The sequence below is a fragment of the Nostoc sp. DSM 114160 genome, from assembly GCF_053470305.1.
Genome location: NZ_JBPFGO010000002.1, coordinates 518,155 through 633,497, shown reverse-complemented (window position 1 = coordinate 633,497; position 115,343 = coordinate 518,155). Strand labels below are relative to the sequence as shown.

Annotated in this window: 85 protein-coding genes, 1 tRNA gene and 13 pseudogenes (2 of these 99 only partly in view); 40 read left to right on the top strand and 59 right to left on the bottom strand. The window is 41.0% G+C overall.

What is annotated here, in order from left to right; translation table 11 throughout:
* A pseudogene (locus tag NSTCB13_RS19755) lies at positions 1-1,609 on the top strand (NACHT domain-containing protein); its annotated part reaches 206 nt to the left of the window's first position; the annotation flags it as partial.
* Positions 1,610-1,678: 69 nt separating this feature from the next.
* On the opposite strand, the gene NSTCB13_RS19750 reads toward NSTCB13_RS19755, so the two are convergent.
* The 4 genes and pseudogenes from NSTCB13_RS19750 to NSTCB13_RS19735 form a co-directional block, all read right to left on the bottom strand.
* Positions 1,679-1,921: a hypothetical protein gene (locus NSTCB13_RS19750; protein WP_448267449.1), complete on the bottom strand. Its 243-nt coding sequence runs from the start codon at positions 1,919-1,921 to the stop codon at positions 1,679-1,681.
* 420 nt (positions 1,922-2,341) lie between these two features.
* The gene (locus NSTCB13_RS19745; RefSeq protein ID WP_448273558.1) at positions 2,342-2,833 is read right to left on the bottom strand and encodes a hypothetical protein; all 492 of its coding nucleotides are present in this window, start codon (positions 2,831-2,833) and stop codon (positions 2,342-2,344) included.
* A gap of 735 nt (positions 2,834-3,568) precedes the next feature.
* Positions 3,569-5,405: pseudogene (gene thrS / locus NSTCB13_RS19740) on the bottom strand (threonine--tRNA ligase).
* Positions 5,406-5,778: 373 nt separating this feature from the next.
* Positions 5,779-6,051 (bottom strand): hypothetical protein, encoded by a 273-nt coding sequence (locus NSTCB13_RS19735; protein WP_448273557.1) that lies wholly within the window; start codon positions 6,049-6,051, stop codon positions 5,779-5,781.
* Positions 6,052-6,268: 217 nt separating this feature from the next.
* Between NSTCB13_RS19735 and NSTCB13_RS19730 the strand changes: the two genes are divergently transcribed.
* The 5 genes from NSTCB13_RS19730 to NSTCB13_RS19710 all read left to right on the top strand — a co-directional run bounded on the left by NSTCB13_RS19730 (position 6,269) and on the right by NSTCB13_RS19710 (position 8,644).
* Complete coding sequence (locus NSTCB13_RS19730; RefSeq protein WP_322698212.1) at positions 6,269-6,586, top strand: DUF2605 domain-containing protein; 318 nt, start codon at positions 6,269-6,271, stop codon at positions 6,584-6,586.
* 306 nt (positions 6,587-6,892) lie between these two features.
* Positions 6,893-7,222: a DUF2973 domain-containing protein gene (locus NSTCB13_RS19725; protein ID WP_194045128.1), complete on the top strand. Its 330-nt coding sequence runs from the start codon at positions 6,893-6,895 to the stop codon at positions 7,220-7,222.
* A gap of 200 nt (positions 7,223-7,422) precedes the next feature.
* Positions 7,423-7,575, top strand: a complete 153-nt coding sequence (locus tag NSTCB13_RS19720; RefSeq protein ID WP_448274192.1) for a BrnT family toxin — start codon at positions 7,423-7,425, stop codon at positions 7,573-7,575.
* Entirely contained in the window at positions 7,565-7,849 is a 285-nt protein-coding gene (locus NSTCB13_RS19715; RefSeq protein ID WP_448273556.1) for a hypothetical protein, read from the top strand. The genes NSTCB13_RS19720 and NSTCB13_RS19715 overlap by 11 nt, the downstream gene beginning before the upstream one ends.
* Positions 7,850-8,146: 297 nt before the next feature.
* Positions 8,147-8,644: a DUF1877 family protein gene (locus tag NSTCB13_RS19710; RefSeq protein WP_448273555.1), complete on the top strand. Its 498-nt coding sequence runs from the start codon at positions 8,147-8,149 to the stop codon at positions 8,642-8,644.
* 161 nt (positions 8,645-8,805) lie between these two features.
* Here the strand turns inward: NSTCB13_RS19710 and NSTCB13_RS19705 are convergent.
* A pseudogene (locus NSTCB13_RS19705) lies at positions 8,806-11,098 on the bottom strand (amylo-alpha-1,6-glucosidase).
* 830 nt (positions 11,099-11,928) lie between these two features.
* Between NSTCB13_RS19705 and NSTCB13_RS19700 the strand changes: the two are divergent.
* From NSTCB13_RS19700 to trpE, 3 genes and pseudogenes are all read left to right on the top strand, one after another.
* A pseudogene (locus NSTCB13_RS19700) lies at positions 11,929-13,940 on the top strand (DICT sensory domain-containing protein).
* 246 nt (positions 13,941-14,186) lie between these two features.
* A complete protein-coding gene (locus NSTCB13_RS19695; RefSeq protein WP_445631130.1) occupies positions 14,187-14,612 on the top strand; it encodes a photosystem I reaction center subunit II PsaD in 426 nt (141 codons plus the stop codon).
* Between the two features lie 94 nt (positions 14,613-14,706).
* Positions 14,707-16,243, top strand: a pseudogene (gene trpE / locus NSTCB13_RS19690) (anthranilate synthase component I).
* Between the two features lie 498 nt (positions 16,244-16,741).
* Here the strand turns inward: trpE and NSTCB13_RS19685 are convergent.
* A pseudogene (locus NSTCB13_RS19685) lies at positions 16,742-16,972 on the bottom strand (hypothetical protein).
* A gap of 69 nt (positions 16,973-17,041) precedes the next feature.
* Complete coding sequence (locus tag NSTCB13_RS19680; protein WP_448274191.1) at positions 17,042-17,233, bottom strand: chlorophyll a/b-binding protein; 192 nt, start codon at positions 17,231-17,233, stop codon at positions 17,042-17,044.
* A gap of 774 nt (positions 17,234-18,007) precedes the next feature.
* Between NSTCB13_RS19680 and NSTCB13_RS19675 the strand changes: the two genes are divergently transcribed.
* From NSTCB13_RS19675 to NSTCB13_RS19665, 3 genes are all read left to right on the top strand, one after another.
* Positions 18,008-18,970 carry an orange carotenoid protein N-terminal domain-containing protein gene (locus NSTCB13_RS19675; protein WP_445631134.1) on the top strand — a complete coding sequence of 321 codons (963 nt, stop codon included), beginning with the start codon at positions 18,008-18,010 and terminating at the stop codon, positions 18,968-18,970.
* Positions 18,971-19,000: 30 nt separating this feature from the next.
* A complete protein-coding gene (locus NSTCB13_RS19670) occupies positions 19,001-19,156 on the top strand; it encodes a hypothetical protein (RefSeq protein WP_448267440.1) in 156 nt (51 codons plus the stop codon).
* Between the two features lie 193 nt (positions 19,157-19,349).
* A complete protein-coding gene (locus NSTCB13_RS19665; protein WP_448273554.1) occupies positions 19,350-20,042 on the top strand; it encodes a hypothetical protein in 693 nt (230 codons plus the stop codon).
* A 418-nt stretch (positions 20,043-20,460) separates the two neighbouring features.
* Here the strand turns inward: NSTCB13_RS19665 and NSTCB13_RS19660 are convergent, their stop codons facing one another.
* Positions 20,461-20,916 (bottom strand): nuclear transport factor 2 family protein, encoded by a 456-nt coding sequence (locus tag NSTCB13_RS19660; RefSeq protein ID WP_448267437.1) that lies wholly within the window; start codon positions 20,914-20,916, stop codon positions 20,461-20,463.
* A 154-nt stretch (positions 20,917-21,070) separates the two neighbouring features.
* On the opposite strand from NSTCB13_RS19660, the gene NSTCB13_RS19655 reads away from it, so the two are divergent.
* Positions 21,071-21,658, top strand: coding sequence for a Uma2 family endonuclease (locus NSTCB13_RS19655; RefSeq protein ID WP_445631138.1), 588 nt, complete (start codon positions 21,071-21,073; stop codon positions 21,656-21,658).
* A gap of 2 nt (positions 21,659-21,660) precedes the next feature.
* Here the strand turns inward: NSTCB13_RS19655 and NSTCB13_RS19650 are convergent, their stop codons facing one another.
* The 3 genes and pseudogenes from NSTCB13_RS19650 to NSTCB13_RS19640 form a co-directional block, all read right to left on the bottom strand.
* Positions 21,661-23,595, bottom strand: a complete 1,935-nt coding sequence (locus NSTCB13_RS19650) for a type I restriction enzyme HsdR N-terminal domain-containing protein (RefSeq protein ID WP_448273553.1) — start codon at positions 23,593-23,595, stop codon at positions 21,661-21,663.
* Between the two features lie 340 nt (positions 23,596-23,935).
* Positions 23,936-24,340, bottom strand: coding sequence for an ExbD/TolR family protein (locus NSTCB13_RS19645; RefSeq protein ID WP_094352241.1), 405 nt, complete (start codon positions 24,338-24,340; stop codon positions 23,936-23,938).
* A pseudogene (locus tag NSTCB13_RS19640) lies at positions 24,324-24,978 on the bottom strand (MotA/TolQ/ExbB proton channel family protein). The gene NSTCB13_RS19645 and the pseudogene NSTCB13_RS19640 overlap by 17 nt, the downstream one beginning before the upstream one ends.
* Positions 24,979-25,320: 342 nt before the next feature.
* Between NSTCB13_RS19640 and NSTCB13_RS19635 the strand changes: the two are divergent.
* Entirely contained in the window at positions 25,321-26,853 is a 1,533-nt protein-coding gene (locus NSTCB13_RS19635; RefSeq protein WP_448273552.1) for a TonB family protein, read from the top strand.
* A 190-nt stretch (positions 26,854-27,043) separates the two neighbouring features.
* Here the strand turns inward: NSTCB13_RS19635 and NSTCB13_RS19630 are convergent, their stop codons facing one another.
* Positions 27,044-27,202 carry a hypothetical protein gene (locus NSTCB13_RS19630; RefSeq protein ID WP_448273551.1) on the bottom strand — a complete coding sequence of 53 codons (159 nt, stop codon included), beginning with the start codon at positions 27,200-27,202 and terminating at the stop codon, positions 27,044-27,046.
* 252 nt (positions 27,203-27,454) lie between these two features.
* On the opposite strand from NSTCB13_RS19630, the gene NSTCB13_RS19625 reads away from it, so the two are divergent.
* A complete protein-coding gene (locus tag NSTCB13_RS19625) occupies positions 27,455-27,700 on the top strand; it encodes a hypothetical protein (RefSeq protein WP_099099597.1) in 246 nt (81 codons plus the stop codon).
* Between the two features lie 10 nt (positions 27,701-27,710).
* A complete protein-coding gene (locus NSTCB13_RS19620) occupies positions 27,711-28,748 on the top strand; it encodes a hypothetical protein (RefSeq protein ID WP_448273550.1) in 1,038 nt (345 codons plus the stop codon).
* A 183-nt stretch (positions 28,749-28,931) separates the two neighbouring features.
* Here NSTCB13_RS19620 and ilvA read toward each other — a convergent pair whose 3' ends face one another.
* On the bottom strand, positions 28,932-30,443 hold the full coding sequence (gene ilvA, locus NSTCB13_RS19615; protein ID WP_448273549.1) for a threonine ammonia-lyase, biosynthetic: 1,512 nt from the start codon (positions 30,441-30,443) through the stop codon (positions 28,932-28,934).
* Positions 30,444-30,977: 534 nt separating this feature from the next.
* Here ilvA and NSTCB13_RS19610 point away from each other — a divergent pair.
* From NSTCB13_RS19610 to NSTCB13_RS19600, 3 genes are all read left to right on the top strand, one after another.
* Complete coding sequence (locus NSTCB13_RS19610) at positions 30,978-31,280, top strand: RNA recognition motif domain-containing protein (protein ID WP_322705210.1); 303 nt, start codon at positions 30,978-30,980, stop codon at positions 31,278-31,280.
* Positions 31,281-31,579: 299 nt separating this feature from the next.
* The gene (locus NSTCB13_RS19605) at positions 31,580-32,584 is read left to right on the top strand and encodes an aldo/keto reductase (RefSeq protein ID WP_448273548.1); all 1,005 of its coding nucleotides are present in this window, start codon (positions 31,580-31,582) and stop codon (positions 32,582-32,584) included.
* Between the two features lie 122 nt (positions 32,585-32,706).
* Positions 32,707-33,069: a hypothetical protein gene (locus tag NSTCB13_RS19600; protein WP_448273547.1), complete on the top strand. Its 363-nt coding sequence runs from the start codon at positions 32,707-32,709 to the stop codon at positions 33,067-33,069.
* A gap of 3 nt (positions 33,070-33,072) precedes the next feature.
* Here NSTCB13_RS19600 and NSTCB13_RS19595 read toward each other — a convergent pair whose 3' ends face one another.
* Together NSTCB13_RS19595 and NSTCB13_RS19590 are read right to left on the bottom strand one after the other, a co-directional pair.
* On the bottom strand, positions 33,073-33,840 hold the full coding sequence (locus tag NSTCB13_RS19595; protein WP_448273546.1) for a Uma2 family endonuclease: 768 nt from the start codon (positions 33,838-33,840) through the stop codon (positions 33,073-33,075).
* Positions 33,841-33,904: 64 nt separating this feature from the next.
* Positions 33,905-35,131 carry a tetratricopeptide repeat protein gene (locus NSTCB13_RS19590; protein WP_448274190.1) on the bottom strand — a complete coding sequence of 409 codons (1,227 nt, stop codon included), beginning with the start codon at positions 35,129-35,131 and terminating at the stop codon, positions 33,905-33,907.
* 366 nt (positions 35,132-35,497) lie between these two features.
* Here NSTCB13_RS19590 and NSTCB13_RS19585 point away from each other — a divergent pair, with 366 nt between their 5' ends.
* Together NSTCB13_RS19585 and NSTCB13_RS19580 are read left to right on the top strand one after the other, a co-directional pair.
* Positions 35,498-36,088, top strand: coding sequence for a chromophore lyase CpcT/CpeT (locus tag NSTCB13_RS19585; RefSeq protein WP_445631145.1), 591 nt, complete (start codon positions 35,498-35,500; stop codon positions 36,086-36,088).
* A gap of 243 nt (positions 36,089-36,331) precedes the next feature.
* A tRNA-Cys gene (locus NSTCB13_RS19580) sits at positions 36,332-36,402 on the top strand.
* Between the two features lie 548 nt (positions 36,403-36,950).
* On the opposite strand, the gene NSTCB13_RS19575 is transcribed toward NSTCB13_RS19580, so the two are convergent.
* Together NSTCB13_RS19575 and NSTCB13_RS19570 are read right to left on the bottom strand one after the other, a co-directional pair.
* Positions 36,951-37,838 carry a hypothetical protein gene (locus NSTCB13_RS19575; protein WP_448273545.1) on the bottom strand — a complete coding sequence of 296 codons (888 nt, stop codon included), beginning with the start codon at positions 37,836-37,838 and terminating at the stop codon, positions 36,951-36,953.
* 5 nt (positions 37,839-37,843) lie between these two features.
* Complete coding sequence (locus NSTCB13_RS19570; RefSeq protein WP_448273544.1) at positions 37,844-39,355, bottom strand: DUF3696 domain-containing protein; 1,512 nt, start codon at positions 39,353-39,355, stop codon at positions 37,844-37,846.
* Between the two features lie 768 nt (positions 39,356-40,123).
* On the opposite strand from NSTCB13_RS19570, the gene NSTCB13_RS19565 reads away from it, so the two are divergent.
* Together NSTCB13_RS19565 and NSTCB13_RS19560 are read left to right on the top strand one after the other, a co-directional pair.
* A complete protein-coding gene (locus tag NSTCB13_RS19565; RefSeq protein WP_448273543.1) occupies positions 40,124-40,549 on the top strand; it encodes a helix-turn-helix domain-containing protein in 426 nt (141 codons plus the stop codon).
* Positions 40,550-40,636: 87 nt separating this feature from the next.
* Positions 40,637-40,933, top strand: coding sequence for a hypothetical protein (locus tag NSTCB13_RS19560; protein ID WP_448273542.1), 297 nt, complete (start codon positions 40,637-40,639; stop codon positions 40,931-40,933).
* A 332-nt stretch (positions 40,934-41,265) separates the two neighbouring features.
* On the opposite strand, the gene NSTCB13_RS19555 is transcribed toward NSTCB13_RS19560, so the two are convergent.
* The 3 genes from NSTCB13_RS19555 to NSTCB13_RS19545 all read right to left on the bottom strand — a co-directional run bounded on the left by NSTCB13_RS19555 (position 41,266) and on the right by NSTCB13_RS19545 (position 42,952).
* Positions 41,266-42,080 (bottom strand): IS5 family transposase gene (locus tag NSTCB13_RS19555; protein ID WP_448273099.1). Its coding sequence is split into 2 segments (ribosomal slippage): positions 41,266-41,714 and positions 41,714-42,080, totalling 816 coding nucleotides; the frame shifts between segments, so codons are not numbered across the junction.
* A gap of 82 nt (positions 42,081-42,162) precedes the next feature.
* Positions 42,163-42,639, bottom strand: coding sequence for a TIGR00725 family protein (locus tag NSTCB13_RS19550; RefSeq protein WP_448273541.1), 477 nt, complete (start codon positions 42,637-42,639; stop codon positions 42,163-42,165).
* Between the two features lie 37 nt (positions 42,640-42,676).
* Complete coding sequence (locus tag NSTCB13_RS19545) at positions 42,677-42,952, bottom strand: UBP-type zinc finger domain-containing protein (protein WP_322673005.1); 276 nt, start codon at positions 42,950-42,952, stop codon at positions 42,677-42,679.
* Positions 42,953-43,201: 249 nt separating this feature from the next.
* On the opposite strand from NSTCB13_RS19545, the gene NSTCB13_RS19540 reads away from it, so the two are divergent.
* Both NSTCB13_RS19540 and NSTCB13_RS19535 read left to right on the top strand, forming a co-directional pair.
* The gene (locus tag NSTCB13_RS19540; RefSeq protein ID WP_448273540.1) at positions 43,202-44,962 is read left to right on the top strand and encodes a Rieske (2Fe-2S) protein; all 1,761 of its coding nucleotides are present in this window, start codon (positions 43,202-43,204) and stop codon (positions 44,960-44,962) included.
* Positions 44,963-44,985: 23 nt separating this feature from the next.
* Positions 44,986-45,687, top strand: coding sequence for a gamma-glutamyl-gamma-aminobutyrate hydrolase family protein (locus tag NSTCB13_RS19535; protein WP_448273539.1), 702 nt, complete (start codon positions 44,986-44,988; stop codon positions 45,685-45,687).
* 407 nt (positions 45,688-46,094) lie between these two features.
* On the opposite strand, the gene NSTCB13_RS19530 is transcribed toward NSTCB13_RS19535, so the two are convergent.
* The 6 genes from NSTCB13_RS19530 to NSTCB13_RS19505 all read right to left on the bottom strand — a co-directional run bounded on the left by NSTCB13_RS19530 (position 46,095) and on the right by NSTCB13_RS19505 (position 52,777).
* Positions 46,095-46,559, bottom strand: a complete 465-nt coding sequence (locus tag NSTCB13_RS19530) for a cupin domain-containing protein (RefSeq protein ID WP_448273538.1) — start codon at positions 46,557-46,559, stop codon at positions 46,095-46,097.
* A gap of 750 nt (positions 46,560-47,309) precedes the next feature.
* Positions 47,310-47,486, bottom strand: coding sequence for a hypothetical protein (locus NSTCB13_RS19525; protein WP_448267420.1), 177 nt, complete (start codon positions 47,484-47,486; stop codon positions 47,310-47,312).
* Between the two features lie 434 nt (positions 47,487-47,920).
* Positions 47,921-48,490, bottom strand: coding sequence for a hypothetical protein (locus NSTCB13_RS19520; RefSeq protein ID WP_448273537.1), 570 nt, complete (start codon positions 48,488-48,490; stop codon positions 47,921-47,923).
* Positions 48,491-48,636: 146 nt separating this feature from the next.
* Complete coding sequence (locus NSTCB13_RS19515; protein WP_445631180.1) at positions 48,637-48,843, bottom strand: high light inducible protein; 207 nt, start codon at positions 48,841-48,843, stop codon at positions 48,637-48,639.
* Positions 48,844-49,106: 263 nt separating this feature from the next.
* On the bottom strand, positions 49,107-50,807 hold the full coding sequence (gene crtO / locus NSTCB13_RS19510; RefSeq protein WP_445631181.1) for a beta-carotene ketolase CrtO: 1,701 nt from the start codon (positions 50,805-50,807) through the stop codon (positions 49,107-49,109).
* 224 nt (positions 50,808-51,031) lie between these two features.
* Positions 51,032-52,777, bottom strand: a complete 1,746-nt coding sequence (locus tag NSTCB13_RS19505) for a KAP family NTPase (protein WP_448273536.1) — start codon at positions 52,775-52,777, stop codon at positions 51,032-51,034.
* A 922-nt stretch (positions 52,778-53,699) separates the two neighbouring features.
* On the opposite strand from NSTCB13_RS19505, the gene NSTCB13_RS19500 reads away from it, so the two are divergent.
* Positions 53,700-54,980: an MFS transporter gene (locus NSTCB13_RS19500; protein WP_448273535.1), complete on the top strand. Its 1,281-nt coding sequence runs from the start codon at positions 53,700-53,702 to the stop codon at positions 54,978-54,980.
* Positions 54,961-55,164 carry a hypothetical protein gene (locus NSTCB13_RS19495; RefSeq protein ID WP_448273534.1) on the top strand — a complete coding sequence of 68 codons (204 nt, stop codon included), beginning with the start codon at positions 54,961-54,963 and terminating at the stop codon, positions 55,162-55,164. Before NSTCB13_RS19500 ends, NSTCB13_RS19495 begins: the two co-directional genes overlap by 20 nt.
* Before the next feature lie 20 nt (positions 55,165-55,184).
* Here the strand turns inward: NSTCB13_RS19495 and NSTCB13_RS19490 are convergent, their stop codons facing one another.
* From NSTCB13_RS19490 to NSTCB13_RS19445, 10 genes are all read right to left on the bottom strand, one after another.
* Positions 55,185-55,913: a DUF72 domain-containing protein gene (locus NSTCB13_RS19490; protein ID WP_448273533.1), complete on the bottom strand. Its 729-nt coding sequence runs from the start codon at positions 55,911-55,913 to the stop codon at positions 55,185-55,187.
* A 138-nt stretch (positions 55,914-56,051) separates the two neighbouring features.
* Positions 56,052-56,258, bottom strand: a complete 207-nt coding sequence (locus tag NSTCB13_RS19485) for a hypothetical protein (RefSeq protein ID WP_445631185.1) — start codon at positions 56,256-56,258, stop codon at positions 56,052-56,054.
* 14 nt (positions 56,259-56,272) lie between these two features.
* Positions 56,273-57,544: an ATP-grasp domain-containing protein gene (locus NSTCB13_RS19480; RefSeq protein WP_448273532.1), complete on the bottom strand. Its 1,272-nt coding sequence runs from the start codon at positions 57,542-57,544 to the stop codon at positions 56,273-56,275.
* Positions 57,545-57,795: 251 nt separating this feature from the next.
* The gene (locus NSTCB13_RS19475) at positions 57,796-58,515 is read right to left on the bottom strand and encodes an isoaspartyl peptidase/L-asparaginase family protein (RefSeq protein WP_448273531.1); all 720 of its coding nucleotides are present in this window, start codon (positions 58,513-58,515) and stop codon (positions 57,796-57,798) included.
* Positions 58,487-58,669, bottom strand: a complete 183-nt coding sequence (locus NSTCB13_RS19470; RefSeq protein ID WP_448273530.1) for an isoaspartyl peptidase/L-asparaginase — start codon at positions 58,667-58,669, stop codon at positions 58,487-58,489. The genes NSTCB13_RS19475 and NSTCB13_RS19470 overlap by 29 nt, the downstream gene beginning before the upstream one ends.
* 82 nt (positions 58,670-58,751) lie before the next feature.
* Positions 58,752-59,708 (bottom strand): UV DNA damage repair endonuclease UvsE, encoded by a 957-nt coding sequence (gene uvsE / locus NSTCB13_RS19465; protein ID WP_448273529.1) that lies wholly within the window; start codon positions 59,706-59,708, stop codon positions 58,752-58,754.
* Between the two features lie 119 nt (positions 59,709-59,827).
* Positions 59,828-60,814 (bottom strand): UDP-glucose 4-epimerase GalE, encoded by a 987-nt coding sequence (gene galE, locus NSTCB13_RS19460; RefSeq protein WP_448273528.1) that lies wholly within the window; start codon positions 60,812-60,814, stop codon positions 59,828-59,830.
* Positions 60,815-60,965: 151 nt separating this feature from the next.
* The gene (locus NSTCB13_RS19455; protein WP_448267411.1) at positions 60,966-63,170 is read right to left on the bottom strand and encodes a family 1 glycosylhydrolase; all 2,205 of its coding nucleotides are present in this window, start codon (positions 63,168-63,170) and stop codon (positions 60,966-60,968) included.
* 275 nt (positions 63,171-63,445) lie between these two features.
* Positions 63,446-65,893: a UDP-galactopyranose mutase gene (gene glf, locus NSTCB13_RS19450; protein WP_448273527.1), complete on the bottom strand. Its 2,448-nt coding sequence runs from the start codon at positions 65,891-65,893 to the stop codon at positions 63,446-63,448.
* Between the two features lie 646 nt (positions 65,894-66,539).
* The gene (locus tag NSTCB13_RS19445; RefSeq protein ID WP_445631191.1) at positions 66,540-66,671 is read right to left on the bottom strand and encodes a hypothetical protein; all 132 of its coding nucleotides are present in this window, start codon (positions 66,669-66,671) and stop codon (positions 66,540-66,542) included.
* Positions 66,672-66,951: 280 nt separating this feature from the next.
* On the opposite strand from NSTCB13_RS19445, the pseudogene NSTCB13_RS19440 reads away from it, so the two are divergent.
* Positions 66,952-67,272: pseudogene (locus NSTCB13_RS19440) on the top strand (DUF4383 domain-containing protein); the annotation flags it as partial.
* On the opposite strand, the gene NSTCB13_RS19435 reads toward NSTCB13_RS19440, so the two are convergent.
* Both NSTCB13_RS19435 and NSTCB13_RS19430 read right to left on the bottom strand, forming a co-directional pair.
* The gene (locus NSTCB13_RS19435; protein WP_448273526.1) at positions 67,266-68,282 is read right to left on the bottom strand and encodes a glycoside hydrolase family 43 protein; all 1,017 of its coding nucleotides are present in this window, start codon (positions 68,280-68,282) and stop codon (positions 67,266-67,268) included. The pseudogene NSTCB13_RS19440 and the gene NSTCB13_RS19435 sit on opposite strands and share 7 nt — an antisense overlap.
* 157 nt (positions 68,283-68,439) lie before the next feature.
* Positions 68,440-69,249: a phytanoyl-CoA dioxygenase family protein gene (locus tag NSTCB13_RS19430; RefSeq protein WP_448267406.1), complete on the bottom strand. Its 810-nt coding sequence runs from the start codon at positions 69,247-69,249 to the stop codon at positions 68,440-68,442.
* 174 nt (positions 69,250-69,423) lie between these two features.
* On the opposite strand from NSTCB13_RS19430, the gene NSTCB13_RS19425 reads away from it, so the two are divergent.
* Positions 69,424-69,717 carry a hypothetical protein gene (locus NSTCB13_RS19425; protein ID WP_448273525.1) on the top strand — a complete coding sequence of 98 codons (294 nt, stop codon included), beginning with the start codon at positions 69,424-69,426 and terminating at the stop codon, positions 69,715-69,717.
* Here the strand turns inward: NSTCB13_RS19425 and NSTCB13_RS19420 are convergent.
* Positions 69,686-69,961, bottom strand: coding sequence for a hypothetical protein (locus NSTCB13_RS19420; protein ID WP_448273524.1), 276 nt, complete (start codon positions 69,959-69,961; stop codon positions 69,686-69,688). The genes NSTCB13_RS19425 and NSTCB13_RS19420 overlap by 32 nt on opposite strands.
* A 234-nt stretch (positions 69,962-70,195) precedes the next feature.
* Between NSTCB13_RS19420 and NSTCB13_RS19415 the strand changes: the two genes are divergently transcribed.
* Positions 70,196-70,426, top strand: a complete 231-nt coding sequence (locus NSTCB13_RS19415; RefSeq protein ID WP_448267402.1) for a hypothetical protein — start codon at positions 70,196-70,198, stop codon at positions 70,424-70,426.
* Here NSTCB13_RS19415 and NSTCB13_RS19410 read toward each other — a convergent pair.
* The 7 genes from NSTCB13_RS19410 to NSTCB13_RS19380 all read right to left on the bottom strand — a co-directional run bounded on the left by NSTCB13_RS19410 (position 70,423) and on the right by NSTCB13_RS19380 (position 78,643).
* Positions 70,423-70,587: a hypothetical protein gene (locus NSTCB13_RS19410; protein WP_448267401.1), complete on the bottom strand. Its 165-nt coding sequence runs from the start codon at positions 70,585-70,587 to the stop codon at positions 70,423-70,425. The genes NSTCB13_RS19415 and NSTCB13_RS19410 overlap by 4 nt on opposite strands.
* Before the next feature lie 30 nt (positions 70,588-70,617).
* Positions 70,618-70,800 (bottom strand): hypothetical protein, encoded by a 183-nt coding sequence (locus tag NSTCB13_RS19405; protein ID WP_448273523.1) that lies wholly within the window; start codon positions 70,798-70,800, stop codon positions 70,618-70,620.
* A gap of 26 nt (positions 70,801-70,826) precedes the next feature.
* Positions 70,827-73,913 (bottom strand): efflux RND transporter permease subunit, encoded by a 3,087-nt coding sequence (locus tag NSTCB13_RS19400; protein WP_448273522.1) that lies wholly within the window; start codon positions 73,911-73,913, stop codon positions 70,827-70,829.
* Between the two features lie 122 nt (positions 73,914-74,035).
* Entirely contained in the window at positions 74,036-75,226 is a 1,191-nt protein-coding gene (locus NSTCB13_RS19395; protein ID WP_448273521.1) for an efflux RND transporter periplasmic adaptor subunit, read from the bottom strand.
* 864 nt (positions 75,227-76,090) lie between these two features.
* Complete coding sequence (locus NSTCB13_RS19390) at positions 76,091-76,477, bottom strand: signal peptidase I (RefSeq protein WP_448267398.1); 387 nt, start codon at positions 76,475-76,477, stop codon at positions 76,091-76,093.
* The gene (gene galK / locus NSTCB13_RS19385) at positions 76,467-77,549 is read right to left on the bottom strand and encodes a galactokinase (protein ID WP_448273520.1); all 1,083 of its coding nucleotides are present in this window, start codon (positions 77,547-77,549) and stop codon (positions 76,467-76,469) included. The genes NSTCB13_RS19390 and galK overlap by 11 nt, the downstream gene beginning before the upstream one ends.
* 5 nt (positions 77,550-77,554) lie before the next feature.
* Positions 77,555-78,643 carry a M24 family metallopeptidase gene (locus tag NSTCB13_RS19380; protein ID WP_448267396.1) on the bottom strand — a complete coding sequence of 363 codons (1,089 nt, stop codon included), beginning with the start codon at positions 78,641-78,643 and terminating at the stop codon, positions 77,555-77,557.
* 455 nt (positions 78,644-79,098) lie between these two features.
* Between NSTCB13_RS19380 and NSTCB13_RS19375 the strand changes: the two genes are divergently transcribed.
* Positions 79,099-79,341 (top strand): hypothetical protein, encoded by a 243-nt coding sequence (locus tag NSTCB13_RS19375; protein ID WP_448267395.1) that lies wholly within the window; start codon positions 79,099-79,101, stop codon positions 79,339-79,341.
* A gap of 471 nt (positions 79,342-79,812) precedes the next feature.
* Entirely contained in the window at positions 79,813-82,041 is a 2,229-nt protein-coding gene (gene psaB, locus NSTCB13_RS19370) for a photosystem I core protein PsaB (RefSeq protein ID WP_445631202.1), read from the top strand.
* A 390-nt stretch (positions 82,042-82,431) separates the two neighbouring features.
* Here the strand turns inward: psaB and NSTCB13_RS19365 are convergent, their stop codons facing one another.
* Complete coding sequence (locus NSTCB13_RS19365) at positions 82,432-82,644, bottom strand: hypothetical protein (RefSeq protein ID WP_445631203.1); 213 nt, start codon at positions 82,642-82,644, stop codon at positions 82,432-82,434.
* A gap of 525 nt (positions 82,645-83,169) precedes the next feature.
* Between NSTCB13_RS19365 and NSTCB13_RS19360 the strand changes: the two genes are divergently transcribed.
* On the top strand, positions 83,170-83,913 hold the full coding sequence (locus NSTCB13_RS19360; RefSeq protein ID WP_448267393.1) for a peptidoglycan-binding domain-containing protein: 744 nt from the start codon (positions 83,170-83,172) through the stop codon (positions 83,911-83,913).
* A 346-nt stretch (positions 83,914-84,259) separates the two neighbouring features.
* Here NSTCB13_RS19360 and cobO read toward each other — a convergent pair whose 3' ends face one another.
* From cobO to NSTCB13_RS19340, 4 genes are all read right to left on the bottom strand, one after another.
* Positions 84,260-84,937, bottom strand: coding sequence for a cob(I)yrinic acid a,c-diamide adenosyltransferase (gene cobO / locus NSTCB13_RS19355; RefSeq protein ID WP_445631205.1), 678 nt, complete (start codon positions 84,935-84,937; stop codon positions 84,260-84,262).
* 341 nt (positions 84,938-85,278) lie between these two features.
* Positions 85,279-85,734, bottom strand: coding sequence for a GFA family protein (locus NSTCB13_RS19350; RefSeq protein WP_445631206.1), 456 nt, complete (start codon positions 85,732-85,734; stop codon positions 85,279-85,281).
* Between the two features lie 138 nt (positions 85,735-85,872).
* Positions 85,873-86,106, bottom strand: a complete 234-nt coding sequence (locus tag NSTCB13_RS19345) for an IS1096 element passenger TnpR family protein (RefSeq protein WP_445631207.1) — start codon at positions 86,104-86,106, stop codon at positions 85,873-85,875.
* 56 nt (positions 86,107-86,162) lie between these two features.
* On the bottom strand, positions 86,163-86,600 hold the full coding sequence (locus NSTCB13_RS19340) for a hypothetical protein (RefSeq protein WP_445631208.1): 438 nt from the start codon (positions 86,598-86,600) through the stop codon (positions 86,163-86,165).
* Positions 86,601-86,794: 194 nt separating this feature from the next.
* Between NSTCB13_RS19340 and NSTCB13_RS19335 the strand changes: the two are divergent.
* From NSTCB13_RS19335 to NSTCB13_RS19315, 5 genes and pseudogenes are all read left to right on the top strand, one after another.
* Positions 86,795-87,332, top strand: a pseudogene (locus NSTCB13_RS19335) (nucleotidyltransferase family protein).
* 185 nt (positions 87,333-87,517) lie between these two features.
* A pseudogene (locus tag NSTCB13_RS19330) lies at positions 87,518-92,945 on the top strand (trifunctional serine/threonine-protein kinase/ATP-binding protein/sensor histidine kinase).
* 560 nt (positions 92,946-93,505) lie between these two features.
* On the top strand, positions 93,506-94,168 hold the full coding sequence (locus tag NSTCB13_RS19325) for a nuclear transport factor 2 family protein (protein WP_445631211.1): 663 nt from the start codon (positions 93,506-93,508) through the stop codon (positions 94,166-94,168).
* A 176-nt stretch (positions 94,169-94,344) separates the two neighbouring features.
* Complete coding sequence (locus NSTCB13_RS19320; protein WP_448267387.1) at positions 94,345-94,737, top strand: carboxymuconolactone decarboxylase family protein; 393 nt, start codon at positions 94,345-94,347, stop codon at positions 94,735-94,737.
* Positions 94,738-94,791: 54 nt separating this feature from the next.
* Positions 94,792-95,614, top strand: a pseudogene (locus tag NSTCB13_RS19315) (alpha/beta fold hydrolase).
* Between the two features lie 58 nt (positions 95,615-95,672).
* Here the strand turns inward: NSTCB13_RS19315 and NSTCB13_RS19310 are convergent.
* The 5 genes from NSTCB13_RS19310 to NSTCB13_RS19290 form a co-directional block, all read right to left on the bottom strand.
* Positions 95,673-97,238: a hydantoinase B/oxoprolinase family protein gene (locus NSTCB13_RS19310; protein WP_448267385.1), complete on the bottom strand. Its 1,566-nt coding sequence runs from the start codon at positions 97,236-97,238 to the stop codon at positions 95,673-95,675.
* 275 nt (positions 97,239-97,513) lie between these two features.
* On the bottom strand, positions 97,514-98,329 hold the full coding sequence (locus NSTCB13_RS19305) for a TrmH family RNA methyltransferase (protein WP_448273519.1): 816 nt from the start codon (positions 98,327-98,329) through the stop codon (positions 97,514-97,516).
* A 124-nt stretch (positions 98,330-98,453) separates the two neighbouring features.
* The gene (locus tag NSTCB13_RS19300) at positions 98,454-99,281 is read right to left on the bottom strand and encodes a YwqG family protein (protein ID WP_445631216.1); all 828 of its coding nucleotides are present in this window, start codon (positions 99,279-99,281) and stop codon (positions 98,454-98,456) included.
* Positions 99,282-99,407: 126 nt separating this feature from the next.
* A complete protein-coding gene (locus NSTCB13_RS19295; protein WP_448273518.1) occupies positions 99,408-101,498 on the bottom strand; it encodes a hydantoinase/oxoprolinase family protein in 2,091 nt (696 codons plus the stop codon).
* 409 nt (positions 101,499-101,907) lie between these two features.
* A complete protein-coding gene (locus NSTCB13_RS19290) occupies positions 101,908-104,412 on the bottom strand; it encodes a COR domain-containing protein (protein ID WP_448273517.1) in 2,505 nt (834 codons plus the stop codon).
* Between the two features lie 175 nt (positions 104,413-104,587).
* Between NSTCB13_RS19290 and NSTCB13_RS19285 the strand changes: the two are divergent.
* Positions 104,588-105,809, top strand: a pseudogene (locus NSTCB13_RS19285) (ISAzo13 family transposase).
* Positions 105,810-106,021: 212 nt separating this feature from the next.
* On the opposite strand, the gene NSTCB13_RS19280 reads toward NSTCB13_RS19285, so the two are convergent.
* From NSTCB13_RS19280 to NSTCB13_RS19270, 3 genes and pseudogenes are all read right to left on the bottom strand, one after another.
* Positions 106,022-106,582, bottom strand: a complete 561-nt coding sequence (locus NSTCB13_RS19280) for a leucine-rich repeat domain-containing protein (RefSeq protein ID WP_448273516.1) — start codon at positions 106,580-106,582, stop codon at positions 106,022-106,024.
* A 161-nt stretch (positions 106,583-106,743) separates the two neighbouring features.
* Positions 106,744-109,579, bottom strand: a pseudogene (locus tag NSTCB13_RS19275) (ATP-binding protein).
* A gap of 438 nt (positions 109,580-110,017) precedes the next feature.
* A complete protein-coding gene (locus NSTCB13_RS19270) occupies positions 110,018-112,270 on the bottom strand; it encodes a glycoside hydrolase family 65 protein (protein ID WP_448273515.1) in 2,253 nt (750 codons plus the stop codon).
* Between the two features lie 625 nt (positions 112,271-112,895).
* On the opposite strand from NSTCB13_RS19270, the gene NSTCB13_RS19265 reads away from it, so the two are divergent.
* A protein-coding gene (locus tag NSTCB13_RS19265; protein ID WP_448273514.1) for a sensor histidine kinase crosses the window boundary here: on the top strand, positions 112,896-115,343 show its 5' portion. It continues 198 nt past the right edge of the window; only the first 2,448 of its 2,646 coding nucleotides appear in the window; its start codon is at positions 112,896-112,898; its stop codon lies beyond the right edge, outside the window.

Sequence of the window (115,343 nt, the reverse complement as noted above, 5' to 3'; positions counted from 1 at the left end):
CTTTGCCCAAGTCTGGGAACCGAGTCGAGATTTTGCACGATTACGCGAAGACTTAGCAAAGCAAATTGCTGTAGTTGCGAGAAAAGTCCATTGGAAACCGCAAGATATTGTTATTTTAGAAACTCACTACAACAACCTCAAAAACGCCGGCTACAACGAAGCTGATTCGCTGCAATCAGTAATAATTAACCTCAAAACTTGGCAGTGGTTGTTCAACGCCAGAACTACTATTTTGATTCATGCTGCCTTTTGGCTTGTCCTCATCTTCGCTTATCCCAAATTTCCCCAAGTTCAAGCCATCTTCTTCTGGAATCCTTGGGTGAGGCGCATTCTCGGCGTGGGCTACGTCGGCTTAATTCTCACCTGGGTTCCCTTTTTCCGCGAAAAATTATTTGAACCCTTCAAGCCTTCCCTACTAGCCGATGCCGGGTTAGATAGTTTTAATCCCGAAGCTTACTTCCCAAATTCTAAAGTGAAAGTTCCCGGTGTAGATGAACCCGTACCAATTACCCAAGTGCTACCTAACATCAAAGGACAAGTCATCTTGGAAGGTGATTCCGGCTTGGGTAAGTCGATGTATCTGCGCTATTTGGTAAAAACTTCTGGGCGGCTTGTGGTTTATCTACCTGCACACAAGTGTGACAAAGGGGTAATTGAGGCAATTCAAGCGAAGCTGCACGGACAAGCACAAGATGCTGATTTTCTCAAGAATTTAATTTATAGTGGCGCATTAGATATTTGCATTGACGGACTCAATGAAGTTACCGCCGACACCAGGGCAAAAATCTGTCAGTTTGCCGAAAGCTATTTTCGGGGTAACATCATCATGACTACTCAACCCCTAGAGTGGACACCACCCTCAACAGCCAAAATATATAAATTGCTCTCCCTTGAAGAACCACAAATTCAGGAATTTTTGATTTCGCGTCAGCCACGACTGCCCAAAAATGCCAAAGTTCAAGGTACTAATTATGAGCAAGCCACTGCTAGTTTTTTAACCAAAGCCCTCAGTAATCAGCAATCACCACAAGAATTAAGCGCGATTGAGAAGGTTCTCTCTAATCCAATGGATTTAACTGTGGTAGCCCTGATGCTATCCCAAGGCGAATACCCCGATTTGTTTCACTTGCAACAACATCAATATCAATTGATGGCAGCAGAATACTTGCAAGAGTGGAACCAGGAATTTCCCCTGAAAAAATTCTCCGATGCTGTCTATCAAATGCGGCTGAAGGATGAACAAGCGTTACCTGCGGATGAATTTTATCAGGTATTACAGTCTTTGTCAGACGACAAATATAAAATGGTTGTCAGCCGTCAGTGGCAAGACGAAAAAGGCGAAGCCAAGAGAGAATGGTACTTCCGCCACGACAAGATTATGGATTTCTTTTTGGTGCAGAACTTTCTCGGCGAGAGTGAGGAAGCTAAAAATCGGCTCATTGACCACATGGATGACCCCCGTTTTCGTGGTGTCTACTTTTTGCTAGCAACCTTACTCCCGTTAGATGCTGCCACAGAACTGAAGGAAAAATTAGTTCAATATGCCGCTGATACCAAAGACCATACTGTGAGTGATACCTTTGTGCAATTGTTGCGCCCAAGAGCGTGATATTAATTCGTAATTCGTAATGGGCTACGCCCCGCTACGCTAACGTAATTCGTAATTTAAGAAAGAGACTTATAGTCTGAGGCGAAATTTTTGATTTAATTCAAATGAGCCTTTTATCTCCATTAATGAGCCTTTTATCTCCATTAATGAACCTTTTAGCTCCATTAATGAGCCTTTTATCTCCATTAATGAGCCTTTGAACTCCATTAATGAGCCTTTTAGCTCCATTAATGAGCCTTTGAACTCCATTAATGAGCCTTTTAGCTCCATTAATGAACCTCTGAACTCCATTAATGAGCCTTTTAGCTCCATTAATGAACCTCTGAACTCCATTAATGAGTCTAGACTAAGAGGTTGTTTGAAAAGTGGTTGGCTGTGATTTTAGGCACTTATTGATCCCCCCAATCCCCCTTAAAAAGGGGGGCAAAACCTTTCAAAGTCCCCCAATTTATCGGGGTATTTAGGGGGATCTAGAACGTTTTGCTACCAAGAAGAGGACTTTTCAAACATCCTCTAAGGGTAAATTCTTAATTTAATAAAAATCTGACCTTTCACATCATGTAGAAAAGCTAACGCTAAACCTAATCCCTGAGCAAGCTTCATTAACTAGGGAATAGAAGCGAGGTTTTCTAAATAAGAGTGAAAAGTCAGATATTGGAATGACTGGAATAAAGAGATTGTGTCTATCCTACTTCCAAGTAGAATCAATGCTCAGTTCACTTGGAACTAAGATTAATACGTAGGCACAATGATTCGACGTTCCCAGCCGCGATCGCGCTCATAGCGACGGTTATTATCAATGTTGCGAAGGTTATTTTCGCGCTCATATCGGCGATTATTTTCGCGTTCATAACGACGGTAATTATCGCGCTCATAACGGCGATTATTTTCGCGTTCATAACGGCGATTATTTTCGCGTTCATATCGGCGATTATTTTCGCGTTCATAACGGCGATTACGATCGCGCTCATAGCGACGGTTATTGTCGCGATCGTATCGGCGATCATCACGAATATTCCAAAGGTCGTTCTGGCGGTCATAGTCATCATTTCTGTAGTGACGACTATGAAGTTCGTAGTTACCTTCATCGTTGCGTTGATAGCTGTAGTTATCTAACTCAGCAAGATAAGATGCTGGTGTATTAGCATCAGCTTTTGGAGAAATAGCCAAAGCTGAAGCAGATGCTATCAAACCGGCGAGCAAAATAGAGGTAAAGCGGTTCATGATGTAAGTCAAAAATTGTTGACAGTAATTTATGCAAGTCTAGTCTGTTTAGGAAGAGCAGATTCCACAAGTCTTTAAATTAATCCTAACAGTATTGAATAACTCGAAAAGTTTTCTTAAGTGCGGCAATCGATAAAAGTTTTGTTGTCTGTGATACTTTCTGACCTGCAAATTCTAGTGAAAAGTTAAAATTAAAATGATTTTTTTAACTGGATGAATCCACCTTTGAACTCCGTTAATGAGTATTCAAAACTCATGAATTCACCTGATTAATATTGTCAGTAGGTTTAAATCAATTTATGCAGAAAGTTTACAGGTTACTGCAAAATTAGGGTTTCAGCCTGCAAGTAGAACGCGATCGCACCTTTGCCAAAACCTAAGTAGGCAGACATAATTAAACGTGAGTTCGACATACCTCTCCCTCCCAGCCTCCCTCTCCTTTTAGGAGAGGGAGGAGTAACGAGTAAGGAGGGTTTTTGCTCCCCTCTCCTGGTAGGAGAGGGGCTGGGGGAGAGGTCAAAATCGCACTCGTCGAACTCACGTTAATTAAATATAAAATAAACTCCGAGTTTGTAGCGAGCGATTTATCGCTCAGAGCAAGGATTATCAGGACTAAAGTCCTTACTACAAACAATAAATTTATTTATGCCTAGATACTTACCACCTAGCCAATGATTTGAATCTAATAGACAAAACGCACACCAATTATAATTAGTGTGCGTCTTTGGTTATATTTTAGAAATTCTCGAACTTAGCGATCGCATCCTTCATTTTATCTACCACCTCATCGACGGGGATAACTCCCAATTCCCCAGAAGCGCGGGTACGGATGCTCAAGGTGTTGGTTTCGACTTCCTTAGCTCCCACCACTGCCATCACGGGTATTTTTTCTTTCTCTGCATTGCGAATCTGTTTACCCAAGCGATCGCCACTGGTATCAACTTCTGCACGGATGCCCAAGGCTCTCATTTTCGCTACCACATCTTTAGCAAAGTCTAGCTGTGTATCGCCCACTGGTAGTAATCTAGCTTGCACTGGCGCTAACCACAAAGGAAAATCACCTGCATATTCTTCAATTAAGATCCCAATCAACCGTTCCAGCGAACCAAAAGGCGCACGGTGAATCATCACTGGGCGTTTGCGAACACCATCTTCAGCGACGTATTCCAAATCAAAGCGTTCTGGCAAGTTGTAATCTACTTGTACAGTTCCTAATTGCCACTCCCGTTCTAGGGCATCACTAAAGATAAAGTCGAGTTTAGGCCCATAAAAAGCTGCTTCTCCAATACCTTCAAAGTGTTCCATCCCCAAGGTTTCAACTGCACGGCGAATTGCACCTTCGGCTTTGTCCCCAAACTTCATCTGAACCGATGTACTTATCACTAGCAGGATCGCGGAAACTCAGTCTAGCTTTAAAGTTCTTCAGTTGCAGCTTATTGAACACCGACAAAATCAAATCCACTACACTAAGGAATTCACTATCGAGTTGTTCTGGGGTAACGAACAGGTGAGAATCATCTACAGTAAAGCCGCGCACCCGCGTTAAACCGCCCAATTCCCCTGATTGTTCGTAGCGGTAAACAGTGCCAAATTCCGCCAGTCGCATCGGCAATTCCCGATAAGAACGTAACTCACTTTTATATATTTGGATATGGAAGGGGCAGTTCATCGGCTTCATAACGAAGCCTTGTTCCTGTGCAGCAGCTTCTTGATCGTCCGCCATTAAGGGGAACATATCTTCTTTATATTTCTGCCAATGTCCAGAGGTTTTAAATAAATCTACTCTGGCAATATGAGGTGTTACTACAGATAAATAACCCCGTTTTACCTGTTCTTGCTTGAGGAAGTCTTCTAAAGTACTGCGTAACAGAGTGCCTTTGGGTGTCCACAAAGGTAAACCCGGCCCCACTAGATCGGAAAATACAAATAATCCCAGTTCCTTACCCAGTTTTCGGTGATCTCGCCGTAGCGCTTCTTCTTTGCGTCGCTTATATTCAGCGAGTTGTTCTGGACTTTCCCAAGCGGTGGCGTAGATGCGTTGTAATTGGGCTTTAGTTTCATCTCCACGCCAATAAGCGCCAGCAACGCTTTCTAGTTCAATTGCTTTCGGGTTTAATTCACTGGTATTTTCCAAATGAGGCCCTGCACACAAATCCCACCATTCATTCCCCAGGTGGTAAATTGTGATTGGTTCGTTTTTGATATCTGCCAGGATTTCTAGCTTGTAAGGTTCCTTAATTTCCTGAATCCGGCGTTCGGCTTCTTCGCGGCTGACTTCTTCCCGAATTACTGGCAATTTGCGATTGATAATCTTCGCCATTTCTTTCTTGATGGCTTTGAGATCGTTTTCGCTAAATGGTTCTGGACTGTCGAAATCATAGTAAAAACCATTTTCTATCCAAGGGCCGATTGTAACTTGCGCCTTGGGAAACAGCTTTTGTACCGCCATTGCCATAACATGGGAAGCAGTGTGGCGAATCTTTTTTAAGTTCTCCGATTCGCTGGTACGCGGTAAATAGATTTTTTCAACTTGTTCTAACTGTTGTGACTGATTTGATGAATTTGGCGACATTGGCTGCTGAACCGTTGGCGAGGTGATTACAAAAGGTGATTTATCTGAATCTGTAAGCTTATTCAACTATAACGACTTTGGTTAAGTAGTCATTTGTCATTTGTCATTGGTTATTGGTATTCAACTATAACGACTTTGGTTAAGTAGTCATTTGTCATTTGTCACTTGTACTGAGCGTAGTCGTTGGCGCAGCCTCTCGTAGAGAAGTATTTGTCATTTGTCATTGGTTATTGGTGCATACCCCATCCCTTGCAATGCCATGAGCAGTTCAACAAAGCTCACCGTAAACTTACTTTGATGGTGGACAGAAAAACTTTTTCTTGCATCGGAGTAATTCAAACTATGTTACAGAGTGGGCGTGCTTTCTCTTAGACTAATGACTAATAACTAATGACTTTGCGTAGCGGTTTGATTCTGATACCATTTCACAAAATACTTGATACAAATGATTCGTCTTTAATTCTTTCCCCCTGCTTTCTGCCTCCTGCTCCCTGCCGTCTATTTGTATCACTTTTAAAGTGAAACGGTATGAGTCCTGAATTTTGACTCGTGAATTCTTCAATCCAAAAATAAAGATAAATTTTTGATTTGTTACCTGAATGTCAAATTCAGGATTGCCCGCGTAGGCGTAGCCCGTCGTAGACATCGCGAAATTATCTTATGAATTACAACTCGATGTCATATATACCTATAGATGCCTGTCCAAAGGCACTGTACAAACCAGATATCAAGACTATATAATAAATTTTGTGCTCTTTGTTACAAAATTTTACATCAAGAAATTATGAGAGAAATCTAAAAAGTATTAAGAAACGTAAATAACGTTAATATTAGTAAGCAAGTTTGAAATATTCCTCTTATTTATGTCAGACTCAAATTTACCAGGGACTGAGTTGTTGAAAACGGTTTTAGATCCGCTGCTGGAAGATTTTCAGCATTGGTTTACGCGATCGCGCCATTTACTCGAAACTGAGGAACTCTCATTTATGAGTCATCAAGAGCAATCTGACTTGCTCTTGCGGGTTAAGCAAGCCCAGGATGAACTAAATACGGCGAAGATGCTATTTAATGCAACTGATAAACAAGTCGGAATTGATATGGCAACTTTAATGCCTTGGCATGAATTAGTAACAGAATGCTGGAATGTCGCAATGCGCTTTCGTCAAGGACGTGAAGTCTAAGCGCTAAATTTCGGCAGACAACTTAGCGATGTCTCAAGACTTACCAAGAAAGCGTCTACGCAAGATGGTAAATCAGTCGTTAAAAAGATAGTAGAAAATTCTTAACAATTTCTTAACATTAACTGGATTAGCAAAATAATGTATCCTATGCTACCGTAAGTGGAATAACGGTTGACAAATAGCTCCATATAAGTGTAAGCGCCTGAAAAGTGCGTAGAATATTCGTCTTAACTGTGAGTACAGTATCGGCGAAACAAAGCGTTACAAAATAAAGTTTTAAAAATTGCTGTTCTGGAGGAAAATCCAATGTTACATCTGCTTTACATTCTTGCTTTTACAATCCTTGCATTTATAGCTGTTGGCAACTTAATTCGTAACCTGATTATGTTCAGTTTCGATCGGGAGCGTACTTACCCGACGAATTCCTCGCCAATGAATAACCAAGGCAACTATGGTTATTATTCATCAAAAAAACAGTTTGTACCCCATCCAGAGTTATTAGATAGCGCTGGAAATTTAATTAAAGAGCCACTTTTGGTAATGCGTTCGATTAACGTTGAAGATGCGCGTCAACATCTTGATGCACTTTACGAAGCATCCCCAGGACATAAAAGAGATAATTCTGAAGAAGCATAATGTAGAGACGCGATTAATCGCGTCTGTTAAGAGTTTGGGTGTAAATGATTGTTGTTTTTACATCCTTAATTTTTTTTAGTAGAAATTTATTAGTATCCTGAAATTTGAGGCGATCGCATCGTCAGGCTGGTAAGTTAACAGTTTTTAGAACAAATCGTATTGACAACGTAAATACATCTTGCCTAGACTATGAGGTGTGGATGTTTTTTTTGTGCTTAATGGTGTCACCTTCCTTTGGAACGAGGAGAAAGCATCTTCTGTACGTCGTCTACATTGAGCGTGAAAATGACATGATTCGGATCATCTCGGCTCGGAAAGCGACGCGTCAGGAACGTGAATACTATGAAAGCTGAAGTTTTAAAAAAGCGACTCGATAAAAATCGTCCAATGACGACAGTCACAATTCGCATTCCCAAAGATGTGATTGAGGATTTGAAGCGAGTAGCACCATTGTTAGGGTTTTCTGGTTATCAGCCATTAGTTCGTGCTTACATCGGACAGGGACTCCGAGCCGATCTTGAGCGACTTGAGGGTGATACTATTTCTACATTGATTGCCAGCTTGAAACGGCATGGTGTGAGTGATGAGATAATTCGTGAGGCACTCAGCGAAGCTACTAAGCGGTAGTTTTCAATTTTTCTGTCGCAATCAGCAGTTAAACAAGGCAAGGTTCTGGCACACCTTAAGATTTAGGTCTGAATTATAACTGTATGACATCTCATTTGAACAGATATAGGAAATATCCTGGAGCAGATAACTAATGGGAATAGAGGGAAACTTCAAACAAATATCCGCACCTTTTTTAGAGATAGCGAAACAAGATTTGTATGTGTTGGACTTGTATCTTCATGCAAAAGAAGCTCTAGAAACCGGAGCAGTTCAACATCTACCTACCTACTTAAAAAAAAAGGAATAAATAATAATTTGGACGCTCTTATTGCTGAAGAGCAATGGAAAATTGGAAGACTAGATATTGATTCATATTGGCACGCAATTCACTACTTGCTAACTGAGGACATATCTCCGTGGGAAGAATGTCAGATACCTTTTATTGTTGCCCGAAAAAAGGAAAACAACCGATTGCTAATCAATGCGGTGATGAGCAGAACCTCAATTGAAGGAACAAAAGGTAGTTTCAAAGATTTCGGCCCTGTAAAATATCTTGTTCCCTCTGAAACTCAGCAAATCTCCGAAGCGCTGCTTCAAATTTCAGAAAAAGAGTTTGCTAGGAGATATGAAGAAGCTTGTGTGCTGAATCCAGATGTTTACAGAACATTATGGGATGAGGAAGTAGATGAATATTGGTATATCTTTCAGTGTATTTCAGATTACTACAGGATAGCTGCTGAAGAAACCAGAGGTATGCTGCTCTACCTCGGTTGTTTTTACGGGGTTGATTTCATGTGGGAAATGCAAGACTAATGCCGCAGGCTAATAATTCGGTTGCAACGGACTGAAAGAAACCCTAGAGTTGATGCAAAAGTTATCTGCGGCTGCTTAATTTTGACATTATGTCACTGAGCAATCGCACTAAATAATAAAATAGGGAGTAGGGAATTAATTTACTACTCCCTACTCTCTTTCTAAGCTTCAATAACTACCCGTAAATTACCGCGTTTTTTCGCAACGCGACAAGCAGTCGTAGTCCCAGAACGCTCGAATTCCAAATCGAGGATAGTGGGGCCGACTCGTAAATTATGAAATGACAGACGATTAATCGATTCTGGCAAAGCGGGGGTCGATGATTCGCAAGCAGTTATTTTGAGCGTCAGGCACCAAGTTGACCATCATTTGTAGTAATTGGAAAACACTACCCGTAGCCCAAGCTTGGGGAGTGCAAGCAACTGGATACTGCACAGGGGCATTATCACCGTTTCGTTCGTAACCACAAAAAAGTTCTGGAGGACGTTGATAGGGTTGCTGCTGAGTCATATCGAATAAACCTTGGAATATTTCTAGGGCTTGATCGATAAGACCGAGCGATCGCAATCCCATTGCAATCAAAGCGTTATCATGGGGCCAAACCGAACCAATGTGATAACCCATCGGATTATAAGCGGGTGACAAACTACTTAGAGTCCGAATGCCCCAACCATTAAACATATCTGGTGCCCGCAACCGTTCTGCGACACTATGAGCTTTTTCGTCTGTGAAAAGTCCCAAATGCAGACAATGACCAGGATTTGAGGTAATACTGTCTACTGGCTTACCTTCTCCATCCAAAGCCAGGGCGCAAAAATCTTGGTCTTCTACCCAAAAATCTTGATTAAACCGAACTTTAAGATTTCTGGCCTCTTCTTGCCAACGATCTGCCAAATCAAGCCGCTTCTTCATCCTAGCTATTTCTGCTAGGCGTATTTTTGCAGCATAGACGTAAGCTTGTACCTCACACAGGGCAATTGGGCCGTTGGCTAATTCTCCCTTACGGTCTACAATACAGTCGCCAGAATCTTTCCAACCTTGGTTAACAAGACCGCGTTTGGATCTACGGAAATAGCTGAGATAAGTGGTTTCTTTGGTATTGCGATCGATCCACTCCATTGCCGCTAGAGCATTGGGCCAAAGTTGCTCTAAGAGTTCTCCATCGTGAGTCCAAGCATAGTGTTCGGCATAGAGCATCAGCCACAAGGGAGTGGCATCAACTGTACCGTAGTAAGGTGTATGGGGAATTTCTTGACAACGAGCCATTTCTCCCAAACGTAACTCGTGCAAAATCTTACCCGGTTCTTCTTCGCGCCATTCGTCGTCAATTTTACCTTGGTATGTCGCCAGTAATATCAGAGTTTCCTTGGCGATTTGCGAGTTTAACATCAGGCTTTGAGAAGCTGTAATCAGCGAATCTCGCCCAAATAATGTCGAAAACCAAGGTACTCCAGCGGAAACAGTCTTATACTTACCAAAAGACTGGCGCAACAAATACATATCTTGTTCAGCCCGCTCAATCACTCGATTGAAGGTACTCTTATCTGAGCTAATGCGAGTAATTTGTTGTACCCAGTGTTGCTCCTCCATCCACTCAGCAGCTTTCGCTTGTCCTAAAGTGGTGGCGGCGCTCACGGTTGAACTGGACTGGTTGTTTCTCAACATATTCACTCGGTAGCCCAGCTTTTGAGTTTCGTGAGAAGCCAACTCTAGCTGCCAAACCGCAGTGTAACCTTTGAAATTGTCTGGTTGGTGATGCTGGAATAAAATTCGGGATTCCATCACTGAACCATCCAAACCTTGATAGGCGAGTGTTAAGGATTCTTCTCTATAGGCAGATGGCTCTTTAGGTACTGGTGCAACACCATCGACGCGATCGGATGTTCCTTCCTCAGTCGTCGGTTCTACTAGGCGTAAAAGCCGACCTCGTTTTTCTCTGTCATAGCCACGGACTTCAAATAAATCAAGAAAATCCGCATCAAAACTAATACTTAGTTCAAAATTTACAGTGGTTGTGCTGTAGTTAGATACTTCTATTTCTTCAAATAATGCTCCATTCAGCACGATTTCTCGGCGAATTCCGATAGTCTCGGCTTTGAGGCGTTCGTCGATTCTGGGGTTGGTACACAAAACTGAGAGTGCAAAACCTTTTTCAGCAGTACTACTGAGGAGTACAGGCGATCGCCCTTCAATTTGCACCTCCAAGCGACTAAGAAATCTCGTATCACAACAAAACAGTCCCATACTGGGATTGCCATCGTTAAGGGAACAGCCAGAAATATTCCCGATAGTATCTGTCACAAAAAATAAATCATCATCTTTAACCGTTAGTGTCGGTTGCGATCTTTCACTCACAACACAAGGCCACTCCGGGATCGGTAATTGTTCGGCAGGAATAAAAGTTTTTCCATCCAGAAAAATTTTTTCTGGGGTGATTAGCGTATCCGGTGTCATTAGACAAAGTTCCGTGTACAGGTCTATATTTTTGTGGTCTTTTGAGTATAAGTCTCTTACCCAAGAGGCAGAATGAAAGAATAAATACCCTTTTGCTTTGAGACAGAGCAACTAAATTTATTTAGGTCGATAAAAGAAAGATTTGTGTCTCGACACGTAGTTTAAACAAAAAACAGCGTATCGTAGAGAGACACAAAATTTTAAATAATCTTTGATATTTGATTAGACTAATTTATGATAATTAATTGATTAAGTTTAATCAACATTAGTGATTAAGTTATGTAAATATCGCAGTCATGATCTTTGGCTAAGAAAATTTATTTAGCAAGCAGAAATCAACGTCGGCAAAGTAGGCAATGTCTACGACGGGCTATTTTACCAACCTATGGACTATAAATCGATCGTCGGTGGTTATAGCAGGAGGCAGGAGGCAGGAGGCAGAAGGCAGGAGGTAAAACTATTACTATTCCTAGCTTTTACGCTTGTCATTATGTCCTAACCTATGTGACTACGGCTATATTAGCGAACACAGTAGTTAAAACCATACAATAATTAATGTTTTAGTACTTATTCCCGAAAAAATTTACCTGTACAAGCAAAAGCATCAGTTAACCTGAATGTATATTGGGCGTAATAGGTTGTCAATCAGTAAATCAAGTGTACCCATGCCCCTTAATTAGTAACAAAGTGTTGCGACTAGCTTTGGCGAAAAGCGCTTTTTAGCGTTCTTTACATATTGCAACTATCTATTTAACTTGAGAGTCCCTTGGAATTTGTACAATGCAGCTGTGACGTGGATCTGATCGAGGTTGAGCGTTTAACAATAATTCATGAGCATTTCGACTTCTGTGCTGAGTGATCTGCTAAAGTCCCTACCCTACTTGCGGCCCCAGCTATATTTTAAGGCTTCACTAACGGCGCTCTCCCACGCGATGGAAGATCAAGTTTTGGCTGCGACTTTAGCGAAACCCCTTGTAATTGCTAGTTTCCAGCGAGAGCGATTCTACCGCCAAGAAGCTCATCGCTACCAGCGACTTGCTTTGCGAAGTAATCAAATATACGTATTATCTGCTCCAGAAACGGATTTTGCCAACAGTTCGGAACACTATGAAAAAGTGGCTTTTGAGGCAACGGATGGCTTAAGTCAGGAGTGGCATTTGGTAGTGATTGCTGACAATTATGCTACTTGTTTGGTTTGCCGAGAAAACCTTGGTTCTCTTGCCAAAAACAACCAACTACCGGAACTAAGCCCTAATTTGGATATAGACACAGCCCGAAGATTTGAGGGAATTTGGACATCAGAAAGGGGAGTTAGCCTGAAAGCCGCCGAATTGTTGTTAAATAGGGTTTTGGTTTACAGACCAGAACTGACAAGTAAAATTCAACAGGCACGTCAGAGGTTTGGCATTGGCGAACCGCGAAACTACTCTGGAACCGAACAGGTAAACGAGTATGCCTGTGACATTGATACAGATCCTTTTGTGCAGCGCTTAGTAACTTATTTGCAAGCTAGTCAGTACAAATTGCACAAAGCTTACCGTTCTATTGCTGCCCAAGCACGAAAAGAGCGATTAGTCAACTCGATTAGTACTGCGATTCGGCGATCGCTCGATCCTCATGAAGTTCTCCAGGTGGCGGCACAAGAATTAGGGCAACACCTAGAAGCTTGTCGCTGTTTAATTTACCGCGCTCAAGCTACAGATAGCCAAGCGATAATTGAACACGAGTTTTTGACCCCTGGTATTTTATCTGTTTGTGGGCAAACCTGGGAGTTAGAGAAAAATTCTCTATTTCGGGACATCGTAGAACTTGGCGAAGGTGTTTGTGTCAGCGATACGCTGAGTGACCCCCCCGCGTTACCAAATCGCCAGGACTTTCTACCATCGCCAAAAAGTTTGCCATTCGTTCTTGGCTGATGGAACCAGTTTTCTATCAGGGGCGATTATTGGGGATTGTGGAGTTACATTACTGCCGAATGCCACCCCACGAGTGCCAACCTGGAGAATTGGATTTGGTAGAAGCGATCGCTACCCAAGTAGGAGCAGCTCTTATCCAAGCGGAAGCTTACGCTAACCTAGAAGAACTTAACCAGCAACTAGAAGCCCTAGACCGCACCCGCAGCAACCTCATAGCCATCACCGGACACGAACTGCGTACTCCCCTATCCACAATTCAAGTGTGCCTAGAAAGTCTCGCTAGTGAGCCGGATATGCCCTTGGAATTGCAGCAGGTGATGCTCAACACCGCTCTTTCCGACTCGGAACGGATGCGAAAACTGGTACAAGATTTCCTTACACTTTCCAACTTGGAAAGCGGCCGGGTGGAATGGCATCCAGAATCCCTCACCTTACAAGAATGCGTGGATTTAGCACTCAGCCGAAATCGCACGCGTTCCTCAACGGAAAAGCCGCCCCAAATCAAGACTCAAATTGCTGAAAACCTACCTTTAGTAAGAGCTGACGGTGATTGGCTAGTCGAGGTACTGGCAAAACTCATAGACAATGCTTTGAAATTTACGCCACCCCAAGGAGAAATCACGATTAAAGCGATTTCCAACAGCCGTCAAATGGTCGAAGTGACTATAGCTGATACTGGACGCGGCATTGAACCAAATCGTTTAGAAGTAGTTTTTGACCGCTTTTATCAAGAAGAGGGATCGCTGCGCCGCACCACCGGCGGAACTGGACTTGGTTTAGCAATTTGCCGTCAAATTGTTAATGGCTGGGGTGGGCAAATTTGGGCAGAGTCAACTGGCAAAGACCAGGGCAGTCAGTTTCACTTCACCATCCCGATTGTTCGGAGTAGCCAAGAGGAAAAGCGGACAAAAGTCAAGAGTAAATAGGCAGGGGGCAGAGGAGCAGGGGGCAGGGGGCAGAGGAGCAGAGGAGCAGAGGAGAAATAATAACTCCTAACTCAGCACTCAGCACTCCTAACTCAGCACTCCTGAAGAGTATGGGGCATTGGTTTTTAACAAATGACAAAGAACTAAGGACAAATGACTAAAAACTGTTACAGTCTATGACGCGATCGCAATATGATCCTGGTTGCGATGTTAGGATTCCCTAAAAACGTTGAGAGAACAGACTTTATGGCAGAAACACTCTCTGGACAAACCCCGCTATTTGCAGGCAGCACTGGTGGCTTGCTTACAAAAGCAGCAGTTGAAGAAAAGTACGCTATCACTTGGACTAGCCCGAAAGAGCAAGTTTTTGAATTGCCTACAGGTGGTGCTGCTGTTATGCGGAAAGGTGAAAACCTGCTGTATATAGCTCGTAAAGAATATGGCATCTTTTTGGGCGGTCAGCAACTTCGTAAACTCAAAATCACAGATTACAAAGTTTACCGGATTTTACCCAACGGAGAAACTACCTTACTTCATCCAGCTGATGGTAACTTCCCTGAAAAGGTAACTGAAGGTCGTGACAAAGTGCGTTATGTAGACCGTCGTATCGGACAAAACCCCAGCCCCTCTAAAGTTAAGTTTAGCGGTGTTACTACCTACGACGCTCCGTAACTAGCTGTTAGTCGCTAATGGGTAATTAGTAATGGGTAATTGGTAAATAAAAACCCATTACCCATTACCAATTACCAATTACTTTTGAAAAATAATGATGTTTCCGGATTTCTCCCAGTTTTCTACCCTAGCGCAACAAGGCAACTTCGTCCCGGTATATCAAGAATGGGTAGCGGACTTAGATACGCCCGTGTCTGCTTGGTATAAAGTCTGTGCGGGTCAGCCTTATAGCTTTTTGTTGGAATCCATCGAAGGTGGGGAAAAACTGGGACGCTATAGTTTAGTGGGCTGCGATCCGGTGTGGGTTTTGGAAGCAAGGGGCGATCGCACGACTCAGAAAAACCGCGATGGTTCGCAGGTGGTTTTTGCTGGCGACCCTTTTACAGCTTTAGCCGAATGTTTAGCACCTTATCACCCAGTAAAATTACCACAGCTACCGCCAGGAATTGGCGGTTTGTTTGGGTTTTGGGGCTATGAATTAATTCAGTGGATTGAGCCGCGTGTGCCCATTTATCCACAAGATGAGCGGAATATCCCTGATGGGTTGTGGATGCAAGTAGACCACTTGTTGATTTTTGATCAGGTGAAGCGGAAAATTTGGGCGATCGCTTATGCTGATTTACGCGACCCGAATGTAGATTTAAAAGCAGCATATCAACAAGCGTGCGATCGCGTCACCCAAATGCTCGAAAAACTATCTCTACCCCTCTCGCCAGAAAAAACTCGATTGGAATGGAATCCGCCAGGGAGCAGAGGAGCAGGGGAGCAGGGGAGCAGGGAGCAGGGAGCAGAGGAGTATAAGAGTAATTTTACCCGCCCTGATTTTTGTGCCAGTGTTGAGAAGGCGAAAGATTACATTAAAGCAGGCGATATTTTCCAAGTAGTAATTTCCCAGCGACTATCAACAACATACACAGGCGACCCTTTTGCCCTTTATCGGTCGCTACGTCAGATAAATCCTTCGCCTTACATGGCTTACTTTAACTTCCAAGATTGGCAAATCATCGGTTCTAGTCCGGAAGTGATGGTGAAAGCCGAAAGCAATTCTGATGGTGGAGTAATAGCAACGGTACGCCCAATTGCTGGGACGCGTCCGCGAGGTAAAACTACTAAGGAAGATGCAGCCTTGGCTGAAGATTTACTCCAAGACCCCCAAGGAAGTTGCCGAACACGTGATGCTTGTGGATTTAGGGCGGAATGATTTGGGGCGTGTTTGTCAAAGTGGTAGCGTCAAAGTCGATGAATTAATGGTAGTTGAGCGCTACTCCCATGTAATGCACATTGTTAGCAATGTTGTGGGTAAATTAGCACTGGGTAAAACAGCATGGGATTTACTAAAAGCTTCCTTCCCAGCAGGTACGGTAAGCGGCGCACCCAAAATTAGGGCGATGGAAATTATCCACGAGCTAGAGTCTAGCCGTCGTGGTGTTTATTCCGGTGTGTATGGGTATTACGATTTTGAAGGACAATTAAATACTGCGATCGCAATTCGCACGATGGTAGTGCAAGATGGTACTGTCAGCGTACAAGCCGGTGCAGGTTTGGTAGCTGATTCTGAGCCAGAGAAAGAATACGAAGAGACGCTGAATAAAGCTAGAGGTCTATTAGAGGCGATTCGTTGTTTGCGTTGAAGTAGTGACTGAAAAAGGGAATAAGGTAAAGGTTAGAGAGTAGAGATTATTTTCTGTAACCTGTCACCTCTCCCCTAACCCCAATCCTTTTTACTACCTGTATGGCTTCTCTCCCATACAATTAATTGCACACTGGTTTTTGTTGCTTAATTGTAAAACTGGGCTTGATATAAGTACAGTAACAGTTCGATCTGCGGTATGAGAATCCAGACCAGACTTTAAAAGTTGATATACCAATACCCTTCTATTTTGAATTACATAGGTTTTACTTTGAACAGCAAGATGTTTGGAAACAATTTGTGCTACTTCTAAGCCCACGTATCCACAATAGCGCGACAAATTGGGAAGCTTTATAAATCCAATCAACATCAAACTTTTTCCAAAGCTAAATAGAGTTTTTTAAACTTATTGAAAATTTAAAAGAAGTCTTGGTATCCAAATCCAAGACCTCTGTTGAAGTTACTACACATTAGAAACGAACAAAATTACTCATCCTAATTAGTTGAAGTAAATCGCCCAAATAATTCCAGTTACTCCTATGGCAATTAAAAGGTTAGTGAAAAATCTGCCGAACTCAATTTCTTGTCTCAGTCCTTTGTCATCTTGACCGACAGTAAAAAACAATCACCAGGCTTGATTTGCATTAATAATCTCAAAGTTGTTGAAGTCAGGTATAAAAACAACGGGTCTAATTAAATCTTTTTTAGGATAATCAAAATCAGTTTTCATAAGTAAGTTTGCCTCTAAATTGCTTTATTCGTCAAGTGAAGAAAATTAAGAAATCTCAAAGTGTCTTCTTCAAAAGCTGGTTAGCCATCCAACCAAACCGTGTCCGGTGATAACTTCCACAGCTATGAGTGAAACAAAAGCAATCATTGCCAAACGCCCATTGAGTTTTTCGGCATATTTTGTGAATCCTATCGGTGGAATTTCATCAACATAAACTTTGGGTTCAAATGCAAATCTGTTGAGTTTACTGCGTTCGTTAATGGTAAAATACTTGCCATTTTTGACTGTTTGTTTTTGCTTTCTGTAAACGAATATTAAATATTGTAAATATTTTTGGCAATTGCTTGACATGAAAATAAAAGTAGTAATAACCGTACTAGATGAGTAGGGTATTTCGGATGTATATGAGAACTAGGCGTGTCTACAGTCGGCTCAATACAGTTCGGTTAAAGCAAGAGACGCGATGAATCGCCGATTATTGTAGAGACGGCGATTCATCGCGTCTTTGTAATGATTTATCGCATCTTTGCGAGCCAAAATTTTCATCAAAAAATCTTAACCGAACCATATTGACGCTTGTGATGCTCGATAGCGCATAGGTTCAGCTAAGGATTATGGAAATCCTATTCACACAAAAGTACTAATTGCATTAAATTAACATCAGTAAAATTTATATTTTTAATAAGTATAAATTATCAGTAGATAGCTGAGAAAGTATTGCTTATTTGTAACGAACTTGTTATCTTTCTTTACATAAAGAAACATAAACACCAGCAATGCGTTAAACCACCGTTAATCAAGGCTTTCTAAATAACTATGCAGTTGAGCCTACAAAGTGCTTTGCCAAGTATCTAAACTCAACGGCAACAGCATCACTATGCCTTTATTAGAGCTATCTATGTCTACAACAGGCTTTCTAGTGATGTAAAAACTACTGAGTGCTTTTATTAACAATTAAACGCATTTTTCATCGGTCTTTGCGCATTTAATTTTTCACATTCGTAGAACTGTAATTTTCTTTTTGGAATTTCTGCTATGTCTTTTACCATCCAGTCGGCTCAAAGTATTTTTCCCGGCACCCTAGTTGCTGATGTTGTTCCAACCGTTGTCGAATCATTCTCTAAGCTCAATGCTGAAGATCAACTAGCATTACTTTGGTTTGCTTATACCGAGATGGGTAGAAGTATTACAGTTGCGGCTCCTGGGGCAGCCAACATGATCCTTGCACAAGGCTTACTCGAACAAATTAAGCAGATGCCTTTTGAGGCTCAAACGCAAGTCATGTACGATTTGGCTAACCGTGCTGACACTCCTCTGTGCCGTTCTTATGCATCCTTCACCGTGAATATCAAGTTGGGCTTTTGGTATCAGTTAGGAGAATGGATGGCTCAGGGAATCGTTGCTCCAATCCCACCAGGTTACAAGCTTTCTTCTAAAGCTGCCAATGTCTTACAAGCCATCCGCAATGCAGATTCGGGTCAACAAATTACCATCCTACGTAATACCGTAATTAGCATGGGATTCGATCCGAATGCTCCTGGTAGTTACAAAAAAGTTTTAGAGCCGGTAGCTCCTCCCACTGCACCAGCATTTCGGACTAAAGTCACCATTGAGGGCATCGACAATCCTACGGTACTTGGCTATATCAACAACATGAATGCCAATGACTTTGATGCTGCGGTTTCTCTGTTTACCTCCGAAGGTGCTTTGCAACCTCCCTTTGAAAGACCAATTGTTGGTCAAGACGCAATTCGTGCTTATATGCGTGAAGAATGTCAGGGATTGAAGATGCTTCCAGAGCGTGGTGTATCTGAGCCTGTGGAAGATGGCTATACCCAAGTTAAAGTTACAGGCAAAGTCCAAACCCCTTGGTTTGGTGCCAGCGTAGGTATGAATATTGCATGGCGCTTTTTGCTAGATCCTCAAGGTAAAATCTTCTTTGTAGCGATTGACTTGTTGGCTTCTCCAAAAGAACTGCTGAACCTAGTACGTAAATAGAGGGCTAGATTAGTTGCTGCTTAAGCGTGGATGAGTGAAGGAGCAATCGCTACCTCACCACGCTTAAGCAAAAAAACTGATAGCGCCTTATTTGGTATCTTCATGTTGCGATCGCTATTGAAAACAACCGATTTTATCAAGGAACGCAGGAGGCAGAGGGCAGGAGCAAAACTGCCCGGTTGTTGAGCGACTTGCCCTGAGCGTAGTCGTTGGCGTGGTCACTGAGCGTAGTCGAAGTGCAGCCTCTCCAAGAGTTGGGAGTCGAAACACTGTTTCCTACCGCGACCAAAGGGAACTCTTTACTTGTTTATATTTAAATAACAATATATCTTTGGATAGAGTAATAATTTATTCATCTACCAAGGGTAATAGATTATCAATGACTTTTTTCAATTCCTCTGAGCCGCTCCTGCGTGAAAAACAGCAAGAGCTAGATTTTCAAGATATTCAAGGTCTAGTCTGTTTCAACTACCAATTTGGAAATTTCATCCTCTTTTCAAAGTTTTATACTCGCGTCGATCAAGCATTTATTCTCTGGGGACTAATTTCATCTGGAATTTTTGTAACCGCACAGTTTCTGCCCATTAGCTGGAGTAGCCAAGCAATTTTGTGGTCAGTGCTTACCTTATTTGGTGCAGTTGGGATGGTAAGTTTAACTTGGTTTTGGGCAACTGTAGAACAGCTACGCTGGGTTGTTTATAGCTGGGCGATTTTAATCTTAATGGGTTTAATCTTGACCGATCTGAGCATTTTTTTGGGATGGGGAGAGGTGTTGATCCGTTTGTGTCCACTGTGGTTAGGATTAAGTGCCATCGGTTACTTTTGCACCGGAGTAGGAATGCGATCGCGCACATTTATTTTGATGGGATTTATTCATTTGCTGGGAATCTTAGTTTTACCGTACTGCGGTGTCATGCAGTTTCTCTCAACGGGGCTAATTATGACCGTTAGTTTACTGGTACTAGCAGAATTACAATGGGATATGCAATCTTCAAGTGATTACAGCCAATTAACACCACAACAAAAGCAGTTTAACCAAGTACAGTCTCAACGGCGTCAAATGACTAGCTAAAGTTATAAAGAATTAAAATCTTGCTTTAGATAAGTTTGTATAAACAATATAGCTATATCTCTAGGCTAGCTAGTGTTTATACTTGGGAGAGAGAGTTTTTCACTCAACTGTTAGCTATTCTATGTTTATGAAAACAGACAGCACTGTATGGGTGTTATGCCGCTGTGGCCCAATATCAAACATCGAAGATGAGCGATGACAGATGTTTGGACAGTGTAAATCAATAAAAATCCTTGACGGTGTGGAGTTTTTGTCGCTTCCTCCACCTTATTATCACTGAAGGGAAGGTGAAATTCTTCATCAGAGCGGTCTAAGGTGATTAACGTCTTGTGTTTTTTACGTTACAAGTTAGTTTTGAAACTCCAATATCCTTGATTCAAAATAAATTAAGGATACTGAAGTTTCAAGACTAATGTAACTATCTGTTAATTGGCGTTTGTGTGTCAAAATACTCACGCCAACGACTAATTTGACTGTCTTTGAAATCTACAACAATTACGTCATCAGCTTGATTACGGCGACCTGTCGCTTTTTCTGTATCTTCGTAGTACCATTCTACTGCTGCCTGATTTGCTCCCATAATAATCCGTTGGATGTCTATTTTAATATCTGAATACTGTTGTTTAAAATTGGCAAGTCCTTCTCGAATTCTTTCTTGTCCCCGCCAGCATTGACCAGGCACGATTAATTCTCCATCAATCGTAAACAATTGTGCAAGAGCATCGACATCTTGAGCGATCCATGCATCTCTAGCTTTTTCTATCAATATCTGCATATCTTGTTGGTTCATAGACTGACTGGCAAATAAAGGTGTGCTAAAAGTTAAGCTAACAAATATAGTTCCTAACACTAGCCATTGAGATAACCAAAGCATCTAGATTTTTCTACCCTCTAAAGTATCGAGCTTATAGAGCCTTAGTAAAATTTAACCAGAAGTTGTTTGCATTGCGATCGCTCTCCATAATCTCTTGGCAGCGATCGCACCCCACACAGCACTACACTAGAAAGTAAGATGCTCAGAATAGCCTATGAACGCCACGACAACCACTTTCCCTTCTACACTCAAATTGAAAATTGACTTAACTGATGAGCAATTTTTCCAGATGTGTCAGAAAAATAGTAATTATAGATTTGAGCGCACAGCATCAGGGGAAATATTAATTATGCCACCTACAGGTAGTGATACTGGCAACCGTAACTTTGATATGGTTGTTGAATTAGGAATCTGGAATAAACAGACTAAATTAGGCAAAGGTTTTGACTCTTCAACTGGTTTCACCCTACCTAATGGCGCAGAACGTTCTCCTGATGTTTCTTGGGTGAAAATTGAGCGATGGAATGCTTTAACCCCAGAACAACAAGAAAAATTTGCCCCAATTTGTCCTGATTTTGTAGTAGAGTTGCGTTCTCGTACTGATTCCTTGAAAGAATTACAAGAGAAAATGCAGGAGTATATCGAAAATGGTACTCAATTAGGCTGGTTAATCGATCGGAAAAACAAGCGAGTGGAAATTTATCGTCCAGGTAAAGATGTAGAAATATTAGACAATCCTACTAGTTTATCAGGAGAAAATGTACTACCTGGGTTTGTGTTAGATTTACAGCAAATTTTGTAATTTTATTGATTAGGATAGATATAGCGCATTTCAAAACGACTTTGTTCCCAAAGTGGAATTAAAGCTTGTTTAGCAGCACTTAACTGAGCTTGTGAAAAAGATATTTTACCATTTTCTATAATCCAAATAAATATCCGAGTGATTAAATCTGCTTTGAAACTATTTTCGTATTCACTATTATTTATTCTTACTACTTGCCGTTCTAAGCAATCTATAGCATATTTAAAAGTTAAGTTTTTCCAGTCTGTGGAATTGCTATAATTTTCTTCTGGTGAATTTTTCCACTCAACTCGCCGCAAATTTCCGAAAATATAGTCTATGCCTATTATGGAAGAATCTGTGTTACGCACTAAATTTGTATAAGCTTGGTAATATGGTTTCAATAGTGAAGCTGCAATATTTTCCACATAGATATGTAGCCAAGATTGGATGTCACGAAGATAAGGTACTAAATCTATAATATTATCAATTTCTTTAATCAGCGCACATTCTCTTGTGTCATTTGTTATTTTTGCTAGCAATTCAGCTTCAGATAATTGAGAATTTTCTGAATAGTAATTAATAACCTTGGGAATATATTTATCTAATAACCACTGTTTGGTATATCTAGCTGTCCAAGTTCCTCGTACTCCAATATCTTGCTGCCACAAGCCAAATTTAGCTATTTCAATAGATTGTAAATTGATATCATTTAGTTCGTAGATTATATTAACTTGATTGCTTGGTAATAAGGATAAATCTCTGTTAAATTTTGGGAAGAAAAATGTATGATCGCGAATTCCTCGACTCACTCTAATTGATATATTTTCTCTATGAAATAGATGCCATTCTGACTTACCTTTCTTATAATCAAATTCCTTAGCGAACTGCTGCATCAACTCCCATAACTTTTGTCTTACAGAAAATAGCATAAAACCGCGAACTTCTGAGAACTTTACAAATTCCAAATCCCATGTTTCTAAAGCATTCTCAAATTCAATTATTGAGTTTTTATATTTTTGGCAAACTTCATCAACACACAAACACAAGTCTATTGCTTCTAACTTTGATACAATGACTGTTATTTGACCCAAATTTACTGTAAAACTATCTTTATCTATCTGTTTTAAAAAACGACGACACCCCCAATCTGGTTGAGTGTGCAATCCCGTCATTAATTGACCTAAAATATCTTGATGATTTAAGTGAATTTTTAAACCTTTAAAAAGAATACTACTGAATTCTATTTGACAATTACCTTCTCCAAAAGCTTTGGGTAAATTACAGGCGATCGCTACTTTTGGTTTAACAACAACTAAGTGGCAGCCTTCTAGTGTAATAGAAGGCTCAAAATCAGATTTTTCTAAAAAATACTGTAAATCTGGATGGCGTATAATTAATTTTTCTATTAAGTTATATTTAGAATATGTCAAAGTATCGTCTGTATTTTTATCGATATTTTTAACTACATCAAAATTGAGTTTATTATAAAACTTGGAGGCAATATCGTTATTTTTAAAAGCATCTATATTTAGATCGAATACTAATTCTTCTTGATTATAATCTAGGCGCTGAAAAACCTTAATTTCATATCCATTGGTGAGAATAAAAAATAGTGTGTTAAAATGATTACTATAAAATTTAGCTTGCTCAATAGCTCTATTTAACTTAGTTGTATGCGGTTCTATCACTTCTACAAAAATGAGTGATGTATCTGTATTTTGTTTCTTAACATCATCTGTGGCAAAATAAATCTGAGCAATTTCTGGATTTTTAGTGTGTATTTCTGATTGATATGTTTTCAAAGAGTATTCACGATGACATCTCTCTGGATAGCAGAGATAGTGAAACATGGGCAAAATCAACTTTTCTTTGATATCATCTTCATTCTGTAAAACACGACGATCAAAACCTTGTATCCATGTAATGAATTTTTTAATTGACTCTGGAATAGTCATCAGATAATCTACCTGCTTGTATAAATTTGCTATGCCTTATTTTGTTCGTGTAATTAGCAATTTATCAAGTCAGTTTGGATTATGTCGTGATTGTAGATACTAGAATGGAACCATTTGGCTGAAACTTAACCTTGGCAAAACTTACACCAATAAAAGTTACTACCGTTAGAATTAAACATCTGGTGAAAATCAGGTAGGCAAAATTAATGAATTGTGTATAACAAGGATTTTGGCCAATGCATAATAAATTGCTGGAGATGTCTATGATACAAAAAGGAGTTAGGAGTCAGAATCTAGAATTTTCCTGACTCTCTGAACTTCTGATGCCTAATATATTTATTTACTCTCTTTGGGTAGCGATCGCTAATTTAGCTCCCGGAACCTGACGTACCCGATCCATTACCGCCACCACCCGGCCATAATCAACTTTTTCATCAGCATTAATAATCACTAATACTTCTGGGTTAGAACCAACTAAAGTCCGCACTTGCGCTGTCAAATCATCAACTGCAATTGGTTTACGGTTCAGGCTAACCTGTTCTTTTTCATCTACCGTAATGGTAATTTTAGTGGGAACTTGCTGTTGTTTAGCTGTGGCGGCCTTCGGTAAATTTACTGGCAAACCTTCCGAACGTGTTAAAAACAAAGTTGACATGATGAAAAATGTCAAAATTGCAAAAATCACGTCAATCATCGGCACGATATTGATCTGTAGTGGAAGTTCTGGTTCATCTGGTAGACGCATAGGTTTTTTCTCCTCGTTCATAGCGACGGCGGTAAAGTAATTCTAGCTGTCCTCCATACTCCTGAATTAGTGCAATTTGCCGTTGGTACAATCCCCGGAAGGTATTGGCAAACATGAGTATGAATATCGCAACGATCAATCCTGATGCTGTTGATACTAGAGCCTCACTAATCCCAGCCGTAACACTTGCCGTTTTACTACCTCCCACGTCACCAAGATTTAGGGAAGCAAAAGAAGCTATCAATCCTAACACAGTGCCGAGAAGACCTAACAGTGGTGCCAGACTAATAATTGTCTCGAAAATGTTTTGGAAACGTTTGAGTACAGGTATCTCAGCTTGCGATTCACTTTCTAAAGCCAAACGAAATTCCTCTGGATTTGGCTCTTCTAATTCTAAAGCCGCCAGAAAAATCCGAGCCAGTGGCAAATCTGCGTTTTTCTGAAGTTTATCCATTGCACCGACAATATTATCGAGACGGTAGAGATTCAAAACGTCTCGCACCACCCGGTTTTGACGCTTATTGATCCTTACCCAAAACCTGATCCGCTCAACGATCAGCGCCACACCCAATACCGAAAACGCCAACAGGGGCCACATGACCCACACCGCCTGCTGCAAACAAATTCTGAATTCCCATGTAGTGCCTCTATAACGTCGTCCACAATACAAAATCAGACTACCAGAATCTAGAGAAAAGCTGAAACTTTTTCTCAATAAAATATAAAATATAATGATAATTTTTTCAAATGTAATGCTGATGATTTTTATTTAATTGTTAGCTTGTTTTACATAAATTAATTTAATTAAATTGCAACAAAAATTAATTTTGTCCAAAAAGCATGATATTGGTACTTCAAAAAGATATTTTTGTTATTGCAGGGTTCCGTAGAGCCATCGCAATTAATTTTAATTTTTTACTTGATATTTGTAACCTTGCATTCTAAGATAGCTAAATTAGTGAGAATAGGTAGCAATAGCTATGAGCTTTTCTGGCATTACTGTCGAGCAACGTTCCAAAGAAGTTGAGGCTCTCAAGTCTTTTCTGACTTACAGTCTGATAGGTTCACTGGCGCTGCATATCGGCGTACTGTCTTCTGGCATAAGTAATTATTTGACGAGAGTACCCGCAAAAGAAGAAGAACCAATAGAGTTGGCGCTCGTGGATGCTCCGGCTGCGGAACCAGAAAAACCAATTGCAGAGATTCCAAAAGAAATAAAAAAAGAACCAGAAGTTGTCCAAAAACAGCCTATAAAAACTCCACCAGTAGAAAAATTTGAACAGATTACAGCAGTCCCTCAGAAGCCACAGCCGATAGATACGCCGCCAAAAGCAATTCCGATCGAGCCAGAAGTTGCTGTGAAATCTGCACCTATTCCACGAGCGGTACCAGAAGTACCTGTGAAATCTGCACCCATTCCACGAGCGGTACCAGAAGTACCTGTGAAATCTGCACCCATTCCCCAATCAGCTCCGTCTGAAGATTCCAAAGCAAGTTCAGCAGGTGGCGGTGGCGGTGGCGGCGGATCTGGTGTTGGTTTAGGCTCAGGTAGTGGTATTGCTGTAGGTACAAATAGCGGTACTGGCCCTGGCGGAGGAACTGGCACTGGCACTGGAGGTGGCATTGGCAGTGGAACTGGAACTGGCACTGGTAGCGGCACTGGTAGTGGAACTGGTAGTGGCATCGGCAGTGGCATCGGCAGTGGAATTGGTAGTGGAATTGGTAGTGGCACCGGTAGCGGCATCGGCAGTGGAATTGGTAGTGGAACAGGAAACCGTCCCAGAGTAGCAACAGCGCCTACACCTCCAAAAATTAACAGTTCAGGTAATAGTAATGGTCGTGCAGCCTGCCGCGAATGTAATGCCAAATATCCAGAGGCAGCAAGACGGCGAGGAGTTGAAGGCAGAGTAGAAGTAGCTGTAGATACTGATGCAGAAGGTAATGTTACCAATGTGCGGATTGCTCGCTCTAGTGGAAACCGCGACTTGGATGAAGAAACCGCCAGACAAGCGCGTGACTGGAAATTAAAACCCACAGAAGGTGGTAGACAAGGGGTATCTATAGCCACTGAATATGCTATCAAAGGCTCACGGCGATCGCGCCAAGTTCAAGAACGGAAAACACAAAGACAAGCACAAGAGACACAAAGAAGTCAGCAAACAACGGCTGCTAACTCTACACAGGAAACTCCAAGACGTAGGCGCAGAGAGTTGGCACCCCCATCAAAACCAGCAATATCTGGATTTAGTCGGCGACTGGAACCTCAAAGAGCAGAAAGTCCTGCAAGAAATTCATCATCTGAAGCTAGAACAACTCCTACTCAAGGAACTGCAAGAGAGTCCCTACGCGGCATCCAGCGCGAGCAAACGACTACCGATTCATCACAAAAGCCACAAACAACTATAAATCGGCGGCGGCGAAGAGATAACACTAGCCAGAATAAATTGCGGGACTCTTTGCGTAGTTTACGCCAACAACCTCAATCACAACCTACTACTCCCAGTCAGCAGTAATCTGTCAAGTTGAAATTTATCGGTTAGTAATCAGCGCTTGAGCGCTTAACAAAGGACTAAAGTTCTGACTACAAAGTTATTGACCCCGTGAAGTTGACTTGACATACTACTAATAGAGGGATCAAACTTATTGGAATCATACTTTGATTAACAACGATCGCCGCCTCCTGTTTTAGGAGGCGGTTGTTCTTTACACAGGAATGGCTTCATTAAGCATTACCCATCTAGCATGAGGAAGAGGGGTTAGGAGTGCGGTAATTTTATGATGGGCTATTAGAGACACTGGCGATCGCTTGATTTGCCAATCAATAGTAGTGGAAGTAAATAATCCTGCACTTTCTCCTATCAACTTTTATGAGCAAGGCAATGTAAATCGCCTGCGCTTGAAGAATGATAGTAGTGTTTGCTCATCACCAATTATATGCTGAGAGATATAGTCAACAGCTAACTCTCAAATTGCTCATCTGCACTTTATGTCTAGATGTCAAATTCACTAATTTGAATAAAACTTCTACATAAACACACACTGATGCAGTTTGATTTGCTTGAATAGCTATATTGATAGGACATTGATAACGTCGGCAATTCACAATTCCTGATTATGGCAAGTAAATTCATTGATGTTAGAGAATATACTGTCAGGGCGCACAAAAGACAGATTCATACTCGTGTTTTCCAGTTTGTCTGTAAAGAGTGTAACGATCTGACAAAACGCGAGACTTTCGGTCCTCGACCTTTATATTGTGAGAGATGTCGCCCTCCCCAACCGCCTAAGAAATCCCAGCCAGCATCTCACAAGGCAAAACCCAGAGCAATGTCTTATAAAAGTGACATCGATTTAAATTGATTAAAGCCCTATGACTCAAAATGGACAATTAGAACCGCCTCCGGGCACCTTTCTCTCACCACTGTTGGAATTACGAGACTATTATGCTCGCCTGACAGAAGAGTATGAACGCCTCTTTGTGCAGGCGCGATCGCAGCTCGATCATGTAGAAGCGTTGTTGTCTAACTGGTCTTATTCTGATACCAACAAGCAGATATCAAGATTAACGGCGGCTGATGAAACCTCAAATCATTCTGGAGAAACTTCTCTGCGGTTTTTATCACCTCTTGATGACATCGGCGAAATCAACTTGGTGGAATCTTTAGAGTCAGTAGAAAAAGACTCAGATCGAGTTGAGATAAATAATTCTTTTTCTGCTGTTGATACAAAAGAGAGTCAACCTCAAACGACATCAACAGATTCAAAGATCGCTCCAGACAACAACGATAGTTCAACGAAGGTAGTGGAAATTCCGATGCTACCTCAGTATCAGCACGCTATCTCGCGAATGGAAGCCATAAAACAGCTATTGCAAGAACAGATAGGTACTGTTTGTCATATCGATTTTATCGTGCGATCGCTTTATGGACAGTTAGATCCCTATCTATTCAAAGTAGTTAAAGGTAGAGTGCAATCTTCCCTCACCCAAGGTAGAGAAAGAAATTACTGGGTAACTATTCCCGATGAGCCAGGTTGTTATACTCTGGATTTAAGTTTGGTAGCCCCAAATAATCGCAATGGTGCTTCTAGGAATATCAAGAACAAAAATAAGAAGCCTTTCGTTCCGCCGACAAAAACAGTACCGATGCTCAAGGCTTTTGAGGGTCAATTTTTAATTGATGCCCTCACCTCTCTGTTAAAACAAAATCCAGGTAAAGTTTTCAGCGTGGCTGAAGTCATCACCGGAATTTATGGAGAACTAGATTCTCAGCAAATTAGAGAGATCAAAAATAAGGTGCTGAATGAACTATCTAGAGGCTATCGCACAGGTAGATTTGCTAGGGTTCCTAATCAAATCGGCTTCTATACTTGGGACTCAAATCTGATATCGAAGGGGAATTCTCGTTAAATTGGGCATTGGGCATTGGACATGGGGCATGGAGAAGAGACAAGGTAGACCAGGAAGAGGGGCAAGACTTGGGAGAGACTTGTTCAATAATTCCCCCTTGTCTTCCTTGTCTCCCCTGCTCCCCTGCCCCCTGCCCCCTGCCCCCCTGCTCCCCTGCCCCCTGCCCCTCCGCCTCTTCCCCACCTATCCCAAAAACAGCTTGTATGCAGGATTCTTGTTTTCATCCCAATAGCGATAGCCCAGATGGTCGAGAAAAGCTTGCCACTCTTGCATTTCGTGGGGAGGAACCTGGATACCAACAACGATCCGACCGTAGTCTGCGCCGTTGTTGCGGTAGTGAAAAAGACTAATATTCCAGTCGGGACTCATGGAAGTCACAAATTTCATCAATGCGCCGGGACGTTCGGGAAACTCAAAACGGTAGAGTAATTCATTGTTAGCTAGGGGAGAGTGTCCACCCACCATGTGCCGCAGATGTAGTTTAGTTAGCTCGTCGTCTGTTAAATCAAGGGTTTCAAATCCATGAGCTTCAAAGATTTCTACCATCTTGACAGCATCAGCACGGTTTTGAATTTGCACGCCGACAAAAATATGGGCTGTTTTTTCGTCGGCAATGCGATAATTAAACTCCGTCAGATTACGGTTGCCGATACATTCACAAAACTGGCGAATACTTCCGCGTTCCTCTGGAATTGTGACTGCAAAGATTGCTTCGCGGCGTTCGCCTAATTCTGCGCGTTCTGCGACAAAGCGGAGGCGATCGAAATTCATGTTTGCACCACAGGCGACAGCAATTAAGGTTTGCCCTTCGATTTGTTCTCTTTCGGCGTAGGCTTTGGCAGCTGCGATCGCTAATGCACCAGCTGGTTCTAAAATGGATCGCGTATCCTCAAATACGTCTTTAATCGCAGCGCAAGTATCATCTGTACCCACCAAAATAATTTCATCTACATACTGCTGACATAAACGGAAGGTTTCTTCACCGACTTCCCGCACCGCTACGCCATCAGCAAATAACCCGACTTGAGACAAGCGCACCCGATGTCCGGCTTTCAGTGATTGAGACATGGCATCAGCATCTACTGGTTCAACACCAATAATTTTGATTTCGGGACGCAACCGTTTTACATAAGCCCCTATCCCAGAAATTAATCCGCCGCCGCCAATTGCTACAAAAATTGCATGGATGGGTTGCTGATATTGCCGTAAAATTTCCATCCCAATTGTTCCTTGTCCAGCAATTACATGAGGATCGTCAAAGGGATGAATAAAAGTCAATCCTTTTTCTATTTCTAATTGACGGGCATAGCTATAAGCATCGTCATAAGTGTTTCCATGTAACACCACTGCTCCGCCCCTCATTCTCACCGCATCCACCTTCACTTGGGGTGTAGTTACTGGCATGACGATAATCGCTCTGGTTCCCAAACGATTGGCTGCCAGGGCAACTCCCTGAGCATGGTTCCCCGCAGATGCAGCAATTACACCCTGCGCCAATATATCTGGGGGCAGTTGCACCATCTTGTTATAAGCACCCCGCAGTTTAAAGGAAAATACTGACTGCATATCCTCACGTTTCAACAGGAGTTGATTATTCAGCCGTGCAGACAAATTTGGGGCATACTCCAGTGGTGTTTCCTGGGCAACATCATACACACGGGCAGTCAGGATTTGGATTAGGTAGTCGCAAAACATGGGCGTGAAGCTGTTAGCAAATGCTGGATGGAAACTAATTTTACGTTACAAGCGATCGCACTGGTTTTATTGGTTTGTTCTCTCTCGAAACTTTGATTGAACAAAATCTATAAATTACCAATTAATCTTCTTTGAAGATAAATTAAGTTCAGTGATGAAAATTGTTTGATTGCTGCATATTTCCTGCGATCGTTGGTAGGTTGATTTGAAACTAGTAGTACGCCTTGGCAACGCAAGTGGGGTAAAGGGTAAGGGGGAAAGGGAAAAGATTTTTTATCCCTTACCCTTTTCCCTTTACCCTTTACCCAACCTCCACCTAACATTTTTGGGTTGCCAGACTACTAGTTTTGCCAACTATCTGAGTACTTAGATCGACAGATTAAGTATAGTGTTACTTAACAACATAACATCTCCATTTATGTTAAAGTATGCATGGAAGATGAAATTCGGCTGTACAGTTTGTTTTTATATATATTTGTATTACAGACCTCTCCGGATCTAAATCTCTACACCCTCTGATTCTGGAGACATTCTATGTCAATTTACGTCGGCAATCTATCTTATGAGGTTAAAGAAGATGACCTCCGGCAAGTCTTTGCAGAATATGGAACTGTAAAAAATGTTCAATTGCCTGTTGACCGAGAAACAGGTCGGATGAGAGGTTTCGGGTTTGTGGAATTGGAATCAGACGCACAAGAACAAGCGGCAATTGATGCCCTTGATAAGGCTGAATGGATGGGTCGAAGCTTAAAAGTTAATAAAGCCAAACCCAAAACAGAGGGCGGTTCCTCTGGTGGTAGACGAGGAAACTATGGTGGTGGTGGTGGTCGCTATTAAGGTCTAAAACCAAAAATTTAACTATTAAGTCTTAAGGGGCAGACAAGGAGTCTGCCTTTTTTGTACTTCGGTTAAACGAACAAAGGCAGTGGTTCGGCTTCTCTACGAGACGCTACGCAAACGCTCACCAACCGAGCAGGTGGTCACTGAGCGTAGTCGTACCCCTTTGGGGAAGCAAGCTACCCCAAGCGTCTCGCAGCGAAAGGAGTCGAAACACTGCCTCCTGCTTTTCTTTGATGAATGATTTCGGACTGCTATATATGCCTGATAATTAATAAGGCAATCTACAAATAGCAAAGATGCAGACTCTCCAAAAACTCTCACTCCCAAGCATGGGCTGCGGCACTTGGGCTTGGGGCAACCAACTGCTTTGGGGATATGACGAAAGTATGGATGAGCAGTTGCAAGCCGTCTTTAACCTTTGTGTAAGCAACGGTGTAACTTTATTTGATACAGGCGATTCTTACGGAACGGGGAGATTGAATGGTCGCAGTGAGTTGCTTCTGGGACGATTCAACCGAGAATATGTAGGTTTAGGCAAAGAAAATATTTGTATTGCAACTAAGCTTGCTGCTTATCCGTGGAGATGGACGCGTCAATCAATGGTAAAGGCTTGCCAGTCATCTGCTCAACGCCTGGGAAAAAATGTTGATTTGGTACAGATGCATTGGTCAACAGCAAACTATGCTCCTTGGCAAGAGGAAGGACTTTTAGATGGTCTTGCCGATTTGTATGAGCAAGGACTGGTTAAGGGCGTGGGATTATCCAATTATGGACCAAAACGGCTGATGCGAGTGCAGAAAAAATTCGCCGAACGAGGCGTTCCGATTACAACTTTGCAAGTTCAATATTCTCTGTTGTCTACATATCCTGTCACCCAACTCAACCTCAAAGACCTTTGTGATGAGTTAGACATTAAATTGATTGCCTACAGCCCTTTAGCTTTGGGACTACTTACAGGAAAATACTCTGAGCAAGGCCCTTTGCCTAAAGGCATTCGAGGTTTGTTATTTAAGCAAATATTATCAGGAATGGCAAGAGGCAAAGCGGCTTCTGCTGGTAAATCGCTTTTGGAATGTTTGCAAGAGGTGGCACAATTGAGAAACAAAACTATGTCACAAGTAGCAATTAATTGGTGCATCTGTAAAGGAACTATTCCTATCCCTGGAGCAAAGAGCGTCGAACAAGCGAAGGAGAATCTTGGGGCGTTGGGTTGGCAATTAAACGCTGGTGAGATTGCAGAGTTGGATAAGGCGGCGAATGCAGACAAAAAAATGATACAAAATATCTTTCAAACGAAGTGAAATTTCAACGTCGCTGAATTTGAAAAGTCTTAAATGTAACGATAGCGCCAGTAATATCAACGAAAATCGATGTCTACGACGGGCTACGCCTACGCTATTCTCTCATCAACACAAATAAATGCGTGAACATAGACTGTGGTAAGCGATCGCCTTTTACAATTGGAGTATTAATTGTATTTACGTCTATGAACTTTCCTCCTCAAATCCAACAAAAGATTGAAAAATGGGCAAACAGTCAGGGAATTTCGACTGAACAGTTTGTTTTGCAAGCTATTGCAGAAAAAATTGACACGTTGAGTCAGCAAGTCACTGAAGAACATACTCAACAAAACTCTGAGATGACCGATATACTGTCCCTTAATCAATCAAACATTTATCGAAAAGAAGGGATTTTAGTTGTAAAAGCAGAATTACCAGAAAACTTTGATCTTAATGCTTTTATAGATGAGTTGAGAGAAGAACGCATTCAGGATCAAATCTTCTAAATTCTACGTTTCTATCTCAGATACATTCAAACCTGTTAATCTCGCTACCTGTTCTACTGTCATCCCAGATTCAAGTAAGTTGCGTGCAGTTTGCAATAACTGCGATTCTGCTTTGTCTGCCCTTTGGCGTTCTTGTTCTGCCCTTTGGCGTTGTTGTTCTTCAGGAGTTGGTAGTAATTCTCCTGCCAAATTTGCCCAACGTAACCAAGTAGCATTAATACCTTTATAACTTCCCTGCCACAACTGCAATCCTAACCCTAAAGATTGACTCACTAATTGATTTTGAGCATTGAATATAATCGGTTGATAAGCTCCTTTTTCATTCGAGAAACCAACAAAATCATCAGGGTTAAAAGGGTCATACCAGAAATATTCTGGTACACGCATTTGATTTTGATAAATCAGCTTTTTCTCATTTTTGTCTGCTTGGGCTGTGCTGTCAGAAAGCAATTCAATGACTACATCTGGTGCTTTCTCCTCTTCCCAAACCACCCAACTGCGACGTTCTCCTTTCGGGACTCCCAACACAGCAAAAAAGTCTGGCCCTTTAAAGTCTTTGTTTCGCACTTGGGCCAAACTGTAATAAACAAACATATTACCGCCGATAAACCCATCCTCTCGTTCTTCCAACCAAGGTATCAAAGCATCGAGTAGTAAATCCATCTGGGCTTTATGTCGTGCGCTTTCCATCGGAATACCGTCATCGTATGGTAATTCTGCTTGGGTGGGTGGGAGTTGAATATCTGGTGCAGCTAGGGTGGTTTCTGACATAGCTTTTCACCTTGTGGTTAGGCGTAGCGGGTATTTTTATGTTAAGCGATCGCAGAAATTTCAGTTACTTTGCGTTCGACAGTTTTTTAATTTGCCCAGTAAAGTATGCTTCTTCATGTTTGAGTTGTTGCGCCAGTTTTAACCCTTCTTGAAAAGCTGTTAATGCTTGAGGAAATTCTTTGCGTTCTAGATGTAATTGCCCAATTTGGTCATAAGCTTGCATCATTCCGTAAAAGTTGGCGGCTTGCGCCTGTATCTGCACCAGAATTTCGCTAGCCTGCAAAGCCTCCTGTGTTTGTCCTTGGGAACGATACAGCGCAATTAACTTTTGCAAAGCATCAGCAGCCCGAACGTACTCCTTGAATTGCCAAGCAGTTGTATAAGCTTCTTGATAATTATTAAAAGCTTCTAGCAGTAAATTAGGATCTTTCTGAGCTAGAGATTCGTAATCTGAAGCGATCGCTAGCTTTAATTTTAATATTTCTGTAAGATTATTTTCATTGGCATAAATTTCTGTTAGTTTGTTAAGTACATTCAATGACTGCTGCGGTTGGTTTGTCTGCTCGTAAATATAAGCCAATTGTTGCAGATATGTTACTTCATTTACGCGATCGCCAAGGGATGTAGCGAAACTCAACAATTCCTCATAGATTGGTGCAGCTTTGCGATAATCAAACCAACTCAAATGCAGTTCTCCAATTGTTTTGAGGGTTTCTAATACCGCTGTCTGGTCTTGTTGTTGTCGCACTACTAGCAAAACTTGGTTGTAAGCTTCTATAGCCAGTTTAGACAATCGCACATTTTTGTAAGCTTCACCTAGCGATCGCCACAATTCTAAATCGATTGGAGCAGCTTTTTTCTGAGATTGGGCTTGTTTTTGAATTGCTTGCAATCGTTCCGTAATATATTGTACTTCTTGCCCGTCGTTTAGCTTCCAAGCGATTGCCCCAACTCGTGATAATGCTTGCACTTCTGCTAATGAACCTAAAAAGCGCCGCAAACGTAATTCTCGGTTCCAAATTTCAAACGCCGCCACCTGTTCGCCTGCTTGCAGTTTCGCCGTCGCTTCTTGATTTAATGCATCTAACGCTGGTTCTAACTTTTGCCGTTCTTGGGGAGTTAACGGCTGTTTATCCTTGGGCGATCGCGGTGACAGTGGATCGGGTGTGGTAATCTCTAGAGGGCTGGGAGGAAATTCATCGGGTGGTTTCGGCGGTTTACTCGCTGCCAGTGTTAAAGAATTGCTAAAGAGTATAGTGGCAGTAGCGATCGCAATTAAGTGCTTGAGCATTCCTTCCTTTACTTTGCCTTGAGTGATTTGCATGAGATAATTAACAATTATCCCCATGCCTATTATTGACTAACTATTCTCCAGCTTTTCTCCAGCTTTACAAGAAAAGCCTACCTGAGAGCAATCTGGCTTCAGCACACAGAGAAAAGATAGTGTAGGGATTTTGCCAAAATAAATGCTTAACGAGTTCTAGTTGTTAGGTACAAGATGTAAAGTTTCACGTGTACTCAAGCGGCTAATTTTCTCCAATCAGAGCATCTATCCTAGATATAATTTAAAAATTGCGATCGCAACCAGGATTTTTGAGTCAGGGGAGTGTCAAAATAATCCTAGATCGTATTTAAGTAACTAGTCAATCGTTTTGTAATGACTCATTCTACTGATATCGCCACCTTAGCCCGTTGGATGGCAGCTGACTTTAGCAATCAAGAACAAGCTTTTGAAAATCCGCCTTTTTATGCTCATATCCGCGTCTGTATCCGTCCCCTTCCCTTAGAGTTGTTCTCAGGGGTAAGTTTGTTTCTCGAACAAGCTTATGATTTTTTGCTCAATCAACCCTACCGAATGCGGGTAATGAAGTTAATTCCGGCAGAAAACCACATTGCGATTGAACACTACACCGTTAAAGAAGAAGAGAAATTTTACGGTGCATCTCGCGAACCCGAACGCCTCAAAGAATTGTCTCTTGACCAATTGGAAAAAATGCCAGGTTGCAACATGATTGTAGAGTGGACAGGTAAAAGCTTCAAAGGCAGAGTTGAACCTGGTAAAGGCTGCATAGTGGTTCGTGACGGCAAAAATACTTATCTAGATAACGAATTTGAGATTGACGCTAAAGAATTTTTCAGCCTCGACAGGGGAAGAGATTTAGACACCGATGAACGTCTCTGGGGTTCTATCGCTGGCCCATTTCACTTTCTCCGCTGGGGTAGTTTTGCCGAAGAAGTAAAAGTGTAACAAGCTAGGAGTGAGGAGTGAGGAGTTGCAACTTTCTTTAATCAGCTAAGATTTGTTTGTGCTGCGATCGACCTGCAATCGAAATTTTATCGCGATCGCCTAAAGCTTACCAAAAACATCCAGTTAACCTACTATCTCTACCTCAAAATCCTATGCTATCATGGTTTAACTAGTGTCCTATGACTGCTAAATAGCTGCTAAGATACCTTAGCAACATAAAAGTAGTTCAGGGAATCTTGCTGTGGCGGCATAGCCAAGTGGTAAGGCAGAGGTCTGCAAAACCTTCACCCCCGGTTCAAATCCGGGTGCCGCCTTTTAAGAAATATAAGCATTACAGGGCTTTGAAGCCCTTTTTTAATGGTTGTTGTAGGGCTTGTTTCCAGAGCCTTACAATATTTTTGAGGTAATTTTGGGTAGTTTGGGTAAAGAACTGGGGTAAAACTGGGGTAAAAATGTAAGGTAGAGGTTTTTACCCCCATAAGTATTTCTGGGGTAAAACTGGGGTGATGTGGAAGGATAAAGATGTTTACCTCAGTTAACTAACCTTATGGAATAAACCTTACCAATGCAGACACACTTTTATTACTCTTTGCCTGGAAGCTGATATTGATGCGAAGGATGTAGGAAGGTAGGTTGGTAACTCTCCAGAAATTATTTACAAGCATTACGCAGGTAATAAACGTAATATTACAAAGCAATTGTGTCAATAAAAAAATACGGTGATCTTATAAAAGCAGCTTTTGCATAGAATGCCACTGCTCACGATCACCTTGTTCATTAACTATTAGCACTGTTTGCGTTAGAGACTGTCCCATTAATGGTTCACAATGGGACAGTTCAACCCAATGGTACCTAATCAAGTTTATAAACCATTATCATGTTCACCTTCATCATAATATTTTAAAAATCTAATTTTTTTTGCAATACTCTCGTAATGAATGCGGGTAGAATAAGGCCTTTGGGTTACTCTAAATCTATACTCTTTTTTTTGCTTAATATGTTCATCTTGCAACGCACCATCTTTTGCAGCCTGTTGTTTCGTCAATGTTAATCTTTTAGCAATACTATATAAAATATCTTTCTTATGATTTCTAACATTTATTAAGTCTTTTAAGAAAATTTTGCTGAATTCATATTCATAAATAGGTTTAATATTGTTTTTTTCAAAAATAACATCTAAGGCTTTAGATATTTTATCTATATCGTCAACACTAGTTGGCCAATAAGTTGTGGTTAAATCAATGCTTTCAAGCCAATCTACAGATTTTTTTATCATTATTGGATTTAAAACACAACTATGGCAGTTACATAGAAATGTATATTCTTGTTTGATTTTGTCAACCCCTAAGCACATATATACGTTTTCGTTTTTATCAATTAATATGTGCATTAATTCTAAGAATGAATTCATAATTATTTCTTTGAAAGAATCATTAGTTAAATCTGGCTGCACTAAGCAAGCAGGTAAATTTTTGGTATTTTGGAGAAATTCTTGTGTATTCCTGAACAAATTATATATGACTGGAATAATAGAATTACTCCAATCTTTGTCTTGTCGCCAAGGTGGTAATTGTGGATAATCCCATAACAATTCTTCTAATTTATCTGTCCAGTATACTTTTGTAATTTCATGATGATTAATATTGCTTAAATTATCTAATAAATGCTCTAAAAATTCATCTCTTTTTATTTCATCTTTCCATTTAACTTCAGAGATAAATAAGCATGAAGGCTCAAAGACGTTTTTCATAGTTTTTACAAATTTTTATTTCTATTAAATTTCCTTTTCCTTAATCCTGCTCTTATAATGTTTTCCTGTTCATTTGCTACCTGATCAAAAAATCCTGAAGGCCAATTGACAACTCCACGTTCATCATCAATCTTAATTTCTTCGTATATTGAGCCATTTTCAGTGTTACTTATAAAATAGATAGCAATTAAATCTTTGAATTGATTTGTTTCGCTTTCAACTATTCTTCTAACTAAACGATTTATTATATGGTCACTATGGGTTTCAACTATTACCTTTTTACCAGATAGTGCTAATGAGATAAAATAATCTGCCATTTGCATTTGAAGGTTGGGATGCAAATGAATTTCTGGTTGCTCTAATAAGAGAGTACTTCTCCAAGGCATCCTCAATCCTTCTAAAATTATAGGAAATATTTGGCTTACCCCAAATCCTACATCTGCTATGTTGACACGGGTTTTAGATGCTGAACTAGAATTAAGTTCTAAGTAAATTATTTCATTTAAAGTTGCTGTTTTAAAACCTTTAATATTCATCAAGTCCAACCATTCTTGAACAGCAACTGAAAGTTTTAAAAAAGGTTTTTGTTGAAATGAATTACTTCTTATATCATAAAAAAAATGATTTACTACATCTTGAGATTGTTCGTTTGAATATATGTAAGCTGCATTTTCACCTTTTATGCCGATTTCTAAAATTTCATCTTCATAAATATATCTTCTTGATGGCTCCTCTCTTAACGGACCAATATAAGTATATGAAGAAAAAATAGACTGTAACATATTATTAATTGTATAAAGTAGAAAAGTTATATCTGGTATTCTTGTAACCTTTTCTTCAGTGTTGTCAAAATTAATTATTCTCATTGAAAATAAGTTAGTAAATTTTATTTTTACATGAACCTCTCCCTTTTTTTCACTATCTTGTCTTAACATAATTCGATTAGTGATGTTTTCCCATTGGATTTTATATAGGTCACTATCAATAAGTTCTAATTTAATAAAAGCACCTGGAATTATTTGTTTATCAGGCATTAATGTTTCTAATTTAAAATAGATTTGATCAACAATAACTGTTTTTAAACTTTTCTTGCTTTTACTTTGATTTTTGTAAGATTTTAATACAACTTTAAAATTAATATTATGTGAAGCGAGTTGTGTTTCTCTTGTAGATAAAAACTCTCCAAGAAACATCCTCATCTTCAATCGGTTAGACCCAGATGAATATTGCTGGTCATCTTTTGAAATTTTAAATCTAAAATTTAATTCTATTTTATTATCTAAATTTTTATCAAAAATTATATTTTCAAAAGTACCCAGGTGAACTAATCTACCATTAAGAAGTAGGGTTTGGTTTGGGTTTTGGCTTTCTAAAGTTTGCTTTAATAAAAGAATACTTTGTAAAATGGATGTCTTACCACAACTATTAGTTCCGCACAAAACGGTTATTGGTTTTGTATTTAAATTTTCAAGATACTGAAAACCTTTAAAATTTTTTAAAGAAAGACTATCTAGCATTTTTATGTTTTTATTAGTTAATGTTTGTTTACTCTGTCGCTGTATATAGTAGCAGGTAGTGCATTACTTTAAAGACACATTCGGGTAAGTGCTACTGATTTTATCTACTTTGCCTTGATGTTGTCTTCGTCAGTTATATCTCTATTAGCTTTATTTTGTAAAGCTTTATACAAAAAAATAACCATGACTATGAGCAAAAGTAGTGAAGATGCCGTTGGCGAATTTATTGGAAGGGTAATTTTTGGAAAATTTCGTTGGCGGGTTTCCAGGATAGCACAAAGACTTCCAGCGTTTTAGAAATATTTCACCAACGGTATCAGCATCGATTGCTCATTTACCCCCTAAATCGCAGTTTTGAGTTTTTCTGTCTCTGTTCTCTGGTAGTCAGTACTAGCAAATTTATCTTTTAAGGCTTCAAAGTCAATTTGACTTACAGTCGATCGGTTGAGAGTGGGATTGTGCGATGATCGCAGTGCGACAAAGTTTGAAGTACTCCAAAACGACTTTTAGGTACCTCGAAACGACTTTTAGGTACCTCAAAACGACTTTTAGGTACCTCGAAACGACTTTTAGGTACCTCAAAACGACTTTTAGGTACCTCGAAACGACTTTTAGGTACTTCAAAACGACTTTTAGGTACCTCGAAACGACTTTTAGGTACCTCGAAACGACTTTTAGGTACCTCGAAACGACTTTTAGGTACCTCGAAACGACTTTTAGGTACTTCAACATGATTTCTAGGTATCTGTTGCTTATACCAAATTGCCTTTGGTTGCCATTTTTAACGCGATATTGAAAGCGATCGCTTATTCTCGGTATGATGGCTCTATATGTTGTCACCCGTGCATTATTAAAGTTGTCGCTATGCTTGCAGCCAAAACACCCACTCGCAGACACTGGGAACTGTTTGAGGTTTACAAAGCTAAGGTTGCTATCAAAATGGAGCCTGAAGAGTTCCTAAAGCATTGGGCTGTCAGCTACGAAGAACTTGCCGAATTGTGTGGTCGTTCTAAAAGCACGGTAGCACATTGGTTTTCTCAAGGTGAGCATCGTCGGGAACCCTCAGAATCTGACAAACGCCGACTAGCGGAAATTCATGCTCTGTGGATTCAATTTGAAAATGAACCTGCCCACCTGAGAGAGATATGGGCAAGAAAACGACGGCGCAAACAAGACACGAACTGTAATAATTAGTTGTCATCAGTGCATTATTTACTTGTCATGGTGACAACGCGAGCTTTATTGTTTGTCATAGCTATTCCTACCTCTGTTAGGTGAATTATGATTACTCAAAGCTTTTTATCCAGCGTCGAAGAATCAAATGCAGCAGTCAATAGTCCAAGCGAGTTTCAGACTGTGCAAGGTAAAGAACCACTCAAACATCTGTTGATTGGTTCTTCTAAAGCTGTAACTAGCACAATCCACTACTTGCAGGTTATTGGCTATGCAGATGTTGGGGATTGGAGTCCTTTACTACCCAGTCCTAATCCTGGTGAAGTCATGAGCATTTTGAACAGACCCTATTGTGGTGCAATAGGCACTGTTACTTCGTGCAAGTCAGTAATTGATGACTCCTAGCAAGGAGTCATTTTTTTAATTTGTAAATTATTTTGTGTGCGTTGTGTGCGATGTCTACGACGGTCACTGAGCGCAGTCGAAGTGCGGGCTAGCGCCCACGCAGAATGAAGAAATCTTAGAGGATAACTGCAAAGTGCGATCGCTGTTTTTATGGACAAATAATTAGTTAATGTATGTGAGAAGAATTTACTGATTTACCAATTAGTATAAAATTGTTTTGGCAGTAGCTATCGCCCGCTCTACACTCTCCACAATATAAACATTTTCTGGCGACAATTTTTTAAAGAAAAGTTTACTTTCATCATCATTAGAGCTGATTCGTAAACAAAAGCTTAAGAAGCCATCCGCTTGATCATCAGACGAATCAATGAGCCATAAATCATAGCTTCACTTAACTCTGTGTACAACTCATAATCCTTACTCAAACGCCGAAATCTATTAAGCCAGCCAAATGTCCGTTCCACAATCCATCGTTTCGGCAATCGCTCAAATGTTTTCGATATCCTTTCAATCACCTCAACACGAACCTTTTCTCCGCAAACTTTCTTGACTGCTTGAGCAAAGTTTTCTCCTGAATAGCCTTGATCTACCCAAACAACTTCCAATTTGGACAATTCTTTAACCGCCTCATGCAGTACAACCACAGCACCTAAACGTTCTGACGCATTGGCTTCAGTTACTAAAACACCAATCAACAACCCTTGAGAATCTACAACTATATGTCGCTTACGCCCTTTAACCTTCTTACCACCATCGAAACCGTAGACCTCCCCTTTTTTTCCGTGGTCTTCACTGACTGAGAATCTGCGATCGCCACGGTAGAATTTTCATCTCGCCCTAAATCTTGTCGCAGTTGATAGCGCACTTGGTCGTGAATCTGCTGCCAGATGCCTTTACGCTGCCATTTTTGAAAGTAGCCATACACTGTTGTATATGGAGGAAGGTCATGAGGTAGCATTTCCCATTGACACCCAGTACGTTGCACGTAGAAAATTGCATTCAATATTTCTCGTAAATCTACTTCTACAGGATGCCCAAATCCCTTTGGCGTAGGGAGAAGAGGCTTGAGAATCAACCATTCAGCATCGCTTAAATCACTTGGGTAGGGTTTGCGGTGTGGATTCTCAATCGTAGGTATACGGCTCATCGACAACAACATAAATTACACTCGATTTAGCCTATAACCTTAACAAAGCCGGATTCAGCTTTCTTTAGATTTTCTTTACGAATCAGCTCTTAGTCAACAAAATTACTTGCTTATTTGCTTTCAAAGCGAGAGCAATTTCTGAAGCAGTTCCTGCACCTATACCGCAAGCAATCACCAAATCGCTGCTAAGAACATTAATATTGTTTCTAGAATTACCCATGTCTGTGAAAATAGCAATATCTACCCAAGAGGATATACCATCCTGATTCTTACCTGGAAGAATACCAATAGTTAAACCATCAGCAGATTTTGCACCTTTACTTACTGCATCCATTACCCCTACATTTCTACCACCAGTGAGTAAAATCCATCCTTGTTTGGCAATAAGTTGACCTAATATATAAGCATTTTGTAAATCATTGGCTGTCGCATTTTCTCCCCTACCCATAACCCCAATAATAATTCTTCGCATAAAATGAGAACCGTAGTTTTGTAGGTTGGGTGCAGCGATAGCGTAACCCAACATAAAATTTAGTGGTAATGTTGGGTTGCGTTTCACTCCACCCAACCTACAAAAATATATTTTTTAAAAAACTTTAATAGTTTTTTGCCTGCTCATCCAAAAAACACCATAACCACTGTTCTCCTAACTCAGCCGAGCTAATTACTGAATGTCCAGTTTCTTCATAATGCCGTCGGGCATGTTGATGAAGAGAAGAATCACAGCACAGCATCTTACCGCAACTTTGACAAATACGGAGATGCACCCAGCGACTATTTATTTTGATACACTCTTCACAACGAAATACTGGGTAATTTGCCTTAGAAATCAGAGTCTCCGCAGTCAGATTATCTAAATGTTCGCAGCTCATAGGGGTTTGAATGAGAGGTTAATCAGAGTATATATTAGTGCAGCGAAACACAGCTAATTTTGTCAGTTAAGTAATAAACCTGACAACCTTCGACATCACCAGCCAAAATTCGGTCATGCGCTTTGTAGTCGCAGTAGTACTCAGTAGCTTCGAGTGTATTAACAAAAATTAGTATTGTACAAATGGTCGAAAAAAGAAAAAATTTGTCAGAGTAGAAGCAAGGCTTTTGATATTTTGTCTGTAAATTAAATGACTCAAATATTTAAAGAAACCACCAAAAAAGACAATTATACCCGTGTTGCTCAACTTACAGATGTTCAGGCAGCAGGCAGTTTGTTAATCCGCAAAGAAAAGCATACTATTGTCTTGTTTTACTCAGACAATAAAGTTTATGCAATTGATAACCGTTGTCCCCACATGGGTTTTCCCCTACAAGGTAGCACTTGCAAAGATGGTATTGTTACCTGCCCTTGGCATTATGCCCGTTTCGATCTAGCTAGTGGTGGAACCTTCGACTCTTGGGCAGATGATGTGCCGGCATTTCCTGTAGAAATCCGTGATGGTGAAGTTTGGGTAAATTTAGCACCGCCAGTTAATCCTCATGCCCACCACCGCCAACGCCTTGAAGATGGTTTAGAGCAGAGTATTTCCTTAGTGATTGCCAAATCAACGATCGCACTGTTAGATATAGGAGTAAATCCGGCTGAACCATTTCAAATCGGGCTACAATTTGGCACTCGTTACAACAAAACAGGTTGGAGTGCAGGTTTAACTATCCATACCTGCACGATCAATCTCTTACCTTATCTGGATGAGGAAGACAAACCTCGTGCTTTATTTCACGGACTTTCAGCAGTCGCTAATGATAGTGCAGGCGCGCCGCCTCTGTTTGTCGTTCAGCCGTTGCCTAACTCTACAGTTGATTTTCCAACTCTTAAAAGCTGGTTTTGCCAGTTTATTGAGGTACGGGATGCTGAAGCCGCACAAAGATGTCTGGTATCTGCGATTCGCTCAGGGGCTAATTTAGAGCAAGTTGCGGATATGCTGTTTTCATCGGCTACAGATCATCGTTATCTCGACATTGGGCATACCCTTGATTTTATTAACAAAGCACTGGAAGCACTTGATGTTGTTGGTTGGCAAGCAGCAGAATCTGTTCTACCTAGCTTAATTTCGGGTTTAGCTAGTGCATCCCGGATGGAAGAATCTAATTCCTGGCGCTACCCTGTAGATTTGGTGGCAATATTAGAGTCAGCTTTTGAGCAATTACCCACTGTTTTAAATGCGGGAAAATCTCAACGAGGAACTTGGGCAAACTCGGAGCAATTAATACCAATCTTATTAGGTGAAGACCCACAAGCGATCGCCGACTCGCTACTGAATGCCCTACAAGCTGGTTGTACGGAAGAACAATTAGCAAGTGTAGTTACTTATACGGCAGCATTGCGTGTAGCTCGTTTTAATACTAACAATGACTTTGGAGATTGGAATTCCGCACATCATCCATTCACTTTTGCGAACGCTGTGCATCAAGGCTTACGACGAGTGCCAACAGTGGAACTACTCAGAGGTGTATTTGATGCGGCAATGAGTGTTTATTTGAATCGTTTTTTGAATGTACCACCAGCACGACTTCCAGAACTCAAAGACTCCGTTCCAAATCCCGAAGAATTACTCCAGCAGCTACCCGATTTATTAAATCGTCAACAGCAAGTTAACCAGACAGGTCAATTAGTGGCTAATTATTTATATAGTGGTGGCAAGCCTGAAAGACTCATGGCAATGCTAGGGAAAATGATGCTCAGAGAAAACCGTGATTTTCATGTTATTCAAGAAATAGAAGCCGCTTTTCGTCAGTATTCCCTATTAGGTGACACTCCTGCTGGGGTTCATGTATTAATTGCTGCTGCTCGGTATTTAGCAGCCCATTCTCCCACAATGCGATCGCAAGCACAAACCTATCAAATCGCTTATCGTTTACATAAAGGCGATCGTTTATTTGAGGAATGATGAGTAGAAAATCTCGAAAACCATTGATTGGGATTACAACTTACGGTCGCCTTGCAGCATTACCATTTTCTCTGCCAAGCGAATATATAGATGCAGTCCGTAAAGCAGGTGGCATTCCCATATTATTACCACCAGGAGAAATTGAACCTGAAATACTTTTAGATTCTTTGGATGGTTTAATCATCTCTGGTGGTGGAGATATTCATCCTGCTTGCTACAATGGTTTTGCTCATCCGACTATTTATTCTGTCGATCGCGAACGCGATGCTTTTGAATTGCAGCTTGGCAAGTTAGCTCTCGAACGTCATCTGCCGATATTAGGTATTTGCCGGGGTTTACAAATTCTTATCGTTGCCAGTGGAGGCACTCTAATTCCTCACATTCCAGATGTTTACGGTACATCTGCATTACATCGTCTAGAGCCTGAACCTGGACGACGTTTACATACAGAACATCTCGTCAGGATAGATGGAGAGAGCCTTTTAGCTGAGTGTTTACAGAATTCTCGCATATCTGTAGTTTCTTGGCATCATCAAGCAGTAGATAAAGTACCCCCTGGTTGGCGGGTTGTTGCTCATGCCTGGGATGATGGAGTCATTGAAGCTGTGGAGCACGAACATCATCCTTGGGCAATTGGTGTACAATGGCATCCTGAGCTTTCAATTCTCGATCCCAGTAATCAAAGACTTTTTCTAGCTCTCGTTCAGGCTGCACATTGCCACTAAGATATTCAAAACCAATACCTTTTCCTTTTCCCTTTCCCCTTTCCTCTTTCCCCTTTAACCGAACCGTATTTAGTGTTGACTGGTTCCCAGCCTCCAGGCTGGGAACTCATTCTGGGAGGCTCCGCCTCCATAGCTTGACAAGAGGTAGAACCTCTTTGAATACATTCCCAGCCTGGAGGCTGGGAACGAGTCTAAACAAGCTTTTGGGCTTTTCTTAGTGCCATTCAATTCTCGATCCCAGTAATCAAAGACTTTTTCTAGCTCTCGTTCAGGCTGCACATATAAGACACGAATGCCATTAAGATATTCAAAACCAATACCTTTCCCCTTTAACCGAACCGTATTGAGTGTTGTTCTTCCTCAGTTGATACTTTTCGGTTGATACTTTCAACCAACACCGTCAAGAATTAAATCTCTACTGGCTCCTGATCGAATTTTCGCATCAATTCTACAAGAGCATCTCGGTCTTGAGTCTGTCCTTCCTTGAGCAGTTCGGCTAACCCTTCAAAATACTTTTCGCGTTCTCCTGCTGGACAAAACATGATTAATAATTTTGCAGGCACAGTTCCTCGATTAGCGAATGTATGAGGCGTATTACGTGGAACTAATACAAATGCCCCTGGTTGCCCCTGCACTATCTGATTACCAACTTGAATTTCTACTTCTCCTTCTAATACATAAAACATTTCTTCCATTTGCCGATGAAGATGCAGTACCGGGGCAGTTCCACCTGGTTGTATTAAGTTTTCAAACAATCCCAAATGACCATGAGTATCTGCACCAACTACTTTAAATGTTATTTCGCTATTACCAGTAGTTAGATGATTACCTTCTCCTGGCATTAACACAATTTCTTTAACTGGTAAACTCATCAATACTCCTACTTATAAAAAGGTTATTTTTAAATCTCTAATTTCAAGGCTTAAGCGTTTCTTCAATCGATCGCTACTAGATTATATTTCTATTCTGTTGTACATTATAAACTTCAACATCCCTCAATAGGTAAGTTTTTTACAATCCAATCGTAGGTTTTCATTTTGAGTTTGTTTAAAAGCTTGTTCGCTACCAAAAATAGGAACTTCAGAGAACCGCCAAGCTTCTCCTCCAATCCATACTCCGCCAATTAACCGTGCTATGGGATTGAGTTGATAGCGTTCTAAGTAGAAGGACTAAATTAAACCTAACTTGAAATTACCGGGTTTCGACTGCGCGGAAGTTGAGTTTCGACTACGCGGAAGTTGAGCGTAGTCGAAACTCAACCCTCTTTTAGTCGGGCTACTGAGCATTGAGCGGAGTCGAAATGCGTCTTATAAATAATTGTGTCCACCTACTTACTGCTGTTTTAAGCTAAACCACATCTAGTTTGCATAATCTTAAATTGTACATTTATTGTGGGGTGGGCGTCTCGCCCGCCCAATATATGCAAGGTTATTTGTGGAACAGCTTATTTGCCAAAACTAGAACTGCTCCTCCATCATAAGAAAAGTATGGCAGTGCTTTTACCCCAATAAGGGCTTTTGATAAACTAAAAGCACCACCATACATTTTGCTGAGGATCTTGTTATATTTGAAAGATTCAATGCGCTCAAAAAAACCAAAACTTCCTACTTTAATAAATCAGATTAAAACCGAATAAGTCCGTAATAAGCACTTGCAGCAACTAGAACAATTGTTAATACTCCCAAAGTTATGCTAAGTAGAAATTGGATAGAGGTTTTTTGATTTAGAGCTTCTTTACTTCCACCTTCAAGTGTTGTTCGTTCGGTGTTGTTAGAATTGCTTACGTTGTCAGTTTTCATGATTTTATCCTGTTTAATTATTTATTACAATTTTGCCTTTAATCAGAAAAATTACATCTAACTTTAGGATTAACAAAAAAGGTAGAAATAACTAGATATAATTAAAACTGACTTTTGCTCCCCTCTCCTGGTAGGAGAGGGGCTGAGGGAGAGGTCAAAATAGCACTCGTCGAACTCACGTTAATTCATGAATTTTCCTTGAATTACCTGGACATATTCTGAACGAAACTTCTGTGCAAATTCTCGATCAAAATACTACAAAAGTTTTCAGCAGGTGGTCGTCACAGGTATGCTGCTGTGTATCCATCAGGTTTACTCCGTTCTTTTTTCTAAGATAATCCGCACAAGAACCGTTATAAAAATTTGTGAAAAATTCTGGATTCAATGCACAGATATAGCAACATTTGTGAAAAACATTTTGTTTGAAAAAAGCGCTAATTTGCCCCACCATTTGAAGCCTGCGAGGAATCATAAACGCCCCAATAATCAATACCCCGATCGCGTAATATGGGTTCAACGCGATGAATTTCTTCTTCTGAGCCTTCTAATATGAGCAAATAAGAACTCTGCTGGAGGCGATCGCTATAAACTCTGGCTCTGTCTTCGGGTATACCTAAATCGCCTAATGCCTTCAGTAAATTCTGATTTGCTGCGGCTCCCACAGCAACACCTGCGATGCTACTAACCAATGCTACACCTACGGAACCTGCTGCTAGCACAGCTCCTAAACCGGGAAGTGCCAAACTACTCAAACCAAGTAACGCGCTACCCCAAGTAGTTGCTGTCAGCGTATCTCCTACGGCTCCAGTTGTATCGACATCTCGATCGCCAATGCGATCGCTTATCTGCGCCTCACCTAAGTTTTCACCTTGCTCTACATCTTTAGCAATAACAGAAACTTTTTCCATAGGAAAATTTGCAGTTTTCAATTCATTAATTGCCTGCTCTATTTCTTGAGAATTCGCAAATACTCCTAATGCATGTATTGTGTTTTTAGTTATCATATTTTTCTCCTTTAGATTATTGTATTCGTGCGTCCATATATAGCCTCGGCATTAGACTATAATTCACGAGTAAGTTTATTACAACGCTCCTAAATTGTTATTTATTGAATTATTTCCCCAAGAGGGGATAAATCATCAGTGAAGAATTAGCGAACCAAGTGGAGTACGTCACGCACTAAACTATAGCCAGCTAAATCCCAAAGTACGTAAGAAATAAAGCCAATCATCGCTAAACGCCCATTCCACAATTCTTGTTGCGGATTCCATCCAAAAATCCAAGCATTGCGATCGACACCATTATAGGCTTTAGCTTCAGTAGATAATTCAACCACTTTGTTAGTTTCAGCTGCCATTGCAAATATTCCTGAATAACTCTACTACACCCACATCTTAGTTACTATTACGGTTGCAGTTCTCTGTCTATTGGGGAATCTAAAAGCGTCACGGGAAGTATCTCAGGGCATTGTCTAGACTTTTGATAGTTTCGACTAAAAAGTATTAGCAACTTTTTCCAAAAAGCTTACCAAACATCATTTGTAGCCGTTTAAATACTTCATAATCAACTTTCAAATGATGCAATCTCCTAATGCTATTTACTTTTTTTATAAACAGTCTCTTAGTCTGATTCACTCCTTAAGACAGATGTAAGAGCAGATTTGATTGAACCTCCGGCTTCCTTGATTTTCTGGGCGATGGGTTGCTCATTATGCAAAAACACACGCGCACAGTTACGTCCCGGCAAACCGGAAATTGAACCACCCGGATGAGTTCCAGCACCAGTAAGATACAAGTTATCAATTGGTGTTTTGTAGTTAGCTAATTCCGGCAGCGGACGGAAGCAAAGCATTTGTTCTAAGGTCATATCAATGTGGTAATAATTACCTTTGTAACTCCCTAGCCGTTCTCCCAACTCAGCCGGACTTTCCACATGACGAGCGATGATTGAATGTTGCAGATTGGGCGAATATTGCGCCAGTTTATTAATCACTTTGTCTGCAACTTTGTTTTTTAGTTCATCTGTCCAACCCGTACCTTTTAAACCTGTACCGTCTGCACCAGCAATTTGATAAGGTGCAAAAAACTCTATCCATAATGTATGCTTGCCTTCCGGCGCCATCGATGGGTCGAGTCCGGTAGGCATTACCACATACATCGATGGATCTTCATCAGGAATTTTCCCCAGAGTAATCAGACTATGAGCTTGTTCTACATGATTGACGGAATCGGCAATCAGAATAGAACCCATCAGATAATTATCTTGATGATTGTGATGGACAAAGCGTAACGGTTCAGATAAAGCACAATCAATTTTGAGGATGGTTTCATTGTTGTTGACGATGCGGCGGTCTAACCTTTCGCGCAAGTTGCCATCGCTATTATCGACATCGCTACTATCCATCAGTTGCAAGAATAAGCGCTTGGCATCAATACTTGAAATTACACCTTTGTTAGCACGATATTCTTTGCCACCAGCAACCCGCACACCAACTGCTTTACCATTATCTACCAATACTTTTTCTACCTTTTGGTCGGTGAGAATCGTACCACCTTCAGCTTTTACCATTTTCACCAAAGCTTCCACAAGTCCACCACTACCACCACGCGGTCTTGCCATACCGGGATTATGACGCAACATCATCATCATCGCCCCAAAGGACATAGCTTTTTGTGAGGGAGGGGAACTTAGTTCGGCTGAGAGTCTAGCCAGAGGTGCTTTGACAAACTCAGAATCGAAGTACTCGTTAATATTATCTGTGGCACTGCTGAGTAAGGTACGGAGTAAATCAAGGGTTGTGTTAGAGCCACCTAGAAGGGAAAATAAGTCTTGCAGACTATTGAGATTGTAATTACCAGCAATATCAACAATTGATTTGGGTGGTGCATTGAAGAAAGGAGCAATTCCTGTGATAAAGCGCTGCCAAAAATCGGCATATTCAGCGTATTTTTCAGCATCACGCTGACTGTAACGGGCAATTTCGGCACAAGTTTTTTCCACCGATTTGTGAGCTAAGAAATACTTCCCATCTGGATGAGGGCAAAAGGCAACTGGATCGCAGCTAAGATATTCCAAGCCGTACTTATGCAGTTCCAACTCTTGGATGACTGGCCCTAAGAAAATAAACAGATGGTTAATCGCGCAAGGACTAAATTTAAAACCAGGTGCTTCATCAGGCATAAGTTCTTCAGTTGTAGAACCGCCACCAGGGAGCGATCGCCCTTCTAATAACAGGACGCTGTAACCAGCTTTTAGCAGGTAGCCAGCACAAACTAAGCCATTATGACCAGCGCCAATAATTACAACGTCATACGATTCCATGACTGCAATGTGGTAAGTAAAGTATATTCCCTGATATTAGAAAGTGTTGCAGATATCTAAATCTTTCGTGGGTTATAGAATATTTATATATCTAGTAGTAGTATTTTGATCGCCAAGAAGGAAATTTATTTTTAACCCACTTTTGTTACTATGTTGTACCCAACTAAGAAACACTATAAATAAATCCAGATTTTATATTTTTGATAGATGGTATCAGTTTTTACCTATATTTTTCTAGTTATTTCTTCTAGTTCTTTGAGGTGCTGTGCGTTCACAAGCCATTTTTCTTCATAATTAGATTTATCTGTACCATATTGACTTTGTTGCTCTTTTAGTATTGCAATTTCATGATTAATTATTGGTAACGCTTTCCCTTGGATAATTACTTTTTTGAGCAACTCAAACCGGGATATTTCATTGATTTGACGCAAGAGTTGCGAGATACAACGACTAATAATAACTTCATTGCTAAAAGCAAGAATGCTATGAGATTCATCATCTTGAGATAATAATTGCTCGCTGAGATCAAACAAAGCTTCTACAACTGAAGGGATGTAATTCACAGGAATTTCTTCGGTGGAATTTTCTAGATTTTCTATGAACACCCTGGCTTGCGTTGTGCCATTTGGAAGTTTTTGTTTAGCAAGTTTTATCAGATAATTTCTAAGTTTTTCTGTATTTTCCACCAAACCAAGGATAATTTTTATCTGAATATTAGACAATTCACTTGCTGATAACGACAGACGAAAGTAAATAGGAAATATTTCTAAACTACACACACGTAGCTGTTCGCGCCATTCCAATTGCTTTTCATCTAGAGAAGTATTATCCATAATGAATTTTAACTTAGGAAAAAGGTGCATTAGCAGGTTTTTAATAGGCTGCTTGTCTTCATCTCGCAGTTGAGCAATCCAGGTATTCAGAAGATTCTTGAGTTCGTCTATTGAAAGCTTTACCTCTCCTACAAAAATATGAGGATTTTGATGGATTATACTATAAATTTTTGGGCAAAAGACTCGCAAAGACTCAATGGCAAGGAAATCAACAGGGTTTACTTCATCTTTTACTGCTGGATACGTCACTGTTAAAGTGTTAATAAAACGAGTAATATCGCGGATACTAGTAAGAAAATGTTCTATTCCTTGAAAGTAAATATCACCCCAGCGAGTTTGGTTAATTTGTTGTTTTGGTGTTTGATAAAATATATAATTCAGCTTTTCAAAAAGCAGCCTCCGAAGCGAGATTTTATCAGGATTAGGTAACTCAAAACTAACTTGAATAATCTTTTCTAAATATGCTTCTTCAGATATTTCTTTAGTATCTGCAATTTTTCTGATTACAACTTCTTTATCAAAAACCATAAGATAGACAAGATTAGTAAAATTCCGCATTGCTTTGAAAATACGAAATAACTGCTTAATATCTTCCGCAGCCAACCGATCGATATCGTCAATTGTTACAACTATTCGCCGTTGTTGCTGTACTAATGTGTTTTCTACTTCTTCTTTTAATTCACCAGCTTCCTTGTCCTTCTCATCCAATAATGCCGCTAATGCTTTGCCTGTTTGAGCATAAGGTAAAGGAATGTCTGAAATAACAGCGGCAAAATCAGCTAGTCTCTCTTTCAAACCTTTTGGTACGGATGACTGTTGACTTAAAACGTTTTTTAATTGATCAAAAAAGCGCCTTGTGATATTTTGATGCCCAGAGAATAACCAAGGATTAAAAGGAACGATGATTGGTTTCTCCTCCTCTGGCTTTTGCTGAAGATAGTGAACTACAAAGTTTAATAGTGTAGATTTGCCAGAGTTCCAAGAACCGTAAACTGCAATAACGAAACCTTCAGGATAGGTCATTCTGCAAATACTTTCCGCTAAATACTTGGCAAAGTTCGCATGTCCTAAAAGGTCTTTTTCTGGATCGACTAAGGAGCTATCTGCCGATATGTCGTTAATTTCTGTCTGTGCCATAAAAAAATTTGACTAATGTTGCGATCCTGGCACATTTATAAGGATGAGCAGTCATACCTCACGATAGAAATTTCCAGTGAAATAATTTTATCAAGACTTATGTAATTGGTCATAGATTAGATATTTAGTATCGCTGGGGTGAGGAGATGAAATAGATATAAGATATAGCAATTCTCCTTTGAATGAGGTACATGGGTAGGAGCGCACAGATATAAACCCCTACAAGGATATATTTTCATCTGTAGTTAATTATTTTTTCTATACCTTATCTGGCTGGAAACTGCTATAAATAGCATATCTGGTAAATTTTTTCTATACATCATTTAAGAACGTGACTCAAAGAAGTTCAATTTAAATTCAACTATTAGCTATATAAATGCAGCATGATTTCTATCTATGTGTACTAGTAGAAGCTAAATCTTAGGATTTCTATATAAAGGTATTAATTCTCAAGAATGATTTTGAAAAAATCCTATTATTTTATATTCGGAGAATATTAATTAACTGCTAAATTTATTTTATCTGAAAGCTTCTAGCGAAATCTGTAAGCGATACGTTAAAGAACTGACTTATTTTATAGAAGCCAAACCGCAGTTATATGTTAGTGATTTCTGTTAAAGCAATTTATAGTCAATACTTACTATGAACTATAGCAATCCGCTTTGATTTCTGTTCGCGGAGCGTGGTGTAGGCATACTGATTTGCGTAGACAGGGAATAGGCAATAGGCACTCTTGCAAGGGGAAAGAAGGCTTCATAGTTCTACTGAGCTTTTTCAGAAATCAAATATGAGTCCTATAGCCTTCTGGACAAGTAAGCAATTGCAATGCCTTAGACTTATTGACGAAATCATATATAAGTTTTACTAATTTTGGTTAATCAGAGCTATAACAATTTAAATCTTTAAATATTAACTAGATAATATGGTTCAGCCCCAAGAAGATGACATTTCAGTAGAAGCTAGTTCTCTTCCCCCTGTCCCTATTCAAGAAATCTCAGAGGATAGGGCATTAACAGAGACGGTACTTTTCCCAACTCCAAAACTGTTTCTAAAAATTCCTAAGCCAGAAATTCGCCAAAGTCTCAGGGCGTTAACTTTTGAAAGTGTCTTTGCTGCGGTTCTTTATAGTATCATCGGCGGCGCGTTGCTCAGTAATTTCTTGCTAGAGTTAGGCGCTGGGGCAGCCGAAATTGGTCTACTCGCCGCCATCCCTCAGATGGTGAATCTGCTCCAACCACTGGGAGCGTATTTGGTAAATCGAAGTACCAGCTTCCGTTGGTATTTTATGTGTATTTTCATCCCGTCGCGGCTGCTATGGTTGGTTCTTCTGCCAGCGATTTGGTTGGTTACTTCATCTCGTATTACTGGATACCAAGTAGTACAGTTGACATTGGCAATTCTCTTAGTAGCTAATATCATCGAAGCTTTTGGTCGTGCGCCTTGGCTTGGGTGGTCAGCTGTGTTAGTACCTCAACGGTTACGGGGGCGATATTTCGGCTTTCGCAATAGTATTCTCGGCTTGACTAACCTTGTTGGTGTGCCTCTACTAGGTTTAGCGGTATCAGCTTGGCCTGGTGGAACCCTTCAAGGTTATGGCACTGTCTTGGTTATAGGAATCATATTAGGGCTAATCAGTGTGGGCTGTCAGTTCTGGATGACTGATATAAACCCGCAGCTTTTAAAAGTTGGGGATTCAGACACATCACACTCACAGCCCCAAGGAATAGATTTGAGCTTGTTTAAAGATGCTAATTTTTTGAAGTTTGTGCTTTACCTGAGCATTTGGTGCTTTGCTGTTAACATCAGCAATCCTTTCTTTAACCTCTATATGCTGGATAACCTGGATATAGATATTAGTGTAGTAACGATTTATCACGGCTTAGGAACTGGTGCAAATATGCTAATGCTGCTTTTGTGGGGCAAACTGGCCGACCGAATTGGGAATCGCCCACTACTACTATTAGTGGGAGTCTTGGTGGCGGTGACACCTCTGCTGTGGCTTTTGGTTGGAAGCGATCGCATTTCTTTTTGGATCTGGCTACCCTTGTTGCACATACTAGCTGGCGCAACGTGGGCAGCAATTGATTTGTGTACCAACAATTTGATGATGGGAATAGCACCGTTGGGGTCATCAGTCGAGTTATTTTGCGATCGCAGCTGCAATTGCTGGTATCACTGGAGCAATGGGTATTACTGTCGGTAGCTTTCTAGCAACTCTGTCCGGTGTTGCGGGTTTGCTGGGGTTGTTTGTTATCTCAGGCTTACTACGCATGGCTGCACTTGTACCCTTAGTTTTTGTTCAGGAGCAACGCTCTATACCACTAGGCCAGCTAATGCGATTCTTATTCCCAATGAAGCAGTCAACCGATCTGATAGAAGTGGAATAATCAGTTTTCAATTATGTATTTCAACAACATCCCAGCAAACTATAGAGTCGTTGAGCATCACGAATAGCGTTTCCATCGGGGTCGTTGTTGAAATACACGTAAACGTCAATTTCTTGGATTAGAAATGAACGGATACGTTCAACCCATGTAGATAATTCTTCATCGGTATAACCTACGTTCCATTGCCCACTGTGCATACGGATATAAGTCCAAGGGGCAGTCAAACAGATATCAAGAGGAACTGTTGGGCTGACAGGTAGACAAAGAGCTACACCTGCACTTTCTAGTAGTTGATAAATTTGTGGAATCAGCCAACTTGAATGACGAAATTCAACTGTAAATCTTTGTTGAGGGTAGGTTTGCAGTAATTCTAAAAAGGGCTGAAGACGTTCAATATTAATCTGCCAAGTATGAGGAAATTGAAATAAAATAGGGCCGAGCTTTTCTTGCAATCCAGATGCGCGTTCCATTAGGCGAGATAGCGGCTCTATCGGGTCTTTTAATTTCTTCATGTGGGTGAGATAGCGGCTACCTTTAACAGCAAAAATAAAGTTAGATGGTGTTTGCCTACACCAAGTTTCAAAGACAGACCGTTCTGGCAAACGATAAAAGGAAAAGTTAATTTCTACAGTAGCAAAATGTTGGGCGTAAAATGATAGTTGCTGGTCACTAGCCAAATGTGGTGGATAGAAAATATCCATCCAATGCTTATAAACCCAACCACTAGTACCGATTTGTAGTTTACTCATTTAGTTATCTCAGTTATATTATTCTCCTAATGTTATTGAATGTAAAATTAATTAAATTTGCTTGTAGTAAGCGACTATAGCCCTATTTTAAAGGCTACAGCCGCTTACTACCAACCTTTAATATCCTTAAAATAATTTTCAAGCTAGTAGTTTCTGGCTGAATTTTTGGAGTTGACATTTAACCCAATTACCGCCCTGAGCTATACATTGATGGCATATATCTCCATAGCTTTCGCCTTGGTCATTGCATACAATTAACCTAGCTTCATCTGCTTGAGAGGTTTGCTGACAAATTAAACATCTTTTGCTAATTTTGCCTGTATTACATTCTATTTGAAATTTCATGTCTCGCCTCCTGTTTAAGGATTCGCTCGCAATCCCTTATCCTGTAATTTCTGCTCGATATGCTGCATTTCCTGGATAGTTTCTCCAGCCACGATCGCATATATTTCGGTGTAAATTTTTCCGTATTTGACCCTCTCTAAAGCCGACAGAACGATTAAGTCCTTGCGATCTAGTTCTGGTTTTAAGGTGACTAAAATTGAATCTAATGTACCTTCCATGCGGTAGCTACTAGAATATTTAGCAACTTCCTTTCCCAGTCCCAGTAGGGTGTGACGCTGTAAGCACAACGGAGTCGAGCCATTAACTCGGAAATTGGCATCGATCGCATAAAATTGTCCGTCTCGATCTTCTAGCACATCGAACCCAATCACGCCGAAATAACCATGTTTGTAAGCATACTGACCAATGGCGGCAATCATTTCAAAGAATTTGCTCGTGTCAGTGTTGCGGTAGTCAATTAGTCCGCCTAAATAGTTACCTTCTGGAGTGACGAGTTGGCTGGTAGTGCCGATGAGGGTTATCTCTCCCGTTTTGTTGACATAAAACTGTACGCAGTAATTCTGCACCTCATTTTTGACGAACTCCGAGACAATAATCCAATCGAGCGACTTAATATTGAGGTATTTCCTGATTTCCTCAAAGCAGTAGTTCAGATCGTTAAGGCTTTTGATGATATAAGTGCCTTCCCCTGAGAGGCCGTGGGACGTTTTAATTAAGTAGGGAAATTGTGGTAATTGAATCTCTTCGAGATTGACTTCATGTAAATTGTAGCTTTCGTATTTTGGACATTGCACCCCCAGTTCGGCTAAAGTTACTTTGCTGAGTAAGCGGTAATGAGTGTCTGAATCAACAGCGTGTTTTTCAGGTTTTAGGCAATCAAAAGGAAATAACGCGATCAGTTTGTCAAAGCGTTCGCTGTGGCTGAGGTCATCCAAATAAGTTGAGCAATCCATCATCGATCGATTGGAGTCGCTGAAGCCAAAATGCTCTTGCCAGTATTCAAGCAGAGATTTTGGTGGTGGAATAATCACAATTCCAGGAATGCGATCGCCTAATACAGCCAGATTTTTCCACGGTTCCTTCTGACAAATCTTGTCGAAGGAGGTTTTGGTGGCTTCACTACTGCCATCTTGAAGAAAATATTTTTTTCGGTTGGGATAAGCAGCCCAACTGGCAGTTGCAGGGTAATTCAGGATAAACCCATAAGATGCATCTGTGATATCTTCAGCAAACAAGTCAGAAAGAGAATTCCCTTGAAAGTATTGAAAGTTATATTTTGAATTCATCTAGTCCTCCGAGAAACCGCATTCATCGAGGGATGCGGTTGTTGATAGCAAACAAGTCTCCTTTTTTTTTATGAGTAACATCAATTTCAAAAAATAAAGCTACACATTCAAACTTTAAAATCTAGATCAAATGTTACTTTCTGAATTACGGATTACGTTAGCATTAACCTTGCTCAGGCTATTACAAATTACCAATTACGAATTACGTTAGCGATGCAGGAGCGTCATTACGAATTACGAATTGGTAGGAGTTATTTCTTAGTAAATGCAGCCACCTTGTCTTGTCCTGCGGTCATATAAGCACAAGCCATGTGTGATGAGTTATACGCCCAGCCAACGCGTCCTTGACGGTCTATGAGGATGCACCCAGCTTCACCTTTAACCTTAGAAACCAAAGCGTCAATTGCCATTTGTGCGGCTTCATCTGGATGCCGATCGCCACTCAAAAAGTCGATCGCAGTTTTAGCCAAAACCACCGGGATAATCGACTCGCCATCGCCTGTTGTTGAGCAAGCGCCGAATTTATTATCAGCGTACAAGCCACAGCCAACAAGCGCAGTGTCACCGACGCGACCTTGCTGCTGCTTCGTAGTCCCGCCAGTTGAAGTACCAGCAGCTAAGACGCCGCTAGTATCCAAAGCTACACAACCTATGGTGTTGGGGCGATCGATAACTTCCCGATCTTCCTTCCACTGCTGCCATTGTTCTTCGGCTATTAAGTCTTCTTTTTTACACATTTCAGCACCACAATCTATGGCGAAACGTTCTCCACCCCGCGCTACTAGCAGCCTGGGTTTTTCATCCATAATTTTTCGGGCAACCGAGATGGGATGACGTATACCTTGAACTGCTGCAACTGCTCCCCAACTTAAAGAGCCTTCCATAATTGCCGCGTCTAACTCCACTTCTCCGTCGCTGTTGAGAGTTGCGCCAAGACCAGCGTTAAATGTCGGGGTCAGCTTCCAAAACACGAGTAGCTGCTTCCACAGCTTCGGCGGCAGTACCCCCACTAATTAGCACAGCCCAACCAGCCTCTACTGCTGCTGTACAGCCTGCATTATTGGCTGCAACTTTGTCGTCTGTGATGGTTTTTGCTCCACCGTGGACAATGATGGTCGGTGTCATATAATTTCTTCTTGTTAGTATGAATTTTGTGGGACTGCAATCGCTTTAACAGGTTCGTCAATTAGTTGTAGCGATCGCAAATTTACATACAATTATTGTTCGTTAGCCACCCAGAACGCAAAAGTGCGATCGCTTCTTCTTTTTGTTTGGCTTCGACTTCAATCCACGGTGCTTGATAGTAGACGTGAGGCATATCGGTAATCAAGTCGCTGTGTTTTCGGTCATTGAAAGCTTGCTCACCATTGGAAATATGGACTAATTGCCAATCTGGATTTTTCCAAGTTTCTCGCGCTGCGTAAAACATGGATGCTACACTCGGACGATCGTAGCTATCCAAATTTTCGTGGCAAATATGGTGATGGGCATCAAATACCATCGGCACATCAGCTTGCTGACATACTGCTAAAATTTCATCGGCACTATAGGCGTATTCATCGTTTTCTAAAGTCAAGCGACTTTTGATGTTTTCTGGTAGTTCGGAAATTACTTTTACTAGTTGTTCAGCCCGTTGAGATTTGCCACCATGAATATTCATCAATGACCAAGGCGATCGCGGTAATCCCAGTAAGTCAAGTATACGTGCATGTCCTGCTAAATTATTGATACTTGCCTGTACCACTTCGGGGGAATCAGAACTCAGCACTACATATTGATCTGGATGCAATACCATTCTGATGTTCAATGCATTCGCTCGTTGACCAATTGCTGCTAAATCAGTACTCATTGCTTCTAATATATTTGCGCCGATTTCGTCTTCTAAGTCACTTAGGGGAAATAAATTAGAAGACATCCGATAAAGTTGAATTTTATTCTGCTGACAAAAGGAGAGAGCATCATGTAAGCGTTGTAAATTATGGCGATACAGTTCACTCAGGGCACTTTCGCGATCGCTAAGGGAAAGTTTTAAGTATCGGGTGCGCGTCATTGTCCGAAAGCGCACTTGTTTGTCCGAGGTGATGCAAACTAGCCCTAAAGAGGGCAGTATACTTTTTTGACACTGCTGTGCATTAGGTAAATTTTGAAACTCGATTGCGCTCATTAACTAATACTAACTGATACTTGTTTTAAGCCATTCTTTAATTTAAACAAGTTCTACCATTGGTTTACGAGTACCGAAAGAATGAATTCCTAAGCCTTACAGGATGTTTTAAAATGTCTTTATTTATGTCGTTGTTGATGCCATTGCCAAGCATGGGCGATAATTTCGTTCAAATTAGGATACTCTGGATGCCAACCCAATATTTTAGTTGCTTTGTCGCTGCTGCCAACTAAAATAGGAGGGTCCCCTGGCCTGCGATCGCGTTCTTCTATTTTAATTTCTTTGCCTGTTATCTCTTTAGCAGTTTCTATCACTTCTCTGACTGAAAAACCACTACCATTTCCTAGATTAAATACTTCGCTTTCTCCACCTTTGAGTAGATATTCCAAACCTAAAATATGGGCTTGTGCCAAGTCAGTCACATGAATATAATCGCGGATACAAGTTCCGTCTGGGGTAGGGTAATCTGTACCGAAAATCAAAATAGATTCGCGCTTACCAAAAGCAGTTAGTAGTACTAATGGTATGAGATGAGTTTCAGGTTCGTGGTCTTCACCCAGCAACCCATTAGGGTCAGCACCGGCGGCGTTAAAGTAACGGAAACGTACAGACTTTAAATTGTAGGCGGTATCAAAATCAGATAAAATTCTTTCTACCATCCACTTGCTAGTAGCATAAGGACTAATGGGATCTTGCGGATGGTCTTCGGTAAGAGGAACAAACTTTGGTACACCATAAAGAGCGCAAGTAGAAGAAAAGATAAATTTGTTAACAGATGCAGCAATCATTGCTTCTAAAAGCGTTAGAGTACCTGCAACATTATTATGGTAATATTTGGCTGGATGGATGACAGATTCACCGACTGCGATATAAGCAGCAAAATGCATAACCGCAGTTATATTGTGAGTTGAAAATATGTCATCAAGAAGAGAGCGATCGCTCATATCTCCAACAATCAATTTTACCTGCAAAACTTCTTCTACAAGTTCTCGATGCCCGTTCGACAGATTATCTAAAACAATTACTTTATAACCTGCATTTTTTAGAGCTAATACAGCATGGGAGCCAATATATCCGGCTCCTCCCGTGACTAAAATAGTTGACATAATTTGGCGATGGCGAATAGGGAATGGGGAATGGGGAATGGGGAAGAGACAAGGTAGACAAGGGAGAGACTTCGTTCAATAATTCTCCCTTGTCCCCCTTGTCCCCCTTGTCCCCTTGTCTCCCCTTAAAATTAGATTGCTAACCAGACCACTAATTTCTTTCTTCCAAGTAGCGAGAAATTGCACTGTCAAGGTGTGGCATTAATTCACCTCGATTGCTACCGAGAACGCTGTAAGCTGGGCGGGGAGCAATCCAACCAAGTTCTTGCGTAGGAAGAGCAATTAGATTGCTGACACTCACACCTGCTTTTTTCGCCGCTAATCGGGCTAAGTCAGACCAAGCTATAGCACTTTTGTTAGCCAAATGCCACAAACCTTTCTCGCCATCAATCAATAAATCAAGACTGGCATGAACAAGATCGGGTACATAAGTAGGCGAAACGATCGCATCTTCGGCTGCGACAAAAGTATTTCCAGCAGCTAGTTGCCGCAGGGCGATCGTCACAAAGTTGTAATCATCCCACGGGCCAAAAAATGCGCTGGTGCGAATCATTAGTGATGCCGGATGAGCCTGTAATACTAGCTTTTCTGCCAAAACTTTGCTGCATCCATATACATTGAGGGGCGCAACGGTATCAGTTTCGACATAAGGATTAGACTCAGCACCATCGAATACCAAATCTGAAGAGAAAGTTAGCAGCGCCACATTATGTTGAGCGCAAGCAGCAGCTAAAATCGCTGCCCCTTCAGCGTTTACCTTTAAACAAACATCGGGTTCGCGTTCGGCATCGTCTACCCGCACGTATCCGGCAGCGTTCACAACTGCCCACGGTTGCAATTCGGTAAGTACTTGATTGACGGAAGTAGGATTGGCAATATCCATATCTTGGCGTCTTAGCAGACAATATGAAATTCCTCGCACTTCACACAACCGAGCAAAAGCTTTGCCTAGAGTTCCTGTGGCTCCGACGATCGCCAAGGGACGAAGAGAAGCAGGGGAAGAAAACGGGAGAGATGGGGGAGATATGCGACAACTGACGGCTGGGTATAATAGGCGCTCTTCTCGATGCCACCATCCTGGTGTATCAAGTAATGGATGATTGGGTTTATGCCCAGTGGCTAAATCCTGCACCATCTTAGCGATCGCTGTTTGTCTAGGCTGGGGAGAGCGCAAATCGAACACGCCTGACTCGTAGTATCCTGCGGAGCGAGTCACTAAACTATTCCAATCGTAGCTGCCTAAAAGTGCCCAAACAGTTACAGCACGAATATCTGCACCTTGGTCTCGTAATTCTTGAGCTGCATTCCACACTTCATTGAGCCAGCGTAGTTGTTCCTCACGGGTGCAACTCAGGTGAACTTCAGTGACAGCAAAGGGTAGTTTGTAACGTTCCCATGTCTCTTTGAGCAATGTCTGCGGCCCTGCCAAACCCTCAGCGCAAACTCGCACTGCCTCTACATCTGCATACTTATCTCGACCATTACCACCATGCGTCCAAGCTGGATAGTTTTCTAGGTTTTCATCTAAAAAGCGTTCGCTTGTCAGGTAATGGTTAATGCCGATAATGTCGGGTGGACAGATATATTGCAAAAATTCTTCAAGTTCAGTCTCGCTGATGCCACAGTCGCGCAAGTAACTCCACATCGGATGAGTTGGGTTGATTCGACCGCATAATAAATCCAAACTCAACCAGCGACGTTCATTCTCAAATTCTGCTTGATAAGCCAGCTTTGGCGTACTATGAGTTTTACCCAAATCCTCAGTTTGTAGGAGTTGGGCATTGGGATTGACTTCTCTGATTGCCTGCATCGAAACAGCGATCGCTTTGCACTCTCCTAACAAAGCACGGGCAAAAGTTAAATCGTCCTTTCCGTGAGGATACCAGTGACCATACATCCCACTAAATCGTGCTGTTGTCAGTGGCTCGTTGATGGGTGTGTAATGTGTTACCCAAGGATAGCGTTCTGCAACCGCACGAGCAAACAGCGCTAGTTTCTCAGAAAATTCTGGATCTACCAAGCTGGTATCACGCGGCCCACTGCCATGATGCACTAGCCCCACAATCGGACGGATGCCGAGTTCGCGCAAGCGTCCCAGCCGTTCATCCGCCCACGACCAATCAGCATTCTCTAAACCATTGGGCGCTATCCTCTCCCAAAGCACTGGATAACGGATAGCGTGTATGCCAAGTTGGGCGAATAAATCTAGGTCATCCAAGCGGGTTGCATGGCCATTGCGTTCTAACTGATCGAAATACTCTTCACCCACACGATTAACCGTACACTCGACACCAGCCCAAACTTCTAGAGCAAGTTTTGATTTAGGAGTGTTGAGTGTCTTGAAAGCAGAAGTCATAATTTACAACTCAAGCTGATATTTTATTTGATGCGTTCTTTTCAACTTTTGTAGTGGCGGCACTAAGAAAAGCTGAAAGTCTTATTTAACCTCGTTCCCAGTCTGAAGACTGGGAACGAGTTCCAAGAGGCTCTGCCTCTGGTCAAGAAAGAAGAGGCGGAGCCTCGCAAAATGGGTTCCCAGCCTCCAGGCTGGGAACGACGCAACACAAGACTTTGGATTTATCTTAGTGCTATTCCCCCCTGCACCTCCTCTCCCTGCTCCCCTGCCTCTTTTCAAGCCTTAACCGCAATTTGTTTGTATACAGACAAAGCTTGAGCAACACATTGATCCATGTTGTAGTACTTGTAAGTCCCTAGCCGCCCCACAAAATAGATCCCTGGAGTTTCATCTGCCAGCACCTTGTATTTCTTGTAAATTTCCTGATTTTCAGAACGCGGTACAGGATAATAAGGGTCTCCTTCAGCTTTGGGAAACTCATAAACAATACTTGTTTTAGAGTGTTCCTGACCAGTTAAGTATTTAAACTCTGTCACCCGCGTATAAAGCTGTTCATTGGGATAGTTGATGACCGGCGCTGATTGAAACACTGAGGTATTATGCGTCTCATGCTTGAAATCAAGCGAACGATATGGTAGTTTGCCGTAGCGATAATCAAAGAATTCGTCAACTGGCCCGGAATATACCATCTCCCGGCAAGGTATAGCTTTTTGAATTTCCTGATAATCAGTGTTAAGCATTACCTTGATGTTCGGATGATTTAGCATATTGTCAAACATCCGGGTAAAGCCGTGTAGCGGCATCGCTTGGTAGCTATCGGTAAAATAGCGATCGTCACGATTGGTACGGGTGGGAATTCTGGCAATTACTGATTTGTCAAGTTCCGATGGGTCGAGTCCCCATTGTTTGCGCGTATAATTTCGGAAAAACTTTTCATACAGTTCTCGCCCAACTTTGCTCACCACCACATCCTCACTAGTGCGGATGTATTCCATTGGTTCAGCAAGCGATTTGTAAAACTCTTCCACCTCAAATGAATTGAGATTCATGCCATACAGCTTGTTGATGGTGTCGAGGTTGATCGGAATCGGAACAAGTTGCCCGTCTACACTGGCAAGGACGCGATGCTCGTAAGACCGCCACTTAGTAAACCGAGAGAGGTATTCAAAAACTTCGCGGGAGTTGGTGTGAAAGATGTGGGGGCCGTATTTGTGTACGAGAACGCCATGATCGTCATAATGATCGTAGGCATTGCCGCCTATGTGATTGCGCTTGTCTACAACCAGCACTTTTTTACCTTGAGTTGCCAAACGTTCAGCAATGACGCTACCAGAAAAACCAGCACCGACAACCAAGTAATCGAAGACAAAATCTCTGGTAATGACATTTGGTGCTTGTTTACCAGCCGCACCTGTGGAGTTAGCTTTGTCTTCACCATTACGCGCTGCGATCGCAGAGTCAATCAGCTTCATCATTGATGCCCAAGTGCGATCCCAAGAAATCTTTTCTAAAAAGGCATCTACTCGACTCAACCATTCTGAGGCTGGGGTATCCTCTTGCATTGCAAGTTCTGCGGCGGTAACGAACTCAGAAACTGTGTCTGCAATTCGCACCAGTTTTGACTCTCCATAAGGACGCACTACATCACGAATTGAGGTAGATACTACAGGCCTACCTGCGGCAAGATACTCTGGAGTTTTGGTAGGGCTAATAAAACGTGTTGACTCATTACGCGCAAACGGCAACATTGCCAAGTCCCACCCTGCTAAATAGGCAGGTAGCTGTTTATAGTCTCTGCCACCGAGATAATGGATATTTTCATGCTGTGGCAGAGTTGCGGGATCGATTTTGACAACTGGCCCAATAATTACTAGATGCCAGTCAGGACGGGCTTCGGCAATACCAGCAAGCAGTTCAATATCCATCCGTTCGTCAATTACGCCAAAGAATCCAAGGCGAGGATGGGGAATATGAGCTTGATCTTCTGGTTCTTGAAGATTTCTCGCCTGACCAAAGTGGGGGACATCTACACTGCTGGGAAAGGCATAAACGTTGGGATGCTGGTTCACCTTACTTTCGTAAAGGCTTTGTCCCCCTGTAAATACTAAGTCTGCACGCTTGAATAGTTCGGCTTCGTAATTCTTTAAAGTGGGTGATGCGCCGTGGAATGCAGACAATTCATCCATGCAATCATACACCACGGCTTGGGGTTGCAAGTGGCGCGTGAAAGCGATCGCCATTGGTGTGTAATACCAACAAATGTATTTGTTGATATTATGCTCTGCAAATAAATTATTAATTAGTGCTTGTAAATTTGCGTTGATTGCTTCTTCGCTTAAACCTTGTTGCAGCTGTGGTACAACCACAACTACTCCATGAGAATCTTGGTTTACATCTAACCTTGCCAACGGTTCTTCAGAGAAAATTGGTTCCTCAATAAAGAACACTCGCTTTCCTTGGGCGCAGCGACTAAGAAGATGTTGTGGTCTTTGATAGACGAAATTCCAACGCAAATGAGATAAACAAACTATATCAGGCGTGTCTTTAAAGGTTTCTGTTGATTGAACTTTTTTGTTAGACGAAGTTAAATTCAGCAGTGATGTACTCGATGATTGCGTTTGGGCTAGCTGCGATCGCTTTGTTTTACGCTGCTTCGACGAAATAACATTGCTGACACCGTTGTTTTTGACTTGAGATTTTTCACTTGCCATAGTTCGTCTCATTATTTAAATTATTAATTCTGACTAGCTAAACGCTAATACCTTTTCTATGTAAAGCAACACCAAGCTTACTTCCAGGCAAAAGCTTGCAACATATTTTGCTGCTTTTCAATATTGAATCGGTCTCATCAATACTTTGTTGCACCAAGAATAAAATACTGTTTTATATCTAATTGTTTCATCTATCCAAATAAATATAAAATTACTTTCTTGATTAAGTCTTAAGCACTATATCTTGAGCTGAAATTCATTGATTATTGATTTATGTAACGTTTTTTTAGTTATAAACCTATGCAAATATAATTATGTTTGTCTGTTCGGTTTCGTACACAACATCATGAAAATAATTATTTCTAGTATTAAAATTAATAATCTCTGGTTATTTATTAATTTGCTTTGTTATTCATATTAATTTGGATAATATGACAGTATATACGAACTAGCTATTTTTTAAACATAAAAAAATATTTATTTACAATATCTACATTATTTTGTCATTTAGGATACATATTGTTGTAACAATTATTTTATAACCTATAGTAAATGAAGTAATTTCTTTTATTGTTGGTTTCTGAAAAACAAGTATTATAAATTTCACCCTGATGATATATATATTCTCTCAGCCTTGGGTAGGTTAAAAGCTTTTTGGCTATATGTACAATTGCTCGTAATTCAATTCATAAACCTCACGCGATCGCTTCCAATGATGCCAATCCGTGAAGCGATCGCTTTTATCTAAATATTTCTCTAAGAAAATAGGTAATGCAGCAAGTATAAGCATTGATATTCAAAACTCATAATGTTGCTTTTTAGTAGCATTCAAGATTAATAAATTAACTAGCAAATTTTCTGGATTGAAAAGTTGAGCGCTTCTTTATTAATGATGTAATTATATTTTTAATTAAAATTATTAATTGAGATGTAAAATCTCAAACTCAATCTTAAATCTACTGACAGAGAATACATTGAAACCTGTGACAGATAATTGCAAGTTTCATATTAGCTAAAACTTTAGTTATCACTCCATTAGTCAAAGGAATTACGAGTAATGAATGCAAGTATCTGCGGGTTTTGGTTATATCTTTGGTGCAATTCCTACCAACTTTTTGCATAACATTGTACGTTGCGCCGTAGGATTGTTAGGAATTACTTCTTACAAGAATACTACCACTGCGCGTCTATTCAATCGTGGTTTTGCAGTTTCTTATGCCTTGCTGGCAATCGTTGGATTGTTGCCTTTGGGTAAGACATTTTTTGGCTTAATGCCATTGTTCGGTGCTAATGTTTTGCTTAATGCATTAGCAGCGATCGCAGCTGGCTACTATAGCGTTGTTATACCAGCCAAAGTTAGCGGTGTTAATGTATCGCAAAATCCTCAATAGTTGCTGATAGTCTGCGGTGTCCAGGTAGGGCCATTACAAGATGGTCCTTCTGGTTTCCATATCAGCATATCTAAGCAGATTTGCCGCATATCCATGTTTTTCGTCCAAGCATGGTAGACAACATACTCAGTCTTACCATCTGGCCCAAGAACAATAGAATTATGTCCCGGCCCGATGACAAAATTAGGAACAGACTTTAGCACCCGTGGCCCGGTTTCGTTACCTGCATCAGAGTAAGGGCCCATCACGTTGTCAGCAACGCCATAATCTACGCCGTAGTTCTCAGTTTCCCAGCGTCCACCACTATAAAAGCAGTAGTATTTACCTTCATGCTTACGAACGCAGGGACCTTCTAAAGTATGCCAATCATAGATTTCACCATACATCAAACGGTTAGCTAAAAAACGTTGCCAATCGGATCGCGCCCGTAAAACCACTTTCCCTTCACCAGCAAGTTTAGTCATGGTTTGGAGTTTGTCTACAACTAATGCTGTGCCAGCACGCACTCCATCGGATGTATCCAGAAAATCACGGGCGTAAAACAAATACCACTGTCCATCGTCATCCTGAAATGGGTGCGGATCGATCGCAAAAGGACAAGATTTTGGATCTACGACTGGCTCACCAACATCTTGATATGGCCCTAACGGAGTATCGCTTGTAGCTACACGTAACTGATGATTTTTATCTTCATGCCCTACAGAATAGTAGAGATAAAATTGGCGATCGCAGTAAGCAACTTCGGGGGCCCAAAAATTATCGCCAAGGGCGGGATCTGGCCGCTGTAGCGCGTTCCCAACATAATCCCAATTCACAAAGTCGAAAGAGCGTAACAGAGGAAAGACACAGGATTTTTTATTGGAGTTAACATTTGGTGCGTCCACTATTTCATCTACCGTTCCTTCTGCTTCTGCTGCGCCAGTGCCGATCGCATAATATACGCCTTCGTGTTGCCAAACAAAAGGATCGGCAAAATAACCTTTGTAGACTGGATTAGTATAGGTTTGCATCTTAAATTATCTATGGAATAATGACAAAAATCTTTCTTCCACTAGTAGTCTGGCAACCCAAAAATGCTGGGTGAGGGCTGGGGAAAGGGAAAAGGGTAAAGGGTAAGGGATTTAAACTCTTTCCCCCTTTACCCCGCCAAGTTTGCTTGGCGAACTACTAGTATTTGAAATTCACGTAAGTTTCGACTTTGTTCTTAGGTAAGCTTTCTACTAGCTGACACCGTAGCATCTGCTTTAGTTTTTCTGGGAGGCTTTGATAATAGTCTTGTGGGAGAGTCAAATCTACCTTTGGTGTGTGCAACCAATGCATAGCATAGCCCATGACTACCATCGGTCTTGGGTGGTTTGTCCGATTTGGGGAACCCCGATGTAGTGCTAAAGGCGATCGCACCATTACGTCACCTGGCTGCATATAAAAAGATTCCATCGGAATTTCACCACTGGCAACCTTTTCTAATCCCTCTTCACGCGGTATAACATGGGTTCCACGCGCCATTTGGAACGGGCCGTTGTCTGCGGTTACTTCTACAAGGGGAAAGTTAACTGCGAGGGCGTACAGTGGTGTAACTATGCGATCGCTAAACAACGGGCGAAAATCCCGATGGGTTTCCTGATAATCTGAACCTTGGAATGGAACATCAACTCCCATCTGAACCATTACGTACTCTTGGTAAAACACGCGATCTAAAATACCCATAATCACTGGGTTAGCAAAAACTAACTCATTAGCAAATGGGTAAATCCAAGGCAAGGTTAGATAGTAGCGGGAAACTTCACGAGGAGCCAACCCACCCGGTTGATTTTGACGCTCGTGAAATAATTTTTCAAAAGCTTGTGCCCACTCGTCAATTAATTTTTGCTCAAAAACACCGGGAATCACACAAATTCCGTCTTGATTCAGTTGTTGAGCAAATCGGTCTAGGTCGGTAGCTGAATATTTCGCTATACCGCCTATACTTTGAACCATCTTTTTTATCCTCTTCAACTTATAACTAGAGGCGTATTAATATCAGACCTCTAGGAGATTTTTTATTGCTTGTCGATAGTAGCGCACTATTTTTAAAATTGGTGGCTTATGCCAATCCTCTGTAACAATTAATTTATATTAATTATAACGAATTACTTAACATAACTAAACTCTTTGACACTCCAGACAATGCAACGCGATCGCCTGCCGTTTAAAAGGCATCTAATAGTCAAAAGAGTGCAGTTGGACTCACCAAACCACCAATCTACACACCTGCATACATCAGCACATCGGCAGCTTTACGGGCGAAGGGAAGTGCGACTGCTAGCCCAATTCCAGAGTTACCACTTGTTTGTATGGTGTTTTGCTTTGCAGTTTTCCAGAATTGCGATCGGAATTTTTGCTATAGCTGTTAGTTATTGTCAAAAAATTGTCATCAATTTTCTCGATCTGTACTTGAGTGAATAGCTTTGTTCAAATCCCGCAGCAATTCTTCTTCTGCATCCCGCTCTTGCTTAAGTTCTCGAATCATTTCTTGACTAGAACCAATCAGCAAGCCTGCGACTGCACCAACGATCGCATATTTTTGCTCTAAATCTTTATACATTTGACTTGTGTAAGGGCAAGGAAGTAAATTAGCAATAATAAAGCCAATTCCTGCACCTACAAATGCTGTCACAAAGCCAGAAAAAACGATTAATTTAGCGTTCATTTGCTTTGCTCCAATGCTTATAGCTTTGCTAAATTATCAGGAGATACTCTACATTGTGTCAGTGGTTCCCAAAGTTACAGCTTAATCTTTACCTCTTGTAATAATACCGATTCTGGGTTGAGTTGGTACTGAACCCCTCAGCACCAGCGAGGAGGCAGGGTGGTTTCATACAAGCAGAAAAAAAATGAAACTAGCTTTCTAAGTACAGCTTTGCGTAAAAGCGTAGCGTTTTTAATGCAAGTCGATGCATTAACATTGCAAGTCGATGCATTAACATTGCAAGTCGATGCATTAACATTGCAAGTCGATGCATTAACATTGCAAGTCGATGCATTAGCATTGCAAGTCGATGCATTAGCATTGCAAGTCGATGCATTAACATTGCAAGTCGATGCATTAGCATTGCAAGTCGATGCATTAACATTGCAAGCCCATGCATTACGAATTAATGAAATGCTGTACTAAGCCTCTCTCCGCTTGCCTAACGGCAGGCTGACGCCCAATACGGTTTGATTAAACTTTTTTAATGAAAATTTTAGATCGCTAAAGATACGATAATCGATCGCAAAGACGCGATAAATCGCCGTCTCTACAATAACCAGTCTTTTGTCTTGACGGCGATTCATCGCGTTTCTTGCCTTAACCCTATTCCTTTTTTACTTACTCGAATCATTACGTTTGTTATCATCAGCATTCTGCCTGATAATTACAGATGAATGTTGATGAGCGTTCGTCGCTGGCGCAGCGTCTCCAACTGGAGTTGGCATCGCTCTTGATTGTCCATCTTGGTTTCCATCTGGGGATGGCGGCTGGGTGGGATTAGCAGGTTTTTTCTTCAAGAAGCGTTCTTCCAAAGTCTTGATGATTACGTACAGGGGACTGGAACAATCAGCAAACTCAAAATCGTTGCTACGAGTAACCCGCCAAATAAGGCTGTTCCTAACGACCAGCGCGAGGCAGAACCGGCGCCGGTGGCAATTACCAGGGGGAAAAATCCTAGCAAGGAGGCGCTTGAAGTCATCACAATCGGTCGGAACCTTTCTTGCGCTGCGGTTACGGCTGCTTGTCGAATTGTCGCGCCTTCTTCCAAGGCTTGATTGGCAAACTCGACGATCAAAATCGCGTTCTTTGACGCTAATCCAATCAGCATCACTAACGCCACGTTTGCGTAGACATCATTAACCAAACCGCGCAATGACAAGGCACTCAATGCGCCTAACAACGCTAACGGTACAGTTAAGAGAATTATCGCCGGATCGATATAACTTTCATACTGAGCAGCCAGCGTCAGAAATACCATAATGATCCCGAAGCCAAAAATCAAAATCCCCAAGTTACCTGCACTTAATTCTTCGCGGGCAGTGCCAATCCAATCACTGCCAACACCTGGCGTTGCTGCTTCAGTCACCGCTTGCTGCATTGCTTGAATTGCCTGTCCACTACTGTAGCCCGATGCTTCTCTACCTTGTAAATCGATCGCGCGGAAGCCGTTGTAATGGGAAATTACAGATGGGCCTGTAGTGGGTGTGATTTTTGCAACTTCACTCAATGGAACCATTTGGTTATTTGCCGATCGCACATAAAGCCGCCGAATATCATCTGGCGATCGCCGATAGTTAGCATCTGCCTGAACATATACGCGGTAGCTACGCTGTCCCAAGGTAAAATCGTTGACATACTGGGAGCCGATCGCAGTTCCAAGTGTGGTGACAGCTTGTTGAAAATCGATGTTAAGTGCTTCTAAACGAGTGCGATCGAAGTCTATTTGAAACTGTGGTGTACTAGCAGTAAACTGGGTGAAAACGCCGCCTTTGAGCGCTGGTTTTTGATTGGCTTGGGCGATTACCGCTTGAGCATTCGCATAAAAATCATTGATTGTTAATCTTCCGTTGGTTCGGTCTTCTAGCTGTAGCTCAAATCCCCCTAACGTACTAAAGCCTTGAATCGGTGGGGGACTGACTGCGGTAATAATAGCTTCTGGAATCGTTGCAAATTCTTTATTGATTCGGGCTAAAATTCCAGAGGCAGTTTGATTGGGTTGAGTGCGCTCCTCCCACGGCTTGAGTTTTGCAAAGAAGACACCGCGATTTGAACCACTACCTGCAAAGCCAAATCCCGAAGTGGCGAAAACGTTACTCACCTCTGGTTCTTTTTCGAGAATTTGTTCGAGTTTTGTAATTACTTGGTCGGTATAGTTGAGGGCAACTCCATCTGGCCCTTGAATAATACCTAAGACAATTCCCTGGTCTTCACTCGGAACAAATCCGGTGGGAACATGGGTAAACATAAAATAAGTGGCAGCTAAACCAACCACAAATAATCCAATTACCACATAACGAAGGCGGATCAGAAAATTCACCGTCGCTAAATACTTGTCAATAATCCATTGTAAAATTTGATTGAAACGAACAAAAAACCAACCAAGCGGGCCGCGTGCAGGGCGAGGCGGGCGGAGCAAAATTGCCGATATACTCGGACTAAAGGAAAGAGCATTAAACGTTGAGATGGCGATTGAAAAAGCAATAATCAACGCGAACTGTTGATACATTTTTCCTGTCGAACCGGGAAAAAATGCCACTGGAATAAAAACCGCCATCAATACCAACGACGTTGAAACTACCGCTCCGGTAAGTTCATCCATTGCCTCGACTGATGCTTGCAGTGGTCGCATTCCCTGTTCAACTTTGCGGGCGATCGCTTCCACAACGATAATCGCATCATCTACCACTAATCCTGTTGCCAAAATTAAGCCAAATAACGTTAAATTATTCAACGAGAATCTAAACACATAAGCAAATGCCAACGCCCCAATCAGTGAAACGGGAATGGCAACCAAGGGAATAATTGTGGCTCGCCAGTTTTGCAGAAACAGAAAAATCACCAGTACGACAAGAGCGATCGCTTCAACTAGTGTTTTCAATACTTCTTCGAGTGACGCTTGCACAAATCCAACGGTATCGTAGACAATCTCAGCTTTTAAGCCCGGTGGAAAGTCTTTCATCAACTCATTCATCTGAGCCTGAACGTTTTTCGAGACATCCAGGGCGTTACTACCAGGTAATTGATAAATTGCGATCCCAATCGACGGCTTACCATTATTTCTCGCATTGCTGCTGTAAGTCTCCGAGCCAAGTTCTGCACGACCTACATCTTGGAGTTTAATTAAACTGCCATTACTTCCGGCTTGAATAACTAGATTTTCAAACTCTGACGCATCTTTAAATTGCCCATTGACTCGCAACGGAATTTCATAACTTTGACCTGGAGGGATAGGCGATTGACCTAACGTTCCGGCTCCGGCGAGAATGTTTTGCGATCGCAATGCTGTAGAGACATCTGCTACAGTTAAGCCTCGACTTGCCAGCGCATTCGGATCGAGCCACAACCGCATTGCATATTGCTTTTCACCAAAAATTGTTAAATCTCCAACTCCCGGCGTTCTCAGCAGTTGATCTCGCAAATTCAGATCGATATAGTTACTAATAAACAGCGCGTCATACTCATTATTTTCGGGGTAAAGAGCATAAACTAACAAAATACTTGTAGAAGATGTTTGTGCTGTCACGCCGAATTGTTGCACCGTTGTCGGTAGGCGAGGTGTAGCACGGGCGAGACGATTTTGGACGTTAACTTGAGCAATATTTTTATCTATCTGCGACCCAAAATATACCGAAATTTGACTACTACCTGCGGAACTGTTCGAGGTCATGTACTGCATTCCCTCTACACCGTTAATTTGTCGCTCCAGCGTAGTTGTCACCGCAGTTTCGACAGTTTCCACATCCGCCCCAGTATAAGAAGCTGAGACTTGAACGCGAATCGGTGCAATATCTGGCAAGTAATTAAGCGGCAGCAACGGAATACACACGCCACCGACAATCAAAATCAGTAGAGTGCAAACGGTAGTTAATACCGGGCGTTTAATGAAGGTATTGGCGATCGAAAAAATCATAAATTATCCTTCCTGGATTTATAGACCTCTTGCAAAAGTAATTTTTGCAAGAGGAGGGAAAAGGAAAATTTAATCCCTTTCCCCCTTTCCCATTACCCCTTTCCCGACTTCTGCAAGAAGTCTTATGATATTGGTTGGATTGGTGCGCCTTCTCTAAGTTTGAGAATGCCAGAAGTTACAATCGTTTCGCCGGATTTAAGCCCATCGATAACTTGATAATTGGACCCTTGAATATCTCCCAGGCGCACTAAACGCTGATGCACAACTTGCTGCTGTTGTCCATTGACGGTTTTGTTTTCGGTGACAAACACAAAACTTTGTCCACCAACGCGAGAAATTGCAACGGTGGGAATCAAAATACCTGGTTGTCGATTCCAAATCACGCGAGCTCTAACGTATTGTCCATCGCGCAATCGCCCTTGTGAATTCCGAAAGCGGGCTTTGCTCAAAACAGACTGTTGATTAGAACTTACATTTGGAGAAATGTAGCTAATCGCACCTGTACCAATTACTTGCTGGGTGGTGGGATCGATTAACTGCACGGGTAAGTTCGTTCGTAATTGGCGCAACCGATTTGAGGGTATAGAAAGATTGAGATCCAGTGAATCGTTTTGTGTGAGTGTGGTGATTGTTTGTCCGATGTTGACATAATCTCCAACCTTGACCGGAAATTCACCGACTACGCCAGTAATGGGTGCTACCACCTGCTTAAAATTGAGGCTGACTCGCGCCGCAGCCGTGCTTGCTTGAGCTTGGCGGATATTTGCCTGTGCTTGGCGGACGGCTGCTCTAGCTGCTGCGACTTGCTTTTCGGATGTTTGCAGGTCTGCTTGAGCAGTTTGTAAATTATTTCTAGCAATGTCTAACTCTTGTCTTGCTATGGCTCCTTCGTTGACCAACTGTTGGCTACGATTGAATTGTGTGCGTTGCAGTTGAACATTTGCAGCTGCTTTGGTGCGTTGGGCTTCGGCTTGTTGTTGCTCTGCTTGAGCAGTAGCCAATGCTGCTTGCACCGAATTAGCAGCTGCGATCGAACTGGTGACATTGGCCTGAGCCTGATCTAAACTCAAAGATGCGATCGGCGTACCCTGTTGCACTCGCTGACCGCTCGACACCAAAATCGATTCGATTCGTCCTTGAATTTGTGGCTGTAATATGACCTTTTGCTGCGCCTCCAACGACCCGACAAACTCGGAACTTTCTTCGATTGTGCCTGCGTCAATTCTCTGAAGTTTTACTGGCAATGCTGGCGGGCTTTGAGCATTAGCTGCCGGATCGTTTTTTTGACAACCACTCGTCAATGTTGTAAGCATTAGTACGATAACTAATACTGGATTTGCGAGTAAAAAGTTTAAGTATTTAAGTAGATAATCACGTTTTAGCATGAAACAAAATGCTGATTAGTTAAATCTATACACTGTATAATTTTTTCGTCTCAATCCAAGGGATTAAGAAAGCGTAATGACTCCAGCTTTGCTGCAAGACAGCAGAATTCAGCAGTCAAAATTCAGAATTTAGAAGTAATATGATGTCCCTTTGATTACTTATTAAACCCGAATCACCCCACCCCCAACCCCTCCTCGCTTGCGGGGAACTCGGGGCCCCCTCTGGGGATTAGGGGCAGGGAGACAAAGCACAGCTTTGGCGGGGTGGGGTTCTTTTATTACGGATAATTTGGCGGACATGATATAAAACAGGTTTTATACCTGGCTTTGAGACTTAGCTTGTGTACTTCACTAACTTGAAATCCGCAATAAACTTTCTATCTATATGTCTAGATATTTTATCGATCGCATTAGATGCATCTTTCATCGCATCACGGCTTTACGTCAAACAAACTTATCTCCAAAAAATCTTTAGATTAATACTACGTGAGTTCGACGGATTAAAAAAAATACCAAAGATAGAGATAATTAAGTTTGTAGGGTAGATATCAAAGATTTTTGAAAATGATAAGTAAGTCGGTACAATAAAAGCAAACTATGTAAAGAAAAGTAAAGAAGGCTTAAACTCTTTTTCCTTCTGCTTCTGCCCGATCGCAACGATAATTATTTAAGCCAACCTACTTAAGTATCTGACTTTGTATCTTAAATCTGATATTGACAAGCAAAGTAGTCCTAACAAATAAACGAGCATCGAACCTAATTAAAATTAATTATGCTCAATTACTTAACAAACTAACTCTTTGACGCTTCAGCCAATGCAACACTATCACCTGGCTTTGAAGGCCATCTGACAGTCAAAATAGTGCAGTCGGACTCAGCAACCCACCAATGGGACACACCCGCACACCAAAGAACATAATCACCTTCACGAGATAATAAAATTTCTCTATCTTCAAATTCCAGGCGAAATTCTCCGTGAATGAGAATTGAAAGCGTCGCAGCTTGGTTATTTACTGCCCATTCAGTTCTACTGTCACCTGCTTTGTGAACAGCCCATTTTACTTCTAGCATTTCCGTGGAACGCGGATCGTCTTCAGGGGTGATAAAGTGACCCATGAACCATCCCCAACGATTTACACCTTCAACGCCTGCGTTTCCATAAACAACTTTAGGCTGCATCACTTAACTCCAAAGAAGGAACCAAAATTTGCCCGTTGTAACCGACTTGCTTATATTGTTCAAGGATATGGGTTGCAATACTTCTGGCTTCACCAGCCACAACTAAAGCGACACAAGCACCACCAAATCCAGCACCTGTCAGTCTTGCACCAAACACTCCCGGAGTTTTTTGCAATAATTCGACTAGAGTATCTAGTGCAGGTACAGACACTTCGTAATCGTCTCTCAAACTGGCGTGGGATGCGTTCATCAATTCGCCAAATCGCTCAGATGTTACTCCCTGTAATACTTCCAAGACGCGGTTATCTTCTGTAACCACATGACGGGCACGCCGCCGTAGAGGTTCGGGTAGTTTTTCTGTTACCTTAACATCAGTAATATCTCGTAGTGCTTTCACTCCTAGCGATCGCGCTGCTTCTTCACACTCAGCCCGACGCTGGTTATAACCGCTACTTGCCAGGGTGCGAGGTACGCCGCTATCAATAACCAAAATCTCCGCATTCTCAGGCAAAGGCATGACGCGGCGTTCTAAAGTCCGAGTATCTAAAAACAAGATATGCTCGGTATCAGCCAAGCTAGAAGCCATCTGATCCATGATGCCGCATTGTACGCTAGCATAATGAATTTCTGCTTGCTGGGCGAATTGGGCAATTTCAACGTCATCAATAGGAAGCTTCAGAAGTTGGCGTAATGCCCGCAGCGTTGCTACTTCCAAAGCCGCGCTACTAGACAAACCCGAACCCATCGGAACCGATGATTGGACGTACACAGAAAGCGATGGTATATTGTGTCCGGCTTTTTGCAAAACCTCAATACAGCCAAAAATATAACTGGCAAATCCAGACGGGGAATGGTTTATATCTAAAATGTTCACTTGCTCGTTGAGATTTTCCGAGTAAAAGTGATGATGACCATCGCTACTAAAACTTAGCTGTACCGTCGTAGATTGAGGAATCGCAGTTGGCAGAACAAAGCCATCGTTATAGTCAGTATGTTCGCCGAGTAAATTTACTCTTCCTGGCGCACTGGCTTGAGTTTCAGGTGGTTTACCGAATACTTGTTGAAAATCCATAATTTTTAATTGTACAAAGGTACAGGGCGTAACCTTCCTTCTACTTCAACATTAGGAAAATTTGGATCGAAAGTCAGATTTTCTAACTTTCCATCCTTGAGAATCACAAAAGTATCTTCAATCTTTGCCCCTGGTAAACTGGGATTCCAAGCGACAGCAATACCTTCTGTCAAAGCATCAGTAGTAGTTGGATTGGCAACGATTTCTCGCGCTAAATATCCAGTGGTTCCTCCCTGGTGGTGTTCGCGGATAGCATTGGGAAATCCATGCTGCTCATAAGCCTGAGCTAGCGCGTGATAAACTGCATCGAGAGTGGTTCCGGGTTGGCACAAATTCAAAATTACTGCTTCTATTTCGCGCACATGGGAATGCAATTCGGCCCGTTCGTCTGAAAGCTTACCAAAACAAACAAATCGAGTCAGATTTGCATACAAACCGTAACCTCTCGCGCAAAACACCAGCATTGCTTGCTGTCCAATCTGTTCTCCCGTGGCTGTGGCATGACGGTATAGCGGTAAACGCCTCTCACCCGCTACCAGTGTCAGCGCTGGATGTAACCCTTTCGCCCATAAAGCCTCTGCACCCGCACCCGCTAATTGATATTCTGTCCAAGTTGGCTTGGCGGCTTTGAGTACCTCTGTCATTGCCTGACTAGCTTTTTGCCCGACTTGACGATATCGCTCTAATTCACTTGACATCATTACCCGTTTATGATTTTGCAGAGTTGGGGGTAACGGTTTTTCTAAATTGGAGATGGGGCGATCGCTAACTACTTTCCCGCCGCCAGTTACATCACGGACAAAAGACTCACGGGCAGCATAATCAGCCCAAGGGTTCACATATACCTTAAAATTAGCAGGCAGTTCTTCATCCTTAAGACGCTGGGCTTCAATTTCATCCGTCAATACCCAAGCCTCGTCAGTAGTAACTAATACTTCAGCTACGCCAGTTTCAGCAGTCAGCAGCACGGTATTAGAAGCACCAGCTGTCACCCAAGCAAACCAGTCTGTACCACGCAAACGCAGGCCTTGCACTTCTGATTCATGCAAGGTTTGCCTGATTAACTCTAGCTTTTTGGAGACTTCCTCATTCATAGGGAAAATACAGATAGATAGAGATAATTATCAAGTTTATCTAGGTCTGTCTGCGTCTGTCTGAGGTTGGTATTCCAAATGGTACACTAGCGATCGCTATTACCGTCGGATTACTCAACAATCCTGATATGGCAGTGTATTAATTGTATTAATCTATATCTGATTTTCTAACCAGTTCTCTAATTGTAAGTTATCAATTTTACTAAAATAATTGATATTAGCACCTTCAATTAACGGTACATTAACCTACTGCATAACATACCCTACATCTACTAATAGATTCTGAATTCTTCTTTCTTTGCTGTGTATTGACAATTACAGATCGACTTTACATCGACTAACTCCTTTAGGCGAACCGCACATCAAGCCAAGGTAATTCTCAAGAACGATGTAAGTGTTAGTAAATTTTTGAAATTATAAAAGCGCAATAGCTACAAAGACATCAAAAAAAGCCCATGAAATCCCAAGAGACTCAAAACAAGATAACAGAAAATAATGTTCCTCTGTCAGAGAACCCACCTAACGACATAAATGCTCAAAAACCTGATAAATCTAAGCCTATGACTCAGGTACAAAAGGATAATGTAATCACCAATCAGGACTTACCCAATCCACTAGCTCGCTATGGGTTTACCGTGGTTATATTGGCTACTTTCTTATTTGTTGTCGCCCTTTACTACGGAATTATTAACCCCTAAGTAATTTACCTAACTTAGGTTTCAAAAAAAGTAGAAATACTTGGCATTTTAGCTTACCAATATTTACTTAAACTTGAGCTTGATTTTTTGTTTTATTTTGCTAAAAAACTATCATTATGTCACGTGTATACAAAATTTTAAGCTCATTTTAATAAAAAAATTATTAAAATTTCCAGCTTTGAGACTGTATTTAAGACTACAAATTCATTTAATACAAATATCGTCCGATAGTTAGATGGAAATGGTAGTCATTAATTAGTTTATTACTTCTATGGAAATGAATTGCATCATCTTGCCTAATGATGTGAGTCTAAGAATTAAGCCTGTTTTATCCTCAATACTCATCAGCTTTTGCTATTTAGATTGACCTCCAATCCAAGGCTGAAAGAGTGCTGATTCAATTGTAAAAAGTTGCTGAATCGTTAGAACTAGCAACTTGGATTAGCGTTTAAGGAGATGTAATTAAATTGCATGGCCACAAAATATCCTAAATTTAACCAGGATCTCGCACAAGACCCAACTACGCGTCGGATCTGGTACGCGATCGCTACGGGAAATGATTTTGAAAGCCATGATGGGATGACCGAGGAAAATCTTTACCAAAAGATTTTCGCTACTCACTTCGGTCACGTGGCAATCATATTTCTGTGGGCATCTAGTCTATTGTTCCACGTAGCTTGGCAAGGTAATTTTGAACAGTGGATTAAAGATCCTCTGCATATTCGCCCAATCGCTCACGCAATTTGGGACCCTCATTTTGGTAAACCAGCAATAGAAGCTTTTACTCAAGGGGGTGCTACTAATCCTGTTAACATTGCTTACTCTGGTGTTTACCACTGGTGGTACACCATTGGGATGCGGACGAATAATGACCTCTATCAAGGTTCAGTGTTCTTGTTGCTGTTAGCAGCATTGTTCTTGTTTGCTGGTTGGCTACACTTGCAACCTAAGTATCGTCCTAGCTTGGCTTGGTTCAAGAGTGCTGAACCTCGCCTAAATCACCACTTGGCAGGTTTGTTTGGTGTTAGCTCTCTGGCTTGGGCTGGACATCTTATTCACGTTGCCATTCCCGAATCTCGCGGTCAGCACGTTGGTTGGAATAATTTTCTGACTACCTTGCCACACCCAGCAGGTTTAGCACCTTTCTGGAGGGGTGATTGGGGTGTATATGCCCAGAATCCTGATACACCAGGGCATTTGTTTGGCACATCTCAAGGCGCAGGGACAGCTATTCTGACTTTTTTGGGTGGCTTCCATCCCCAGACTGAATCGCTATGGCTGACTGATATGGCTCATCACCATTTAGCGATCGCAGTTATATTTATCGTTGCCGGTCATCAGTATCGGACTAACTTCGGGATTGGGCACAGCATCAAAGAGATGCTCAACGCTAGAAAATTCTTTGGTATTCAAACCGAAGGTCAGTTCAACTTACCGCACCAAGGACTGTACGACACCTATAACAACTCGCTGCACTTCCAGTTATCTATACACTTGGCAGCACTGGGTACTGCCTTGTCGTTAGTGGCACAGCATATGTACTCGATGCCTCCTTACGCCTTCATTGGTAAGGACTACACAACACAGGCGGCACTGTATACTCATCACCAGTACATCGCTGGGTTCTTGATGATTGGTGCATTCGCCCATGCTGGTATTTTCTGGGTTCGGGATTACGACCCAGAACAAAACAAAGGTAACGTTCTTGAGCGCGTACTTCAGCACAAAGAAGCGATTATCTCTCACCTGAGTTGGGTATCGTTATTCTTAGGCTTCCACACTCTGGGGTTATACGTCCACAATGATGTTGTAGTTGCTTTTGGCACTCCTGAAAAGCAAATTTTGATTGAGCCAGTGTTTGCTCAATTCATCCAATCTGCTCACGGGAAACTACTGTATGGCATGGATGCTTTACTATCTAACCCAGATAGCATTGCCTATACAGCTTGGCCTAACTACGCTAACGTCTGGTTGCCAGGCTGGACAGATGCGATCAACGCCGGCACTAACTCCTTGTTCTTGACCATTGGGCCTGGCGATTTCTTGGTTCACCATGCGATCGCTTTAGGTTTGCACACCACCACCTTGATTTGTGTCAAGGGCGCATTGGATGCTCGTGGTACTAAATTGATGCCTGATAAAAAGGACTTCGGCTTTACCTTCCCCTGCGATGGGCCAGGTCGGGGCGGTACTTGCCAAACTTCCTCTTGGGAACAGTCTTTCTATCTCGCTATGTTCTGGATGCTGAATCTCCTTGGTTGGGTGACTTTCTATTGGCACTGGAAGCATCTCGGTGTTTGGCAAGGTAACGTTGCTCAGTTCAATGAGAACTCTACATATCTGATGGGTTGGTTCCGTGATTACCTCTGGGCTAACTCCGCTCAGTTGATTAACGGTTATAACCCCTACGGCGTCAATAACCTGTCTGTCTGGGCTTGGATGTTCCTCTTTGGACACTTGGTTTGGGCAACCGGTTTCATGTTCTTGATTAGCTGGCGTGGGTACTGGCAAGAGTTAATTGAAACTCTAGTCTGGGCACACGAACGTACTCCGCTGGCTAACTTAGCTCGCTGGAAAGATAAACCTGTTGCTCTGTCCATTGTCCAAGGTTGGTTAGTAGGTCTAGCTCACTTCACAGTTGGCTACATCCTTACATACGGAGCATTCCTCATAGCTTCAACCGCCGGTAAATTCGGTTGAAACCCATAAAAAGCTTCTGACCTTAGCCATCTCCCCCTTTATCCTGTCCGGTTAAAGGGGGATTTTTGTATATTCAATACCTTCGCCAAAAAAGAGATTGATTATATGAGGTGCGCTAAAAGCGTAATACCAATTCACTAAAATTATGAAACAGATGTAAACCCTGAAACACTTGATATCTCTAAGTTTTTTAATTGCGTTAGCGTAGCGGGGCAAAGTTAGACGTAGTAGCGTGACATGCTTAAAATGTTGGGTTTAAAAAACTCACAAAAACTAAAATCTAATCATTAACAGAATTATTCAACCCAACCTACAATTTTTTTGTAATATTTTAACCTTGCCATGCCACTACGCGTATTTCAAAAATCAAATATGAGTACTATAGTTACTTCAGGTACTAGTATTTGATTTTTCACTTGGACGTTCGGTAGCAGGAGGAAACTTAACACTTTCTTCGACTCTATGGACTTCTGTGTTAGTTTGCTCTTCCGACAGGAGATCGTCAGGGTTTAATGATTTATCAGCAGCATCATCAATTACTCCATTGGCATTAACATTGGGTTTATCAGAAGTTCCTTTATGGTTAGCATGTCCACTAGGCATAACTATTACCTCTCATTTTTATAACTAAACATTCCCAGACTAAACTTTTTTGTTTAGAGAAATACACTATCAGAAGGCTTATAGCAAAATTATCAGAATCCAGTCTGGAGTGATATAGATTTCTCGTTAGGGTAGACAATACTCATTGGTGTCAACATTTCTACAGAAATGGTGTTTCGCGGTTTATACCATTTTCCCAAGTCGTCCTACGTGGTAATACTACTGACGCTTACACCCAACAAATTTGGGCTTCATCTTCTTAAGTTGACACCAATGAGCAATACTGTGCCCTGAACACGTAGTATCATTAATAGTTGAGAATGAGCGATCGCATCTCTTTTTTTTTCACTATCTGTAGTCGTATACGTCTAACGTCTCAAAGAGTTGCAGCTTGTAGTCACACTTCGCTTATCCTTCAGAACGCCTTGCAAACAAGAAATGTTAGATTTATTTATTTCTACTTACCTAATTTTTGTAAAACAAGATACATTAAATGGTAGTTTAATCGCAAAGGAACCAAAAAGCATGGCCGTTAGTAGCCCTGAAGTTATCCGTCATATATTGATCGGATTGGGATATTTAGCTCCTGAGATCGATCCTAAGCCGGATCTGACTAAATTTGCTCCCTGGAAGCGGAATAACAACTCCTTGACAGACGATCCTACTGAAGAAGCGATTAAAAAGTTTCAGAAACAGTACTCACAAAAACTTGTGGTTAATGGTAATGCTGATGCAGAGACTCGAACTGTAATGGAAGAAACAGTCATCGGGCTTCAAAACAGATTGAAGTTTCATGGTTTTGCAACCAATGCTGAAATTCCTCCAAACAAGCCTTTTTATGGCCCGGCTACTTATACAGCAGTCAGAAAATTTCAGAAATCTCAGGGTTTAACTGAAAATGGTATTGCTACTATTGAACAGCGTCAAATTCTACAACAATCTAGTCTCACAGATAAGCCCCAGACTCCGCCTCAGTCACAACTAAAGCTGAGAGATTTATGCTTTCAATTCCAAAAGAATCCTCAAAATCCTTCTTACATCGCAGCCTTAAATAACTTACAACAAAATCTACCCAAGGACGTTTTACACAAAGTTACTAACAAATGGAGGGGGACAAACGATCAAAATCCTGAGATTGTCAAGCTGACAAATCTGTTTACTTATTATGATGACAATAATGCAAATCATCGTGATGCATTAAATCACTTACAAAGTCAGATTACCCCAGCTATCTCTCAAGCATTTTTAAGTCTTTGGAATAAGAAGTAACAAATGGGATTGATAGCAGAAGTCTGAATTCAGAATTCAGAATGGGCTACGCCTGGCTGCGCTAACAGAAGTAAAACACGCTTTCTACCTAGATAACAGATTTAGCTTGTATACCTCATCAACTTGAAATCTGCTTTTTTACATCTGATACCAATTCAAAAAATGTTTGCGACAGATCAGCCCACCCACGCTGACGCGCACTCTTTAGTAAGGGTAGGGTTGGTGATATCTATTATCTATGTGTTGCATTCTTTTTTCAAATTGGTATGACATATGAAAATTAAAAACCAGGTTTCTAATCTCTGGGGAGTAGGAAACCTGTTTTTTAACAATTCTGAATTCTGATTTAATACTCAATTCCCGGTTGTGCTTTTACACCTTGATCGCGGAAAGGGTGCTTAACTAGAGTCATTTCAGTTACTAAATCAGCACGCTCAATTAAAGCAGGTGGTGCGCCTCTACCTGTGAGAATAACGTGTTTGTTAGCGGGTTTTTGCGCCAAACCTGCTAAAACGTCTTCTACTGGTAAGTAAGCCATTTTGAGGGCGATATTGATTTCGTCTAACAACACTAGATGAAAGTCTGGGTTGCGAATGTATTCTAAGGATTTTTCCCAGGCGGCGCTAGCTTTGTCAAGATCGCGATCGCGGTCTTGAGTTTCCCAGGTAAAGCCTTCGCCCATTGCGTGAAATTCTATCTGGTCTTCCCAATAGCTGAAAACCCTTTTTTCGGAAGGTTCCCAGCTACCTTTGATGAATTGGACGATCGCTACTTTATACCCATGACCGAGCGATCGCAACACCATCCCCAAAGCCGCAGTGGTTTTACCCTTACCGTTACCAGTATTTACAATAATTAATCCTTTTTCTGGTACAGCTTCTGCTATGCGCTTGTCTTGCACTTCTTTGCGTCGCTGCATTTTTTTCCGGTACTGTTCATCAGTCAGAGATGAAGACATTACCTCATCAATTAAGCGCCCAATTTCTTGGTCTGGGTTCAATTCTGGTGGTGTATCGTGTTTCATTAAGCTTGTCTAGAAATAACTGTTAAAAGTGTTGAAAATGAACCAAAATCGCCTTAGTTATCCAATTTTACCTACATTACTTGATTGGAAATGTCCAGTAAGCTTTCATGTTAAATATTAATAGTGCGTTAGCTTTATTAATGTTTTACAGACACGTGAAACTATATATGATACACAAGCTGAACTTATAATTTGAGTTTACTATTACTGTTTTAAATAATCTAATATGTTCATTAAAGCATTTTACCAGTAAAATTTTATTATCTTTTTTGGTACAGTCATGAGTTAGATACTTTAAGTATCAGGAGTATGATGTCTATCTAGTATCATAAGTTTTGCAATTATGGATGTTGTTGTTTCCATTTTTCCCATAAAGCCTGCGTATCCTCTGGTTGCCCGTCATAGTTGAGCAATTGGTCTGAAATTATCACCCATGACTGGGCACTGCGTGTCCAAATGTTACCCACTGGGCGCAACCAACTTGTATCATCTAAGGTTCCAGCTTTGACATTGATAGTATTTGCATTGTAAGTCCTTTCGTGAAACAATCGCGTTCCGCAGTCGCCACAAAACAGGTTATTTACTTCACGCCCGCTATCATTTTTCCGAGTCCAAGCTTTCGGTTTCCCCTGAACAATTACAACAGCATCTCGTAATACTGTAAGAGACATTCCAAAAGCACTAGACGATTGTTTTTGACACTCCTTACAGTGACATAGATAAAGTGTTAAAGGTTGGGCATGAATTTCATAACGAATCTGTCCACATTGACAACCTCCAGTATATGGAAGATTCACAGGTTTTACCTCCTAACAATTTGTATTGCTTTATTGTAACTAAAACTACTTTAATATGAAAGCAGGTTTTATTAAACAAAAATATAAAATATGTGGATATGAATATATTTTCATTCTCTGCACTTTCCTAAATCCTTTTCATCCTTCATCTTCATCCGATTCATCATCCTCACTCCAATATTGTTGAGGTGCATTTTTGCAAACTTCTAAAATCTTCGGTTTTTTGATTTTATTATCAGGTGGATTAATTGCTTCTAACTGCACATCAAATTTCCAGTTGTCACCAAAATCATAAAGATAGGTCATTTTACCACCTGGTTCTAGAGACAAATCACCAACCTGCACTTGGTCTGCAAATGGGGGTATTTCCATATAAGCATGACCAATTTTTATGATGCGCCCAAAACTTCATTATTTCCCCAAATCAATCAAGCTTCTAATAAATTGAAATAGCGTTCTGTTAAATTGAGGCTTGACCATGATTGTAAAGTTGCGGCGTCTAAAGCTAAAACCTGCTTCTTTCCTTGGGATTTAATTTGGGCTATTCCAGAACTGCGTAATAACAGATATAGTCCATTAATGTAGGGGTATGATTTCTGTACGGGGCGTTTGAGTTTAGTTTCAATTGGGTAACTTAACTGAGAATTAACTTCTGATATGACTTTTAGCGGTAGAAGATTATTAATACTACTAACTTCCACTCCATTTGGTTGTAAGAAATCTATCAGAGTTTGAAAGTCATGCAGAATCGTACCGGGTTGATTTTCATCAATACTGAGTTCTTGGAGGAGTTTTTGTTGTGACTCTGTTAAGGAAGGCAGTTCAGGATTGAGTGTGCGTTCTAGTCGCGCAAATAAATCTTCCATAAAGAAAAATTCTAAATTCTAAATTCACAATTTAACCTTTTGTTCAACCTGTTTTCTTTATACTATGACTACAGAAGTTATCCTGATAAACATTGGCCTGCAAAGTGTCACAACAGGACTATCAATACCGTAAATTTAATGAAATGCGAATGATAATATTTTCATCTTCTACTTGACAATCCCAGGAATTTGATATGAATAGTAACACTCGCCTACAGATGATTTTAGCTGATACACGTATTAATACAGTATTACCTGCGATCGCTCAACTAAATCTACCTAACTGGTGGTTAGCAGGGGGTGCAGTCCCGAAACACCGTTTGGTCTTCAATTTTTGGCAATGGCTGTGGGTTAGGTATTAAAGATTTTGATATTGCATTCTTTGATATAGAAGGGAACCGTTCCCAGGAACTAGCAGCAAAAGCGACTCTCACAGAACAATTTCCTGATGACGAGTTTGATGTCAAAAATCAAGCCAGTTTTGCTCGTTGGCGTCTTGGTAGCAAACTTTATACTAGTACAGAGGATGGCATCACAGATTGGCTGCACACCGCTACCGCTGTAGGAGTTCGACTAAATGCTCAAAGACAATGGCAATTTTTTACACCTTACGGGTTGGATGACCTATTTGCTGGCATTATTCGACCTACACCAACGCATACTCATAATTTAGATGCCCATAATAAGGCATCTGGATTTTTACAGAAGTGTCCTTATCTGCGGTTGGCGTAAAAGTTACAGTCAGATTTTAGCCGTTAGTTTCCGTGACCAGGAAATAATCGCTTTTTGATTTACAACCCTTGGATACCGAAGCGCAATGTTAATAATTTTCTACGTACTGGGAATAATTAAACTAGAACCCCTTTCACAATAGAACAGGGATGATGCTAATTTTATAACTTTATAGGCAAAAATCAATGCCAAATCGTACTGGATACCAAATTAACTCCACTCTCCACGAAGGAATCCAAACAATTATTTATCAAGCACAAACTCCAAAGACGCAACAGCGAGTTATCCTCAAGCTGCTTAAAAATGAATATCCGACCCTTGAAGCCTTTACTCGCCTTAAAAATGAGTATCAAATTCAGCAAGGTTTAGACCATCCAAATATAATTAAAGCTATCAGTCTTGAAACCTTTGAAAACCGTGTGGGATTATTGTTAGAAGACTTTGGTGGTCAGTCTTTATCTCAACTGCTCCAAATAAAAAAGCTTGACTTAATTAACCATTTAAAGATTGCTATTCAACTGACTAAAGCTTTAGATTATTTGCATAATAATCAGATTATTCATAAAGATATCAAACCTAATAATATCATAATTAACTCCCAAACAGGTATTGTTAAACTCGCTGACTTTGGTATAGCCTCCCGTCTCAATAAAGAAAATCCCCAATTTAATAACCCTAACTGCGTTGAAGGCACACTTGCCTATATGTCTCCTGAACAAACTGGGAGAATGAATCGCATTCTTGATTATCGTACTGACTTTTATTCCCTTGGTGTGACTTTATATGAAATGCTCACCGAGAAAACACCATTTGTTAGCCAAGATCCCCTAGAAGTAGTTTATAGTCACATTGCAGTTAAAGCGAGAAACCCGCAATCATTAAATTCACAAATTCCTACTGCTATCTCTGAAATTGTGATGAAGCTGATGGCAAAAAATGCGGAAGACAGATATCAAAGTGCTACAGGATTATTAGCAGATTTAGAATCATGTCTCAAGCAGTTAGAAACAAAGGGAATCATTACTGATTTTGTGCCAGGTCGTTTAGATATATTGAGTCAGTTATTAATTCCTCAAAAATTATATGGTCGTGAAGAACAAGTTAATGAACTTTTAGCTGCATTTGAGCGAGTTACATCTGGAAGTAGTGAAATGATGCTAGTTTCTGGTTATTCTGGAATTGGCAAATCAGTTCTAGTCAACGAAGTTAATAAACCAATTACTCGCAGACAAGGGTACTTTATCTCTGGGAAATTCGATCAGTTAAAACGCAATATACCTTATGCTTCTTTAATTCAAGCCTTTGCATATTTAATGCGGTATTTGCTGACCGAGAATAATGAAAAAATAGAAATATGGCGTAATAAAATTTTATCAGCTTTAGGGACAAATGGAAAAGTTATTACTGACGTAATTCCAGAAGTAGAATTAATCATCGGGACACAGCCGGAAGTTGCCCAAATTGGGGCAACAGAATCACAAAATCGTTTCAATCATGTTTTTAAAGAATTTATCCAAGTTTTTACTCAAAAAGAGCACCCATTAGTTCTATTTTTAGATGATTTACAATGGGCAGATTCAGCTACTTTAAATCTAATTCAACTGCTCATAACTGATATAGACAGCAAATATTTTTTATTTATTGGGGCATACAGGGATAATGAAGTTAGTTCAGCACATCCTTTAATCCAAAAGATAGAAGAAATTAAAAATAGCGGCACTGTTGTTAATAATATTGTATTGCAACCTTTAAATTTAGATAATGTAACTCAATTAGTTGCCGAAACTCTTCAAGAAATAGAAGTTAAGCAGGATGAAGAAACAGAAATCTTTCAAAAAGAAATTATTAAGCTAGCTGATTTAATTTATAATAAAACAGGTGGGAATCCATTTTTCATAACGCAACTAATTCAGGCACTTCATCAAGAGAAACTGTTAAAGTTTGACTTTAATAATGCTAAATGGCAATGGAGTTTAAAAGATATTCAAGCAGTTGGAATTACCGAGAAAAATGTAGTTGAATTAGTTGCTAGCCGAGTTGAAAAACTACCACAGTTTACCCAAGATGTTTTAAAATTAGCAGCTTGTGTGGGTGACAGATTTAGTTTGGATGTTTTATCAATAGTCAATGAAAAATCACCTTCTTTGACAGCAAATGATTTACACTCAGCTTTGCAAGCGGGATTAATTCTGCCTTTAAGTGAAGCTTACCGTATCCCTTTAGTTTTTAATCAAGAAGAAGCGGTTAATTTAAAATTTGATACTTCACGAGTGGGTTACAAGTTCTTGCATGACAGAGTACAACAAGCAGCATATTCGTTGATTCCAGAAGAACTGAAAAAATCTACTCACCTAAGAATTGGGCAATTGCTTCTTCAAAATATACCTAAAGAAGAAATAGAAGCTAATATTTTTGATATCGTCAATCAGTTAAATGTAGGTATTGTTAACCTGATAGAGCAATCTGAAAAAACTGAATTGGCACGATTAAATTTAATTGCAGGACGAAAAGCTAAAGCTTCTACAGCTTACGAAGCTGCTCTGAAATACTTCACAAATGGAATAGAACTTTTAAATATAGATGCTTGGCAAACGGAATATACTTTAACCATCGGTTTATATGAAGGAGCCGCAGAAGCAGCTTATTTGGCTGGTGATTTTGAGCAGATGCAAAAATGGGCTGAGGTGGTGCAACAAAAAGCCAAAATTCTTTTAGATAAAGTGAAAGTCTATGAAGTACAGATTATCGCTTCTATCATTCAAAGCAAGCAATTAGAAGCTATTCAAACCGCAGTATCAATTCTACAATTGTTAGGAATAAATTTTCCAGACGAACCGACATCAACTGATATTCAACAGGGGATGGATGAAATTGCTGTTTCTTTGAAAGGGAAAGCGATCGCAGATTTAATTAATTTACCATTAATGACCGATCCTAACAAGATTGCAGCTATGAGAATCTTAATGGGAGTTCTACCTGCGGCTTTTCAAACTGCTCCAGCAATGATGCCAATTATTGTCTGTAAAATGGTCAATTTGTCCTTAAGGTATGGAAATACAGCTGTATCTGCTTATGGTTATAGTCTTTATGGATTACTTCTTTGTGGAATTCAAGGAGAAATTGATTCTGGCTATGAATTTGGGAAATTAGCTTCACATTTGGTGTCACAATTTAATGCTGAAGAACTCAAGGCGAAAATTCTGACGGTTGTTAGTGCCCATGTTATGCATTGGAAAGAGCATATTAGAGAGACATTAACATCATCAATGTCAGGATATTCTAGTGGTCTGGAGACTGGAGATTTAGAATATGCTGGTTACTGTGGTTATATTTATCCCTATCATTCATTTTGGCTGGGTAAAGAACTTTGGGTTCTAGAAAAAGAACTGATAGCTTATTGTGATTCGCTGAAAAAAATCAAGCAGCAAGTAGCTTTTACTTGGAACTCAGTGTATTTGCAAACAGTTTTGAATTTGAAGGGAAGTTTTGAAAATGCGGACTGTTTAATTGGAGAAGCCTACAACGAGCAAAGTATGCTACCAATTCATCAGCAAGTAAATGACCTTTACACAATTAATCATTTATTTGTGAATAAACTAATGCTCTCTTACATATTTGGAGAGTATTTTCAAGCTGTAGAAAATGCTGCGATCGCAGAAAACTCTTTAGGTGGTGTTACAGGGTTGTTTGTTGTCCCAGTGTTTTATTTCTACGATTCTTTAGCTCACTTGGCAATATATCATACTGCTAAAGAGTCTGAGAAGCAAGCAATTCTAGAAAAAGTCCAAGCTAATCAGCAAAAGATGGAACTCTGGGCTACTCATGCTCCTACAAATCACTTACATAGATTTTATCTCGTGGAGGCAGAACGGTATCAGGTTTTGGGTCAAAAGCTAGAAGCAATGGACTATTATGAAAACTCGATTGCCAAATCTCAAGCAAACGGTTTTCTCCAAGAAGAAGCTTTAGCCTATGAGTTAGCAGGAAAATTCTATCAATCTTTAGGTAAAGAATTAATTCATCAAACTTATATAACTAAAGCTTATTATGCCTATATTCGTTGGGGTGCGATCGCTAAAGTTAAACACTTAGAATCAAAGTATGTTTTTCTAGTAGGACAAACTATTAGTATAGAAAACACTAGTTCAAAACTTGATACAACTCATATTACCACTAACACTACTACCAATAGCAGCTTAAGCGATTTTCTAGATTTTAATGCATTCATCAAGTTTTCACAAGCGATTACTAATGAAATTGTTTTAGAAAATTTATTGGGTAAGCTGATCCAAATTTTACTAGAAAATGCTGCCGCACAAAAAGCAGCACTACTCCTACTTAAAGATAATCACCTGTATATTGAAGCTTCTGGAAATGCTACTGACGATGTAGTGACGGTTTTACGTTCTATTCCGGTTGAGACCCTATCAAGATTTACCGCTGTCTGTAATTAATTATGTTCTCCGAACTCAGCAATATATTGTATTAAATGATGCGGTAAATACGGAACCTTTTAATTTTGATATCTATATCCAAAAATCTCAAACAAAATCAATCTTTTGTTTGCCGATTATGTACCAATCACAGCTAACTGGTATTATTTATTTAGAAAACCAGTTATCATCAGGAGCTTTTGTTCTAGAAAGGGTAGAAGTATTAAAAGTCTTAGTTTCTCAAATGGCTATTGCCATAGAAAATGCCAGTTTGTACGCAAGAGCACAAGAAAAATCTAAAGAATTAGAACAATCGATAAAAGATTTACAAGAGGCACAACTACAACTTATCCAAAGTGAAAAAATGTCTTCTCTGGGTAATTTAGTTGCAGGCGTAGCACACGAAATAAATAACCCTATTGGTTTTATTACAGGTAGTATTACCCAAGCAAAAGATATTGTTAAAGATTTAATAGACTATCTGCAACTGTACCGAGAAAAATTCCCCAATCCTGGTGTTGAAATTGAAGAAAAAGCCGAAGAGATAGATATAGATTTCCTGTTAAAAGATTTACCAAAAATGATTGATGGGATGACAGTAGGGACACAGCGCATTCGTAATATTAGTACCTCTCTCCGTACTTTCTCTCGTGGTGATACTACCTCTAAAGTATTAGCTAACATCCATGAAGGTATTGATAGTACTTTGATGATTTTACAACATCGTCTGAAAGCCGATCGTAATCGTCCAGCAATTAAGATTATTAAGCACTATGCAGATATTCCATCAGTAAAATGCTATTTGGGACAATTGAATCAAGTGTTTATGAATATTATTGCAAATGCAATTGATGCTTTAGAAGAAGCAAATATCGGTCGTGATTTTTTAGAAATTCAAGAAAAGTATCCTAATATTATTACTATTGAGACTTATTTACAAGTAGATACTGACAAGGTGGTAATTAAGATTCAAGATAATGCTAAAGGAATGCCTGAAGCAGTTAAAGAGCGCATTTTTGAAAACCTATTTACTACCAAAGATGTCGGAAAAGGTACGGGATTAGGATTATCTATTAGTCGGCAAATTATAGTTGAAAATCATGGTGGAAATTTGATTTGTGAATCAGTTTTGGGACAAGGAACACAATTTATAATTTCTATTCCAATTTTGGGAGAATAAGGAATTTTTGATAGTTTTAGCTTAACACTCTCGATCGCTCTAAGTATAGGTTGTGAGGTGCTTAAAAGAGCACCTCGGATTCGATTCATCAATCTATTTATTTAGTGTTAATCGAGAATATGTGTTGGGTTTTGTTCCTCAACTTTTGGTATGGGTGCGGACGGTTTGCAGTATTCTTGATTAAATTGGTTTATATCTGCATTGTCAATTTTGAGCAAGTGAATTTTCGATAAATTTACTGTTCCTCAAGGGTGAGGGTTGCGTAAGTCTTGTATGTAAGTAGTTACTTTATTACTTAATCAAATCAACACATAGTAAGTCACAATTAACACTTGTAACTTACTAATTAACTGTTATAACTAATTGTATACATCAACTCTTGTATGTACTAGCTTTATCATTTACTAGAAAAAAGATTTTCTAGCAGATATAAAAGTCAATTACTAGTGAAGTCTACAAGCAAATTAGACAGTTTTGATGGGCTAAAATTATTAGCCCAAACTTTAGTTTGTAGTCAAGTACAAGATGCAAAAATCGTAAATAATTAAGGGAGTCATCTAGTGGACAAAAGAAGAGAAAATGGGGGAATAGTTTCAAAAGCTATTTCGTTTTTGTTAAATCGTATAACTTTGATTGCGCTTGCAGTTACTCTTGTGCTGTTTGTTGGAGGTAAGTTTGAGGTAGCAAGTGCAACTCAACCTAATGCAGAATTAGAAATTCAAAAATTAACATCCTGTTACGCCCTGGGAACTGACGCTATTGGTAGAGGAAATCTCCAAGAAGGAAAGAATATTTATCGGGATTGTTTTACTCAAGATTCAGTCCTCACCGCCATTTTTCCTGATGGGGCAACTCAAACAAATTATGGGACAGATTCTTGGGCAGATTTTGTCTATTCAGTATTTCAAGGAAATGGTTATACAGCTACTCAACACTTGATGGGTACAATAAACATTTCAATTCAAAATAATCAAGCAACGATGACTTCTTATCTTCATGCAACTCATAAACGCTCGGAAACCAGCATTGATGTTGCTAATGGCACTTATGAAGATCAAGTCGTCAATAGAAATGGACGCTGGAAAATTCGTAATCGTACTCTCAAACTCATCGATTTCTTGAATCTCAGTTCGCCAACTACTGCTTCTTCAAGCACTAATGCTCGAAGTGCTAATTCCTCAGCTACCTTTGTCAGACCAAATATACCTCGTTTAAAAGAATAATTCTTTAGATTGGAATAACACTAATACGGGTTGGATAAGTATTCTTTACCTTCCTGATGACTGAAAAAAGGGGTGAATTAAAACATTCACCCCCTTTTTTATTTGCTACTTGAGCCAAATTCAGTATTACAATCTAGGGGTTCCCACTCGCTGGGGAAACTATATGGAATTAAAACATGACTAAGCTGATCGAATACGAAGAAGCCAGCGACGAAGTACGTGCAGTGTATGACGACATCCGCGTTACACGTCAAAATGACTACATCAATAACTTTTGGAAAGCCATAGCCAACCATCCTCCCACCCTGCAACGAACGTGGCAAGCGTTAAAGGAAGTGATGGTTAGCCCTGGTGAGATCGATCCACTGATGCGCGAACTGATTTACATTGCTGTGAGTGCAACGAATGGCTGTGAGTATTGCATCGCCTCGCACACGGCGGCAGCGCGTGCCAAGGGTATGAATGATACTATGTTCGGGGAACTAATGGCGATCGCAGCTACTGCTAATATGACCAATCGCCTCGCCAATGGCTATCAGATTCCGGTGGACGAGAAATTTAAAATGTAGGAGTTTAGTTTTGTCTATCCCTACTAAAAATAAGGTTTAGCAGAATTATTTACTATGCCCAAGGTTCAGATTAACGGGATTGATTTGTTCTACGACATTAAGGGAACGGGTGAGCCTTTGCTATTAATAGCTGGCTTTCTTTGCGATCATGCCTATTGGTCGCTGATTATGCCATCGCTGGTTTCGCAGTATCAAGTCATTCGCTTGGATAACCGAGGTATGGGGAGAAGTTCTGCTCCCAAAAACCCCTATAGTCTGAAGCAGATGGCTGGTGACGTTGCAGCATTGCTCGATCGCATCGGCATCGATTGGGTGCATTTGGCAGGTCATTCAATGGGTAGTCAGATAGCTCAAGAGCTAGTGTTAGCACACCCTAAAAAGGTAAAAAGTCTGATGCTACTCTCATCTTTGGCAAAAGGTGATGCATTATTCAACAGCATCATTGAGACTTGGGGCGAACTTCCTAGTCATGTAGACCTAAAACTTTATGAAAAAGTCATATTGCCCTGGATATTTACAGATGCCTTCTACTCAATTCCTGACACGATCGAAGGTCTGATTGAATTTGCGATCAGATATCCTTTCCCGCCTGCAACTCATTCACTTTATCATCACAGCCAAGCCATCCTTAACAGTGACACAATAGACCCGCCTCCAAGAAATTCATTGTCCTACCTTAGTTATGGTTGGTAAACAAGATATTCTCACTCCGCTAAAGTTTTCTCAACAACTTGTTCAAGGTATTCCCAATGCTGAACTTGTAGTCATCGAACGTGGTGGTCACGGCTTCTTGATTGAGTCGCCGGATGCTGTAGTTTCAGCTATGCTCAATTTTCTGGGGAAGTTGAAGCCAACTTATAGCAATTTTGGATTTTAGATTTTGGATTTTAGATTACTTCCTAAAACCTTGTTTCGAGAATCTCAAATAATACTAACTAAGAGATTTTACCAAATCCACCACCGCCAGGAGTTTCTATTACAAAAACATCCCCAGTTTTCATTTCTACTGTTGCTGTGCTGTCTAAATTCTCTTCAATTCCATTCTGACGTTGTATCCAGTTTCGTCCTACTTTTCCTGCCTCCCCATCATTTAATCCAAAGGGGGGAATAACTCGATGACCAGAGAGAATATTAGCTGTCATCGGCTCAAGAAATCGAATGCGGCGGACAACTCCATTACCACCCGAATATTTTCCTTTGCCACCGCTATCGGGACGAAGACTAAAGCTTTCTAAAAGTACAGGATAACGAGTTTCTAGAACTTCTGGATCGGTCAAACGAGAGTTAGTCATGTGAGAATGAACACCATCAGTGCCATCAAAATTAATCCCCGCGCCAGAGCCGCCGCAGATAGTTTCATAATATTGATATTGCTCATTACCAAAAGTAAAATTATTCATCGTTCCTTGAGAAGCAGCCATAACACCCAAAGCACCATATAAAGCATCCACAATAGTTTGAGAAGTTTCGACATTACCCGCGACTACTGCGGCTGGATAGGTTGGGTTGAGCATACAGCCAACCGGGATAATAATTTCTAAAGGATTAAGACACCCGGCATTGAGAGGAATATTATCATCAACTAAAGTACGAAAGACATATAATACTGCTGCTTGAGTTACAGCTTTAGGAGCATTAAAATTACTATTTATTTGCCAAGAAGTTCCGGTAAAATCGATGGTAGCACTGCGGTTTTCTGGGTGGATAGTTACTTTAACTTTAATTTGCGCTCCATCATCCATTTTATAAGTAAATGAGCCATCCTTGAGAACTGCGATCGCACGCCTAACAGACTCTTCAGCATTAGCTTGCACAAATGTCATATAAGCCTGAACAGTATCAATCCCGTATTGTAAAACCATTTTACAAAGTTCTTGAACTCCCCGTTCATTTGCAGCAATTTGAGCTTTAAAATCAGCGATATTTTGATCGGGGTTACGAGCAGGATAAGTATGATTTGCAAGGTGCTGTCTGACTGCGGTTTCTCGAAAACTTCCCTCTTCAACTAAAAGAAAATTATCAAAAAGAATTCCTTCTTCTTCTACTGTGGTACTGTGTGGAGGCATAGAACCGGGAGTAATTCCACCAATATCTGCTTGATGTCCGCGAGAAGCAACAAAAAATAGGGGGGTAGGGAATAAAGTATTTTCACTACTTTCTAAAAAAACAGGGGTAATTGCAGTTACATCAGGAAGGTGGGTTCCGCCGTTATAGGGGTTATTAGATAGATAAACATTTCCCGGTTTTAGGGTGTCGCCTTTATCGTTAATTAAACTACGAACACTTTCACTCATTGAACCTAAATGTACAGGAATATGGGGGGCATTTGCTACTAATAATCCCAATGAGTCAAAAATTGCGCAGGAGAAATCCAGCCTTTCTTTAATATTCACTGATGTGGCGGTATTTTGCAACACAATTCCCATTTGTTCGGCGATAAATTGATAGAGATTTTTAAAGATCTCTAAGCGAACTGGATCGGGTTGAGATGTTATGTGCATTTTTAATTCCTATTTGTTGAAATTCAATGAATTAACGTGAGTTCGACGAGTGCTATTTTGACCTCTCCCCCAGCCCCTCTCCTACCAGGAGAGGGGAGCAAAAACCCTCCTTACTGGTTACTCCTCCCTCTCCTTACCCAGACGCACCCGCGTTCGCCTTTTAGAAGAGGGAGGCTGTCCGGGAGAAGTCTGTCGAACTCACGTTGATGTAAGTTGAGTTAAGCAAAGTGCAACCCAACACAAAACTTAATTGATGTTGGGTGTCACTTCACACATTATGTTCTCGACCTATAAACCTCATACATTAAGAGGCTACCTGCTACAGCAAGATTGAGAGAGTCAACCGCACCTACCATCGGAATCCGAACAAGATGCTGGCATAAGTCTCGCTGTTCTGGGGTTAGACCTTGGCGCTCCTCACCCAGGAAAAGAAGAGTAGAATTGGGGTAATTAAATTGATGAAATTCAGACATTCCATCTGGTGAAGCACCAATAACAAGACAGCGGTGGTTCTGTACCCAGTGACGGAGCGCAGAAAAGCTTGTACGTACAAACTTTTGGTTAAAAAGCGAACCCATAGATGCGCGAATAACATCGGGAGCATAGGGATCTACGCTATCTTTGATAAAAATAAACCCAGCACCGCCAACTGCTTCTGATGTGCGAATCAAGGTTCCGAGGTTTCCTGGTGAGCGAACAGTTTCAAGAGCCACCCAGCACAAATTAGGTTGTGGCGAGATATCACGGAGCTTGAACCAGCGCTGACGAACAATTGCACCAACTCCAGAAGCGCGTTCACTCTGAGAAATACGTCGAAACTGTTCGGGTGTCAGGCTGATGCAAGGAACACCAGAACGCCGAGATTGCCTAACTAACTTCCTTGCTAGAGGTGCTGTTAGCAGTTTCTCACTAAACGCGATCGCTGAAATATCAAAACTGTTGTCAATTACCTTTACAAAGTTACGCACACCTTCGATATAGAATAATCCAGAGGCGTCACGATGTGCGCGGTCAAATTGGAGCCTTTTAATTTCAGTTAGCGTAGCCTCAACGTCTAACCGTTCCTGGCTGGAACTATTAACACCAGCCATCCTCCTTGAGCAGAGCTACTTGGCTCTCTACATACAAAACTTGAATTAGCATGAAATATTGCGGAAACTTTACCGCAGACATCAACTTCACTGCGATCTATATTACCATGTATTCTTTATATTTTTAACATTCCCAGTCATAGATAATATCGCTAAAGTCTAATTTTTTAAGGTCATCTTTTAAAATGTGAAAATTACATACATCGGCTATCCAGTTAATACTTAACACCTCATTAGATTCCCTAATCATTTGAAACAAAAGAATTTCTGTGTCTTGCTCAATTGCATATCGTAAAAATTCTGTCGTTTTTTCTTCCGGATGAACAGTATAAATTAATTTTGTTCTAATAGAATCTGGATAACCACCTATCTTACTACGCCAAGAATATGATAGATTTATATACTCGTCCAATATTCCTTCATTCGTATTTAATAGTTCAAAATAATCATCCCCAACAATTTCATTGATGCCACTGTGACTTATTGGTGCATATTTTTGAGTAAAATTTAAACTACAACAACCATCAATAAGATTTGTTTCTCTTTTAGGCAAAAAATCAAAGTTTGTGATTATATTTTCTACATTCAAGTCTGGTTCTTGAAAATATAAAACTCTAAATCCAGATTGGTCTGTTTGATTGTCATAGTTCAAACCATACGGAAATTCATAACTGATATAAAACTGTACGATACCCTCATTTGGGAAACCTTCCAATAGAGGTACTTCGGCAAAATTAATCTGTGCAATAAAAAATAAATAGTCACCTTCGGAACTTTTTGGATAATCAAAACCTTTTGGTAAATAAGGCAAACCACCAAATTTACTTTGCCACCAATCTACCCGGTCATTATTTTCAATTGTGATTTCAATAAAAGGCCGTATCGTCGCTTCAATTCTGTCCCGATAAGGTTCTAGTTCTAGAGGAATGGGAATGTACGGTTTATAATTCATATACTATTCATCAATATCAATATTTGACCAACTTTTGCTATGAGAATGTATACAAAAATTTTGAAATGCTAATTTATCGCAGTATAGCATCATTCCTATTTTAGATTTACTTGCCGCCCTCATTCCTTACCTTCTAGATAACATTAAATGATTGCGTTCAGTGAGTATTGCTTTCCAATTAGGTTCAACTACAATCGTGCTAATTTTTTCGACAATAATCGCAGGCCCATTAATAGTATCTTCTGGTTGTAAATCTTCCCGTCGATAAACAGGAGCATTATGCCATCTATCAGCAGTAAACATCCTGATTGTCTCAACACATACGGGGGCTTCATCTAAAGAACGAGTACGAATAATTAAAGGTTCTTCAGGAGTATCCATTTTCTGAATTACTTCCACTGAAGCAGATTCGACAATTAAGTTTTTATCTAATTGAATGAAACCATAGCGTAATTTATGTTCACTCTCAAATTCTTGTCTCATATCTACCACATCATTGGCAAAATTAACAGTCAAGATAGAGTTAGTACCTTCGTATTTTAAGTTAGCTTTTCGGATTACTTCTACTTGAATTGGTATTTCATCTATTTCACTTCTAGCTTGAGTTTCTAAATATTCCATTAACTGCTGTAATTTAGGGATTAATGCTTGAGTTAAAGGTTGTTCAACTCCTCCTTCTCTGATTGCTCGCACATCAGCTAATCCCATTCCATAAGCAGAAAGAACTCCTGCATAAGGATGAAGAAATATCTGTTTCATTCCTAAAGTATCGGCAATTAAGCAAGCAACTTGCCCACCTGCACCGCCAAAACAACAAAGCACATATTGGCTGACATCATAACCCCGTTGCAGACTGATTTTTTTAATTGCATTCGCCATATTTTCCACTGCGATCGCCATAAATCCAGCAGCTACTTGTTCGGGAGTACAATCATTTAATGTAGCAGCTTGAATGTCTTGGGTTAATTGGGTAAATTTTTGAATAACAATATCTTTATCTAAAGGTAAATTGCCATCAATGCCAAAAACTGAAGGAAAATATTGTGGATGAATTTTACCTAACATCACATTGGCATCAGTAACCGCTAATGGCCCGCCACGCCGATAACAAGCAGGGCCAGGATTTGAACCAGCAGATTTAGGGCCGACACGATAACTAGAACCATCAAAAAAGAGAACTGAACCACCACCAGCAGCAATGGTATTAATTGCTAATACAGGAACTCGCATCCGCGCCCCAGCAATTTCTGAATCTAGTTGTCGTTCATACTCTCCTTTAAAGTGAGCAACATCTGTACTTGTCCCTCCCATATCAAAGGTAATAACTAACTCAAAACCTGCTCTTTTACTAGTTTGAACTGCACCAACAATTCCGCCAGCCGGGCCGCTTAAAATACTATCTTTGCCTTGGAATTGTTCGGCTGCGACTAAACCGCCATCAGATTTCATAAACATTAATTTGACGCTGGGTAACTGATTCGCGACTTGATTAACGTAGCGGCGCAGAATAGGAGTTAGATAAGCATCGACTACTGTTGTATCTCCTCGGCTAACCAACTTCATTAAAGGACTAACTTGATGGGATACGGATATTTGAGTAAAGCCGATTGTTTGGGCAAACTGGGCTATTTGTTGTTCGTGTTCGGGATAGCGAGCGCTGTGCATAAAAATAATAGCGCAACTCCGAATTCCTGTATGATAAACTGCTTGCAAGTCAAAAGTGACTTGTTCAATATTTATAGGTATTAATTCATTTCCATTAGCATCATAGCGTTCGTCTATTTCAATTACCTGTTCGTAAAGCATCGTTGGTAAAATTATCTGGCGCGCGAAGATGTTAGGACGGTTTTGGTAGCCAATTCGCAGCGCATCTTTAAATCCTTTGGTGATCAGAAGAACAACCCTGTCTCCCTTTCTTTCTAACAGAGCATTTGTTGCTACTGTTGTCCCCATTTTTACTACTTCTATGGCTTCAGTAGGAATGAGTTCGTTGCTAGCAATACCCATGATATCTCGAATACCTTGGATGGCTGCATCTTCATATTGTTCGGGATTTTCTGAAAGTAGTTTGTAGACTATAATCCATTGCTGATTAGGCAGAGTCACAATTAAAAAACGTTTGGGATGTTTTGAAAGTCTATCGATAATTAGTTGATTATTAGTAACAGCAACAATATCTGTGAATGTACCACCTCGGTCAGCAAAAACCTTTAACATTACTCTGTTTCCTGTACGATCGTGAGAAATTACGTAATAGCTCTAAGAGGATGTTTGAAAAGTTGTGATTGATGTATCAAATATTTTTTACCCCTCCCTAACCCTCCTTTCTGGGGCAGGTTTTTTTGATTAGACAAATTTTTGGGATTTTAAAACCAAAACCATTGTCTGAGAACTTAAAACTACGTTCAATAATTGAGAACATTCTCAACTATTTATCGAAAGCCTAAAAGCCTGCCCTTGAAAGCCCTAACCCTCCCCCCTTCGACAAGCTCAGGGCATCGCTTGTAAAGGGGAGGGGACTGGATTTTCGGTTTCCCTCCTTTACAAGGGGGGACTAAGGGGGGTAACAACGCAATTAAAATCACAGTCAAACACTTTTCAAACATCCTTTAATATCCGTTGTCAATTAATATTCATCTACAAATTGAGGATGAATCCAGAGAAATTCACGGCGTTTGTTTTGCACCCGCACTAGACCACCAAAACTAGGATCTTTTTCTTTCAAAAGGGCGTGTAATTCTCGCAAAATCGAGCCTTGAGCGCGGATTGCATCGCCTTCCAAGAACGAGGCATCGCTCTTGGACTTTCCAGCCAAAGCCATATCACTTCCTTTTAAAGTAGATTCGATGCTTTTCTGTCCTAAATCGAGTTGTTCTTCAATGGCTTTGTAGGTGGTATCATCCAGTATAAATTTAGTTGCCGAACCTGCTACAGGTAAGACTAGGCTTAGGGTTCCGGTCAAAATTCTGAGATAGGGGACTGCCTTAGTGAACCACTCACGCGGCAAGTCTAATTCATAGACTCCCTTTTTCTGATCGTTGGGATTTAAGGCTGGAAGTGGTTGACGTGCGTGTTCGCACCAGAGGGTGAGTTGAAACTTGGCACTAATCCATTTGGGGCGATCGAAAAATTTCGGATCGATAGGCTTAAAGCTGAACAGACGCGGGCCATCTTTTGCTTCATCGGTGAGCATCTGCATTAGTTCTGCAAACTGCTGATCGACTTGGCTTAAAATGGTACGTTGCTCCTGAGATAATACCTGAAAGCGTGCTTGATCTAGGCGATCGTACATAACCAAATCTTTGCGGATGACGTTTAACTCGTCTTTCACAATGTATCGGAACTGCTCAATGCCAATTTCTTGGGATGGGGGTTGAGCAGTCGGCGCGTTATTTAGCAGTCGGTCTATGTTTTGCCATTCACCACACCCGGAAATAGGACACGGGAACTCATGGCGATTTTTCTTTTTACTTTCAATTAATTTTTGTACCTCAAACAGTCCGTTTCCAGGCGCATTTATACCGCAAGGTGCAATGCAGGGAACCATCACATTACAACGCAATCCTTCCCAGAAATTCTCGACTAGCCATTTAATCTCTTCCGTGAGATAGGATAGGAACCTTTCTGGATAAGCTGCCCGCACCGTGATTTTTACATCAGTGCCAACATATTCCAGCAATGCCCGACCGTTGTAATCATTGTCAAGCATTAAGCCGCGTTGCCAGTGAATGCTGTTTTCGTAATTAGTCCGCCCCAGTGAGTATTTGTGCAACCGGACAATCAATTGATAAAATAACCCTTCTGCTACTGCAAACTGTCCGCGACTGTCCACAATGCGGCAGATTTGCACCTGTTGTCTATCTCCGGCTTCCGGTTGCTCTCCCCAATTGGGTAATGTCTCCGGGCGTGTGTCGGGAACGAGTTGAGCAATTAGGCTGGTATTACTAGGTTCTGCCGAATCGAAAACTACTTTGTAGGATAGATCAAAGCGTTCCATCAGCCGCAGAAAGATTGGATGCAATTCTTTCGGGTAGCCTTGTTCGCCTGCAAATGGCGGATGGCTCCACAACTGGCTGAGATGCTGAAATTCTACTAAACCGTTGCGTTTGCGTGTCGTTTCATCATCTAGCACGAAACTAATCGCCTTTGCCAGCCAGTCGGGTTTGAGGATGACGATATCGCGTAGTGTTGGGTCGTAATGGTAATGGATGAAATGCCCTAATATATGGGAGATGCGAAGGAACAGTTCTGCTTGCTCCTCATCGATTCCCTCTTTAGCGCAGATGACAATAACATCATTGTAGGGGAGATAGGCTTTGTCACTTGTCTGTAAGGTTTCCCGCACCCGTTGCCACTTTGCTGGAACAGAACGCCCCATTTCGGGAAGAGATGCAGCGATACGAGCAATAGTATCTTTTAATTCTGCGATCCCGGTGCAATGCGTCGTATCTTGGTTTGGTTTACTATCTATATGGCAGAAATCGATTACCGTATGTTTGCCGAATTGATCGAGAATTTCTTGTCTGTCAATGTCTGGTTGTCGCTGTCCGGGGCCGCCGTGCGTTGCAACTACCAACACCTTTGCATCTGGTTCTCGATTTTTGATCAGCGTAATCCACTCTTTGACAAAGCCCTGCTGGGGACCTTCCCGTGGTTTCCAGATAACTAGATAGACGGCTGGCGCACTGAAAAACAACTGGTGCGTTGGTCGATAAACCCGTTGACCGCCAAAATCCCAACCATTGAGTGATATCTTTGTGTCACTGTCGGGATCGGTGACGATTACAGATTTAATTTCAATCCCGTGAGTCGTGGGGCGACCATCTACCCATTCATCTCCCCGCAACGCTCCTAACAGACAACTTTTGCCCACCTCACCCTCGCCAACTAGGATCAGTTTGGCTTCATTCAGGGTTATCTTTTCTTGTGCCTGTGCCCGCAGGTATTGCAAAACAGTTTTTGTGCCTTGTTCGTAAGCGGCTGCAAGGTCAGGGTTAAGAGGGTTGTTGTCGAGGTAAAGGTGTTGCAACAACTGAGTCAGGGATGCAATTGCTTCTGGCAGTTCGGTCAGTTGGTTGTTGTCGAGGTAAAGGTGTTGCAACTGAGTCAGGGATGCAATTGCTTCTGGCAATTGGTCAGTTGGTTGTTGTCGAGGTAAGGGACTTCCAAAAAATAAAACATCCCATTTAAGATAATGATAATCATTTTAGGGGGGGAGAAAGCGGCAGCCATCGGCTGCCGCTTTCTCCCCTCCTTTTTGTAGTAAATTCAGTAATGATGAATTTTTGGGTGCAGCAGAGGTGTCTATAGTATTAACTTCTTCACTGAAACAACTATTAAAACAAACAGCATCTCAATTAAAAGGTGCTGCAAAACGTAAGTTTATAGCGTCAACAGTCCAAGGTTTGGGTGTAGGTGGACAGAGACTTGCAGAATCGGAATTAGGATGGAATCGAGGTACTATCCGTAAAGGGATGAAAGAATTAACTAGTGGTGTTACCTGTATTGACAATATGAGCGCAAAAGGTCGCTATAAAGCAGAATTACATTTACCAAATCTCCTAGAAGATATCAAAAATTTAGTAGATTCCCAAAGCCAGACAGACCCAACTTTTAAAAGTCAAAGACTATATACTCGTCTCTGTGCTACCGAAGTGAGAAAGCAATTAATAGAAAAGTATGATTATAGGAATGAAGATTTACCTACGTCAGAAACGATTCGTCTGAAACTGAACCTCTTAGGCTATAACTTGAGACGAGTAGCTAAAGTTCAACCTCAAAAAAAATTCCCCAAACCGACGCAATCTTTGAGCAACTAGATATAGTAAATCAAAATGCATCTTCTGACGGAAGTGTCTTGCGTCTGTCGCTGGATGGAAAAGCTCGCGTCAAAATTGGCTCATTTGACCGAGGAGGTAAAAGCCGGGCTAAGGTCGAAGCTGATGACCATGATTATCATCCTAAAACAACCGTAACTCCTTATGGGATATTCCTTCCAGAGCTTGATGAACTTTTTTTATATTTTACGGAATCGAAAGTTACAAGCGATTTTATAGTTGATATTTTAGAGGATTTTTGGATGAGTGAGAAACATCGTTTTTCTCACGTTGAAACATTACTGCTCAATCAAGATAATGGGCCAGAGAATAGTTCTCGACGCACCCAGTTTATGAAACGTATAGTAGAGTTTGCCCAGAAATACTCATTGAATATACGTTTAGCTTACTATCCGCCTTACCATAGCAAATATAATCCCATAGAAAGAACATGGGCAGTATTAGAAAATCATTGGAACGGCAGCATCTTAGATGAAATAGAAACGGCTTTAAACTTGGCTGCTAGTATGACATGGAAGGGTAAACATCCAATTGTTAAGTTAGTTACTCAAACTTACGCCACCGGAGTGAAACTCACAAAAAAAGCTATGTCGGAAATTGAGAAACAAATTGAGGTTTGACTCATTCTCAAAACGAATTTTTTCCCAATCTGGGTAATTGGTTTATTGATATTAATTTTGCCAAAACGTAAGTTATAAATAGTAATTTACAGCTTTATAGTCTTAAATAAACATAACTTCACTTTGCGGCTTGCTCGTGCGAGTGTAGATTTTTTCATGCTTACAAAGGGGGGAAGAGAGCGGCAGCCGACGGCTGCCGCTCTCTTCCCCTTAATAATGATTATCATTATTGAGTAACTGCCAAAAGATTAATTTTTGGGACAATTTATTCTTTGGAAGTCCCTTAAAGCTGTTGCAACTGAGTCAGGGATGCGATTGCTTCTGGCAGTTCGGTCAGTTGATTGTTGCCGAGGTAAAGCTGGTGCAACTGAGTCAGAGATGCGATCGCTTCTGGCAGTTCGGTCAGTTGGTTGTTGCGGAGGTCAAGTAGTTGCAACTGAGTCAGGGATGCGATCGCTTCTGGCAGTTCGATCAGTTGGTTGTTGGAAAGGATAAGCTGTTGCAACTGAGTCAGGGATGCGATTGCTTCTGGCAGTTCGGTCAGTTGGTTGTTGTCGAGGATAAGCTGTTGCAACTGAGTCAGGGATGCGATTGCTTCTGGCAGTTCGGTCAGTTGGTTGTTGAAAAGGAAAAGCTGGTGCAACTGAGTCAGGGATGCGATCGCTTCTGGCAGTTCGGTCAGTTGGTTGTTGAAAAGGAAAAGCTGTTGCAACTGAGTCAGGGATGCGATCGCTTCTGGTATCTCAGTGAGTTCCATATTCTTGAGATTGAGTTTTATTGCTCCCTCTTGCCGTGCCTTTTCAATGCGCTGCTCTGCTTCTTGATAAGCTTTATCTCTTGCCATGAGCAAATCCTTTCTTTCACTACCAAAATCGGAGTAATAGCCACATTTTTCTGGGTAACAGCCCATACAGGTGCTTTAGCCAGAAAATCTCAGCCTAACACTGTAATAAACAGCAAGCAACGCTAAGGTAAAAAGTTAACCACGTCAAATAATATTGACAATTAGATAGCTTGCTGATTTAGCGGAATTACAATTATAAATTCTGTTCCCTTTCCAGGAGCAGAAATACATTCTAATTTTCCCTGATGTTTTTGGGTGATAATCTGATGACTAATAGATAAACCTAACCCAGTACCTTTATTGACTGGTTTTGTCGTAAAAAATGGTTCAAATAATTGTTTTTGTACCTTTTCTGGAATGCCTATACCATTGTCACCAATACTAATAACTATCTGATTTTCGCTCGTGAGTTGAGTCTGAATGCGTATCTGGGGAGTAGAAAGCGCTTTTTCTCCTACTTCCCACTCCCGTTCGGCTTCGCTCACGGCAAGCCCATTTTCCACTGCCTCTTCTAAAGCATCGATCGCATTTGCCAGAAGATTCATAAATACTTGATTCAGTTGTCCAGCATAACATTCTACTAATGGCAAGTCACCATACTCTTTAATCACCTCAATTGCTAGATTGTTAGATTTAGATTTGAGGCGATGTTCCAAAATCATTAACGTATTATCTAAACCTTCATGGATATCCACAGCTTTCATTTCTGCATCATCTAACCGAGAAAAGTTTCGCAGAGATAAGACAATTTCTGTGATTCTTTCGGCACCAACTGTCATCGAAGTTAGCAAATTAGGCAAGTCTGCAATCAGAAAATCTAAGTCGATCGCTTCTATTTCTTGTTGAATTTCCTTTGGTGGATTAGGATAGTTTTTCTGATATAATTGCAGCAATCTTAATAAATCTTGAATATATTGATTGGCATAGCCGACATTGCCAGAAATAAAATTGATTGGGTTATTGATTTCGTGCGCTACACCTGCTACTAACTGCCCCAAACTGGACATTTTTTCACTATGCACCAGTTGAGATACTAGCTGCTTTGCCTCTTGGCGCAATTGTGCTTCTGAGTATCGCAATATCTGTTCTGCTTGTTTGCGCTGGGTAATGTCGTGGAGAATCACAACATATTCCTGAAAATCCCGATGGGGTCGGTCTGAGACGGAAACTTCTAGAGTTCTGTTTTTCCCATTGCCGGTTAGAATTTGTTCGCTACGCTTTGTCCACTGCTCTGGATAGTAGACTAATGCGGGTAGCCATTTGTTCAAGTGATTTCCTCGCAACTCTGATGGGTTGACACCAAAGAATGATTTGGTGGCTGGGTTTGCTTGCTGGATAATACCTCGATTATCAACGACTAAAATACCATCCTGGGCGACAGTAAACAGGTGTTCGGCAGCAACTCTGGCTTCTGCGATCGCTACCACTTGCGGTAAACTTGTCCAACAAGCGATCGCTACTCCTACAAATGCCACGCTCATCAGTAGCACCACAAATATATTCTCACCGCCCGCAGTCGCTACTTTATTGAGTTTAACGCCAAATAACCAGCCAACTGCCACGGCGCTGCACAGTAAAAAAATCAGGATACTCACCTGAAGAATTACTGAATCTTTGATAATTACTACAGGGCGGGTGCGATATCGCTGCATCCACCAATCAGGATGGAAAGCCGGAAAGTTCACCCGGCGAATTACTGCATCTATGCCCATGACACCAATGGGAAATAATAGCCCAATCAACAAGTTGAGCCAACCCCAGGCAAATCCGCCCACGAACAGCACCACAACTTCTAACAGTAGAATGGCCAGAGATATGCGAGGAAATAAAACTTCCGGGCGATCGCGCCGAAGCCAAAGCCCCAGATGCAGTAACATAAAGGAGACAAACCAACCGATGTTGCCAACAGCGACGATTCGCGCCACATCTCCCCAAATCAGATAGATTAAGCACAATACCAGTGTCAATGTCAATGCTGGGACAAACACACCCCGACGTGAAACAACAGAAAATACTGGTGAAATGTGATTATCTAACGCCAATTGATACAAAATTCGCGGGCAATTAGAAACCACCGTTGCCGAACCGAGTAGACAAGCAGCTACTAACAAAAAAGAAATACTTACACCAGCTAATTTTCCCCAAAAGGGCTGGGAAGCCGCCACCAGATTCAGAAAAGCATTATCTTTGAGGTTGGGATTTGTTGCCAACCGCATGACTACCCAAGACCCCTCCCAAAAAGATGGGTGGCATCATCCAGGCGGCAACGTTTAGAAACCGTAGCGTCTGGGTGGGGTGGCGGCTATCGGCGACAAAGGAAGAAGCCGTTTCACAACTGTAGGTTGCATAAGTGACGAAAAAGAACCACTTTGCCCAATCTACAAAACTCAAAGATGACCAACTGCTAGGAAAAAACCCCGGACTAACGGGAGAAAACGCTAACCAGCCAAGACCTTGGACGCAGAAGGTCATTAGCAGTGCAAAGGCTGGAATGACAAAAAACAAATGTAAAATACTCAGGGCGCGAGTCCCACTAAAAGCCACAACAAAAGGCAAGAGTGTAAAGCTAATATCCAGAAATATGTCTGGACAAGCAATACCCAACGCCTCTAAATTTACTTTAATTAAATCTTTGAGTACGATTGTATTCACTGATAGGTAAGAAACCCAGTTGAGAAGGTATCCAATTGCTGCATAGCGAGCAAGTGCTGGGTAGTTTTGCAGTAGCTTGGTAGCATAGTTGGGTGTTCCTCCTGCTACATTGATGAAATGCATACCCAAGCGTTTTACTTGATAGTTGAGCAGCATTCCAAAAATTACCGCAGGTATCCAGACAAAAATAGCTTGGGAACCTAAAGCAGCATGAATCGCTGGAACTAATGCTGTCCAAGAAATATGAGCTGTCAAACCAAAGCCCCAACTTTCAACAGCACTCAAGCTTCTAGTTAAGCGAGGGGAAGAAGATTGGCCCAATGTGGAATGAGCAAAATGGGACATGATTAGCGGTGTTCAATGGGATACTCTAATTAAGCTTATTAGCTAGAGTTCCCATCTCGTAAATCTTCTGAATAAAAACTTTCTGTCAGGAATAATACTTAAGATGTTAAACCTCGTCTACCTTGAGAACCGTAGTTTTGTAGGTTGGGTGCAGCGATAGCGTAACCCAACATAAAATTTGGTGATAATGTTGGGTTGCGTTTCACTCCACCCAACCTACAAAAATATATGTTTAAAAAAACTCTAGGTTTCAACGTAGATGAGGTTTAATACATCTATACATCAGATAAAATTCACTTTACAACAGCAGTATTTATTGCCCTCATCCCCCCACCCCTTCTCTTAAATTGGGAGAAGGAAAGCTAATTTCAAAGTCTCTCTCCCAAGGTTGGGAGAGGGATTTAGGGTGAAAGCTCATTGATTCACGCAAGAAGTCTATTAGATAAATTTCGAGCGTGTATCTGCCAAGGCGGGAACTTTGACTTCTGTTTCGGCTTGTAAGTCAAAGTCATACCACTCGTTACGCCATTGCAGGCGAAACTTCAAACGCGTCCAGTTGGGTGGTAGATTGGGACAGGCAACGGGGCCAAATTGAGTCATCCGAATGCCGCCAAATCCAAAAACTACTGCTTGCCATACTCCTCCAGCACTGGCAGCGTGAATTCCTTCGGCGGCGTTCAGTCTCACATCCTCTAAGTCTACCAAGGCCGATCGCAGAAAGTGTGTATAAGCTTCAGTTGGTTGATTGAGGTCGCAAGCTAAGATAGCATGAATGGCTGGGCCTAGTGAAGAACCATAACTGTGGTCGGTGCGTTGGGTGTAATAGTTCCAGTTGGTGGCGAGAGTTTGATAGTCATAACGTTCGCGCAGTAAATACAAGAGCATCAAAACATCTGGCTGCTTGAGAATCTGCTTTTGGTTTGTAGCTTCAACTCCCAACAAACTTTGCAGAGATTTGCTGCGCGGTTCGTAATCAGCGAGGTTAACGTCTTCTAGCTGGAAAAAGCCTTCAAATTGCTCAATTAAACCTGTTTGAGCATCTTCATTGACAAATAGACGTTCTTGGATTTCCGCCCAATGGTGCAGACGCTCTGTAGTTAAGTTGAGTTTTTGCACTAGTTGTGCTGAGGTTTCAGGATAAGCTTGTTTGAGCCAATCCCACAGCGCTAAAGCTGACTGCAAATGCCACTGTACCATCAGATTGGTGAAGGCATTATTATCGACGCGATCGTGATATTCATCCGGGCCAATTACATCTAAAATGTCATAGCTGTGGCGCTCTTGGTTCCACTGCACTCGACTTTCCCAGAAAACAGCCGTATCAAGGATAATTTCTGCGCCATAATCGCGCATCCAGTCATCATCGTTGGTAGTCTGCCAGTAGTGCAAAATTGCATAAGCGATATCTGCGGTGATATGCACTTCAATGTCCCCGCACCAGATACGCATTAATTCACCATTGGGAGCCGGAACCCAACGCGGAGTGACTTCATCGCCAGTAGTAGCACTTTCCCAAGCATACATCGCTCCTTGATAACCAGCTTCTTGAGCTTTGCGTCTGGCTCCTGGTAGGGTGTGGTAGCGGTAAGTGAGCAAGTTACGCGCTAGGGCTGGTTGAGTTAAGGTGAGGAAAGGTACGATGAATATTTCTGTATCCCAAAAGATATGTCCGCTATAGGCAAAACCAGAAAGAGTTTTGGCAGGAATGCTTACTCGGCTGTCGTGACGCGGTGTTACAGCTAGTAATTGAAAGAGATTGTAACGGACGCTCAATTGAGCCAAGCGATCGCCTTCTATTATAATGTCACTGTCTTGCCACACTTGCTCCCATGCAGTAATGTGAGCTGCCAATAGCGTAGTATATCTCGGTTCCTCAGCGAGTCTTTGTAAGGCGGTGGCAATGGGGATTTCTGTCTCTCGTGAAGTAAACAGGGTGACAATTTTTTCTACTGTCACCGTTTTTCCGGGATATAACTCTAAGGTGGTTGTCAAAGTGGGAGAAGTAGAAGCATTTTCGACGCTCACGAGTGCAGTCTCATCATCATCTACCACTAACTTAGCTGCCATCCCAAGTTGAATATTTGAGTAAAGAGTTGTACTGTTTAACCAGATAATTCGATCTATGCCACCTTGGTTTAAGGTTCGCCAATGTTTAACGCCTTGGGTATGGGGTTCGCTGTCAAATCCAGCTTCAACAGTAACTTCACCCTCAAAGTCTACCGATGTAATTTGAGCGCGAATCGCCAAAACGTGCTGGTCTGCTAAACTAATGAAACGCTCGAAGTGAAAATCTAAGGTATGACCATTAGGACTACGCCACCGCACATCGCGGCTAACTAAACCTAAGCGTAAATCGAGCCGACGTTCGTAGTTGAGAATCTCACCACTGTCCATACTAAAGCGATCGCCTGCTACTTTCACCACCAATGGCAGCCAGTTGGGACAGTTTACCAATTCGGTATGAGTAATTGTCACATCATCATAAACACCGTGGATGAGTACGCCTGGAAAATCTTGGGGATATCCTTCCTCAAATGTACCCCGCACTCCTAACAACCCATTACCAAGAGTGAAAACAGTTTCTTTGTGATGTAACTGCGTCGGGTTAAACTCCGTTTCAATAACGTTCCAGTCGGTATTGTCAATTAATTGCTGATTTTGCTGAGAATTGGAAGTGGACACGTTGAGCATGAGTGATAAAACCTATGTCTTGGGGGTTGCTGTGGGCAGGATGAAGTAAAATTAGGAAGCGAATTTTTAAATGATTAGACTTCTTGCAGAAGTGGGGAAAAGGGTAAGGGGTAAAGGGGAAAGGGCTAATAAAAACCCTTTCCCCCCTCTTGCAAAAGTTACTTTTGCAAGAGGTTTATTAACTCTTTTTCTTTAGCGCCTAGACTAGAAGATAATCTGAACGCTAAAAAACACGCTTCTGATAACAGTAGCGTTTCAAATTTCATCTGTCTACAGTTAGATTTCTTTAAAACTGCCAGTTATAACTCATAAATCTCAACTAGCTACGAATTGATTCGGCTTTTCATCAATTTGTTTCATATTTACAATTAACGCAAGGCGCGATGAATCCTGAAGGCAAGACGCGATGAATCGCCGTCTCTACAATAATCAGTCTTTGTGATGAACGTTAGTCATATTTTGGCTGGTAAAATCTACAGGTGCAGTTAAGTAACGTTTTGTTGTTTTAACAGAAGTGGTATATTGGCACTTGACCTGACCGAGTACAAACTATGCATAAGCCCACAGGAGAGCAAACTCGAAGTGTTGTACTCAGTAATATAGGACAGGAAGGGGGAGTGGGCAGATGAACAAAAATACTGGACAAGGTAATGTTTTTTCCCTGTTTAAAGGCGTACCTCTAAGTCGCATTTTGGTAGCGTTGTTTGTGCTGCAAATCTTGCTAGCCGTGGGATTGACTGCATACTTATCAATCGGAAACGGGCAAAAGGCAGTCAATGAGGTTGTTAACGAATTACGTCATGAAGTTGCCAATCGAGTCGAGCAGAATTTACAAACTTACTTAGCAACTGGGCGTCAGGTACTAAGCAGTAATCAAAATGCGATCGATATGGGGTTGCTGAAGATAGAAAATCTGGCAAACTGGGAGTCATACTTAATAGAGCAGTTAAAGATTTTTCCAGATGCGTTGGCAATAACTGCAAGCAATGAGCAAGAATATTTAGCGGTGGAGAAGTTCAACGATCGCCAATTTTTACTCAGAAAAGCCGATAAGTCAACTGGGTACGACCTCTACACCTACACAATTGACTCTCAAGGTGAACGTACTCAATTACCAGAGGTGATTAAAAACTATGATGCGCGATCGCGTGCTGATTATCAAACAGCAGTTACCGCCAAAAAATTCAGTTTTAGTCAGATTTTTACACCCCGCACTGAACCAACACTCTTAATTAGTGCTTCTCTTCCTATTTATAACTCCCAAGGCGAACTACTCGGAGTCAACAGCACTCTCACTCACCTATCACAAATTGGGGATTTGCTGCAAAACATCAAAGTTGGCAAGTCTGGGCAAATTTTTATTATCGAGCGATCGGGGCTATTAGTTGCAAGTTCTACAAACGAAGAACCATTCCGCTTCCAAAATGGTAAAACCATTAGATTAACAGCTTCCCAAAGCAGCAATTCTTTGACTCAAGCAACCGCTAAATACTTAGCAACTAAATTTAGTAACTTTGATCGAATTCAAGGTTTACAGCAACTAGATTTTTCCTGGGACGGCAAACGGCAATTTTTAGAAGTTAGACCTTTCGAGGGCGAACCAAATGTCAATTGGTTGATCGTAGTGGCTGTCCCAGAAGCAGACTTTATGGGACAAATTAATCGCAACATTCAAACTACAATTTTTCTTGGTTTAGGAGCGTTGGTGCTAGCTATTATCTTGGGGATTGTCACCGCCAGGTGGGTTACTGTGCCCATTTTGCACTTCAGTAAGGCGACAAAAGATTTAACTGATTTTACCAACAGTGAAAACTCAGTGGTGAAAGTACAAGGAATTCAAGAACTAGAGGTACTGGGTGGATCTTTAAATGAGGTAGCGCAGGATTTACGCAAAACCTTTACTGCATTGATGAGTAAAAATGAGGATTTAGAACTGCAAGTTAAACAGCGAACTCAAGAATTACAGCACGAGGTTGAAGAACGCATTAACAGCGAGCGAAAACAGGAACAGCATCATCAAGTACTTACAGAATTAACAAATCATAAAGCGATTTTTGAAGGAAATTTAGAAACAGCATTCAAAGCGATCGCTCAAAAAGCAGCCAATGCCTTAGAAGTAGAACGAGTCAGTGTGTGGTTATTCAATAGCGAGCGCACTAAGCTACAATGCATAAGTCTTTATGAACGTAGCAATCACAAATATTCGGCAGGTTTAGAACGCAACCTTACAGATTATTTCATCTACTTTAAAGCCCTATTAGCTTCTGGTACTATTGCCGTCTCTGACACTCGTACCGATCCACGGGTACAAGAATTATCGGATAAATTGCTCGAACCAAATAATATCGTATCCCTAATTGATACCATTCTTTGGGTTGGGGGCAAAATGGTAGGAACAGTATTGTACGAGCAAGTCGATCTTCCCCGGAAATGGGAACTGAGCGAGCAAAACTTCGTTAGAGCAATCGCGGAAATTGTCGCTCTAACTTTAGAAGTAGGCGATCGTAAACGCGCAGAATCGGCTCTACGTGAGGCTAAAGAAATCGCCGAAGTCGCAAATCGTGCTAGAAGCACCTTTTTAAGAAACATTAACCACGATCTGAGGACTCCTTTAAACTCAATTATGGGAATCACAGAGGCACTCAAAGAGCAAGTGTACGGCCCTGTAAATGAAGAACAGCGCCAGTCTTTAAATATGCTCGAATCTAGCAGTAAGAACTTACTAGAATTAATTAACCAAATCCTTGAGTTTACCGACACCGAATCCAGCAAGATCGAACTGCAACTAGCTACTACTTCGATTCAGGAAATATGTGACTTCTGCTTGAGTTTTGTCAAACATTTAGCCTTCCAGAAAAATATCCGGCTGACGGCACAAATACCTGAAGAACTCGAACCCATCCAAGTTGATGAACGCCGCATTCGCCAAGTATTTATCAACTTATTAACTAACGCGATTAAGTTTACTAAAGAAGGAGGCGAAGTCTGGATTGAGGTCCAGCCAAGTTCCACCAATGAATATATCTTTATCAGCGTGGTAGATACTGGTATTGGGATGCTTTCCGATGACCTT

Coding starts and splice junctions, on each gene's coding strand:
- NSTCB13_RS19750 (WP_448267449.1), bottom strand. CDS start 1,921: ATGGAGCTAAAAGGCTCATTAATGGAGTTCAGAGGTTCATTAATGGAG.
- NSTCB13_RS19745 (WP_448273558.1), bottom strand. CDS start 2,833: ATGAACCGCTTTACCTCTATTTTGCTCGCCGGTTTGATAGCATCTGCT.
- NSTCB13_RS19735 (WP_448273557.1), bottom strand. CDS start 6,051: ATGTCTACGACGGGCTACGCCTACGCGGGCAATCCTGAATTTGACATT.
- NSTCB13_RS19730 (WP_322698212.1), top strand. CDS start 6,269: ATGTCAGACTCAAATTTACCAGGGACTGAGTTGTTGAAAACGGTTTTA.
- NSTCB13_RS19725 (WP_194045128.1), top strand. CDS start 6,893: ATGTTACATCTGCTTTACATTCTTGCTTTTACAATCCTTGCATTTATA.
- NSTCB13_RS19720 (WP_448274192.1), top strand. CDS start 7,423: ATGTTTTTTTTGTGCTTAATGGTGTCACCTTCCTTTGGAACGAGGAGA.
- NSTCB13_RS19715 (WP_448273556.1), top strand. CDS start 7,565: ATGAAAGCTGAAGTTTTAAAAAAGCGACTCGATAAAAATCGTCCAATG.
- NSTCB13_RS19695 (WP_445631130.1), top strand. CDS start 14,187: ATGGCAGAAACACTCTCTGGACAAACCCCGCTATTTGCAGGCAGCACT.
- NSTCB13_RS19675 (WP_445631134.1), top strand. CDS start 18,008: ATGTCTTTTACCATCCAGTCGGCTCAAAGTATTTTTCCCGGCACCCTA.
- NSTCB13_RS19670 (WP_448267440.1), top strand. CDS start 19,001: ATGAGTGAAGGAGCAATCGCTACCTCACCACGCTTAAGCAAAAAAACT.
- NSTCB13_RS19665 (WP_448273554.1), top strand. CDS start 19,350: ATGACTTTTTTCAATTCCTCTGAGCCGCTCCTGCGTGAAAAACAGCAA.
- NSTCB13_RS19660 (WP_448267437.1), bottom strand. CDS start 20,916: ATGCTTTGGTTATCTCAATGGCTAGTGTTAGGAACTATATTTGTTAGC.
- NSTCB13_RS19655 (WP_445631138.1), top strand. CDS start 21,071: ATGAACGCCACGACAACCACTTTCCCTTCTACACTCAAATTGAAAATT.
- NSTCB13_RS19650 (WP_448273553.1), bottom strand. CDS start 23,595: ATGACTATTCCAGAGTCAATTAAAAAATTCATTACATGGATACAAGGT.
- NSTCB13_RS19645 (WP_094352241.1), bottom strand. CDS start 24,340: ATGCGTCTACCAGATGAACCAGAACTTCCACTACAGATCAATATCGTG.
- NSTCB13_RS19635 (WP_448273552.1), top strand. CDS start 25,321: ATGAGCTTTTCTGGCATTACTGTCGAGCAACGTTCCAAAGAAGTTGAG.
- NSTCB13_RS19625 (WP_099099597.1), top strand. CDS start 27,455: ATGGCAAGTAAATTCATTGATGTTAGAGAATATACTGTCAGGGCGCAC.
- NSTCB13_RS19620 (WP_448273550.1), top strand. CDS start 27,711: ATGACTCAAAATGGACAATTAGAACCGCCTCCGGGCACCTTTCTCTCA.
- ilvA (WP_448273549.1), bottom strand. CDS start 30,443: ATGTTTTGCGACTACCTAATCCAAATCCTGACTGCCCGTGTGTATGAT.
- NSTCB13_RS19610 (WP_322705210.1), top strand. CDS start 30,978: ATGTCAATTTACGTCGGCAATCTATCTTATGAGGTTAAAGAAGATGAC.
- NSTCB13_RS19605 (WP_448273548.1), top strand. CDS start 31,580: ATGCAGACTCTCCAAAAACTCTCACTCCCAAGCATGGGCTGCGGCACT.
- NSTCB13_RS19595 (WP_448273546.1), bottom strand. CDS start 33,840: ATGTCAGAAACCACCCTAGCTGCACCAGATATTCAACTCCCACCCACC.
- NSTCB13_RS19590 (WP_448274190.1), bottom strand. CDS start 35,131: ATGCTCAAGCACTTAATTGCGATCGCTACTGCCACTATACTCTTTAGC.
- NSTCB13_RS19585 (WP_445631145.1), top strand. CDS start 35,498: ATGACTCATTCTACTGATATCGCCACCTTAGCCCGTTGGATGGCAGCT.
- NSTCB13_RS19575 (WP_448273545.1), bottom strand. CDS start 37,838: ATGAAAAACGTCTTTGAGCCTTCATGCTTATTTATCTCTGAAGTTAAA.
- NSTCB13_RS19570 (WP_448273544.1), bottom strand. CDS start 39,355: ATGCTAGATAGTCTTTCTTTAAAAAATTTTAAAGGTTTTCAGTATCTT.
- NSTCB13_RS19560 (WP_448273542.1), top strand. CDS start 40,637: ATGATTACTCAAAGCTTTTTATCCAGCGTCGAAGAATCAAATGCAGCA.
- NSTCB13_RS19545 (WP_322673005.1), bottom strand. CDS start 42,952: ATGAGCTGCGAACATTTAGATAATCTGACTGCGGAGACTCTGATTTCT.
- NSTCB13_RS19540 (WP_448273540.1), top strand. CDS start 43,202: ATGACTCAAATATTTAAAGAAACCACCAAAAAAGACAATTATACCCGT.
- NSTCB13_RS19530 (WP_448273538.1), bottom strand. CDS start 46,559: ATGAGTTTACCAGTTAAAGAAATTGTGTTAATGCCAGGAGAAGGTAAT.
- NSTCB13_RS19525 (WP_448267420.1), bottom strand. CDS start 47,486: ATGAAAACTGACAACGTAAGCAATTCTAACAACACCGAACGAACAACA.
- NSTCB13_RS19520 (WP_448273537.1), bottom strand. CDS start 48,490: ATGATAACTAAAAACACAATACATGCATTAGGAGTATTTGCGAATTCT.
- NSTCB13_RS19515 (WP_445631180.1), bottom strand. CDS start 48,843: ATGGCAGCTGAAACTAACAAAGTGGTTGAATTATCTACTGAAGCTAAA.
- crtO (WP_445631181.1), bottom strand. CDS start 50,807: ATGGAATCGTATGACGTTGTAATTATTGGCGCTGGTCATAATGGCTTA.
- NSTCB13_RS19505 (WP_448273536.1), bottom strand. CDS start 52,777: ATGGCACAGACAGAAATTAACGACATATCGGCAGATAGCTCCTTAGTC.
- NSTCB13_RS19500 (WP_448273535.1), top strand. CDS start 53,700: ATGGTTCAGCCCCAAGAAGATGACATTTCAGTAGAAGCTAGTTCTCTT.
- NSTCB13_RS19495 (WP_448273534.1), top strand. CDS start 54,961: ATGGGTATTACTGTCGGTAGCTTTCTAGCAACTCTGTCCGGTGTTGCG.
- NSTCB13_RS19490 (WP_448273533.1), bottom strand. CDS start 55,913: ATGAGTAAACTACAAATCGGTACTAGTGGTTGGGTTTATAAGCATTGG.
- NSTCB13_RS19485 (WP_445631185.1), bottom strand. CDS start 56,258: ATGAAATTTCAAATAGAATGTAATACAGGCAAAATTAGCAAAAGATGT.
- NSTCB13_RS19480 (WP_448273532.1), bottom strand. CDS start 57,544: ATGAATTCAAAATATAACTTTCAATACTTTCAAGGGAATTCTCTTTCT.
- NSTCB13_RS19470 (WP_448273530.1), bottom strand. CDS start 58,669: ATGACACCGACCATCATTGTCCACGGTGGAGCAAAAACCATCACAGAC.
- uvsE (WP_448273529.1), bottom strand. CDS start 59,708: ATGAGCGCAATCGAGTTTCAAAATTTACCTAATGCACAGCAGTGTCAA.
- galE (WP_448273528.1), bottom strand. CDS start 60,814: ATGTCAACTATTTTAGTCACGGGAGGAGCCGGATATATTGGCTCCCAT.
- NSTCB13_RS19455 (WP_448267411.1), bottom strand. CDS start 63,170: ATGACTTCTGCTTTCAAGACACTCAACACTCCTAAATCAAAACTTGCT.
- glf (WP_448273527.1), bottom strand. CDS start 65,893: ATGAGACGAACTATGGCAAGTGAAAAATCTCAAGTCAAAAACAACGGT.
- NSTCB13_RS19445 (WP_445631191.1), bottom strand. CDS start 66,671: ATGCTTATACTTGCTGCATTACCTATTTTCTTAGAGAAATATTTAGAT.
- NSTCB13_RS19435 (WP_448273526.1), bottom strand. CDS start 68,282: ATGCAAACCTATACTAATCCAGTCTACAAAGGTTATTTTGCCGATCCT.
- NSTCB13_RS19430 (WP_448267406.1), bottom strand. CDS start 69,249: ATGGTTCAAAGTATAGGCGGTATAGCGAAATATTCAGCTACCGACCTA.
- NSTCB13_RS19420 (WP_448273524.1), bottom strand. CDS start 69,961: ATGAACGCTAAATTAATCGTTTTTTCTGGCTTTGTGACAGCATTTGTA.
- NSTCB13_RS19415 (WP_448267402.1), top strand. CDS start 70,196: ATGCAAGTCGATGCATTAACATTGCAAGTCGATGCATTAACATTGCAA.
- NSTCB13_RS19410 (WP_448267401.1), bottom strand. CDS start 70,587: ATGAATCGCCGTCAAGACAAAAGACTGGTTATTGTAGAGACGGCGATT.
- NSTCB13_RS19400 (WP_448273522.1), bottom strand. CDS start 73,913: ATGATTTTTTCGATCGCCAATACCTTCATTAAACGCCCGGTATTAACT.
- NSTCB13_RS19395 (WP_448273521.1), bottom strand. CDS start 75,226: ATGCTTACAACATTGACGAGTGGTTGTCAAAAAAACGATCCGGCAGCT.
- NSTCB13_RS19390 (WP_448267398.1), bottom strand. CDS start 76,477: ATGCAGCCTAAAGTTGTTTATGGAAACGCAGGCGTTGAAGGTGTAAAT.
- galK (WP_448273520.1), bottom strand. CDS start 77,549: ATGGATTTTCAACAAGTATTCGGTAAACCACCTGAAACTCAAGCCAGT.
- NSTCB13_RS19380 (WP_448267396.1), bottom strand. CDS start 78,643: ATGAATGAGGAAGTCTCCAAAAAGCTAGAGTTAATCAGGCAAACCTTG.
- NSTCB13_RS19375 (WP_448267395.1), top strand. CDS start 79,099: ATGAAATCCCAAGAGACTCAAAACAAGATAACAGAAAATAATGTTCCT.
- psaB (WP_445631202.1), top strand. CDS start 79,813: ATGGCCACAAAATATCCTAAATTTAACCAGGATCTCGCACAAGACCCA.
- NSTCB13_RS19365 (WP_445631203.1), bottom strand. CDS start 82,644: ATGCCTAGTGGACATGCTAACCATAAAGGAACTTCTGATAAACCCAAT.
- NSTCB13_RS19360 (WP_448267393.1), top strand. CDS start 83,170: ATGGCCGTTAGTAGCCCTGAAGTTATCCGTCATATATTGATCGGATTG.
- cobO (WP_445631205.1), bottom strand. CDS start 84,937: ATGAAACACGATACACCACCAGAATTGAACCCAGACCAAGAAATTGGG.
- NSTCB13_RS19345 (WP_445631207.1), bottom strand. CDS start 86,106: ATGGAAATACCCCCATTTGCAGACCAAGTGCAGGTTGGTGATTTGTCT.
- NSTCB13_RS19340 (WP_445631208.1), bottom strand. CDS start 86,600: ATGGAAGATTTATTTGCGCGACTAGAACGCACACTCAATCCTGAACTG.
- NSTCB13_RS19320 (WP_448267387.1), top strand. CDS start 94,345: ATGACTAAGCTGATCGAATACGAAGAAGCCAGCGACGAAGTACGTGCA.
- NSTCB13_RS19310 (WP_448267385.1), bottom strand. CDS start 97,238: ATGCACATAACATCTCAACCCGATCCAGTTCGCTTAGAGATCTTTAAA.
- NSTCB13_RS19305 (WP_448273519.1), bottom strand. CDS start 98,329: ATGGCTGGTGTTAATAGTTCCAGCCAGGAACGGTTAGACGTTGAGGCT.
- NSTCB13_RS19300 (WP_445631216.1), bottom strand. CDS start 99,281: ATGAATTATAAACCGTACATTCCCATTCCTCTAGAACTAGAACCTTAT.
- NSTCB13_RS19295 (WP_448273518.1), bottom strand. CDS start 101,498: ATGTTAAAGGTTTTTGCTGACCGAGGTGGTACATTCACAGATATTGTT.
- NSTCB13_RS19280 (WP_448273516.1), bottom strand. CDS start 106,582: ATGGCAAGAGATAAAGCTTATCAAGAAGCAGAGCAGCGCATTGAAAAG.
- NSTCB13_RS19270 (WP_448273515.1), bottom strand. CDS start 112,270: ATGCTCAACGTGTCCACTTCCAATTCTCAGCAAAATCAGCAATTAATT.